The sequence below is a fragment of the Variovorax sp. DAIF25 genome, from assembly GCF_050711835.1.
Lineage (GTDB): Bacteria > Pseudomonadota > Gammaproteobacteria > Burkholderiales > Burkholderiaceae_C > Variovorax.
In genome coordinates, this window is the sequence record NZ_CP136636.1 from 1,125,119 (window position 1) to 1,237,611 (window position 112,493).

Consider the following 112,493-nt stretch of genomic DNA (forward strand, 5'->3'; position numbering starts at 1 on the left):
GTGGCCCATCAGGTAGACCTTCTTGGCGACGCCATCGAGTTCGATCTGGCGTGAGGAGAAGTCGTCGAGCGGGTCGTCGCGGTCGAGCGGGCGGGCGGTGGGTGCTTGGGTCATGGCGTGGGCAGCAGGGTGGGCGGTGGGGTGGATGAAGCTTGTATTGGGCCCACCGGCCGTTCAGAATGGCAGTGTCCTGTTTGACTGTTTCAGGGCCAAATCGGACAAAGCTCCCCTATGCACGACTTCACGATCCTGGTGCTGCCCGGCGCCTTCGCCTCCAGCGTTGCGGCTACGGCCGACATCCTCGGCGCCGCGCGCTCGGTGGCCGCGCGCGCCGGCGTGGCGCCGCCGCGCTGGCGGCTGTGCTCGCCGGCCGGCGGCATGGTTGCGCTGCGCTCGGGCATGCACATCGACACCGTGCGCCTGCCGGCTCGCACGCGCGACGACCGCTCGACCTGGGTGGTGCCGGGGCTCGGACTCGACACGCCCGAGCAGATCCGCCACTGCCTCGAGAGCGAGGACGCCGCGCGCGCCATCGACGGGCTCGCGCGCCATGCGCGCGCCGGCGGCCAGGTCGCGGCCTCGTGTTCGGCGGTGTTCCTGCTCAATGCGGCGGGCCTGCTGCAGGGCCGCCGCGCGACCACCTCGTGGTGGTATGCCGCGCTGCTCAAGCGCATGGCGCCCGATTGCACGGTCGACGTCGACCGCATGGTCTGCGCCGACGGTCCGGTGGTCACGGCCGGCGCGGCCTTCGCGCAGACCGACCTGATGCTGCACCTGCTGCGCGAACGCTGCGGCAGCGTGCTCACCGATCTGGTGTCGCGGCTGCTGCTGATCGACGGGCGCCAGGCGCAGGCGCCGTTCATCGTTCCCGAGCTGCTGGCCAACGGCAACGACCTGGTGGCGCGGCTCGCGGCGCGCGTGGAAGCGGCGCTGCCCGCGCCGCCCTCGGTGAGCGAGCTGGCGCGCGAGTTCTGCATGTCGGAGCGCACGCTCGCGCGCCACGTGATGAAGGCCACCGGCAAGAGCACGCAGGCGCTGCTGCAGGGCGTGCGGCTGCGGCGCGCGCGGGCGCTGCTCGAGTCCAGCCGCATGACGGTCGACCAGGTGGCCGGCGCCGTCGGGTATCAGGACGCCACCGCGCTGCGGCGCCTGATGAAGAAGGTGGCGGGCGCGAACCCCAGCCGCTATCGCAACTGAGGCGCGCCGGCCCGCGCGGCGCTTGCTCTTACTTCTTGCGCGCCGCGATCGCCTTCTCGGCGCGCGCCACGAGGTCGGCGCCGACCGTCGGCTTCCACTTCTCGTACACCGGGCGCGTGGCCTTCACGAAGGCGTCGCGTTCCGCGGGCGTGAGGCTGGTGACGGTCACGCCCATGGCCGCGATGTCCTTGAGCACGGGCTTGTCGGCTTCCACCAGGCCTTTGCGTGCGATGACGATTTCTTCCTTGCCGGCGTCGATCGCGGCCTGGCGCACGATGGCCTGGTCGGCCGGCGTCCACGAGGCCCAGATCTCCTTGTTGACCACGAACACCAGCGGGTCGGCGACATAGCCCCAGGTGGTCACGAACTTCTGGCCCACGGTGTGCATCTTGAGCACGGTGAACAGGAACAGCGGGTTCTCCTGGCCGTCGACGGCACCGCTGGCGAGCGCGGGCTGCGCATCGGCCCAGCTCATCTGCGTGGGGTTGGCGCCCAGCGCGGTCAGCATGTCGGAATAGATCGGCGAACCGACGACGCGGATCTTCATGCCCTTGACGTCGGCCGGCGTCTTGATCGGGCGCTTCGAGTTGGTGATCTCGCGGAAGCCGTTCTCGCCCCAGGCCAGCGGCACCACGCCGGCCTTGTCGAGGGTCTTGAAGATCTCCTGGCCGACCTCGCCCTGCGTGAGGGCGTCGATGGCCGCGTAGTCGGGCATCAGGAAGGGCATCGAGAACAGGTTGAGCTGCTTGACCTGCGGCGACCAGTTGATGGTCGAGCCCACGGCCATGTCGATCACGCCCTGGCGCAGCGCGCTGAACTCGCGCGTCTGGTCGCCCTGGATCAGCGACACGCCCGGGTACAGCTTGATGTTGATGCGGCCCTGGGTGCGCTCCTTCACGAGGTCGGCCCAGATCTTCCCGGCCTGGCCCCACGGCGTGGGCGGGCCCAGCACCAGCGACATCTTGTACTCGGCCTTGTAGGTGGCCTGCGCCATGGCGCCCGACGAGAACATGCCCAGGGCGGTCGCGACGGCGGCGAGGCCGAGCAGGGTGCGGCGGAATTTCATCTGATCTATCTCCTCGTTGAAAAAAGTCGGGCGGCCGCGAGCACGTTCGTCAGTAGCCGAGCTTGCGCGGCAGCCACAGCGCGAGTTCGGGGAAGGCGATCACCAGCACCATCACCACGAACATCGAGAACAGCATCCAGCCGACCCAGCGCACGGTCTCCTCCATGCGCACCTTGGCGATGCGGCACGACACCATCAGGTTGACGGCCAGCGGCGGCGTGAACTGGCCGAGCGCGACCTTGAGCGTGAGGATCACGCCGAACCAGACCGGGTCCCACTTGTAGTACTGAACGATCGGCAGCAGCAGCGGCACGAAGATCAGGAAGATCGAGACGCCGTCGAGAAACATGCCGACCGTGATGAGCAGCAGGATCAGCAGCGCGAGCACGCCGTATTCGCCCAGGCCCGAGTTGACGATGGCGCGCGTCACCGGATCGATCACGCCGAGCGTCGACAGCGAGTAGGCGAAGATGCCCGCGAGCGAGACCACCAGCAGGATCACCGCCGAGAGCTCGCCCGATTCGCGCAGGATGACGAACAGGTCGCGGACCTTGATGGTGCGGTGGATGCACATGCCGACGAAGAGGCCGTAGAACACGGCGACCACGGCCGCCTCGGTGGGCGTGAACCAGCCCGCGCGCATGCCGCCGAGGATCAGCACCGGTGCCGCCAGGCCCCAGGTGGCTTCGCGGAAGCTCTTCCAGAACGGCGGGCGCGGCAGGGTGGATTCGAGCGCGCCCATCTTGTGCTTGCGCGCCAGCCACACGGCCGGAATCATCAGCGCCAGGCCGGCCAGCACGCCGGGCACCATGCCGGCGGCGAACAGCGCCGGCACCGAGGCGCCGGGCACCAGCACCGAATAGACGATGAAGGCCACCGAGGGCGGGATCAGGATGTCGGTGGCCGCGGCGGCGCCGACCACGCTGGCCGAGTAGGCGGCCGGATAACCGGCGCGCGACATGGCGGCGATCATCACCGCGCCCACCGCAGCGGCATTGGCCGGGCCCGAGCCCGAGATGCCGCCGAGGAACATCGCGACCGCGATCGCCACCAGCGGCAGCATGCCCGAGCCGCGGCCCACGATGGCGATGGCGAAGTTCACGAGGCGCAGCGCGACGCCCGAGCGGTCGAAGATCGAGCCGACCAGCACGAACATCGGAATGGCGAGCAGCGGGTACTTGCCGAGGCCGGCGTAGAAGTTCTGCGGCACGGCGAGCAGGCCGAACCATTGGGCGTCGGTGTTGGCGAGCGCGATGCAGGCCGCGCCGGCCAGGCCGAGCGCCGCGCCGATGGGCACGCCCACCAGCATCATCAGCAGGAAGGCGACGAACAGGAGCGTGGCGATCATTCGGCGGCGTCCTGCTGGTCGTTGTTCTTGTGCTTGCGGCCGCGCCGCACGAACAGCCCGATGGCGCGCAGCGCGATGGCCAGCGACACGATCGGCAGCCAGATCGAATACCACCAGGCCGGCACGCCGATGCCGGGCGAGGTCTCCTCGAAGCGGTAGTCGTCCCAGACCATGCGCACGCTGAGCGCTGCGATCAGGCCGAACAGCGCGGCGATCATCAGCGCGCCGAACTGCGCCAGCCGGCGGCGCCGGGCCATCGAGCCGCTCTCGGCGAAGTACTCGATGCGGATGTGGCGGTCGCGCGCGACCGCGGCCGAGCCGGCGACCAGCGCCAGCATGATCATCAGGAACACGGAGAACTCCTCGGTCCAGGCGAAGGAGGAGTCGGTGAAGTAGCGCACCAGGACGTTGGCGAAGGTGATGAGCGCGAGCGCGCCCATGATGAGCACGGTGAGCCAGTCCTCGATGCCCAGGGGCACCTTGGTGGGCTCGTCGGCGGCTTCGATGTCGGGGGGGAGGGGGCTGGCGGCGTCCAGCGTGGGGCCGGACTCAGGAGGAGTGGTCATCGGAGAAAACGGGCAGCTGGGGCAGGCGCCATGTCACCGGGCGGTCGCCGGGACGCGATCCGTACACCTCGACAGGGAAGCAGCCGTCGATTCTGGGCCGTCAATGTCCACTGATATATCGGGGGTTTCCTTAGCCAGGTGGCTCCCGGGGAGGCCTTCGAGGCGTGTGCGCAGGGCACTAGGTGCTTCCCTCGGAGAATGTCCCGCCCTTCGGGCTACTCTTTTCTCTTTTATTTCGCTTCGGGGAGTACCCGGTGCCCTGCGCACGGTGAGTGCGGTGCTAGGTTGGCGGTTTGAGCATGACGCAGTAGTGAGTGCGCGAAGTGCACTATCTCAGGCTTAGCCATTCGATGGAGCATTGACCGCAAGGTAAGTACAACGTCCTCCAATAGGAAGCTGACCTTGAGGTATACGCGCGACCGGCCTGAGTCAGCAGCATGCCGAGACATCGAGCTGGAAGACTTGACTAGGAGCGGTTTACCTGTGCGGAGTCAGCAATTGCTCAACGCCACGGCTTCCACGGGAATACTGCGCGTAGCATAAATATGCTCTGACAGTATCGTCTTGCCGCATCTGTCTTTTTTCAAGGCGCGGCTTGATCAAACGCGCCCACCCACGCCTTTGAATTTCTCTACGAAGGCGGCGAATTTTTGAAACACGCTCTGCTTCGTGGCCAAGTATTGAGGATTTAGCGGACTCATCTTGGGAAGGGTGGCATTGAGCTCTGTGCCGTTGTCACTTGCAAACTCCCGTTTCAGCGAGGTGGTGATATAGCGCTTGGCCGCTTCCGCATTCAGGTTCTCGGTGGTGATCAGCTCTTGCGCCTCTCGCTGTAGTTCTGCTTGAGCAAAGATAAAAAAGGCGTCTATCAGATGGGCTTTATCACCCATCTGATCTAGGTCGGTCTGGTTGATGAAGTCGACCAGCAAGCTCTCCTTTGCACGGTTTCCCAAGCTCGCGCGTATCATCCGACGCACATCTTCTACCAGTGCGACCTTGTCTTTCACTTTCCTGTTGTTCTCAAAAATCAGCTCTAGGATGTAGTCGAGGTTGATTTCTTGTGACTTAAGCAGGTCGACCTCGAAGACCACGTCGTCCCAGTCGATGGTGGACTTCTCCTTCTCGCCTGAAGATTTCTCTCGTCGCAACCAGTCACGAACGTCGTTGTAGGTCGAGCGGTAGTCCTGAATCTTTCGCTCAGCGGGGATTTTGATTTCTTGTAGCGCAGCCAATGCATCATCATCGAGATAGCGCTGGGCCTTAAATGCGTCAACTGCCGCCAGGTCACTCATGTCTAGGCTCTGAATGGCCTTTAGGCTGGCGAATTCGTCGTAGTTCTGCAGGACGTTCTCCACGCGCAGATATTCACCAAACAGCTTTGCAAAGGCCTTCTTGTCGGCCTCCTTCTCAATGGCTGCAGGGTCAGGAAAACGCTGCTCCAACTCCGTCACCACATCCACAAAACCGCGACGCGCCTCTCCGGTCACGGCGTCGGTGAACCCGACCATGTATTCCTTGTAGCTCTTTTCCAGCACCACATTCTTAGTGTTCTTGTCGCCAAACAAGGTGATGGCATCGATCGTCGCCTGCTCCAAGTCGCGGAAGCTGACGATGTTGCCGAAGGTCTTGGTGGCGTCAAAGATCCGATTGGTGCGCGAGTAAGCCTGCAGCAAGCCGTGGTAGCGCAAGTTCTTATCCACGAACAAGGTGTTCAACGTGGGGGCATCAAAGCCGGTCAAAAACATGCCCACCACAATCAACAGGTCGATCTCCTTGGCTTTGACCTGTTTGGCCAAATCGCGGTAGTAGTTCTGAAAGCCGTTACTGTCGACGCTGAAGTTGGTTTTGAACAGTGCGTTGTAGTCCGCGATAGCGCCGTTCAAGAACTCCTTGGCGCTGCTGTTCATGGCAGACACGTCAAAGCTTTCATCCTGAATGTCGCCCACCGCATCCTGCTCTTCGTTGGCTGCAAACGAAAAAATGGTGGCCACTTTCAGGGGTTTATCGCTGTCCTTCTGCAGCGCCTTGAATGCCTCGTAATACAGCTTGGCAGCATCCACGCTACTCACGGCAAACATGGCATTGAAGCCTTTGCTCGCCTGATATCCGCCCGCTTGCAAGCGATGGGTCTTGTGCCGGAAGTTGCTCAGGATGTACTGGGTGATCTCACGGATGCGGTCGGGGTGCAACAGTGCCTGCTTGTTCTCTGCAGCACTGAGTTTTTTCTCGTCCTGCTCGGTTTCGATGGCCTTGAACTGGGGGCGAACATCGTTGTAGTCCACCTTGAACTTGAGCACCTTCTCATCGCGAATGGCATCGGTGATGACATACGAATGCAGCTCACGGCCGAATACGCTGGCGGTGGTGTCGGCACCCGATGCATTCTGCGGAAAAATCGGCGTGCCGGTAAAGCCAAACTGGTAGAACTTTTTGAATTTCTTCTTGAGGTTCTTCTGTGCCTGACCAAACTGGCTACGATGGCACTCATCAAAAATGAAGACTACCTGCTTTTCGTAGACGGGCAGGTCGCCCTCGCTCTTCATCAGGTTGTTGAGCTTCTGGATGGTAGTTACGATGATTTTGTTGTCATCCTTGTCCAGGTTGCGCTTCAAGCCCGCCGTGCTGTCCGAGCCATTCACGCTGTCCGGTGAAAAGCGCTGGTATTCCTTCATAGTCTGGTAGTCCAGATCCTTGCGGTCCACCACAAAGAGCACCTTGTCGATGAACTGCAACTCGGTGGCCAGGCGCGCTGCCTTGAAGCTGGTCAGCGTCTTGCCGGAGCCGGTGGTGTGCCATATGAAGCCACCGCCTTCCTGCTTGTTCCAGCTCTTGGCCCGAAAGGCGCTATTGATCTTCCACAGAATGCGCTCGGTGGCGGCAATCTGGTATGGGCGCATCGCCAGCAGCGTGTTGCTGGTGTCGAACACCGAGTAGCGCAGCAGCACCTTCAGCAGCGTGTCTTTCTGGAAGAACGTCAAGGTGAAGTCCTTCAGGTCCTTGATCAGGCTGTTGTCCGCCTTCGCCCAATTCATGGTGAAGTCGAAGCTGTTTTTGTTGCGCTGGGTGGTGTTGGCAAAGTAACGGCAGTCCGTGCCGTTGGTGATCACAAACAGCTGCAGGTACTTGAACAAGGAATGCGCGCTGTTGAAGCTCTCCTTGCTGTAGCGGTGCACCTGGTTGAAGGCCTCGCGAATAGCCACACCACGCTTTTTGAGTTCCACCTGCACGAGCGGCAGGCCGTTGACCAAAATGCTCACGTCGTAGCGGTTGGCATGCGTGCCGGCCTGCCCAAACTGCTTGATGACCTGAACCTTGTTGCGTGCGATGTTCTTTTTGTCCAGCAGGTAAATGTTCCGGATGTGCCCATCGTCGAACACAAAGTCGTGAACGTAGTCGTCGTGAATCTTGCGGGTCTTCTCGATGATGCCATCGCTGGGCTTGTCCAGCCAGGTCTCCACAAAGCGCTGCCACTCAGTGTTTGAAAACTGCACGTTGTTGAGCGCTTGCAGCTGGACGCGCACGTTGGCCAGCAAGGCCTCGTGCGTGTTCAGGCCGAGCGGAGCCTCATACCCTTGATGAATCAGATCCTGAATGAGCTCACGCTCCAGATCGCCTTCGCTCTGGTAGCCCTGATTAACCTGCCAATCCTTGATGTACTCGTCCAGAACGATAAAGTTTCTGGATTCGGCAATGGTCTTGTAGTCACTCATTGGGCTTGTTCTCGCTTTCGTGAATCAGACTGGTCAGTTCGCGCTCAATCCCTTGCGCGGTTGGCAACTGCGACTGCACCGAAATGGGAAGAACTTTGGTAATGAAAGAACTCACACGCGTCGGTTTTGTGATGCCTTAATGCGTTGTTTGATGGCGGCAACGGCCTGCCGGTAGTCAGTGTGCCGAGTGATCTCGGCCATGTGGTCAGGCTTCCCGCTGCTGCCAGAAGGCATGGCGGCTTTTCAAATGGTCTGTTAGCAGTTTGATGGTCGCCTGTTCTGCGGGCGTCGGGACTGCCATGGCTTCATTCGACAGCGTGCTGTGGCTGGTGAAATTGATGATACGGCCGTAATAAAGCTGCTTGTCATCTGGCAATAGCTCAGACCATTTCAGGTATCCGAGAAAACCGGCTGTCTTCTCGTAGAGATTGCGCAGCAGTGTGAAATGGTAGCGCTCGATTTTTTGGTCGGCAATGGCTTGCTCGATGGTCTGCAACAGGTGTAAATGGTAGGAAAAGCTCTTATTGGAGTCGCCGTGTTTTTCAGTCAGCGTGAAGCTATCGTCCACACGCCCCAACATGTAACAGGCTTTGTTGCTAAATTCATTGAACAGAACATTGTAGAAAAGCGGGTTGTGGGTGGTAATGATGAACTTGAGGTCGGATTGGCTGGATTTGATCAAACCAGCCAAATTTACGGCCAACTCGATCAAATGATTTTCATCCAGGGAGCTCACTGGATCATCAATGAAGACATATTCCAAATTATTGAAGGCGTTTGTAGAGCGATCAGCGACTTCGACAATGTTCAACTCAAAAATCAACTGTTCAAGCAATGCATTGAAGACACTCCAAATGAAGTTGCTTTCCTCACCCTTGGAAATCTTGATATTGGGCTCTTGCTGATCGTTGCCGCGCTCAAATGAAAAACTAACCGACGAAAGGTTTGCACTAAAATGAGGCGTTAACTTTTCGCTGGTGTAGTGCTGAAAAGTGGCGGTGATGCTTTGGTCTTTGCCTTGCTCTTCGAGAATCCATTTGGTGAACGAGTTTGGTTGAATTCTCAATTTTGGTTCAGCATCCAATCCCAAGTCATTGTCCCAATAAAAAAGATCCTCCGTAAACGCGCTGTAGTAAAGTATTTTTTTGGCCGCCAGCGCTGACGGCTGAGCCTCGTCGCTCTCGGCTTTGGGTGAAATCAGCTGCTTGAACTCTCGCGAGAGGCGCGTCTTGCCTGTGCCATTGAAGGCATAGATCAATTGCACCTTTTTGTTGGCCGCTTTCAGCTGTTCGGCAATTTCCGAGAGCGTCTTGCTCATGTTATACCTTTACCTCTTCCCGCCTAGGTAGCTTCAGCAAGTGAGCGCGGTAGTACAAGTGTTGCTTCTTTCGTGCAGCAAGTTCAGCAGCCAGTTCAGAGGTGAGTTCAATAGAAATTTCAGCAAATTTATCCAAAACTCGGACAATTCTTTCTTGAATCTCAAGCGATTTTTTGTGATCGCTTAGGCATGGAATAGGGACTTTTGCTTTGCCGAGTCCATTGGAGTTTATCGATGATATTTTTCCAGAGGATACGTACTTTCTGATCTGCTCCTTGTACGAATCAGTCCTCAGAAAGTAAGATAGATATTTCGGGTTTAAAAAATTGCTTGAATAGGCAAAGCACGCATCGTGAATCACCACATTTTCATCACCAAGCCATGCTGTGCCATTGCCAATGTCTTCGATGGTTTCGCCTGCGGCGACAATTATTACATCGCCGCTTTTGGCGGTCCGTAGTTTTGATGCTAGGGTCGGATCAATAAAAGACTTTGCTTTTGTTGTCCAAATTCCGTAGTGCGTATACATTTCCCCGTAATGAATGCACGGAACGCCTTCGGAGATTAGATCTGTCTTCACAAACCTTTTGCCTCTGACAAAGGTGCCAATATCTTCCAGGGCCTTCCATTCCACGGGAACGTCTTTTAGCAACTTTTCTAGGAAATCTCTATTGCCTGCCGGATCGATCTCTGATCCTTCGATTTCGGCCACGATGGCATTAATATCATTGCGCAATTGGTCAATTTTGTGGACTTGGCTTTTTATTTCGGAGTTGAGCTGTGCAATTTTTACCTCCTCGCGAACATCTTTTGTTTTGACATAGCTGCTGACCGACAGGTTGTAATCGTTAGCAGCAACCTGATCAAAAGACACGGACTGCGCGAAATGATCAATATTCGCCTTGCTATCGAACACCGCCATGATTTCATCGATGTGTCTGTCCAGCAGCACGTTGTTGTTTGTTTCCTTCTTGAACAGGTCGCTGGCGTCGATGAACTGGGTGGTGGTGTCGGTCTTGTGTTTGGACAGCACCAGAATGTTCACGGCTATGGTTGTGCCGTAGAACAGGTTGGATGCCAGCGAAATCACTGTTTCCACATAGTTGTTGTCCACCAAGTATTGGCGAATCTTCTGCTCGGCCCCGCCTCGGTAGAAGATGCCCGGGAAGCAGACGACGGCGGCGCGTCCTTTGCTGGAGAGGTAGCTGAGCGCGTGCAGCACGAAGGCGAAGTCGGCTTTGGATTTGGGCGCCAGGACACCGGCCGGAGCAAAGCGGTCGTCGTTGATCAGAGTGGGGTCGTCCGAGCCTTTCCACTTCACCGAGTACGGCGGGTTGGAGACGATGGCGTCAAAGGGTTTGTCGTCGCCAAAGTGGGGCTCGGTGAGGGTGTCGCCCAGCTGGATGTTGAATTTGTCGTAGTTGACGTTGTGCAGGAACATGTTCATCCGCGCCAGATTGAAGGTGGTGTGGTTGAGCTCCTGACCAAAAAAACCGTCTTCGATGATGTGCGCGTCAAAGTGCTTCTTGGCTTGCAGAAGCAGCGAGCCGGAGCCGCAGGCCGGGTCGTAAATCTTGTTGACGCTGGTTTGCTTGTGCATGGCGAGCTGCGCAATCAGTTTGGAGACCTGCTGCGGCGTGAAGAACTCGCCGCCGGACTTGCCGGCGTTGGCGGCGTAGTTGGAGATGAGAAATTCGTAGGCGTCGCCAAACAGGTCGATGTGGCTGTCGTCAAAGTGGCCAAAGTCCAGCTCGGCCACGCCTTTGAGCACGGCCGCCAGACGGGCATTTTTGTCTTTGACGGTGTTGCCCAGGCGGTTGCTGGTGGTGTCGAAGTCGGCAAACAGGCCGCGGATGTCGCGCTCAGACGGGTAGCCCAAGGCGGAGGTTTCAATGGTCGAGAAGATGGCGGCCAAGTCGGTGTTCAAGCTCTCGTTGGCGTTGGCGCTGGCAGCCACCTTGACGAACAGCTGGCTGGGGTAGATGAAGTAGCCCTTGGTCTTGACGGCGTCGTCCCGGATTTCCGGTGTGATGACCTCGTCAGAAAGACTCGCGTAGCGAATGCTTTCGTCTCCGGATTCGATGTAGGCCGCGAAGTTTTCACTGATGAAGCGGTAGAACAGGGCGCCAAGGACATATTGCTTGAAGTCCCAACCGTCGACTGCGCCACGGACATCGTTGGCGATCTGCCAAATGCGGCGTTGGAGTTCGGCACGTTGTTGGATGCTGGTCATGACACTTTCTGGATTCGATTTGATCTTGTAGGCGGGCCCGATTTGAGAGCTTCTTGAGCATTATCGAGAGCAATGCCAATGGTCTCGGCGGTGGGCAGGTCTTCGGGCCGCGTGCGAGTCTACGCGGGCTTTACACAGACCCCGGCTGTCTCCTTTGTGTCGGTCAGCATGAAGTAGAGCCGTCGCCCGCTACCGACTGCAATCGCTGTAAACCTGATGCACGCATTGCCTGTCGGCGATCGACATAGAGCGCATAGCCACCATCATGGCCTACCCCACAGGCAACCTCAACAGAGCCGAATTCCTCCGCCACAGAGGCTTCAGCCATCGCACCCAAAAGCCCCTCCGTTTCCCAGGCGGGCCGCGACTCCGCAGCCCGCAGACCAGCCCCTACCCGCCAGCCTCAAGCGCCCCATGCCGCGCCTTCTCGCTCATCTGAAACAACTCCCCCGCCTCGCGAGCAAGTCCAGCCGCAAGCCAGAGCAGGTTGTCCAGTTGTCGAGGTCCGTCACCGCTGCACCAATCGATGTCTTTCCCGTGGCAGCCCCACAGAAGCGCTTCGAGTTGGGAGAGGGTGTTTTCGAGAAGATCCGCCGGGCCTTGGGCGGTTTCTCCGGGAGATACCGGCGTGCGACGCCGGGCTATAGTCTTGGTAGCCATTTTTGTGCGTTCCTTCCAAGGTTGTTGCACGAACTTGGTTAGACGGTCGGGGTGCTGATAACGCCTCGGCCGTCGCCTTTTGATACCTCGCATCCGCATCGCTGCTTTCGCACCGACGACCTGCCGCGAGGCAAGCAGCCTTCGAACATCTCAGTGGATTGGTGTGTTGCGCCTTTCTGCACCCACGGTTGGGGTAGCGAGTGACAGGGGCATCAACTCTAGGGAAGAAGTAGGCAGGTTGCCGTGCCGTTCGGCACGAAGTCGCGGCAACCGCCAATAAATGCAGCTTCCGCAATGCACGGCGCACAGGCCTCGAAGAGGCCGTGGCGTGCCGGTCCCGGTCGGCGTGGTCGCCGCCGGGATGCGGGCAGGAAAAGACTCAGTCCATCCAGGCCCGCGCCCGGTCCAGATGCTCGCGGCACTCGCGCACCATGCGTTCCAGCAGCTCCGCGCAAGTCGGGATGTCGTCGATCAGCCCGATGCACTGACCGGCCGAGACCACGCCGTCTTGCACCGCGCCCGACTCCAGCGCCGCGCGGCCGCGCGCGCCTGCCACCAGCGGGCGGATCTCTTCGAACTCGCAGCCGCCCGGACGGTTCTCCGTAGCCACCACCTCTTCGGAGATCGCGTTGCGGAACACGCGCGCGGTGTTGCGCATGGTGCGGAACATCAGCTTGGTGTCGCGCTCGCTCGCGTCCACCAGCGCCTGCTTGATGTTCTCGTGGATCGGCGCTTCCTGGGTCACGCAGAAGCGCGTGCCCATGTTCACGCCCTCGGCGCCCAGCGCGAGCGCGGCCGCCATGCCGCGGCCGTCGGCGATGCCGCCCGAGGCGATGATGGGGATGCGCAGCTTGCGCGCCGCGATCGGCAGCAGGATTAAACCCGGCACGTCGTCCTCGCCCGGATGGCCCGCGCACTCGAAGCCGTCGACCGACACGGCGTCGACGCCATTGCGCTCGGCCGACAGCGCGTGGCGCACCGAGGTGCACTTGTGGACGATCTTCACGTCGTGGCGCTTGAGCGCCTCGATGAAGTCCTTCGGGCTGTTGCCCGCGGTCTCCACGATCTTCACGCCGCTGTCGATGATCGCCTGCACGTACTCGGCATAGGGCGGCGGCTTCACGGCCGGCAGGATCGTGAGGTTCACGCCGAAGGGCTTGTCGGTCAGTGCGCGGGTGCGCTCGACCTCGCGGCGCAGGTCGTCGGGCGTGGGCTGCGTGAGCGCTGTCACGATGCCCAGGCCGCCGGCGTTGGAGACGGCCGCGGCCAGTTCGGCGCGGCCCACCCACTGCATGCCGCCCTGCACGATCGGGTAGCGGATGCCGAGCAGCTCGGTGATGCGGGTCTTCATGCGGGCGCTTCCTCTTACAGCGTCTTCACCAGCTCGGGCACGGCCGTGAACAGGTCGGCCACGAGACCGTAGTCGGCCACCGAGAAGATCGGTGCTTCCTCGTCCTTGTTGATCGCCACGATCACCTTGGAGTCCTTCATGCCGGCCAGATGCTGGATCGCGCCCGAGATGCCCGCGGCGATGTACAGCTGCGGCGCCACGATCTTGCCGGTCTGGCCCACTTGCCAGTCGTTCGGGGCGTAGCCCGCGTCGACGGCGGCGCGGCTGGCGCCCAGGCCCGCGTTGAGCTTGTCGGCCAGCGGGGCCATCACCTCGGTGAACTTCTCGGCGCTGCCCAGCGCGCGGCCACCCGAGACGATGATCTTGGCGGCCGTGAGTTCGGGGCGTTCGCTCTTCGTGACCTCGCGGCCGACGAAGCTGCTCTTACCGCTGTCGGCCACGCCTTCGGCGTTTTCGACCGTTGCAGTGCCACCGGTGGCGGCCGCGGCGTCGAAGCCGGTAGTGCGAACGGTGATGACCTTGGTCGCATCGCTGCTCTGCACGGTGGCGATCGCATTGCCCGCGTAGATCGGACGCTCGAAGGTGTCGGGGCTGTCGACCTTGGTGATGTCGCTGATCTGCGCAACATCGAGCTTGGCCGCCACGCGCGGCGCAACGTTCTTGCCGTTGGCGGTCGAGGGGAACAGGATGTGGCTGTAGTTGCCGGCGATGGCCAGGACTTGCGCCGCGACGTTCTCAGCGAGGTTCTCGGCGAGGCTCGGGCTGTCGGCCGCGATGACCTTGGTGACACCGGCGATCTGGGCAGCGGCCTTGGCGGCTTCGGCCGCGTTGGCGCCAGCCACGAGCACATGCACTTCGCCGCCACAGGCGAGAGCCGCGGTGACGGTGTTCAAGGTCGCCGGCTTGATGCTGGCGTGGTCGTGTTCGGCAATGACAAGTGCGCTCATGTTCAGATCACCTTCGCTTCGTTCTTCAGTTTGTCGACCAGCGTTGCAACGTCGGGCACCTTGATGCCGGCGCCGCGCTTCGGCGGTTCCGAGACCTTCAGGGTCTTCAGGCGCGGCTTGACGTCCACGCCCAGGTCCTCGGGCTTGAAGGTGTCGAGCTGCTTCTTCTTGGCCTTCATGATGTTGGGCAGCGTGACGTAGCGCGGCTCGTTCAGGCGCAGGTCGGTCGTGATGACGGCCGGCAGCGTGAGCGAGACGGTCTCGAGGCCGCCGTCGACTTCGCGGGTCACGTTGGCCTTGTCACCGGCGACTTCGACCTTGCTCGCGAAGGTGGCTTGCGGCAGGTCAGCCAAGGCAGCCAGCATCTGGCCGGTCTGGTTGGCATCGTCGTCGATGGCCTGCTTGCCGAGGATGATGAGCGAGGGCTGTTCCTTGTCGACCAGCGCCTTGAGCAGCTTGGCGACGGCCAGCGGCTGCAGCTCTTCCGAGGTCTCGACCAGGATGCCGCGGTCGGCGCCGATGGCCATCGCGGTGCGCAGGGTTTCCTGCGACTTGGCGTCGCCGCACGAGACGGCGATGACCTCGGTCACCACGCCCTTCTCCTTCAGGCGCACGGCCTCTTCGACGGCGATCTCGTCGAAGGGGTTCATGCTCATCTTGACGTTGGCGATGTCCACGCCCGTGCCGTCGCTCTTGACGCGCACCTTCACGTTGTAGTCGACGACCCGTTTGACGGGCACGAGAATCTTCATGGCTGGTCCTTCAAAATGAAAACGGATGGGGGTTCACTCGAGCTTCGCGCCCGACTGCTTGATGAGGCGCTCCCAGATCGGCCGCTCGGCCTTCCAGGCGGCGGCGAAGAGTTCGGGCGAGCTGTCCTTGAGCTCGAAGCCCATGGCCGCGATGCGTTCGCGCACGTCGGGCTGCTGCGAGGCCTTGCGCACTTCCTCGGCGATACGGTCCACGATGGGCTTGGGCGTCTTGGCGGGCACGGCGAAGGCAAGCCAGCCGGTCACGCGGTAGGCCTCGTCCTTCAAGCCCTGCTCGGCCATCGTCGGCACGGTGGGCAGCGCGGCCATGCGGCGTTCGCCGCTCACGCCGATGGCCCGCACCTTGCCCGCGTCGATGTGCGGCTTGGCGACCAGCGCGCTCGCATAGGCCATCTGGATCTGGCCGCCGATCAGGTCCTGCATCATCGGCGCCTCGCCCTTGTAGGCGACGTGGTTCATGTCGGCCTGCTGCGTGAGGCTCATGTGCGCGCCCGCCAGGTGCGGGTAGGCGCCCACGCCGTAGGAGCCATAGGCGACCTTGCCCTTGTTCGCGGCCACGTACTTCAGCAGTTCGGGCGCGGTCTTGGCCGGCACGCTCGGATGCACCACCAGCACCAGCGGCCCCATCGCCACCTGGTAGACCAGCGTGAGGTCGCGCTGCGTGTCGTAGGGCAGCTTCTCGTAGAGGAACTCGTTGGTCAGCAGCGAATTGCTCAGCGAGAAGACGATGGTGTAGCCGTCGGGCGCTGCCTTGGCGACCATGTCGGTGCCGATGATGCCGGCCGCGCCGGGCTTGTTGTCGATCACCACGGGCTGGCCGAGGCCGGCCGCCATCTTCTGGCCCAGCACGCGCGCGAGCACGTCGGTGGCGCCGCCTGCCTGGAAGGGCACGACCATGCGGATCGGCTTGTTCGGATAGGGCGCCTGGGCCTGGGCCGGCGCATGGGCCAGCGCGAGCAGCGCGGCGGCGGTTGCGGTGGTGGCGCGCAGCAGCGCGCGACGGGTCGGGTGTCGGGTGATGGTCATGGTGTCCCTGATGGTTCTTGGGGGCGGAGAAACGAAAGGCGGCGGGCCGTGCGCTGCGGCCCGCCGTGCGACGGCTTCAGGCCGTCGCGACGCGGGTCTTGAAAGGCAGTGGCTCGAGCGCCTTGCGCAGCCGCTCGGCGAGCGCCGCGGCCTGCGCGCCGGCGGCGGCGGGGTCGATCGTCACGCGCACCAGGCTCTCGCCCTCGTGCGTCACGCTCGGGCGCGCGGCCTCGGGCAGGCCGAGTTCGGCGCAGAGCTCGGCCACGGTCGCGGCCACCACGCGGCTCGCGGCCATGGCGCGCAGCTCGGGCTTGTAGATCTTGCCGACGTTGGTCATCGGCAGCGCATCGACCAGCGCCACCCACTTGGGCTTGGCCGGTGCCTCGTCGACGCGCGCGGCGGTGAAGGCCAGCAGCTCGTCCTCGGTGGCCGCGCCGCCGGGCACCAGCGTCGCGAACACCACGGGCAGTTCGCCCGCGTAGGCATCGGGCGCGCCGACCGCGGCGCAGACCTGCACCGCCGGGTGCGCGCTCAGCGCGTCCTCGATCACCTTGGGATCGATGTTGTGGCCGCTGCGGATGATCAGGTCCTTCGAGCGGCCCGTGAGGTTGAGCCGCTCCTCGCTGTCGATCCAGCCGAGGTCGCCGGTCGCGAGCCAGCCGTCGGCCGTGAAGGCCTTGGCGTTGTCGGCCGGATCGACGAAGCCCGAGAACACGTTGGGCGACTTGAACAGCACCATGCCGGTCTCGCCGCGCGGCACCTCGCGATCGCTCGCGTTGCCGTGCTCGTCGAGCGCCACCACGCGCATCTGCATGTAGGGCAGGCGAAAGCCGACGCAGCCCGCGGGGCCGTCGACGCCGGGCGGCGTGATGGTCGAGATGCCGGCCATCTCGGTCATGCCCAGGCTCTCGTGCACGTGCAGGCCGAACAGGCGCTCGAAGCGCGCGGCGAGTTCGGGCGAGAGCACGGCCGCGCCGGTGCGGCAGTAGGTGATCGAGGAGATGTCGGCGCCGTCCAGCGGCACGTTGGCCAGCGCGGCCAGCACCGTGGGCACGGCCGACAGCGAGGTCGGGCGGTACTTGGCGACCAGCTTCCAGTAGTTGGCCAGCACCTGCTTGTTGCGCAGCAGCGAGGGCGTGGGAATCACCACCTCCACGCCGGCCGACAGCGACGCCAGCGAGGCCGGCAGCACGCCCGCGACGTGGAACAGCGGATAGCCGTTGATCGAGATGCCGTGCTCGTTCATGCCCGCGACCTGCACGCTGGCCCAGGCGGTGAACACCTGTGCGCCATGGCTGTGGCGCGCGAGCTTGGGCGCGCCGGTGGTGCCGCCGGTGTGGAAGTAGGCGGCGATGTCGCTCGAAGCGATGTCGCGGCCGCTCACGAGGCGGTCATCGGGTTGCGCGGCGCGCAGCGCCTCGAAGTCGGCCACGCCCTCGGGCAGCGCGCCCGCCGCGCCCGGTGCCTCGTCGTGCGGCGCCACGCGCAGCAAGGTGGTGAGCCCGGGCACCTGGCCGCGCAGCCGCAGCGCCTTCGACCACATGCCCGACTCGGCGTCCGAGCCGTAGGCGATCAGCACCTTGGCGCGGGCCGCGGTCATCAGCGCGACCAGCTTCTCGTCGGTGAGCAGCGGATTGAGCGGCTGCACGATGCCGGCGGCCTCGCCGCCCCAGAGCGCGAGGTGGTATTCGAGACAGCCCGGCAGCAGCACCGCCACCGCGTCGTTCGGGCCCACGCCCAGGCCATGCAGCAGGTTCGCGGTCTGGTGGATGCGCGCGAGCAGCTCGGCATACGACCAGCGGATCGGCGCGTCGTCCGGGTTGCCGGTGCGCAGGAAGGTCAGCGCCGTCTTGTCGCCGAAGGCATGGCCCGCGTTGCGGAAGATCTCGTAGGTGCTGCGCACCGTGAGCGCCTGTGCCAGCGGCGTCTGCTCGAGCGCCTGGATGTCGGCGAGGCTGCGCACGGGGCGCGCGGGCCGGAACGGCGCGCCCACGGGCGTCGCGTAGTCGTTGTCGTGCCTGTCGTTCCTGTCGGTCATGGCCTGTCTCCTTGTTCCCTTGAAATCGTCGCCGTGTCGGCCCGGCTGTTTTACTGGTTCGTGATGTGGTTGTCGCGGATGACCTTGCCCCAGCGCTCGAAGTCCTGGCGCATGCGCTCGGCGGTCTGGTCGGCGGTGCGGTAGGCCGCGAACGAGCCCACGCCCTGCAGCTTCTCCTGCACTTCCTTGTCGGCCAGCGCCTTCTTGAGTTCGGCGCTCATGCGCTCGACCACGTCCTTGGGCGTGCCGGCCGGTGCCAGCAGGCCGCCCCACGAGGTGGCGTCGAAGCCCGGGAAGCCCTGCTCGGCCACCGTCTTCACGTCGCGCAGGAGGCTCACGCGCTGGCCCGAGCCGACCGCGATGGCGCGCAGCTTGCCCGCGCGGATGTGCGGGATCACGGCCACGAGGTCCGAGAACATCGCGGGCACCTGGCCGCCGATCAGGTCGGTCACGGCCGGCGCGCTGCCGCGGTAGGGCACGTGCTGCATCTCGAACTTGCCGATGTTCTTGAGCTGCTCGGTCGTCAGGTGGCCGAAGCTGCCGGCACCCGCGGTCGTGTAGTTGAGCTTGCCGTTCTCGGCCTTGGCCTTGGCGATCAGGCCCTGCAGGCCGGTCACCTCGGGCAGCGCCTTGGGATTGACCACCAGCACGATCGGCAGGTCGTAGACGCTGCCCACGGGCGTGAAGTTCTTGAAGATGTCGTAGCCGGTCGGGCCGTAGAGGTGCGAGGCCAGCAACGTGGGCGTGGCCAGCATCACGAAGGTGTAGCCGTCGGCCGGCGCGCGCGCGGCGGCGGCCGCGCCCACGATGCCCGAGGCGCCGCTGCGGTTGTCGATCACGATGTTCTGGCCGAGCGCGGCCGACATCTTCTGCGCCACGATGCGCGAGGCCACGTCGGTGGGACCGCCGGGCGGGAAGGGCACGATCAGCGTGATCGGCTTGGCCGGCCAGGCCTGCGCGAAGGCGGCACCGGCGGCGAGGGGAAGGGCGAGCGCGAGGAGTGCACGGCGAAGAGGACTGCGGAGGGTACGGAGAGAGAGGGAGGCCATGACTTCTGCTTCAGGGGAACAAGGTGGCGCCGTCAGACGACGCCGCTGCTTTTCAGCGCTGCCAGCTTTTCATCCGACAGGCCGAGCAAGGACTGGAGCACGTCGTGCGTGCCTTCGCCCAGGGTGGGCGGCGCGCTGCGCACCGGCAGGCGCTCGCCATCGAAACGGTAGGGTGGCGCGAGCACGTCGACCGTGCCCGCGACCGGATGCGGCTGGCGCGTGACCAGGCCGGCGTCGCTGGCGCGCTTCGATTGCAGCGCCTCGAGCAGGCCCAGCACCTCGCCGCAGGGGATGCCGGCGGCACTCAGTTTGTCGAGCAGCACGGCGCGCGGGCGCTTCGCGAGTTCGGCATGCAGTTGCGGCAACAGCACCGCGCGGTTGGCCGAACGCAGGATGTTGGTCTTGAAGCGCTCGTCGGCCGCGAGGTCGGGCCGCTCGATCACCTCGGTGCAGAAGCGCGCGAACTGCGCGTTGTTGCCCACGGTGATGACCAGCGGGCCGTCGGCCGCGTCGAACACGCCGTAGGGCACGATCGAGGGATGCGAGTTGCCGTAGCGCGGCGGGTCCTCGCCCAGCAGCAGCGCCTCGAGGCCGTAGTAGGCGGTGATCATCAGGCCGCAGTCGAACAGCGCCATCTCCACATGCCGGCCGCGGCCGGTCTTCTCGCGCTGGTAGAGCGCGGCGAGGATGGCCTGCGCCGAGTACATGCCGGTGAACAGGTCGACGGCCGCGACGCCGAACTTCAGCGGCGGCTGGTTGGCCTCGCCGTTGAGCGCCATCAGGCCGGCCTCGCCCTGCACCACGAGGTCGTAGCCGGGGCGCGCGGCCTCGGGGCCGGTGCGGTCGTAGCCCGAGATCGAGCAGTAGATGAGGCCTGGATGTTCCTGGCTCAGCTGCTCGTAGCCCAGGCCGAGCTTGTCGATGCCGCCGAACTTGAAGTTCTGGATCAGCACGTCGCACTGCTTCGCGAGATCGCGCGCGAGCTGCTGGCCCTCGGGCGTCTGCAGGTCGAGCGTGACCGAGCGCTTGTTGCGGTTCACGCTGTTGAAGTAGGCGGTCTCGGTCTTGCCGACGCGCAGGCCCCAGTCGCGCGTGTCGTCGCCGCGGCCCGGGTGCTCGACCTTGATGACCTCGGCGCCCATGTCGGCCAGCACCATGCCGCACCAGGGGCCCGCGAGGATGCGGGACAGGTCGAGGACGCGCACGCCGGCGAGCGGCAGCGAGGAATTCAGCGAGGGCATGGTGGCTCCGGAAAGACGTGAGACCTCGGCGCGGGTGCGCGCGAGGCCGGGGAAGAAGCGGTGGCGGCCAGCGTCAGGACGCGTCCTGCCGGCGCTGCCGCAGCGCGGCGAAGTCGGCCTTGCGCTTGCCGAGGAAGGCACCGATGCCTTCGGCGGCCTCGGCATCGGCCTGCGACTCGACCATGTAGACGGCCTCGGCCTCGAGTTGTTCCTCGAGCGTGGCGCGGTGCGCCTGGCGGCACAGCGACTTGATGCGCGCGCTCGCGCGCTGCGGGCCGTTCGCAACCTTGGCCGCGAGCGCGATCGCCTCGGCCAGTGCCGCGCCCTTGTCGGTCAGGCGGTTGACCGCGCCCAGCGCATGCAGGCGCTCGGCCGGCAGGCGGTCGCCGGTCAGGCACAGCTCGGTCAGCAGCTGGCGCGAGACGAACTCGGACAGGAAGGCGGTGGCACCGCCATCGGGCGTGAGGCCGACCTTGACGTAGGCCACGGTGTAGAAGGCATCGCGCGCCGACACGAGCATGTCGCAGGCCAGCGCCATCGACAGGCCCGCGCCCGCGGCGCCGCCCTCGACGGCCGCGATCACGGGCTTGCCGCAATAGCGCAGCGCGCGGATCAGGTTGTGCAGGCCCTCGAGCTTCTCGCGGCGTTCCGAGGCTGGCAGCTCGCGGCGCTTGGCCAGCAGGTTGAGGTCGCCGCCCGAGCAGAAGAAATCGCCGGCGCCGGTGAAGACGATGGCACCGACCTCGGGGTCGTCCTGCGCATCGGCCAGCGCGGCCGCGAGCTCGGCATACAGCGTGGGCGTGATCGCGTTGCGCGCGCCGGGGTTGCTGTTGGTGAGGATGCGCACGGCACCCTCCTGCGAGATCAGCACGGTCTTGTTCTCGCTCATGCCGCCACCTCCTTGCCCAGAGAGATGTAGCGCTGCAGATGATGGTCCTCGTCGCCGAGCTGGTGGTCGATCATCACGAGGCGCTTGGCGTAGTGGGGCAGCGGCAGCTCCCACGTCATGCCGATGCCGCCGTGCATCTGGATGCTTTCCTCCGCCACCAGCGCGCCGATGCGGCCGATGCTGAACTTGGCGGCCGACAGCGCGCGCTCGCGTGCGAGGCGGTCGCTGCCGTCGATGGCGGCCGCGGCATTGATGACCGCCGAGCGCGCCTGTTCGATCTCGAGCAGCAGGTCGGCCATGCGGTGCTGCAGCGCCTGGAAGCTGCCGATCAGCGTGCCGAACTGCTTGCGCGTGCGCAGGTAGTCGAGCGTCGCGGTCTTGGCCGCTTCCATCGCGCCCACGGCCTCGGCGCACAGCGCGAGCACGCCGCGGCCGATGGCGCGCTCGAGCGTCGCGGCGCCCTGGCCCTCGGTGCCCAGCAGCGCGTCGGCGCTCAGCTTCAGGCCGTCGAACGAGAGTTCGGCGACACGGCCGCCGTCGATCGAAGGGCAGCCGCGCACCGTGAGGCCTGCCGTCTTCGCGGGCACGAGGAACAGCGAGATGCCGGCTTCGTCGTCCACGTTGCCCGAGGTGCGGGCCGAGACCAGGAACAGGTCGGCCTGCTCGCCCTGCGGCACCACGGCCTTGGCGCCGTCGAGCACCCAGTCGTCGCCGCTGCGCTCGGCGCGGGTGGCGACGCGCGTGCGTTCGTAATGCGTGTCGGCCTCGTCGTGCGCGAAGGCCGCGACGGTCGCGCCATTGATGATGTCGCCGAGCTTCTCTTTCTGCGCATCCGTGCCGGCCGCGCCGAGCGCCTCGCCGACCATCACCGCGCCCAGCAGCGGCTCGACCACGAGGCCGCGGCCCAGGGCCTCGAAGACCACGGCGATGTCGAAGCCGCCGCCGCCGAAACCGCCATCGGCCTCGCTGAACAGCGCGCCGATCACGCCGAGTTCGGCGAACTGCTGGAAGATCTCCTTGCTGAAGCCGTGTTCCGACTTCGCGATGCGGTCGCGCGCATCGAAGGCGTACTGCTCGCTGATGAAGCGGTTGAGGCTGTCGGCGAGCATGCGCCGGTCTTCGCTGTGTTCGAAGTTCATTGCATCTCTCCTTTACAGGCCCAGGATCATCTTGGAGATGATGTTCTTCTGGATCTCGTTCGAGCCGCCGAAGATCGACAGCTTGCGGTTGTTGAAGTAGCGCGAGGCGGCGGCCGAGGCGTAGGCCGGGCCGAAGGTCTCGCCGGTGAAGCCGTCCTTCAGCGCCTCGGCGATGAAGGGGCGGCCATGCACGCCCATCGCGCGGCGCGCCAGCGACGAGATCTCCTGGCGGATCTCGGTGCCGCGGATCTTGAGCATCGAGCTCTCGGCGCCCGGCACGCCGCCGCCGGCCACCGCCGCGATCACGCGCAGGTTGGTGGTCTTCATGTTCTCGAGGTCGATCTCCACGCGCGCCATGCGCGCCGCGAAGGCCGGGTCGTCCGACAGCGGCTTGCCGTTCTTCGTCTGCGTGGCGGCAATGCCCTTGAGCTGCTCGAGCGCGGCCACCGAGAAGCCCACGCCCGCGATGTTGGTGCGTTCGTAGGTCAGCAGGTACTTGGCGCAGGTCCAGCCCTTGTTCTCCTCGCCCACGAGGTTCTCGGCCGGCACGCGCACGTCGGAGAAGAACACCTCGTTGACCTCGTGCTCGCCGTCGAGCGTGATGATCGGACGCACTTCCACGCCCGGCGATGTCATGTCGATCAGCAGGAAGCTGATGCCCTCCTGCTTCTTCGCCTCGCGGTTGGTGCGCACCAGGCAGAAGATCATGTTGGCGTGCTGGCCCAGCGTGGTCCAGGTCTTCTGGCCGTTCACGATGTAGTGGTCGCCCTGCGCGTCGATGCCGCGCACGGCCGAGGTCTTCACGGCCGCGAGGTCGGAGCCCGCGCCGGGTTCCGAGTAGCCCTGGCACCACCAGTCGGCGCCGTTGAGGATGCGCGGCAGCCAGTGGCGCTTCTGCGCCTCGTTGCCGTACTTGATGAGCACCGGACCGAGCATGTTCACGCCGAAGGGCACGATGCGCGGCGCGAAGGCCAGCGCGCACTCGTTCTCGAAGATGAACTTCTCCACCGCCGTCCAGCCCGGGCCGCCGTACTGCTCGGGCCAGTGGTTGGCGAGCCAGCCGCGCGCATCGAGGATGGCATGCCATTCCTCCATGTCGGCCTTCTCGAGGATCTTGCCGCCGCGCACCTTGTCCGACAGCCGCGCGGGCAGCTTGTCGGCCAGGAAGGCACGCACCTCGCCGCGGAAGGCTTCTTCTTCGGGGGTGAAGTTCAGGTCCATCGCGCGCTCCTCAGTAGATTTCGAACAGGCCCGCGGCGCCCATGCCGCCGGCGATGCACATCGTGACCACGGCGTACTTGGCGCCGCGGCGCTTGCCTTCGATCAGCACATGGCCCGCGAGGCGCGCGCCGGTCATGCCGAAGGGGTGGCCGATCGAGATCGCGCCGCCGTTGACGTTGAGGCGTTCCGAGGGAATGCCCAGCCGGTCCTGGCAGTAGATCGACTGCGAGGCGAAGGCTTCGTTGAGTTCCCACAGGCCGATGTCCTCGACCTTGAGGCCGTGGCGCGCGAGCAGCTTGGGAACGGCGAACACCGGGCCGATGCCCATCTCGTCGGGCTCGCAGCCCGCGACCGCGAGGCCGCGGAAGGCGCCCAGGGGTTTGATGTTGGCGCGCGCTGCGTCCTTGGCTTCCATCAGCACGCAGGCCGAGGCGCCGTCCGACAGCTGCGAGGCATTGCCCGCGGTGATGAACTTGTCGTCGCCCATCACGGGCTTGAGCTTGGCCAGCGCCTCGTAGGTGGTGCCGCGGCGGTTGCAGTTGTCCTCGGTGGCCGTGACCTCGCGGTGCGTGACCTCCTTGGTCTCCTTGTCGGTCACCGCCATGGTGGTGGTGCAGGCGACGATCTCGTCCTTGTAGCGGCCGGCGAGCTGCGCTTCCTCGGTGCGGCGCTGGCTTTCGGCCGAGAAGCGGTCCTGCGCCTCGCGGCTGATGCCGTAGCGCTGGGCCACGATGTCGGCGGTCTCGATCATCGCCATGTAGAGCGCGGGCTTGTGCTCGACGATCCACGGGTCCATGCCGTTGTCGCCGCTGTCGGTGGCGCTGCGGCTGCGGATCTGCGAGATGCTCTCCACGCCGCCCGCGATCATGGCCGGCGCGCCGTCCACCACGATGCGGCCCGCGGCCATCGCGATCGCCTGCAGGCCCGAGGCGCAGAAGCGGTTGACGGTGGTGCCGGCGATCGAGATCGGCAGGCCCGCGCGCACGATGGCCTGGCGCGCGATGTTGCGGCCCGTGGTGCCCTCGGGATAGCCGCAGCCGAGGATGGCGTCCTCGATCAGCGCCGGGTCGAGGCCCGAGCGCTCGACCGCGGCCTTGACCGCGAAGGCCGCCAGCGTGGGACCGGGGGTGATGTTGAATTCGCCGCGGTGCGCCTTGGTGAGCGGGGTGCGGGCGGTGGAAACGATGACGGCTTCACGCATGGGGATGTCTCCTGAAGGCTGGCTCTGTGATTACTCGGATTGGTTGAGGCTCGCGAAGTCGGCGCCGCGCTCGACCAGCTGCACCAGCAGCGGCGACGGCTTCCAGAAGATCGGGTCTTCCTTCGCGAACTCCTGGATGTCGGCCAGCACCTTGGGCAGGCCCACCATGTCGGCGTACTTCATCGGGCCGCCGCGGTGGCGCGGAAAGCCGTAGCCGTAGAGGAAGGTCACGTCGACATCGAGCGGGCGCAGCGCGATGCGCTGCAGCACGACGTTGGCGCCCTCGTTGATCATCGCGGCCATGTAGCGGCGCATGATCTCCTCCTCGGTGAAGGCGCGCGGCTTGACACCAGCGCGTTCGCGCTCGGCGTCGATGATCGCGAGCACCTCGGGGTCGGGCTGGCCGGTGCGCGCGCCTTCGGGATAGAGGTAGTAGCCGCGCTGCGTCTTCTGGCCGAACCAGCCGCGCTCGCAGATGCGGTCGGCCACCTGCACGTAGCGTGCCTGCGGGTCGCGCGTGGCGGCCTTGCGCTTGCGCGTGGCCCAGCCGATGTCGCCGCCCGCGAGGTCCGAGACCTGGAACGGGCCCATCGGGTAGCCGAAGTTGCGCACGGCGGCGTCGATCTCGTAGGGCGAGGCGCCGTCCTCCATCATGTGGTCGGCGGCCTGGCGGTACACGGCCAGGATGCGGTTGCCGATGAAGCCGTCGCACACGCCCGCGCGCACCGGCACCTTCTTGAGCTTCTTCGCGAGCTCGAAGCCGGTGGCGACCACGTCGGCACGCACCTTGGCGGGCACCACGATCTCGAGCAGCTTCATGATGTTGGCCGGCGAGAAGAAGTGCAGGCCCACCACGTCCTGCGGCCGCGAGATGCTGGCGGCGATCTCGTCGATGTCGAGGTAGGAGGTGTTGGTGGCCAGCACCGCGCCCTGCTTGCAGACGCGGTCGAGCTCGGCGAACACGGCCTTCTTCACGCCCATGTCCTCGAACACGGCCTCGACCACGATGTCCACGTTGGCGAGCGCGTCGTACGAGGTCGAGCCCGAGAAGCGCGCCAGCACGGCCGCCTTGGCCTCGGGCGTGATGCGGCCCTTGGCGATCAGGCCGTCGTAGACCTTCTCGACGTTGGCGCGGCCGCGCGCGAGCTGGGTGTCGTCGCGCTCGATCATGGTCACGGGCAGGCCGGCGTCGAGCATCGCCACCGCGATGCCCGCGCCCATGGTGCCGCCGCCGACGATGCCGGCCGACGCCAGCGGCCGCGGGCTGGCGGAGCGGGTCTCGGGCGCCTTGAGCACTTCGCGCTCGGCGAAGAAGGCGTGGATCAGACCCGCGCGCTGCGGGCTGTCGATGCACTGCAGGAACAGCTTGCGTTCGAGCGCCATGCCTTCGTCGAAGGGCAGCGTGAGCGCGCCCTCGACCGCCTCGACGATCTTCATCGGCGAGAACAGGCCACGGCTCTTCTTGGCGGTGTCGGCGCGCGCGGCCTCGAGGGCGGCGCGGCTGGCTTCCTGGTCGGCCAGCGCGCCGGCCTCGCGCGTGCGGCGCACCGGGGCGTTGGCGGCGATCAGTTCCCTGGCATAGGCCAGGCCTTCGGCGCGCGCGTCGGCGTCGCTGCCGAGGCGGTCCACCAGGCCCAGCGACAGCGCTTCCTTCGCGGGCGCGTGGCGGCCGCTGAGCATCAGCTCGATGGCGGGCTTCACGCCGATCAGGCGCGGCGTGCGCTGCGTGCCGCCCGAGCCGGGCAGCAGGCCCAGCGCGACTTCGGGCAGGCCCAGCTTGGCGGTGGGCGAGGCCAGGCGGTAGTGGGCCGACAGCGCCACCTCGAGGCCGCCGCCGAGCGCGGCGCCATGGATGGCGGCGATCACGGGCTTGCTGCAGTTCTCGATCTTCAGGCAGGCCTCGGGCAGCGAGGGCGGCTGCGGCGCCTGGCCGAACTCGCGGATGTCGGCACCGGCGATGAAGTTGCGGCCCGCGCCGACGATCAGCACGGCCTTGGCCGCGGCGTCGGCCTCGGCCGCGTCGATGGCGGCCACGAGGCCGCGGCGCACGTCCACGCCCAGGGCGTTGACGGGCGGGTTGTCGATGGTCACGACGAAGACATCGCCCTGGCGCTCGAAGGCGACGGGACCGGAGGACGTGGAGGGGCTGGAGGTCGGGGTGGCCATGTGCGTGTCGCTTGTCTCGGTGACGCGCCGGAGCGGCGCGAGGCTCTGGGGAGGTCGAACCCCCTTCCGCGGGCGGCGAGGGTCCTGGGGTGAACCCCGCATTCTTTGCACCCATCCCGGTTTTGACAATTGCATAGTCGGTTGACAGACTGTCAAAGGATTTTTGACAAAATCCGGTCCATGGACCTCCAATCGCTGACCCTGCTGGTCGAAATCATCGATGCCGGCAACCTGAGCGCGGCCGCGCGCCGGCTCAAGATGACCCGGGCCAACGTCAGCTACCACCTGAACCAGCTCGAGCGCTCGGTCGGCGCGCAGCTGGTGCGGCGCACCACCCGGCGCGCCGAGCCGACCGAGATCGGCCTGCGCCTGTACCAGCACGGCGTCGCGATCCAGGGCGAGCTGCGCGCGGCGCGCGAATCGGTCACCACGCTGGGCGAGGGGCTGCAGGGGCAGGTGCGGCTGAGCGTGCCCAGCGGCTACGGGCAGCTGGTCATGGCCGACTGGCTGATCGACTTCAAGCGCCGCTACCCGGGCATCGTGCTCGACGTGGTGTTCGAGAACCGCATCGAGGACCTGCTGCGCGACGAGGTCGACATCGCGATCCGCGTGATCCCCGAGCCGCCGCAGAACCTGGTGGCGCGCGCGATGGGCCCGGTGCGCTACGTGGCCTGCGCCTCGCGCGACTACGCGGCGCAGCATCCGCTGCCGGTGCAGCTCGACGGGCTGCACGGCGCGCCGGTGGTCACGGCCGCGGTCATCGGGCGGCAGCTGCGCGTGTCGGCCTACCAGGGCGAGATCCGGCGCGAGGTGGTGCTCGAGCCGACCCTGATCTCGGAGAACTTCCTGTTCCTGCGCCAGGCCATCCTCGCGGGCCTGGGCATCGGCCTGGTGCCCGACTACGTGGTGGCCGAGGACGTGCGCCGCGGCGAGGTGCTGACCACGCTCGACGACTGGCGGCTGTCGATCTTCGGCACCCAGATGTTCATGCTCTACATGCCGAACCGCCAGCACACGCGCGCGATCCGCACCTTCATCGACTACACGCTGGAGCGCGTGCGCGAGGTCAGCCCCGGATCGTGACGTGCGAGTGGAAGCGGTCCGACGGACCGCGCAGGCGCTGGAACTCGAAGGGCCGGTCGGCCTCGTCGTGGCCGATGCGCAGCACGTCGACCAGCGCCGAGGCCATCGGCACGCCGAGCAGCGCGGCCAGCGGCGCGTCGGCCAGCGTGGCGCGCGTGAGCATCTCGATGCGGCCGTAGCGGATGCCCTGGGCCTGCAGCAGCTCGGTCAACGACAGCCGCGAGAAATCGGCCCGCACGAAGCGCCGGCCCACGTCCTCGATGAGATGGACGATGCTGTGCAGGATCGGCAGCCGCCCGGTGCTGCGCAGCCGCACCACCTGGAGCACCGGCGTGCCTTCCTCGAGCCGCAGCGCGGTGGCCACGTCGGCGGGCGCGGGCACGAAGCCGAACTCCTTGACCGATGGCTTGCTGCGCGAGCGGCGCTCGGCCATGGTGGCGAGGAAGGACTCCATCGGCATCGGCAGCGGTGCCGAGCGCAACGGCGCCGACACGTAGGTGCCGCGGCCGCGCTGGCGCTTGAGCAGGCCGCGTTCCTCCAGCGACTGCAGCGCGCGCCGCACCGTGACGCGCGAGACGCCGTACTGCGCGCGCAGTTCCTCCTCGGTGGGGAGCTGGTCGCCGTCGCGCAGCCGCCCGCTGGCGACCATGTCCTCGATCAGGGTCGAGATCTGGTGATGCAGTGCCACGCCGGGCTGCCTGTTGAGGTCCATGGGCAAATCTTAGCGGTCGATGACGGGGTGGACCGGGGCGTTGGCTAAAAGTATTGATGTCAATACAATAGGACCGAACGACACCCACGACAGCCAACGTCCAGAGACCCCCGCATGCCCGGCCGCACGCTCTTCGAGAAGATATGGGACGCCCACGTGGTGTCCGACCTGGGCGGCGGCTTCTCGCTGCTGCATGTCGACCGCCACCTGGTCAGCGACCCCGGCAGCAAGGCGCTCGCGGCGCTGCGCCGGCGCGGGCTGCCGGTGCGCCATCCCGAGCTGACCTTCGCGATGCCCGACCACACGGTGTCGACCGCGCCGGGCCGCGAGGGCCACACGCCCAACGCCATCCGCTACCTGGCCGACCTGCGCCACGAGACGCGGCTGCAGGGCATCCGCCTGTTCGACGTCGGCCAGCCGGGGCAGGGCATCGTGCACGTGGTCGGGCCCGAGCTCGGGCTCACGCTGCCGGGCGCCTCGGTGGTCTGCAGCGACAGCCACACCTGCACCCACGGCGCGCTCGGCGCGCTGGCCTTCGGCATCGGCGCCACCGAGTTCCAGCACGTGGCCGCGACCCAGACCATCGTGCTGCAGCGCCCGCGCCAGATGCGCATCCGCTTCGAGGGCACGCTGCCCGCGGGCACCAGCGCGAAGGACCTGATCCTGCATGCCATCGGCCGGCTCGGCGCCACCGGCGCCTCGGGCTGCGCGGTCGAGTACGCGGGCGCGGCCATCGACGCGCTCGACATCGAGGCGCGCATGACGGTGTGCAACCTGTCGGTGGAGATGGGCGGGCGCTTCGGCATCGTCGCGCCCGACGCGCGCACGCTGGCCTACGTGCGCGGCCGCCCGTTCGCGCCCAGCGGTGCGCAGTGGGACCAGGCCGCGGCGCAATGGGCCACCTTGCGCAGCGACGACGACGCCGTGTTCGACCGCGAGGTCTGCATCGACGTGTCGGAGGTCGTGCCGCAGGTCACCTGGGGCACGAGCCCGCAGGACACCATCGGCATCGACGCGCGCATTCCCGACCCGACGGCCGCCAGCGATCCGGCGCAGCGCGCCGCGCGGCAGGCCGCGCTCGACTACATGGGCCTGCGCGCCGGCGACGCGATCGCGGGCACGCCGGTGGACTGGGTGTTCATCGGCTCGTGCACCAATGCGCGCATCTCCGACCTGCGGCTCGCGGCAGAGACCGTGCGCGGCCGGCGCGTGGCGAGCGGCGTGCGCGCCTGGATCGTGCCGGGCTCGGAGCTGGTCAAGCGCGAGGCCGAGTCCGAAGGGCTGGCGCAGGTGTTCCTCGACGCCGGCTTCGAGTGGCGCGAGTCGGGCTGCTCGCTGTGCGTGGCCGCCAACGGCGAGGCCGTGCCGCCGGGCCTGCGCGTGGTGTCGACCTCGAACCGCAACTTCGTCGGCCGCCAGGGGCCGGGTGCGCGCACCCATCTCGCGAGCCCGCAGCTCGCGGCCGCCGCGGCCATCGCGGGTTGCCTGGTCGATCCGCGCGCCATGGAGGCCCGGCCATGACCCCGTTCGGCGTGCTCACGGCCACCGCCGCGCCGCTGTGGCGCGACAACATCGACACCGACCTGATCGTGCGCGTCGAGCCGCTGTTCGGCGGCGTGCCGCGCGAGGAGCTCGGCCCCCATGCGCTCGCCGCGCTGCGCTTTCGCGCCGACGGCAGCGAGGACCCGGCCTGCGTGCTGAACCAGCCGCGCTACCGCGGCGCGGGCATCCTGCTGGCCGGCGACAACTTCGGCTGCGGCAGCTCGCGCGAAGGCGCGGTGTGGGCGCTGATGGCGCTGGGCATCCGCTGCATCGTCGCGCCGAGCTTCGGCGACATCTTCCAGGGCAACTGCTTCCAGAACGGCCTGCTGCCGGTGCGCCTGCCGCGCGCACAGGTGGAGGTGCTCGCGCGCGCCGTGGCCGAGGGCGCCGATGCCGTGCTCACGGTCGACCTGCAGGCCTGCACCGTGCGGCGCGAGGGCCTGCCGACGCTGCCCTTCGCCTTGCCGCCGCGGCGCCGCGAGGGGCTGCTGCGCGGCCTCGACGACCTCGAACTCACGCTCGCGCGCAGCGCCGAGATCGACGCCTTCCAGCGCCGCGACAGGGCGCTGCATCCCTGGCTGCACCTCGACGGCGCCCGGCGCCCGAGCCTCACCAACGACCCCGCCCCCCATACCCATAAGGAGACACCGTGACGTCCGAACAACCCCCGCGCCTGCCGTCGGCAGCCGCCACCCGCCGCGGCCTGCTGCGCGCCGGCGCCGCCCTCGCCGCGAGCGGCGCATTGCCGCTGCGCGCGCTGGCGCAGGAGCCCGCTTCCGCCTTCCCCTCGCATCCCGTGAAGATGGTGATCCCGCTGCCGCCGGGCGGCGCCACCGACGTCATCGGCCGCTTGCTCGGGCAGAAGCTCGGCGAGCTCTGGCGCCAGAGCGTGATCGTCGACAACAAGCCCGGCGCCGGCACCATCGTCGGCACCCAGGCCATCGCGCGGGCGCCGGCCGACGGCTACACCTTCGGCATCGTCATCAGCGCCTTCACCATCAATCCCTCGCTGCGCAACGACCTGCCCTACGACGCCACCAAAGACTTCACGCCGCTGAGCCTGCTGGGCTTCCCGGTGATCGCGCTGGTCGCCATTCCCTCGTTCCCCGCCAACGACGTGGCCGGGCTGATCGCGAAGGCGCGCGCCAAGCCGGGCTCGGTCAGCTATGCCTCGCTGGGCATCGGCACCGCCACCCACCTGGCGGGCGAGATGATGAACGTGCGCGCCGAGACCGGCATGGTCCACATCCCCTACAACGGCAGCGCGCCCGCGTACAACGACCTGCTGAGCGGCCGCGTGCAGGTGGGCTTCGTGCTGCTCGACTCGGCGCTGCCGCACGTGAAGGCCGGCAAGCTCAAGGTGCTGGCCGTGACCAATGCCAAGCGCAGCCGCATCTACCCCGACTACCCGACCGTCGGCGAGACCATCCCCGGCTATTCGCTCGAGAGCCTGTTCGGCTTCGTCGCGCCGCGCGGCCTCCCCGCACCGATCGCGGCCAAGCTGTCGGGCGACATCGTCAAGGTGATCCAGCTGCCCGAGGTGCGCCAGCGCCTGGCCGAACTCAGCGTCGAGCCCGTGGGCTCGAGCGCGTCCGAGTTCGAGGCGACGATCCGCAGCGAGATCGTGAAGTGGGCGCCGGTGGTGAAGGCGGCCGGCGTGAAGGCGGAGTAGCCGGCCGCAGCGCGTGGATCAGGGCACGGTTCGATAGGTGGCGAGCGACGACGTTCCCCGTCCCGTGATCACGATGAGCCGGCCGCCGACGGCCGCCATGCCCGGGGCGTCGGCGCCCGTCTGCGCCCGGGGGCGCTCGATCTGCCAGTTGACCAGATCGGTGGTCGAGACCACGTCCTGCACCGGCTGCTTGAGGATGTTGTCGCTCGGGCTGATGTAGAGCCGGTTGTCGAGCACGGCGCACTGCGTGCTGCCCTTCGGGAAGGTTTCCGGATAGCCGCCGGTCAGCGTGAAGGTCGCACCGTCGGTGGAGGTCGCGACCCGATCGCCCACCACCAGCAGCGAGCCCTTCCAGTTCAGCGCGCAGGTCGGCTTGCCGAGGTCGGCGGGCAGGCTGGACGCGACCTGCGACCAGTTGGCGCCGTCGTTGTCGGAGCGCCAGACATTGCGCATGTCGCCCGCGGTGGTGCTGCCGGCCACCACGTAGAGCGCGTTGCCGACCTTGGCCATCACGTGGCCGCTGCGGCCCGGGAACTCGGCGGCCGCGGTCTTCTGCGTCCAGTTGGTGCCGTCGAACTTCCAGACGTGGCTCAGGTGATTGTTCGGGTCCATGGGCTCGTCCCCGCCGCTCAGGTAGACCGCGTTGCCGTCGCTGGCGAGGGCGAAGTCCCGGCTCAGCGGCGGCAGCCGGCTCGTGGGGACCTCGGTCCAGCTGTTGCCCAGGTTGGCGCTGGTCCAGGTGGCCATTTGCGAGGCATAGGTGCCGGCCGTCACCACGACGGGCGCGCCGTTGCGGTGGCTCAGCGCGAAGTTGTCGCGGAAGCTGGGCCCGATCTCTATGACGGTTTCCCAGCGCGCGTAGTGCAGCGAGGCCGGATCGGCCACCGTGATCTTGTAGGGCAGTTGCCAGGGCGAGCCCTCGACCGGCTGGCTGCAGACCAGCGGATTGGCGTCGTAGCAGACCCGGATCTCGAAGTTGCCCGTGTGCGTGCCCGCGGCGAGTGCGGGGTTGGTGTTCAACGTGGCGGTGTAGGTCAGGCCGGAACTCGAGATCCTGGTCTGGTTGGTGATGACGCCCTTGGTGTCGATGATGGCGACGTTCACGGGTGCCGAGATGACCTTGGTCGAGGTCGCGACGACGTTGAAGCTCGTGGGCGAATTGGGCAGCAGCGAGAGTTCGACGCGCGACGGATTGAAGGTCAGCCAGGCACCCGCGGGATTCGGCTGCGGCGTGTCGCCGCCACCGCCCGGGGGCAGTCCCACCCCCGGAAAACCGCCACCGCCTCCGCCACCCCCACCACCGCAAGCGGCCAACAACGACGACAGAACGAACGCGCCCCATGAGGCGGCATAGCGCTTCTTCATTTCTTCCCTACCTTTGCAAGATTGATCTGCCTTGGATGTCGGTCGCAGACCAACCTCCTCCCGTGCTGTTCCACGACCGAAGCATCCGCACGTATTTTTTCTTCTCGTGCTGGAGCCGGCGACCCGCCTGCGGATGGGCGATCGCGCTGGTACATATCGAAACAGCGCGGAAATCCTAGCCGTGGCCCTGCAGGAAAACAAGTGTGGAAGCCCGGCCCGAGCGCCCGCGTTCAGGGATGCCAAAGGTTGCGCGCGCGGCCTTCGAGCGGCTCGTAGCGCGTGGCCGCGAGCGCATCCGACAACCTGCGCGCGGCTTCCATCAGCGTGGCCGCATGGCGCGCGAGCTCGCCGGCCGCGGCCGCGTCGGCCGGCACCGCCACGCTGAGCGCGCCCAGCACCGTGCCGCGCGCGGCGAACACCGGCGCGGCCACGCTCGCGGCGGCCGCGTCGGCCTCGCCCACGGTCAGGTGATGGCCGCGCCGGCGGATCGCGTCGAGCGCGGCGCCCGGCGCGCCCGAGAACGCGAGGATCACCTGGCCAGCCGCGCCGCGCTCGAGCGGCAGCGGCTCGCCGACGCGGCTCGGGCTCACGAAGCCGTCGGCGCCGCGCACGCGCAACAGGCGCACGCGCTGGCCTTCCTCGAGCGCGAAGAAGGAGGCGCTGTGGCCGGTCCGCTCGGCCAGTTGCTGCAGGGCCGGCTCGATCACGTTGCGCAGGTCGAAGGCGCGCTGGTAGCGCGCGCCCAGCCGCGCGGCCGCCGGGCCCAGGCGCCAGGCGCCGCCCTCGAGCGCCACCAGGTAGCCGGCCGCGGCCAGCGTGCGCGCGAGCCGCAGCGCGGTGGGCTTGGCGAGCGCGGTGCGGCGCGCGATCTCGGCCAGCGCGAGCTGCGCGTCGGCGGTGCCGAAGGCATCGAGGATGGCGAGCGAGCGCGCCACCGCGGTCACGCCCTCGGCGCGCGGCACGGGCTTGGCGGTGCGGGAGGAAGCGCGTGCGGAGGAGGCCATCGTTTCGCGGAGTGGAACGGCATTGTGCGGCCGCGTTGCGAATCCTAGGCTCGCGGCTTCCCTGGGGCACTGGGCCCCATCGCTCGAACATCCGCAGGAGACCCGCTCATGACATCCACCGCCCCGCTGCGCCGCCGCCTTGGCGCGCTCTTCCTGGCCTGCCTCGCCGCGCCCTCGCTGGCGCTCGCGCAGGCGCCGTATCCGAGCAAGGCGATCCGGCTGGTCGTGCCCTTCGCGGCCGGCGGCGCGGTCGACACCGTGGGCCGCGTGGTCGGCGAGCGGCTGTCGACGCAGATGGGCCAGCCGGTGATCGTCGACAACCGGCCCGGTGCCAACGCCAACATCGGCACCGAGAACGTCGCGCGCTCGGCGCCCGATGGCTATTCGCTGCTGGTGGCGGCCAACGGCGTGGTGACCAACAACACGCTCTATCCCAAGCTGTCGTTCAACGGCCTGCGCGACTTCGTCGCCGTGGCGCGCCTGGGCTATGCGCCGCTGGTGCTGGTGGTGCCGGCCAGCGCGCCCTACAAGAGCGTGCCCGAGCTGCTCGCGGCCGCGCGCGCCAAGCCCGGCGACATGAGCTACGGCTCGGCCGGCAACGGCAGCTCGGGCCACCTGGCCGGCGCGCTGCTGGCCTCGGTCGGCAAGTTCGATGCGCTGCACGTGGCCTACAAGGGCGGCTCGCCCGCGCTGGTCGACCTGATCGCCGGGCGCACCTCGTTCATGCTGCTGAACCCGCTCGAGGTGCTGCCGCACATCCAGTCGGGCCGGCTGCGCGCGCTGGCGGTCAGCGGCGCCCAGCGCGCGCCGATGCTGCCGAACGTGCCCACCATGGCCGAGGCCGGCCTGCCGAACTTCGATGCCAGCGTCTGGTGGACGCTGCTCGCGCCGGCCGGCACCGCGCCCGAGGTGGTCGCCAAGCTCAATGCCGAGACGCGCAAGGCGCTGGCCGATGCCGGCACGCGCGAGAAGCTGGGCGCGCTCGGCGCGGTCATCACGCCCTCGAGCCCGCAGGAGGCCGCGGCCTTCCTCAAGAGCGAATCGGCCAAGTGGGAGCAGGTGATCCGCGCGGCCGACATCAAGGCCGACTGAGCACGGCGTCGACTTCATGATCATCGACTGCCACGGCCACTACACCACCGCGCCGGCCGCGCTCGAGGCCTGGCGCCGGCGCCAGGTCGAGGCCTTCGGCACGGGGCGGCCCGCGCCGGCCGCGTCCGAGCTGCGCATCGGCGACGACGAGCTGCGCGAGTCCATCGAGGGCAACCAGCTGCGGCTGATGGACGAGCGCGGCATCGACCTCACCATCTTCAGCCCGCGCGCGAGCTTCATGGCCCACCACGTCGGCGACTTCGCCGTGTCCTCGACCTGGGCCGCGATCTGCAACGAGCTGTGCCACCGCGTGAGCGCGATGTTTCCCGAGCGCTTCGCGGGCGCGGCGATGCTGCCGCAGTCGCCGGGCGTGCCCATCGCCTCGTGCATCGCCGAGCTCGAGCGCTGCGTGCGCGACTACGGCTTCGTCGGCGTCAACCTCAACCCCGATCCCTCGGGCGGCTTCTGGAACAGCCCGCCGCTGACCGACCGCCACTGGTATCCGCTGTACGAGAAGATGGTCGAGCTCGACGTGCCGGCCATGATCCACGTGAGCACCAGCTGCAACGCCTGCTTCCACACCACGGGCGCGCACTACCTCAATGCCGACACCACGGCCGTGATGCAGTGCATCCAGGGCGATCTGTTCGCGGATTTCCCCACCCTGCGCTTCGTGATCCCGCACGGCGGCGGCGCCGCGCCCTACCACTGGGGGCGCTTTCGTGGCCTGGCGCAGGAGATGAAGAAGCCGCCGCTCGCGCAGCACCTGCTGAAGAACCTGTTCTTCGACACCTGCGTCTACCACCAGCCGGGCATCGACCTGCTCGCGCGCGTGATCCCGGCCGAAAACATCCTGTTCGCCTCCGAGATGATCGGCGCCGTGCGCGGCATCGATCCCGAGACCGGCCACTTCTACGACGACACGCGACGCTACATCGAAGCGGCCGCGCTGAGCGCCGAGCAGCGCGCGCAGGTCTACGAAGGCAATGCGCGCCGCGTCTTTCCGCGGCTCGATGCGCAGCTGAATGCGCGCGGCCAGCGGTTCGATCCCTCGTCCCATTCCACGCAAGGAGCCCGTCATGCATGAACTCGGCGTCGTCCATCGCCACATCGAACGCGCCGACGCGCAGGTCGTCGATGCCCTCGCGGCCCTGGGCTCGGCCACGGTGCACGAGGCCATGGGCCGGGTCGGCCTGCTCGCGCCGTACATGCGGCCGATCTATCCGGGCGCGCAGGTCAGCGGCAGCGCCGTCACCGTGCTGCTGCATCCGGGCGACAACTGGATGCTGCACGTTGCGGCCGAGCAGATCCGCCCCGGCGACATCGTGGTGGCGGCCGTCACCGCGCCGAGCAGCGACGGCTTCTTCGGCGACCTGCTGGCCACCAGCTTCCAGGCCCGCGGCGCGCGCGCGCTGGTGATCGACGGCGGCGTGCGCGACGTGCGCACGCTGCAGCAGATGGGCTTTCCGGTCTGGAGCAAGGCCATCAGCAGCAAGGGCTGCGTGAAGGCCACGCTGGGCTCGGTCAACATCCCCGTGGTCTGCGCCGGCATGTCGGTGCAGCCCGGCGACGCGATCGTGGCCGACGACGACGGCGTGGTCTGCGTTCCGCGCGCGATGGCCGCGGCCACGCTCGAGAAGGCGCGCCAGCGCGAGGCGCTGGAGACGTCGAAGCGCGAGAAGCTCGCGAGCGGCGTGCTCGGGCTCGACATGTACGACATGCGGCCGGCGCTGGCGGCGGCGGGGCTGCGCTACATCGACTGAGGCGGCGGGGCGGGCAATGCCCGACCCGCGCGCATGGCCGCAGGGCCATCGGGGCGACGGTACGGTTAACATCTGTATAAACGTACAGTGTTCTCCGCCCACCTCATGGACCTCCAGCACAAGCTCGCCATCCTGGCCGACGCCGCCAAGTACGACGCCTCCTGCGCGTCGAGCGGCTCGCAGCCGCGCGACTCGGTGGGCGGGCGCGGCATCGGCTCGACCGAGGGCATGGGCATCTGCCACAGCTATGCGCCCGACGGCCGCTGCATCTCGCTGCTCAAGGTGCTGCTGACCAACCACTGCCAGTACGACTGCCTCTATTGCGTGAACCGCGCCTCGAGCAACGTGCCGCGCGCGCGTTTCCGCGCCGACGAGGTGGTGCAGCTCACGCTCGACTTCTACCGCCGCAACTGCATCGAGGGGCTGTTCCTCTCGAGCGGCATCGTCAAGTCGCCCGACCACACGATGGAGCAGGTGGTCGAGGTCGCGCGCTCGCTGCGCGAGGACCACGACTTCCGCGGCTACATCCATCTCAAGACCATTCCCGATGCCAGCGACGAGCTGATCGCGCGCGCCGGCCGCTATGCCGACCGGCTCAGCATCAACGTCGAGATGCCGACCACCGAGGGCCTGCAGGCGCTGGCGCCCGAGAAGGACGAGAGCGCGATCCGCCGCTCGATGGCGCGGCTGCGCTTGCAGATCGACGACACGCGCGAGGAGGCGCGCCGCGTGGTGCCGATCCGCGCGCTGCCGGGCGCGGCGCCGGTGGCCGCGAAGCCGCCGCCGTTCGCGCCCGCGGGCCAGAGCACGCAGATGATCGTGGGTGCCGACGCCACCGACGACCGCGCCATCCTCGCGACCAGCGCCACGCTCTACGGCGCATACCGGCTGCGCCGCGTCTACTACTCGGCCTTCAGCCCGATCCCCGACGCGGCGCGCGCGCTGCCGCTGGCCGCGCCGCCGCTGCTGCGCGAGCACCGGCTCTACCAGGCCGACTGGCTGATGCGCTTCTACGGCTTCGAGCACGGCGAGATCGTGGCCGAGCGCGACGGCCTGCTGCGGCTCGACGTCGATCCCAAGATGGCCTGGGCGCTCGCGCATGCGGAGCGTTTTCCGGTCGACCTCAACCATGCGCCGCGCGAGCTGCTGCTGCGCGTGCCGGGCCTGGGCGTGAAGGCGGTCGATCGGTTGCTGCAGGCGCGGCGCGTGCGCCGCGTGCGCGCCGACGACCTGCGGCGGCTGCACGTGCCCGCGCGCAAGGTGCTGCCCTTCGTGGTGGCCGACGGGCACCGGCCCGCGGCCGGGGCGATGGCGGCTTCGGCGCGCGCCGAGCCGGCGCAGCAGGCCTCGCTGTTCTGAGCGCCATCGCCATGCAGGTGCGGCTCGACGACGCGGTCGACCTCGACGGTTTCCGGCGCCGCGCGCGGCAACTGCTGGCCGATGGCGTGCCGCCCGAGCGGGTCGAGTGGGGCGTGGCGCGGCCCGATGGCGGGGAGGGCCTGTTCGGCGATGTGCCCGAGCAAGCGATCGCACCGTCGACCGCGGCGATGCAGCCCGTGCCGGCGGCCTTCGTCGCGCTGTGCGCCGACGTGATCCTGCACCGCGATCCCCAGCGCTTCGCGCTGCTCTACCGCCTGCTCTGGCGCCTCGCGCACGAACCCGCGCTGCGCCACGATCCGCTCGACGCCGACATGATGCGGGCGCAGCGCATGGCCAAGGCCGTGCACCGCGACATCCACAAGATGCGCGCCTTCGTGCGCTTCACGCAGGTCACGGACGACGACGGGCTCGAGCGCCATGTCGCGTGGTTCGAGCCCGAGCACCGCATCGTCGAGGCCAATGCCGACTTCTTCGCGCGCCGCTTCGCGCAGATGCGCTGGGCCATCCTCACGCCCGAGCGCTGCGTCGAATGGGATGGCCACGCGCTGTCGTTCCGCGCGGGCGCCGACCGCCGCGAGAAGCCGCCGCCCGATGCCGGCGAACGGCTCTGGCTCACCTACTACGCCCACATCTTCAATCCGGCGCGGCTCAAGTTCGCGACCATGCAGCGCGAGATGCCGCGCCGCTACTGGCACAACCTGCCCGAGGCCGCGCTGATCCAGCCGCTGGCCGACGCGGCCGATGCGCGCAGCCAGTCGATGATCGAGGCGCCGGCCACGCCCGCGCGGCGCATCCGCGCGCCGATGGCGCTGCACGCGCGGCCGGCCGAGGGCGTGGCGCCGGCCGACCTCGGCGAACTGCGCGCGGCCGCCCATGCCTGCCGCGCCTGCCCGATCGGCGCGCAGGCCACCCAGGCCGTGTGCGGCGAAGGGCCGCTCGCGCCGCGCCACATGCTGGTCGGCGAGCAGCCCGGCGACCAGGAGGACCTCGCGGGCCGGCCCTTCGTCGGCCCGGCCGGCCAGTTGCTCGAGCGCGCGATGGCGCAGCTCGGCTGGGCGCGCGAGGGCGTCTACCTCGCCAATGCCGTGAAGCATTTCAAGTACGAGCTGCGCGGCAAGCGGCGCATCCACAAGACGCCGGGGCAGCGCGAGGCCGAGGCCTGCGCCCATTGGCTCGATGCCGAGATCGCGCTAGTGCGGCCGCGGTCGCTGGTCGCGCTCGGTGCCACCGCGGCGCGCGCGCTGCTGGGCCGACCGGTGGCGGTGCAGGCCGAGCGCGGTGCCTGGCTGCACGAGCGCGCGGACGGGCGGCCGGTGTTCGTGACGCTGCATCCGGCGGCGCTGCTGCGGCTGCCCGACGAGGAGCGCGAGGCGGCCCATGCGCGCTGGCGCGAGGAACTGGCCCGCGCGCGCGACACGGCGCCCGTGGCCTGAAGCCCGCCGGGCTCAGGCGTCCGGCTCTTCGATGCGGCGTTCGGCCGGCACCAGTTCGGCCATGGCCTGCATCAGCATGGCCGCGGTCACGGGCTTGAACAGCACCGGCACGCCCGAGGCGCGCACGCGCTGCAGCCGCTCGGGCGCGGTCTCGCCGGTGATCAGCAGCATCGGCGCGTCGAGCTGGAAGCGTTCGCGCAGGCGCAGGCCGAGCTCGAGCCCGTCGACGCCGCTCGACAGCCGGTAGTCGCACAGCAGCAGCGCGACCGGCGGGTCCTGCGCCTCGGGCCCGGTCAGCAGCGCCACCGCCTCGGCCTCGTCGGCCACCGCCGCGACCTCGATGCCGTAGGCGCTCATGAGCTCGGTCATGGCCTTGCGGATCTCCTCCTCGTCGTCGATCAGCAGCACGCGGCCACGCAGCGCCGGCACCTCGAAGCGCTGGCGCACCGGCAGCTCGAGGTCGAGCGGACTGAAGGCGCCCGCCGAGGCTTCCGAGGCTTCGGCGAGCGGCAGCACGACCCGAAAGCGCGTGCCGCGCCCGATGTGCGAGCGCAGCTCGATGCGATGGCCGAGCAGGCGCGAGAGCCGCTGCACGATCGACAGGCCGATGCCCAGGCCGCGCGAGCGGTCGCGCCCGAGGTTGTCGACCTGGTAGAACTCCTCGAAGATGCGGTCGCGCTGCTCGGGCGCGATGCCGATGCCGGTGTCGCGCACCTCGATCCACGCCTGGTCGCCGCGCGGGCGCGCGATCACCGTGACGCCGCCCTGCGTCGTGTACTTGAGCGCGTTGTCGACCAGGTTCGACAGCATGCGGTAGAGCAGCTGCGGATCGCTGTGGATCCACAGGCCGCTGGCGCGCACGCGCAGCTGCAGCCGCTTGCGTTCGGCCTGCGCCGAGAAGGTGTGGTGCAGCGGGATCAGCAGGGCATCGAGCGACAGCGCGCGCGGCGCCGCCTGGACCACGCCCGCGTCGAGGCGCGAGATGTCGAGCATGGTGTCGAGCGAGGCGCCCAGCGCATCGACCGCGCGCATCAGCCGCTCCACGTTCTGGATCTCGGGCCGCCGGCGCAGCGTGCTGCCCAGCGCCGCGCCGAACAGCGCGATCGCATGCATGGGCTGGCGCAGGTCGTGGCTGGCGGCGGCCAGGAAGCGGGTCTTCTCGGCGCTCGCGCGCTCGGTGGCCGCGACCTGCTCGCGCAGTTGGGCGGCCAGCGCCTCGTTCTCGAACTGCAGGATCAGCGAGGCCGTCAGGCGCTCGTTCTGCTTCACGCCCTCGCGCAGCGTGAGCACCAGGTTGAGCAGCGCGAAGCCGGCGAGGAACCAGTTCAGCATGCTGCCGTACCAGGCCAGCGCGACGATCAGCCCGCTCATCATCGGGATGCCGTAGCCGAACATCGCGCCCTTGAGCGGCCAGCGCGCCTGCACCGCGCGGGTCCAGCTGCCCATGATCACGACCGTCACGAAGGTGGTCATCGCGGGGCTCTGCAGCGCCACCAGGAACAGGCTGCACGGCGCGGTCATCGTGCTGACCAGCGTGACGTGGACGGTGTAGCGGCGCGCCCAGCGCGGGCTGTCGGCCAGCGGCACCTCGGGCGTCCAGCGCCGCGACAGCAGCACGTACAGGTCCATCAGCACGATGGTCGTGATGATGCCCAGCACCAGCGCGCGGTGCCCGGGCGCCACGTTGAAGTAGCCGAAGACGCCGATCGCGAGCGCGAAGACGCCGTGCGCGGCGATCGCCGTCGTGTGGCCGGCATAGACCGAGGCCAGGTGCTCGCGCAGCACGCGCAGCTCGAGCGTGGCGTCCCGTGCCAGGCGTCCCGGCAGCGTGTCTTTCATCAAGCAGTCCCCCTGCGGGGTGGTTCCCCCGTCTTGCGTTCGCGGCCCGGCCGGGCCGATGGTCGGCTGCCGGTGATGCAGGCCGGCATGGTCATCGGCGCATCCTAGGCGGCCCCCTCGCCCCATGGTAAGTGCCCAAAGTCATGCCCGGCCCGGGCGTCCACACGGTGCGTGAGGGCGGGTGCGACAATCGCCGCGCCATGACTGACACCCTCACGATCACCCGCCCCGACGACTGGCACCTGCACGTGCGCGATGGCGCCGCCCTCGAAGCCGTCGTGCCCCACAGCGCGCGCCAGTTCGGCCGCGCGCTGATCATGCCGAACCTGCGTCCCCCCGTGACCACCGCCGCCCAGGCCGTGGCCTACCGCGACCGCATCCGCGCCGCGGTGCCCGAGGGCAGCGCCTTCGAACCCGTGATGTCGCTCTACCTGACCGACAAGCTGCCGCCCGAGGAGATCGCGCTGGCCGCCGAGGCCGGCGTGCGCGCGCTCAAGCTCTACCCGGCCGGCGCCACCACCAACAGCGATGCCGGCGTGACCGACATCCGCAAGACCTACAAGACGCTCGAGGCGATGCAGAAGCACGGCCTGCTGCTGCTGGTGCACGGCGAGGTCACCGATCCCGCGATCGACCTGTTCGACCGCGAGGCCGTGTTCGTCGACCGCGTGATGATCCCGCTGCGCCGCGACTTCCCCGAGCTCAAGGTGGTGTTCGAGCACCTGACCACGAAGGAGGGCGCCCACTACGTGCGCGACGCCGACCGCTTCACGGCCGCCACCATCACCGCGCACCACCTGCTGTACAACCGCAACGCCATCTTCACCGGCGGCATCCGCCCGCATTACTACTGCCTGCCGGTGCTCAAGCGCGAGACGCATCGCGTGGCGCTGGTCGAGGCCGCCACCAGCGGCAGCGACCGCTTCTTCCTCGGCACCGACAGCGCGCCGCATCCCGCGCACCTGAAGGAACATGCGCTGGGCTGCGCCGGCTGCTACACCGCGCTGACCGCCATCGAGCTCTATGCCGAGGCCTTCGACAACGCCAACGCGCTCGACAAGCTCGAGGGCTTCGCGAGCTTCCACGGTCCCGACTTCTACGGCCTGCCTCGCCATGCCGACAGCGTCACGCTGAAGCGCGAGAGCTGGACCGTGCCCGAGACCGTGCCCTACGGCGACGCCACGCTCAAGCCGCTGCGCGGCGGCGAGACGGTGAGCTGGAAGCTCGTGTAATGGCCGTTGTCGGCACGCCGACGAACACCGCGGCCAAGAACCTGGCCGTGTTCATCGATGCCGACAATCTGAACGATCCCACCGCGCTCGATCACGTCCTGCTGGCGTTGCGGTCGCTGGCCGATCGCATCACCTACAGGCGTGCCTATGGGCGGCCCGAGAGCCTCAAGAGCATCCATGCCGTCCTCTGGAAGCACGGCGTCCGGCCGGTGGCGAACCTCATCGTCGACAAGACCACGACGGACAGCGCGCTGGTGATCGACGCGGTGGAGGCGGTGTGCACCAACGACATCGACATCGTCGCCATCTGCTCGGGCGACGCGGATTTCGTGCCGCTCGCCATCTGGTTGCGGGAGAAGGGCTGCAAGGTTCTCTGCTACAGCCTGGCCAACAAGATATTCGCGAACCCGGACAGCTTCTACGACGGCGTCGTGCTGCTGGACGTGGTGGAGGCGCAGGGCGACGCCACCTCGGCAGCACCGCTACCGCAGCCTCCCCAGCCATCGATTGGGCAAGAGTCGGTGGTGCAGATGCCCGAGCCCTCCGTTGCGAGCCCGATGCCGGCGGCCAAGGCGGCGAACCCTCCGAAGGTCGCCGCGACGCCGGTGTCCGGACCTTCGATCAAAAAGATCCTGTCGATCCTGCCCGAGCTCAAGCACAAGAAGCCCCTGCACCTGAGCCAGATCGCCCAGAGGCTGCGCGACGGCGGCGTGCTCGCGCCCAATGCAAAACCTATCCTGCTGTTCCGGCGCCATCCTGCGCAGTTCGAATTGAAGCCCGAGCACCAGCCGAACACGGTCAGATACCGCGGCTGAGTGTTGCCCGGCCGCCATGGGGCGATTGCCCCGGCCCTAGATCCAACCATTCAAACCTCCCATGACTTCCAACCTTCGCGTGATGCTGCTGATCGACGCCGACAACGTCTCGGCCGATGTGATCGAGCAGGCCGTGCAGCGCACGATGGACGAGTACGGCGCCATCCACGTGCGCCGCGCCTACTGCAATGCCGAGATGGCCGTGAACCGGCAGGCGCTGTTCAAGCGGCTGTCGGTGCGGCCGATGGTCAACCTCTCGGCCGGCAAGAACAGCACCGACATCGCGCTGTCGGTCGACGCGATCGACCTCGCGATCGCCGAGCGGCCCGACGTGGTGGTGCTGGTGTCCTCCGATTCCGACTTCGCGCCGCTGGTGATCCGGCTGCGCGAGAAGGGCTGCCGCGTCTGCGGCATCGGCCAGCAGGGCAAGACGGGCGAGGAGACGGTCGGGATCTACGACAGCTTCATGGACCTCGCGCACCACGGCGTGGCGCCGGCCGCGCGCACCGTGCCCGCGAAGAAGACGGCGGCGAAGAAGGCCGTCGCGAAGACGGCGCCGGCCAAGAAGGCACCGGCGAAGAAGGCCGCGGCCAAGACCGCGAGGAAGACCGCCGCCAAGAAGGTGGCGAAGGCCGCGGCGCCCGCGGTCGCGGCCGCCGTGCCGGTGCCGCCCGCGCCCGCACCGGCGCGCGTGCCCGAGACCTCCGAGGCCGCCGAGTTCGTGCTGCGTGCCGCGCCCGCGCTGCGCGCCGGCACCGACGTGCCGCTCAACGAGGTGGCGAAGGCGCTGCGCGCCGCGGGCCTGCTCGGCAAGAACGGCAGCTCGCTCAAGCTGTTCGACAAGCTCACGGCCGAGTTCAAGCTCACGCAGCATCCCGACCGCATCCGCTGGACGGGCGCGGACGCCGCCTGATCCTGCCGGCGATGGCGGGCACGGCCGCGATCGACTGGACCCGGCCCTGGCTCGCGCCCTACCGCGTGCAGGGCGAGGCGGCGGCCGGCGCCATCGCGCAAGGCCTGCCGGTGGCGCAGGCGCTGCAGGGCGCGGGGCCGCCGGCCTTCGTGCCGCAGCACGCGCTGCCCGCGGGCCGGGCCTACGAGGCCCACGTCTTCGAGACCGGCACCGTGCCCACGCGCGACAACCTGCACGACTTCTTCAACGGCCTCGTGTGGCGCGCCTTTCCGCGGGCCAAGCGCCGTCTCAACGAACTGCAGGCCACGGAGATCGAACGCGCCGGCGTCGGCGCAACGCGCGGGCCGCTGCGCGACGCGCTCACGCTGTTCGACGAGAACGGCGCGCTGCTCGAGGCGCCGCCCGAACTGTGGCGCGCGCTGGCCGCGCGCGACTGGCCGGCGCTGTTCGTCGCGCGGCGCGGGCTGTGGGCGCAGGCGCGGCTGCGCGTGTTCGGCCATGCGCTGCTCGAGAAGCTGGTGTCGCCGCGCAAGGCCGCCACGGCGCATGTGCTGCTGACCGAAGGCATCGACGGGCTGGACGACGAGGCGCTCGCGCGTCGCCTCGACCCCGCCTGGCTCGCCACCAAGCCCTTCGTGCCGCTGCCGGTGCTCGGCGTGCCGGGCTGGTGGGCCGGCAACGAGGCGCCCGATTTCTATGCCGATGCCCAGGTCTTCCGTCCCGCGCGGAGCGCCGCCGAATCCCCCGCGGCGGGGCCCGGATAGCGGGTGGCTAGAACTTTTGCTCCTATCATCTGTCTACCCGCCTGCCGCCGCACGGCCGCGCGCGACGCCTTCTTCCAGAACCAACAACAACCCAGGCAGGGAGGCGGACGCGGCAGGAACGGCTTGAAGCGGGCCGCAGGGCCCTCATCTGGTCGGCAGCGTTCCCCCACGGAGAATTCAACTTGAAACGTATCCTTCTGTTCGTCCTGACCAATGTGATGGTCGTCGCGGTGCTCGGCGTGGTCGCCAGCCTGCTCGGCGTCAATCGCTTCCTCACGGCCAACGGGCTGAACCTCACGGCCCTGCTCGGCTTCGCGCTGATCATGGGCTTCGGCGGCGCGATCATCTCGCTGCTGATCAGCAAGCCGATGGCCAAGTGGACCGCCGGCCTGCGCATGATCGACAACCCCCAGTCGCCCGACGAGGCCTGGATCGTCGGCACGGTGCGCAAGTTCGCCGACAAGGCCGGCATCGGCATGCCCGAGGTCGGCATCTTCGAGGGCGAGCCCAATGCCTTCGCGACCGGCGCGTTCAAGAACTCCTCGCTGGTGGCGGTGTCCACCGGCCTGCTGCAGAACATGACGCGCGAGGAGGTCGAGGCCGTGATCGGCCACGAGGTGGCGCACATCGCCAACGGCGACATGGTCACGATGACGCTGATCCAGGGCGTGATGAACACCTTCGTCGTGTTCCTCTCGCGCGTGATCGGCTACGCGGTCGACAGCTTCCTGCGCCGCGGCGACGACCGTTCCTCGGGCCCCGGCATCGGCTACTACGTGAGCACCATCGTGCTCGACATCGTGCTGGGCTTCGCCGCCGCGATCGTGGTGGCCTGGTTCTCGCGCCAGCGCGAGTTCCGCGCCGACGCCGGCGCCGCCGCGCTGATGGGCAACCGCCAGCCGATGGTCAACGCGCTCGCGCGCCTGGGCGGCCTGCCGGCCGGCGAACTGCCGAAGGCGGTCGAGGCCATGGGCATCACCGGCGCCATGGGCAAGCTGTTCGCCACCCATCCGCCGATCGAGGAGCGCATCGCCGCGCTGCAGAACGCGCGCTGAGCACGCTCATCCGGACGACATCGAGCCGCCACCTTCGGGTGGCGGCTTTTTTCATGGCGCGGGCGCTTCTACACTGCGGCTCCCCGAGGCCAGGAGTTCCGCCGCATGCCCAAGTCGCCGACCCAGCAGATGTCCGCCGCGCTCAAGGCCGTGCTGGTGCCCGTGTTGCAGGAGGCCGGTTTCGACGGCCGCTTTCCGCGCTACCGGCGCGACCGCGCCGAGGTGCTGCACTTCATCGGCCTGCAGTACGACAAGGCCGGCACCGCGTTCTTTCTCGAGGCCGCATGGCATCCGCCGGGCGACAAGACGACGAGCTGGGGAGAGCTGGTGCCGCAGCACGAGCTGCTGCTCGAGCATGCGCCGCTCGAGCACCGCGTGCGGCTGCAGCGGCACGGCGGCGCGAGCAGCCTGCCGGCCGACTGGTTCTCGTACGAGGGGCTGGGCGACGATGCCGCGGCCTACCGCGCACTGGCCGCGTCGGTGGCCGGGCTGCTGCCGCAGGTCGAGGCCTGGCTGGCGCGCGGCGAGCCGGGGCCGAATCTCTCGCCCTACGGCGCGAGCCTGTAGGGCCGGGCGCTCAGTCCGCCGAGGGCGCGGCTTCCGACGCGGGCGCTGCCGCGTCGGGCATGGCTTCCGGTGCCGCCGCGGTGTCGGCTTCCGCCACCACCACCGCCGGTGCGGGCGCGGCCACGGGCGCCTCGCGCTCCTTGCGCGCGCGCTGCAGCGTGCGCGTCACCTCGCCGGGCTTCATGCCGTACATGTCGGCGAACTCCTGCTCGCCGCGGCCGCTGGCCTCGAAGGCACGCAGCAGGGCCTCGCGCTTGGCGGCCTGCGCCGCCAGTTCGGCCAGCGCCTCGTCGACCACGGCATTGGCCTTCTCGTCGCGCGAACGCACGAGCACGGCATAGGCCTCGCGGTCCAGGCCCGAGTTCTCGATCGCGCGCGCGATGCGCGTGACCAGTTGCGGGCGCAGGTCCTCCTCGGTGCGCTGCGAGCGGCGGCGGTGCAGCTCGAGGATGGCGTGGTGCACGTGCTCGGGCGCGACCGGGTCGACCGGGTTGCCGTCGAGGTCGTGGCGCGGATGGCCGGCGGCCACGCTCTCGAGGTAGCGCGTGGAGCGCGCATGCTGGCCCATCGCGACCTTGAGGTCCTCGGTCTTGAAGTCCTCGGGATGGCGCGCGAGCAGGTCCTCGTAGACGCCGAGCTTCAGCGGCACGAAGCGCGCGCCGAACAGCTGCGGATAGAGCTCGAACAGGCGCTCGAGCACCGGGCTGGCCTTGCGCTGCGGGCGCGCCGGTTGCTGCTGCTGCGCCTGGGCCTGCGGCTGGCGTTGCGGCGCGGCGCCCTGCGGGCCGCGCGGGCCCTGGCCGCGCTGCGGCCGCTGGGGCTTGCGGCGCGGGTTGTTGTCGCGCTGCGCCTGACCCTCGGGGCGGGCACCGGCCGCGGGCGCGGCTTCGGCACCGGGCTCCTGCGCGGCGTCGGCACCGCCGCGCAGTTGCTGCAGCTGGGAAGCCAGGTCCGGGCGGGGGCCGCGCGGCTTGTTGCGCGAATTCGTCTTCGGGGCGGTGGTGGGGGCGTCGGTCATTGCTCGGGATTCGGCGCGGGGCGCGAAGTCGGAATTAGGGGTTGGAAGTCGGTGGGGCGGCGCGCGGTGCGCGTCAGCGGGGCCGGAACATCTTGAACAGATTGTCGTGCCGGATCTCGAAATAGTCCGCCGGGCCGCCGCCGCGCAGGATCGGCTGCGCCGCGGCGGTGTCGTAGATGCCTTCGCGCAGCAGGTGGCGCGCGATGTGCACGCCCACCACTTCGCCGAGCACCAGCCAGGTCTCGATGGCGCGGCCGTCGGCGGCCTGCAGCTGCACGATCTGGGTCAGCCGGCATTCGAAGGACACCGGGCTCTCGGCCACGCGCGGCACCGCGATGCGGCGCGAGGGCGCGGGCGTGAGCCCGGCGAGCGCGAACTCGTCGACCTCGGGCGGCACCGCGGCGCAGCTCTGGTTCATCGGCTCGGCCAGCGGGCGGGTGGCGAGGTTCCAGCCGAACTCGCCGGTCTCGCGGATGTTGCGCAGGCTGTCCTTGGCCGTGATGCTCGCGAAGCCGACGATCGGCGGCGTGTAGTTGAAGCCGTTGAAGAAGCTGTAGGGCGCGAGGTTGAGCACGCCCTGCGCATCGTGCGAGGAGATCCAGCCGATGGGCCGCGGGCCGACGATCGCGTTGAACGGATCGTGCGGCAGGCCGTGGCCCCGCGCGGGTTCGTAGAAATGGAAGCGGTCGTCGTCCTGCATGGAAGGGATCCCGGGTTGTTCGGTCAGCGCAGGGCCGGGCGCATCGCCTGGCGGCCGATCAGCAGGCGGAACGGCAGCAGCATGAACACGCCGACCGCGAGTTTCACGCCGAGGTCGCCGAGCGCCCAGGTGAGCCAGGGGCCGTCGGTGCCCGCGAAGGCGATGCCCCAGAACACGATGCTGTCGAGCACCGCCGCGACCACGGTCGCCACCAGCGGCGCGCGCCACCAGAGGCCGCGGCGCAGGCGGTCGAAGACGCGGATGTCGAGCAGCTGCGAGGCGATGAAGGCGCTGCCCGAGGCCAGCGCGATGCGCGCCGGCGCGAGCAGCAGCGACACCACCACCGCCACCGCGAAGCCGATCCAGGCCACGCGGCGCGCCATGCCGGGGCCGAAGCGCCGGTTGACGAGGTCGCTCACGAGGTAGGCGACCGGGTAGGTGAAGGCACCCCAGGTCAGCCAGTCGTTGATGGCGAACTGCACCAGGATGTTGGAGGCGAGCACCACCAGCGCCATCGCGCCGATGGCCAGCGCGAAGGCGCCGGGGCCCGGTCGAGCGAAGGCGAGGGGAGCGCGGTCGTGCGTCGTCGTCATGGCGTTCTCAGACGGCGGCGGTGCGCTGCCGTTCGGCCTCGGCCCGCAGGCCGCGTGCCACGGCTTCCGCGACCTTGATGCCGTCCACGCCGGCCGACAGGATGCCGCCCGCGTAGCTCGCGCCTTCGCCGGCCGGGTACAGGCCGCGCACGTTGAGGCTCTGGAAGTCCTCGCCGCGCGTGATCCGGATCGGCGAGGAGGTGCGCGTCTCGACGCCGGTGAGCACCGCGTCGTGCAGGTCGAAGCCCTTGATCTTGCGGCCGAAGGCCGGGAAGGCCTCGCGCATCGCCTCGATCGCGAAGTCGGGCAGCGCGCGGTGCAGGTCGGTCGGCGTCACGCCCGGCTTGTACGAGGGCATCACCTCGCCGAGCTGGGTGGAGGGCTTGCCGGCGATGAAGTCGCCCACCAGCTGGCCCGGCGCGCGGTAGTCGCCGCCGCCGAGCACGAAGGCGTTGGACTCGAGCGCGCGCTGCAGCGCGATGCCGGCCAGCGGGCCCTCGGGATAGTCGCGCGGGTCGATGCCCACCACGATGCCCGCGTTGGCGTTGCGCTCGGCGCGCGAGTACTGGCTCATGCCGTTGGTGACCACGCGGCCCGGCTCGCTGGTGGCCGCGACCACGGTGCCGCCCGGGCACATGCAGAAGCTGTAGACCGAGCGGCCGTTGCTCGCGTGGTGCACCAGCTTGTAGTCGGCCGCGCCCAGCATCGGGTGGCCCGCATGGCGGCCCCAGCGCGCGCGGTCGATCAGGCCCTGCGGATGCTCGACGCGAAAGCCGATCGAGAAGGGCTTGGCCTCGATGTGAACGCCGCGCTCGTGCAGCATCGCGAAGGTGTCGCGCGAGCTGTGGCCGAGCGCCATCACGACGTGGTCGGCGCGCAGCTCGTGGCTCTGGCCGGTGGCCTGGTCGAGCACGGTGAGGCCGCGAAGGTGTTTGCCGTCGTGCCCATCCTCGATGCGCACGTCGGTCACGCGCTGCTCGAAACGGATCTCGCCGCCGAGCGCCACGATCTGCTCGCGGATGTTCTCCACCACCTTCACCAGCTTGAAGGTGCCGATGTGCGGATGCGCGACGTAGAGGATCTCGGGCGGCGCGCCGGCCTTCACGAACTCCTCCATCACCTTGCGGCCGAGGAAGCGCGGGTCCTTGATCTGGCTGTAGAGCTTGCCGTCGGAGAAGGTGCCGGCGCCGCCCTCGCCGAACTGCACGTTCGACTCGGGGTCGAGCACGCTCTTGCGCCACAGGCCCCAGGTGTCCTTGGTGCGCTGGCGCACGGTCTTGCCGCGTTCCAGCACGATCGGGCGCAGGCCCATCTGCGCCAGCATCAGCGCCGCGAAGATACCGCAGGGGCCGAAGCCGATCACCACCGGACGGCTCGCGCCCGCGGGCACGTCCGCCGGCAGCGCATGGCGCATGTCGGGCGCGGGCTGGATGTGCGGATGGCCGGCGTGCCTGGCGAGCAGCGCGGCCTCGCGTTTCGCGTCGGCGAGCGCCACGTCGCAGATGTAGACCGTCAGCAGCTCGGCCTTGCGCGCATCGAAGCTGCGCTTGTAGACGGTGTGGGAGGCGATCGCCTCGGGCGGGACCTCGAGGGTGCGGGCGATCAGCGCGGCCAGCGCCTCGGGCGCATGGTCGAGCGGAAGTTTGAGTTCGGAGATTCTCAGCATGTCGTGGGGCTTGTGTTTATCAAGCAGGCCGACGATTTTACGCGTTGGGCCGCTATCAAAGGGATAGCTGGCCGCAACGGGGGACCGCGAAGGGATCAGGCGGGCAGGAAGCCTTCGACCGACAGGTAGCGCTCGCCGGTGTCGTAGTTGAAGCCCAGCACCACCGCGTTCTCGGGCAGCGAGGGCAGCTTCTGCGCGATGGCCGCCAGCGTGGCGCCCGAGGAGATGCCCACCAGCATGCCTTCCTCGGTGGCGCAGCGGCGCGCCATCTCGCGCGCGGGCTCGGCATCGACCTGCAGCACGCCGTCGAGCAGCGCGGTGTCGAGGTTCTTCGGGATGAAGCCGGCACCGATGCCCTGGATCGGGTGCGGCGCGGGCTGGCCACCCGAGATCACGGGCGATGCCACGGGCTCGACCGCGAACACCTGCAGCTTCGGCCACTTCTTCTTGAGCACGCGCGCCACGCCGGTGATGTGGCCGCCGGTGCCCACGCCGGTGATCAGCACGTCGATGCCCTCGGGGAAGTCGGCCGCGATCTCCTCGGCCGTGGTGCGCACGTGCACCTCGACGTTGGCCGGGTTGTTGAACTGCTGCGGCATCCAGGCGCCGGGCGTGCCCGCCACGATCTCCTCGGCGCGCGCGATCGAGGCCTTCATGCCGCCCGCGCGCGGCGTCAGGTCGAAGGTGGCGCCGTAGGCCAGCATCAGCCGGCGGCGCTCCACCGACATGCTGTCGGGCATCACCAGGATCAGCTTGTAGCCCTTGACGGCCGCGACCATCGCCAGGCCGATGCCGGTGTTGCCCGAGGTGGGCTCGACGATGGTGCCGCCGGGCTTGAGCGCGCCGCTCTTCTCGGCGTCCTCCACCATCGCGAGCGCGATGCGGTCCTTGATCGAGCCGCCGGGGTTGGCGCGCTCGGCCTTGATCCAGACCTGCTGCTTCGCGTTGCCGAACAGGCGCTGGATGCGCACGTGCGGCGTGTTGCCGATGGTCTGGAGGATGTTCTGGGCCTTCATGGATGGATCTCCTTGGATGCGTTCGGTTCGATGGTTGTCGCGACGACAGCGCGCATTGTGAGACCAGCCCGCGGACCTTTCAGCGCGAAGGTGTTGCAACCGGCACGCCCGGCAGCAGCCGGCCGCGCACCAGCAGCGCCAGGGTCTTCGCCGCGAAGAGGCCGATGATCGCGTTGGCGGCCACGAACAGCAGCGGCGCGAGCCAGCGCACCGGCCCCGTGGCGCCGGCCGCCACCAGCCGCATCGCGAGCGTCGGCAGCGCACCCACGCCGAAGCTGAAGGCCCAGTAGCCGGGCGTGAAGGACTGGCGCGAGATCCACGGCAGCAGGCGCAGCAGCAGCAGGGCTTGGTAGAGGCCGTAGCCCAGCAGGATCTGCGCGAACAGGTCGGGCACGCCGCCATTCACCGCGAGCCAGGTGCCGCCGCCGACCACGGCCGGCGCGAGCTGGATGCCCAGCAGCGGGCGCTGCGCCTCGGGCAGCGGCTCCTGCGTGGCGGCGCGGTGCAGGATCAGCGATTCGAGCGCGAGCCACGAGAACAGCCCCGCGCCGAAGAACAGCAGGCCCAGCTGCGGCCAGCCGAAGGCCGCGGCCGCGGTGCCGGCAACGAAGTTCTGCGCCACGGCCGGCAGGTAGATCGCGGGCGTGACCGAGGCCGGCGCGCGGCCGCCCTGCCAGGTGCGGCCATAGAGCCGCAGGCCGAGCGCGAGCTGCGCCGTGACGGCGAGTGCGAACACGGCCAGCGCCACCGGGCGTGCGTAGGGCAGCAGCGCGACCGCCGCCAGCATGCTGGCCACCGGGCCCAGCGCCGCGAACGACGACTGCACCGGGTGCTCGAGCTCGGCGCGCGCCTCGTCGGGATGGCGCAGCCACTTGGCGGCATAGAGCGCCAGCAGCACCAGCCAGACGGCGATGCCGGCCCAGGTCAGGGCCTGCGCGGCCTCGGGCGGCAGTTGCCACAGCGGCGTCGCCACGCGCCAGGCCGCGGCCAGCGCGAGCAGGCCGACGGCGATGCTGAAGAAGGAGACGGGAACGGGGCCGCGGGCCGATGCCGCGGGTGCGGCGGTGGGAGCGGCGGGGGCGAGATCGGAAGTCATTCTGTTCACCTCGTGGAAGTCGGTGAATGAACTGTAGGCCTGCATGCTAGGATTTTGAATGCCGATCCGGCTACAAAACTTGCTCCAACGTCTCACACCATGGATGCCCTGAGCGAACTCGTCGACTGGCTGGCCCCGCGCGGCCGCATGGACCTGCGCTGCCTGTTCGGGCAGGACTGGGCCGCGCCGCACGAGGCCATCGGCCCGTGGCGCGCGCCCTTCCACATCCTGATGCGCGGGCGCTGCGAGCTGTGGCTGCCGGCCAGCAAGACGCTGCTGCCGCTGGAGGAGGGCAGCCTCGTGATCCTGCCGCACGGCCAGGCGCACGTGCTGCGCACCGCGGGGCTCGGGCCGGAGCCGAGAGAGCCGCAAGAGGACATGCGCCCGATCCGCCTGCGCAAGGGCGAGCTGGTCGACCTCAAGACCAACCTGCCGCGCCCCGCGAAGGCCGACACCGACATCCTCTGCGGCGAGTTCGAGTTCCCGGGCCGGCGCCGCAGCACGCTGCTCGACGCGCTGCCCGATCCGCTGGTGATTCCCTTCGGCCAGCGGCCCGAGTACGGCTGGCTGCAGGGCCTGGTGCGGCTGATGGCGCACGAGATCGAGCAGCAGAACGCCGGCGCGCAGGCCATCGTGGCGCAGCTCTCGGGCACGCTGTTCACGCTCGCGGTGCGCGCCTGCCTCGACACCCGGCCCGAGCTCTCGGGCGTGCTGGGCCTCATGGCCAGCCCGCGGCTGGCGGGCGCGCTCAAGGCCATGCTCGACGCGCCGCAGCACGACTGGACCGTGGCCTCGCTGGCCGAGCGCTGCCACCTCTCGCGCGCCACCTTCGCGCGCGAGTTCGCGCGCCGCACGGGCACCGGCCCGCTCGAGCTGCTGACCAGCCTGCGCATGGAGCTCGCGTCGCGCCTGCTCGCGCATGGCGGGCAGGACACGGCCTCGGTCGGCGAGGCCGTCGGCTACCGCTCCGAGGCCGCGTTCAATCGTGCCTTCGCGCGCCACGCGGGCCTCACGCCGGGGCGCTTCCGGCGCGCCGCCGCGTCTACGGCCGGCTGAGGCGTCTCCGGACCCGGCCAACACCGGGCGCCGCAGCGGCGCCTTCCACAGCTCGGCCAGCAGCACGCCGGCCACCGTCAGCACGCCGCCGACCGCGTGATAGGCCGCGAGCGATTCGCCGATCACCGCCGCCGCGATCAGCGCGGTGAACAGCGGGATCAGGTTGAAGAACATGCTCGCGCGGCTCGGTCCGATGTGGGCCACCGTGTGCATCCACACCAGCGGCGCGAGCATCGAGGCGCCGAGGCCCGCGAAGCCGATCAGCGGCAGGTTGGCGGCCGACAGGCCCATGCGCGGCGTCAGCAGGTACAGCGGCAGCAGCACGATCACCGCGCACACGATCTGCAGGTAGAGCAGCTGCAGCGCGGGCACTTCCTTCATGCCCCAGCGCTTGAGCAGGATCACGTAGACCGCATAGGCCAGCATCGCCAGCAGCATCAGGCCGTCGCCCATGTTGGCGCCGCTCTTGAGCAGCGTGCCGAGGTCGCCCGACGACACCACCACCGCCACGCCCGCGATCGACACCAGCGAGCCCGCCACCGCGCCGGCCGTGAGCCGCTGGCCCAGCAGCAGGATCGACAGCGCCAGCACCATCATCGGCGTGAGCGAGCCGATGATCCCCATGTGCGTGGCCGTGGTCAGGTAGGCCGCGTAGTAGGCGAGGCTCTGGTAGACCACCATGCCCAGCAGGCCGAGCACCGCGATGCGGCCCAGTTGCGGGCGGATCGCGCGCCAGTTGCGCAGCACCGGGCGCAGCGCCAGCGGCGTGAACAGCAGGGCCGCGAGCAGCCAGCGGTAGAAGCTGATCTCGGCCGGCGCGATGGTGCCGGCCGCCATCTTGCTGACGACGGTGTTGCCCGACCAGATGACGACGGCGAGCAGGGGGAAGGCATAGGGCCACATGGGACAGGACTTTCAGGAGGAGGCGGGGCTATCATCGGTGCGTCCGTCCTGCGGCATATAGCTCGATCAGGACAACCGGTCCGGAATTCCGGACGCTCTTTCGAGGAACCGCCCCGTCATGGCCGATCGCGCGCGCTACCTGTCGATCCAGGACGTGGAGCACAAGGCCGGCCCGTTCTATTTCAATTGGGACGAATTCGGCGCCGACACCCTGGCCGCGCCGCACAGCCACAGCTGGGGCCATCTCAACTACACCGCGCACGGCACCATGCAGATGGAGGCCGAGGGCCTGCGCTTCCTCTCGCCGCCGCAGTACGCGGTGTGGATCCCGCCGCGGGTGGTGCACAGCTGCACGCTGCGCCATGCCGTCGTCTATCGCACCGTCTACATCGTGCCCGCGCTGTGCGCCGAGTTGCCCACCCAGCCCTGCACCGTGCGCATCAGCCCGATCATCCGCAGCGTGCTGGCCGACTTCGCCGCGCGCGATGTGAACGAGCCCGTCACGCCGGCCGACCTGCGGCTCGCGCAGGTCGTGGTCGACCAGCTCGCGCGCGCCGAGGTGCTGCGCTGCTACCTGCCGGCCGCGGCCTCGCCCGCGCTGGTCGGCGTGCTCGAGGCGCTGCAGGCCGAGCCGGGCGACCACCGCTCGCTGGCCGAGTGGGCCGCGAGCGTGCACATGACCGAGCGCACGCTCGCGCGCCAGTGCCAGCGCGAACTCGGCATGTCCTTCGGCGACTGGCGCCAGCGGCTGCGCTTCCTGCGCGCCATCGATGCGCTGGAGGCCGGCCGCACGGTGCAGGAGATCGCCTTCGATCTCGGCTACAGCACGGCCTCGGCCTTCATCGCGATGTTCCAGCGCGAGGCGGGCACGACGCCGGAGCAGTACCGGCGCGAGTTCTGCGGCATCGCGGGATGAGGGCATGCGCGAAGCGGCGATAATCCGCCCCGTGAAGCGTGCCAGACCGCCGCTGGTGCAAGCCCGCAAGGGGCGATGCCTTCGGGCACCGCGTCGAAAGACCGCACTGGAGGAACGTCCGGACTGCACAGGACAGCGCAGGAGCTAACGGCTCTCCACCGTGAGGTGAGGATCAGAGCAACAGAGACGAGCCGATTCAGTTCGGGTGAAACGGGCAATCTCTGCGCGCAGCAACACCAAGTAGGCCAGTATCGAGGTGGTTCCGCTGAGCTGGCGGGTAGGTGGCATCGAGCCGTCTGGCGACAGACGGCCCAGAGTAATGGCGGTCACGCCGGGCATTTCGCAAGAGATGTCCGGTGCACAGAATCCGGCTTATCGGCGCGCTTCACACTTTTCTTTCTTCTTCCCCAACGTTCTTCGTCGGGTCATGCCGCTCGGCGCATGACCCGCCCGTCGGCATGGCCGGCACGATCTGGGGTAAACCCGTATAATCGATAGCAAGCTAACTAATTGGGAGCCTTGCCATGGCCGAATCGGTCACGCCGCCCGCCGGCCGGAAGAAGAAAAAGGAAGCGCGCGAAGCCGCGCTGATGAAGCTCGGCATGCAGTTCTCGACCCTGCAGCGCGGCTACCGCGCCGCGGCCGACAAGGCGGTCGCGCACGTGGGCCTGTCGCAGACCCTGGCCTGGCCGGTGGTGATGATCGGCCGCATGGAGCAGGGCGTGCGCCAGGGCGTGCTGGCCGAGGCGCTGGGCATCGAGGGGCCGTCGCTGGTGCGCTCGCTCGACCAGCTCGTCGAGGCCGGCTATGTCGAGCGCCGCGAGGACCCGGCCGACCGCCGCGCCAAGACCCTGCATCTCACGCCCGCGGGCGAGGCCGCCTGCGAACCCATCGAGGCCGCGCTGAGCCTGATGCGCGCCGCGCTGTTCGAGGGCGTGTCCGACGAGGACCTCGCGGCCTGCCTGCGCGTGTTCGGGGTGCTCGAGGAACGGCTGGGCCGCACGGCACCGGCCGAGGGGCGCCGCTAGATGCCCTCGTTGAGCCTGCCGCGCTTCAGCCGCGCCGAGATCGTCTTCTCCACCAAGAGCTTCGCCGCCGCGATGCTCGCGATGTACCTCGCCAGCCGCGCCGGCCTGCCGCGTCCGTTCTGGGCGCTGATGACCACCTACGTCGTGGCCCATCCGCTGGCCGGTGCGGTGCGCTCCAAGGCGGTCTACCGTTTCTGCGGCACGCTGATCGGCAGCACCGCCACCGTGCTGCTGGTGCCCGCGCTGTCGAACGCGCCCGAGCTGCTGACGCTGGTGCTCGCGCTGTGGGTCGGCCTGTGCCTGTGCATCTCGCTGTTCGACCGCACGCCGCGCTCCTACGTCTTCATGCTCGCGGGCTACACCGCCGCGCTGATCGGCTTTCCCTCGGTGCAGGCGCCCGAGGCGCTGTTCGACACCGCCGTCGCGCGCGTCGAGGAGATCGGCCTGGGCATCTTCTGCGCGACGCTGCTGCACAGCCTGGTGCTGCCGGCCGGCATGGGCCCCACCGTGCTGGGCCTGCTCGACCGCACGCTGCAGGACGCGCGCAAGTGGCTCGGCGACCTGCTGCAGCCGCCTGCCAGCGCCACGGGCACGCCCGCGCGCCGCGCCGATGCCGACCCCAAGCGCCTGGCCGACGACCGGCGCCGTCTCGCGGGCGACATCACGCAGCTGCGCATCCTGTCGACCCACGTGCCCTTCGATACCACGCACCTGCGCTGGACCGCCGGCGCGATCCGCGCGATGCAGGACCGCGTGGCCGCGCTCACGCCCGCGCTGTCGGCGGTGGAAGACCGGCTGCTCGCGCTCGAGCAGGCCGAGGGCGCCATCGCGCCCGACGTGGCCGCGCTGCTCGCGCAGACCGGGCAGTGGCTGCGCGAGGAGGGCGCCGGCGCTTCCGACGATGCGCGCCTGCAGGCCCTGCGCGCGACCCTTGCCGCGCTCGCCGCCACGCGACCCGGTGCCTCCATCTCTCCCTGGGGCCGCGCGCTGCGCATCGCGCTCGCGGGCCGGCTCGAGGAGCTGGTCGAAGGCTGGCGCGCCTGCGCGCGGCTGCGTGCCGACATCGACGACGGCCTGAAGGGCGCGGTGCCGCCGCGCCGCGTCGCCGCGCTCGGCAACCGCGTGCTGCACCTCGACCGCGGCATGGCGCTGCTGTCGGCGCTCGCGGCCGTGCTCGCCATCTGCCTGTGCGGTGCGTTCTGGATCCTCACCGGCTGGTCGATGGGCTCGGCCGCCACCATGATGGCCGCGGTCTTCTGCTGCTTCTTCGCCACCATGGACGACCCGGTGCCCGCGATCCAGGGCTTCCTCAAGTGGACGCTGTGGTCGATCCCGATCTCCGCGCTCTACGTGCTGGTGCTGCTGCCGCTGGTGCACGACTTCGGCATGCTGGTCGCGGTCTGCGCGCCGGTGTTCCTGGCACTGGGCCTGTACATGGCGCGGCCGGCCTATTTCATGGCCGCCATGGCGCTGCTGTTCGGCGTCTCGGGCACGCTGGCGATGCACGACACCGCCACCGCCGACATCGTGAGCTTCATCAACAGCATGCTGGGCCAGGTCTTCGGCGTGGTGGCCGCGGCCTTCGTCACGCGGCTGGTGCGCTCGGTGGGCGCCGACTGGAGTGCGCGCCGCATCCAGCGCGCCACCTGGCGCGAGCTCGGCGAGATGGCCGGCGCGGCCGCGGCCACGCCCGTGACCCTGTCGTCGTCGGCCCAGCGCCGCGCCGTGCCCGGCGACGCCTACGCGGTGCGCATGCTCGACCGCATCGGCCTGCTGGCGCCGCGCATCGCGCAGGCCGGCGGCCGCATCGAGGGCGTGGCCGCCGACGACGCGCTGCGCGACCTGCGCATGGGCGCCGACATCGATGCGCTGCAGCGCGTGCGCGCGCAGCTGCCGCTGGCCTCGGCGAGCGCGCTGCTCGGCGACATCGCGCGCTTCTTCCGCCAGCGCGCCGGTGGCCGCGTGGCCGCGCGGCCCGCGAGCCTGCTGGCGCGCATCGACGAGGCGTTGGCCTCGATGCTCGGCGCTGCAAGCACGTCGAGCGCCGACGCGCGCTCGGCCGTCACCGCGCTGGTGGGGCTGCGCCGCAATCTCTTTCCGGAGGCGCCGCCGATGCGCGCGGCTTCCGTCGTTCCAGTTCCTGTTCCTGTTGCCGCGCAAGGAGTGTCCCGATGATCGGCGAAGCGAGTTTCTACGGCCTCTACGTGCCCTGGCTGATGCTGCTGGCCGGTGCCGCGCTGCTCGCCCTGTGGGGCGTGCGCCGGCTGCTGGCCGCCACCGGCCTCTACCGCTGGGTCTGGCACCCGGCCCTGTTCGACATGGCGCTCTACCTGCTGCTGCTCTATGCGCTGAGCCGCGCCACGTCCTCCCTGCAATGACCACACCATGACCGCCAACACTTCCAACGACAACAAGGCCGGCGCCCGCACCTGGCCCGCCGGCGCGCTGCGCATCCTCGTCACCGCCGCCGTGGTGGTCGCCGCCGTCTGGGCGGGTTTTCGCCTCTGGGACCACTACGAGCTCGCGCCCTGGACGCGCGACGGCCGCGTGCGCGCCAACGTGGTCCAGATCGCGCCCGACGTCTCGGGCCTGGTCACGGCCGTGCCGGTGCAGGACAACCAGTCGGTGGCCGCCGGCACCCTGCTGTTCGAGGTCGACCGCGCGCGCTACGACCTGGCCGTGCGCCAGGCCCAGGCCGCGCTCGCCGCGCAGCGCGCCATGAGCGCGCAGGCCCAGCGCGAGAACACGCGCAACGCGGGGCTCGAGGCGCTGGTCTCGCAGGAGGCGCGCGAACAGACCCGCGCGCGCGTCGAGCAGGCGCGTGCCGCCGTCGCGCAGGCCGAGGTCGCGCTCGATTCGGCGCGCCTGAACCTGCAGCGCGCCGAGGTGCGCGCGCCGGCCGACGGCCTGGTCACCAACCTCGACCTGCGCCAGGGCAGCTACGCGGCCGCGGGCCGGCCGGTGCTCGCGCTGGTCGATGCGCGCTCCTTCTACGTCGAGGGCTACTTCGAGGAAACCAAGCTGCCGCGCATCCACCTCGGCGACCGCGTGCACGTCATGCCGATGGGCGGCGGCGCGGTGCTCGGCGGCACCGTCGAGAGCGTGGCCGCCGGCATCGCCGACCGCGACCGCTCGACCAGCGCCAACCTGCTGCCGAGCGTGAATCCCACCTTCAACTGGGTGCGGCTCGCGCAGCGCATCCCGGTGCGCGTGAAGCTCGATTCGCTGCCCGCGGGCGCGCGGCTGGTGGCGGGGCAGACGGTGACGGTGCAGGTGCTCGAGCAGGCCGAGGCGCAGCGCGAGAAGACCGCCGCCGATGCCGACGCCAAGGCCGGCGCCAGGAAGGAAGGATGATGACCACCGCATCGCGTACCGTGCTGCGCATCGCCGCGCTGGCCGCCGCCGCGGCGCTCGCGGCCTGCGGCAGCGTCGGCCCCGACTACCGCCAGCCCGACGAGGCCATCGCGAGCCAGCCCGCGGCCGGCCGGCCCTTCGCCGAAGCCGATCCCGCCGCCGGCCTGCAGGCCGTGCCGCTGCCGCCGCACTGGTGGCGGCTGTACCGCGACCCGCGGCTCGACCGGCTGGTCGAGCAGGCGCTCGCGCACAACACCGACCTGCGCCAGGCGGTCGCCAACCTCGAGCGCGAGCGCGCCATCGAGGCCGAGGTGGCCGGCGGCAAGCGCCCCGTCATCGGCGTGAACGGCGGGCCCTCGTTCGGCCATGTCTCGGGCCTGCAGCTGCTGCAGAAGGACTACGAGCCGCCGGACCGCTTCAACTACAGCAGCGGCCTGTCGCTGTCCTACCAGGTCGACCTGTTCGGCCAGATCCGTCGCGCCGCCGAGGCGGCCGAGGCCGGCACCGAATCGGCCGCGGCCGCGCTCGACCTGGTGCGCGTGAACGTCGCGGCCGGCACCGCGCGCGCCTATGCCGAGGCCTGTTCCACCGGTCTGCGGCTGACGATCGCGCAGAAGTCGGTGCGGCTGCAGCAGGAGGCGGTCGACGTCACCGAGAAGCTGCACGACGCCGGCCGCGCCGGCGCGCTCGACACCGGCCGCGCCCGCGCGCAGCTGCAGCAGCTCACGGCCGCGCTGCCGCCGCTGCTGGCCGAGCGCCAGAACGCGCTCTACCGCCTCGCCACGCTCACGGGCGAGCTGCCGCAGGACTTTCCGCGCGAGCTCGCCGACTGCGCCGTGCCGCCGCGCGTGGCCGGCACCGTGCCGGTGGGCGACGGTGCCGCGCTGCTGCGCCGCCGGCCCGATATCCGCCAGGCCGAGCGCAGCCTGGCCCAGGCCACCGCGCGCATCGGCGTCGCCACGGCCGACCTCTATCCGAAGATCACGCTGGGCCTGTCGGCCTCGTCGGCCGGGCCGGCCGAGGACTTCGGCCGCAAGGGCACCTTCGGCTGGAGCCTCGGCCCGCTGATCTCGTGGACCGTGCCCAACACCGGCATCGCGCAGGCCCGCATCGCGCAGGCCGAGGCCGGCACGCGCGCGGCGCTCGCGAAGTTCGACGGCACCGTGCTCACCGCGCTGCGCGAAACCGAGTCGGCGCTCGGCAACTACGCGCGCGAACTCGACCGCCGCGCCGCGCTGCAGGCCGCGCGCGACGAGAGCGCCACCGTCGCCGCGCAGGCGCGCCAGCTCTACCGCAACGGCCGCACCTCCTACCTCGACACGCTCGATGCCGAGCGCGCGCTGGCCGCGAGCGATGCCGCGCTGGCGGCCAGCGAGGCGCAGCTGTCGGACGACCAGATCGTGCTGTTCATGGCGCTCGGCGGCGGCTGGGAGACGGACGACGGCGACCGCCTCGCGGCCAGCGGCAGCGAGGCACGCAAGCAGTGAACGCGAACGCCATTCCCGCGCCACGCGCCGCGCACGCGCCGCTGTGGCTGCTCGCACTCGTCACCTTCAGCGGCACCCTGGCCATGCACATCTTCGTGCCCGCGCTGCCGATCGCCGCGCGCGGCCTCGGTGCCGGCATCGGCGAGATGCAGATGACGGTGAGCCTCTACATCTTCGGCCTGGCCGTCGGGCAGCTGGTGTACGGCCCGCTGGCCGACCGCTTCGGCCGCCGGCCGGTGATGCTCGCGGGCCTCGGCCTCTACACGGTCGCGGGGCTGGCGGCCGCGCTCGCGCCCGACGTGCATGCGCTGATCGCCGCGCGGCTGTTCCAGGCCATGGGCGGCTGCGCGGGCCTGGTGCTCGGGCGCAGCATCGTGCGCGACACCGCCGAGCCGCAGGAGGCGACACGCCGCCTCGCGCTGATGAACCTGATGGTGACCGTGGGCCCGAGCATCGCGCCGCTGGTCGGCGGTGCGCTCGCCACCGCCCTGGGCTGGCGCTCGATCTTCTACGGCCTGTTCGCGCTCGGCATCGTCGGCCTGCTGTTCACCTGGCGCCTGCTGCCCGAGACCGGCCGGCCCGGCGCGCCCGTCAGCGCGCCCGCGCTCGCGCGCAACTACGCGCGGCTGCTGCGCTCGCCGGCCTTCCTCGGCTTCTCCATCGGCGGCGGCTGCGCCACCACCTCGATGTACGCCTTCATCGCCTCGGCGCCGTTCATCTTCGTCGACCAGCTGCACCGGCCCGCGCACGAGGCCGGCATCTACCTCGCGATCCTGGTCTCGGGCGTGTGGCTCGGCAGCTTCCTCACCAGCCACCTGATCGCGCGCGTGCGCGTCGACCAGCTCATGATCCGTTCCAACGCGCTCAGCGTGGCCGCGGCCTTCGTGCTGCTGGACGCCGCGCTCACCGACCACCTGTCGGTGCCGCTGATCGTCGCCGCCATGTTCCTGTTCACCGTCGGTGCCGGCATGGCCTCGCCGGCCGCGCTCACGCAGGCGATCAGCGTCAATCCGCAGATCATCGGCTCGGCCTCGGGCCTCTACGGCTTCACGCAGATGGCGGTGGGCGCGCTGTGCACCGCGCTCGCGGGCATGGGGCACCGCAACCCCGCGCTGGCCTCGGCGATCGTGCTCGCGGGGGCGGGGATCGTGGCGCAGTTGTCGTTCGCGGTGGCGCTGCGTTCGCAGCGCAAGGTGGCGGCGGGCTGAGCCGCGCCACGCACGGCTACTTCGCGAACAACCACCCGCCCTTGGGCTGCCGCATCAGCTCGTGGTGCTTGACCGCGCGCTCCTCGCCGTCGTCGCCCACGTACACCACCTCGAAGCGCAGCAGCTTGGGCGACACCATCTTCCAGTTCTGGATCCGCTTGACGGTCACGCAGGCGGTCTTGTCGTGGTACTGCATCTGCGCCATCGGGCCGCCCTGGAAGCCCTGGGCGTCGAACAGCCGGCCCGGTGCCGCGAAGGGATTGAGCACCGCGCCGTTGCGCGCGGTGATGCAGCCCTCGGTGCGCAGGAAGGACTCGATGGTCGGCGAGGCGCTGCGCACCACGCGGCCCACGGCCGGGGTCGGCGGCTTGGCGGCGATCTGCTCGCGGATGCGCTCGACCTGGTCCTCGGTGATCGGCGCCAGGCCGTCCTTCGACACCACGGGCGGCGGCGCGGGCGGGGCCGGTGGCGCCGGCGCGGGCATCAGGGGCTCGAACACCGAGCAGCCGCCGAGCGAGGCGAGGGCCAGGGCCGCCACCGTGGCGGGCAGGCGGCGCGGAAAGGGAACGGTCTCGGCGGCGGATGTCGATCCGGACTTCATGGCTGGAGTCTCCTGTCGGCGGCGCGAAGCCGCTGGCTGAAAAAAGCAGGCCGCGAACATGCGGTGCGGGCGCGCGAAGCCTTCGTCGTCAAAAGCGTTCCTGCGGCGCGAGGTAGCGCCACTGGCCGGGCGCGAGGCCGGCCAGCGGCACGCGTCCGATGCGGATGCGGCGCATCGCGAGGATGCGCAACTCCATGCGGTCGCACAGGTGCGCGACCTGGCCCGGCTGCGCGCCCTTGAGCGCGAAGCGCAGCCCGGTCTGCTCGGGGGTCTGGCGGCTGATGCTCACGCGCGCCGGCGTGCGCTCGAAGCGCGCGAGCTGCTCGGGCGAGACGGCCCCGGCCACGTCGACCATGATCTCGTGCTCGATGACGGAGGCGTCCTCGTGCAGCTTGCGCTCGATGCGGAATTCCTGCGTGAAGGCCACCAGGCCGCTGGCGCCGGTCTCCAGCGGCGTCATGCAGTGCTGGCCGCGTGCATGCGCGGGCAGGAAGCGCGGCGTTCCGTGCGCGGCGGCGAGGTTGGCGGCCACCAGCAGCGTGTGCGCTTCCTCGGTGCGCAGGCCGGCCGGCTTGTGCAGCAGCAGCGTCACCGGCAGCACGGGTTCGGGCCGCGCGCCCGCTTCGATCTCCACCTGCTGGTGCGGCTGCACGCGCGATTGCGGCAGCAGCGCCGGCTGGCCGTCGACGCGCACCGCGCCGTTCTCGATCAGCAGCTCGGCCTCGCGGCGCGAGCAGCCCGCGAGCGCGGCCACGCGCTTGGCGAGGCGGATGCCCTCGGCGTCGTGCCTGTCTTGCGCACTCATGAGCCGACGGCCGCCTGTTGCCGGATGCGCGCCACGTGCGCCGCCAGCGAACGCGCGGCCACCGGCCACAGCCGCTCGGGCACGTCGTCGTAGGCCAGCGGCAGCCATTGCTCGGGCGTGCCCTCGGGCAGCTTCTGCATCGCGGCCGCGATCTTGGCCTCGCGCTTGAGGCGGTGCGCCTTCAGGTAGGCGATGGCCGTGCGCGCGAAGCCGATCACGTGGCCGTGCGCGGGCAGGATGAATTCGACGCCGCCGGCCTCGCAGTTCGCGTCGAGCTTGTCGAGCGAATCGAGGTAGGCCGTCATGTCGCCATCGGGCGGATCGACCACCGTGGTGCTGCCGTTGAGGATGTGGTCGCCCGAGAACAGCAGCCCGTCCTCCTCGAGCACCAGGCACAGGTGGTTGGCCGCGTGGCCCGGCGTGTGGACCACGCGCAGCGTGTGCGTGAGCGGCTGGCCATCGGCACCGGTGCCCGCGAGCACCAGCCGTTCGCCGTCGGCCAGCTCGCGCTCGGCCGAGAAGCGCGCGCTCGCGCGCGCCGTGGGTGCCGACGACAGCCCCAGGATCGGCGGCTTCGCGGCGCCGGCCAGCGCCTGCAGCGGCGCCGCGCCCGGCGAATGGTCGGCATGCGAATGCGTGCAGACGATCATGCGGATGTCGCCCTTGGCGGCCTGCCACAGCCGCTCGATGTGGGCGGGGTCGTTCGGGCCCGGATCGATCACGATGTGACCGGTGGCGGCGTCGCCCACGATGTAGCTGTTGGTGCCCGGGCCGGTCATCGCGCCCGGGTTGGGCGCGGTCAGGCGCTGCACGTTCTTCAGCAGCGCCACCGGTGCGTCGCTCTTCCAGTCGAGCGAATGCAGCATCTGGCCGTCGGGGCAGACCAGCGCGAGCTCGCCGAAGGGCGGGTCGTTCTCCATGTAGCGCTCGTCGCGGCCGTTGACGAAGCCGCCGCGCGGGCAGCTGGTCCACAGCGGCTGCTCGCTCGCGCAAGCCGCCAGCACCGCGTCGACGCTGGCATAGGAGGCCATGCGCTGCAGCGTGCGCACGGTCGGGAAGATCATGAAGAAGCTGCCGGCCGCGTGGCGTGCCAGCGCATCGGCCGGGCGCACCCAGCTCGGCTCGAACTGCTCGCTCTCGTCGGCCGAGGGCTCCTGGCCCTCGGGCATGCGTGCCACCAGGAAGGGTACGTCGAAGCGCTTGGGCAGGTCGCGGTCGGTGATCCAGTGCGCGAAGGTGAACACGCGGTCGGCCTCGAGCACCAGCCCGCGCGCCGCGCATTGCTCGGCGAAGGGCACGGCCGCGTGGCCGTCGCGGTCCATCGCGGCGATGTCCGCGGCACCGGCCGGGCGGCCGTCGGCATGGTGCGCGAGCAGCACGCCGAGCTCCTCGAAGCATTCGCGGATCGCGGCCACCGCCTGGGTGGCCTGCAGCGGGCTCTGCGTGGGGCGGCGCGCGGCCGTGCGCGCGGCGACCTCGTCGGCCGCGTCGATGTGGCCGCCGGGGAAGACGTAGGCGCCGGGCGCGAAGCTCGCGGTGGCCGAGCGGCGCGTCATCAGCACCTCGATGCCGGCCGCGGTATCGCGCAAAAGCAGCACGGTGGCCGCGGCGCGCACCGCCACCGGTTCGCGCTGGGGATGAATGAGTTGTGTGGGACGAACCATGGGGCGATTATGGAGAGCCGGCGCGCCGGAGGTGTGTCGCGCATAAGCACATGCCGAAGCAGGTATGAGCATCGCGCCAGAATCCGGGGCCTGCACCGCCCGAACCGAGGACCACAGCCATGCCCCCTTTCCACTTCCCGAGCCGGCACCTGCGCGCGCTGCTGACGGCCGCTGCATTGTGCGCGTCGATCGCGCCCGTGGCGCATGCGCAGGCCGATTGGCCGCAACAGCCCGTAACGCTGATCATGGGTTTTCCCGCCGGCTCCGGCGTCGACGTGGTGGCCCGCACCATCCAGGACCCGCTGACGCGCCAGCTCGGCAAGCCCGTGATCATCGACTACCGCTCCGGCGCGGCCGGCAACATCGCGAGCGAGTACGTGGCCCATGCGAAGCCCGACGGCTACACGCTCTCGTTCGGCACCGCCGCCACCCATGGCAGCAATGCCGCGCTCTACAAGAAGCTGCCCTTCGACGTCGAGGCTGATTTCGTTCCGGTGGCGCCGGTGCTCGACGTGTCGAACGTGCTGACGATCAACCCCGACGTCATCAACGTGAAGACGCTCAAGGAATTCGTCGAGCTGGTCAAGGCCAACCCCGGCAAGTACAACTACGCCTCCACCGGCAACGGCGCCGGCACCCACATGGCCTTCGCCGAGTTCAATGCGCGGCTCGGGCTCAACATGGTCCATGTGCCCTACAAGGGCGGCCCCGAGGCCATCACCTCGGTGGTGCGCGGCGAGACCTGCTGCATCATGAACCAGGTCCAGACCATCCTGCCGCACTACAAGGCCGGCAAGGTGCGGCTGCTCGGCGTGACCACCGCCACGCCGGTGGCCGCGGTGAAGGAAGTGCCCACCATCGCATCGAGCGGCCTGCCGGGCACCCAGGGCTTCGACAGCTCGATCTGGTTCGGCATCTTCGCGCCCAAGGGCACCGACGCTCGCATCGTCGAGAAGCTCAACGCCGCCGTGAAGACGGTGCTCGAGCAGCCCGAGATCCGCGAGAAGTTCGAGAGCCAGGGCAACACCATCCGCATCGAGACGCCCGCGCAGTTCCGCAAGACGGTGCACGACAACCGCGTGAAGTGGGCGGAGGTCGCGAAGGCGGCGAACATCAGCATCGATTGATGCCGACGGCCGCCGGCGTCTTCGTCAGAGCGTCTTGGCCAGCGTGAGGATGAAGCGCGGCTTGTTCGGCGAGTAGACCTGCTGCACGGTGTAGAAGCCGAAGTCGTAGAGCGGGCCGGCCGCGGCGTTGTATGCGTTCTTCTGGTTCGCGCCCTGCACCGAGCCGGCGAGCGTGAGTCCGCCGCCGAAGTCGTAGCTGGCGCCCACGTTGTAGTCGACATAGCTCTTGTAGGCCGTGTTCCTGCGGATGTCGCTCGACAGGGCCGTGTAGCCCACCGCGGCCTTGAGCGTCACCTTGGGCAGGATCTCCTTGCTGTACGACAGGTTCAGGTAGCCCGTGTTGGTGCCCTCGAGGCCCGAGCCCAGCTTGTTGCCGGCGAAGCCGAAGTAGTCCTTCGACACCGTGTGCGAGTACTTCAGCGTGAAGGAACCGAGGCTCTCGTTGGCATAGGTGGCCGCGCCATAGAGCTCGGTGGTGTTGCCGACCGAGTTGCCCGGGTAGATGTAGGTGAGCGCACCGACGTCCATGTCCAGCGGGCCGGCCTTGAACTTGTAGCCGCCGTACAGGTCGACCTCGACGCTGTTGCCCTGGAGCCAGTTGACGCTGGAGTTCCAGTTGCCGACGTAGAAGCCGCTCTCGCCGAAGGCGTAGTCGAAGCCGCCCTGGAGGGCGGGCTTGGCGCCACGGGTCTTGGCGTAGTCGTTCCTGCCGAGCATGTCCTGGTCCTGGCCGCGGAACTTGTAGTTCGTGGTCAGCGCGATGTTGGCCGTGACCGGCGAGGCGGCCGGTGCCGGCGCATCGCCGGCCGCTTGCGCGAAGGCCGCGCCGGGCAGCGCGAAGGCGGCGGCGATCAGGGTGGGGAGGGCGAGTGCCGAGGAGGCGGCGCGGATCGATCTTTGCATCGAGAGAGCTCGGGGATGAAGGAAGAGCGACAGCGTAGGAGGGGGCGTATCAAAGCCGTGTAAAGACTTCGGGCCGCGGCGCAAAAATTGCGCATGCGGCGCACGGGCAGAATCCCTTGCCCGCGGACCTACCGCCTCCCTCTTCGACCCGAACACCATGTCCCTGCCCGACACCGGCGAGCATGACCGCCGACTGGACGAATCGCTGCTGCGCTCGCTCCACGTGCTGCTGAGCGAGGCCAGCGTGTCGCAGGCCGCGGCCAAGCTCGGCGTGGCGCAGTCCGCGCTGAGCCGCCACCTCAAGGTGCTGCGCCAGCTCACCGGCGACGAGCTGCTGGTGCGCGTGGGCAACCGCATGGTGCTGACCGAGCGCGCGCAGGCGCTGGCCGTGCCCACGCGCCGCATCCTGGCCGACATGTCGCTGCTGACCGCCGAGGCCGGGCCGGTCGAGCCGCGCGAGCTGCGCCAGAGCTTCCGCATCGCGACCTACGACTTCCTGCCGCGCCAGTTCTTCGCCGACATCGCCGAGCGCGTGGCGCGGCAGGCGCCCGAGTGCGACGTGGTGATCCGCGGCCTGGGCTCGCGCTTCGAGCACTACCGCCAGCTCGCCGACGGCGAGGTCGACATGGTCATCACCATCTGGCCCGAGCTGCCCGGCCACCTGCGCGCCGCCAGCCTGCTGACCGAACCCATGGTCTGCCTGGTGCGCGAGGGCCATCCGCTGGCCAGGGCGCCGATGACGCTCGACGACTACCGGCGCGCGCGGCACCTGTCCTCGCTCGAGCACGTGCCGGGGCAGGGCACCATCATCGATGCGCAACTGGCCGAGCTCGGCGTGTCGGTCCACACGGCGATGCACACCCAGTTCCTCGGCATGGCGCCGGCCATCCTCGCGCGCACCGACCTGGTCTTCACCACTGGCCGCCTGCTGGCCGAGGACTTCGCGCGCCAGTACCCGCTCGCGATCGTGCCCTTTCCCGCGAAGATCAAGCCGCACCGCTACCGCCTCGTGTGGCACGAGCGCACGCACAAGAACCAGGCCATGCGCTGGCTGCGCGGCGAGCTGACGGCGGCCGCGCGCGAGCTGGCGCACCGGCCCAGGTCATGACGGCGCTGTCATAACCTGCTGCACAGCGCTGTGCTGGGCGCGGGCGGTGGGCGTGGCTATCGTCGCCGTCCATGTCCACCCCTTCCTCCCCCGCGCCGGTCCGTCCGGACCTGCTCGCCCGGCTGCCCAAGACCGACCTGCATTTCCACATGGCCGGCACCCTGCGCCCGGCCACGCTGGTCGCGCTCGCGCGCCAATACGAACTGCCGCTGCCGCGCCCGGTCGACACGCTCTACAGCTACCGCGACTTCTACGACTTCATCGACGTGCTGCGCATCGCGGCGCAGGCGGTGCGCAGCAGCGCCGATTTCGAGCGCGTGGCCTACGAGGCCGTGGAGGACGCCGCGCGCAGCAGCAACGCGCGCCATGTCGAGCTGTCCTTCAACCCGCAGTACTTCATGCCCACGGGCGTGCCGTACCGCGTGCAGGTCGAGGGGCTGGTGGCCGGCCTGCGCGCCGCGCGGCGGGACTTCGGCTGCTCGGGCCTGCTGATCGCCTCCTTCGATCGCGGCCTGCCGCTCGACAGCGCCGAGCGCGCGATGGACGACATCCTCGGCCTGCGCTCCGACCTGGTCGTCGGCGTGGGCCTCGACGGCCCCGAGCGCGCGGGCCCGCCCGCCAGCTTCGCGGCCCTGTTCGAGCGCGCGGGCCGCGCCGGCCTCCAGCGCACCGCCCATGTCTGCGAGGACAACCAGACGCTCGAGGAGGCGCCGCCTTCCAACGTCGACGACTGCATCCACCTGCTGGGCTGCGACCGGCTCGACCATGGCTACAACCTGCTCGCCAGCGACGACGGCCTGCGGCGCGCGCGCGACCGCGGCGTGCATTTCTGCGTCTGCGGCATCACGAGCGTGGTGCGCAACCAGCGGCGGCGGCTCGACAGCGTGAAGCGCATGGTCGACGCGGGCCTGCCGGTCAGCCTCAACACCGACGACCCCGCGATGTTCCACACCGACCTCAGCCACACCTACGCCACCGTGCTCGAGGGCAACGGCTGGGGCTGGGCGCAGGCGCGCGCCTTCAGCCTCGCGGGCGTCGACGCCTGCTGGCTCGACGACGACGCGAAGCGCAACCTGCGCGCCGACTTCGAACGCGAGATCGCCGCGCTCGAGCGCGAGCAGGCTGCTCCCTTGGAAACGAACCGCGACTGAAGGACCCCACGATGCATATCGACACCGCACGCCGCCGCGCACTGCTCGCCGCCCTGGCCTTCGCCGCCTGCGCCACCACGGCCCTCGCCGAGCCCGCATGGCCCGCGCGCCCGATCACCTTGATCGTGCCCTACGGTGCCGGCGGCAACGTCGACGTCATGGCGCGCTGGATCGCGCCCGAGCTCGCCACGCGGCTCGGGCAGCCGGTGGTGATCGAGAACGTGTCGGGCGCCGGCGGCGTCATCGGCACCGAGAAGGCCGTGCGCGCCAGGCCCGATGGCTACACCCTGCTGCTGTCGGTCGAGAGCACCGTCGTGATCGCGAAGATGGTGACGCCCTCCACCGTGCGCTACGACGGCCTCGCCGACCTCGTGCCCGTCACGCTGCTCGGCGCCCAGCCGCTGGCGCTGGTCGGCAAGCCGGCGCTGCAGCCCAAGACCAGCGAGGCGCTGTATGCCGACCTCAAGGCCGCGCCCGGCAAGTACAGCTACGCGAGCTCGGGTGTCGGCACCTCGCTGCACCTGGGCGGCGAGCTGCTCAAGCAGCGCGGCGGCGTCGACATGGTCCATGTGCCGTACCGCACCGGCGTGCAGATCGTGAGCGACCTCAGCGGCAACCAGCTCGACCTCGCCGTGCTGCCGCTGTCGATGGTCATCCAGCAGGCGCGCGCGGGCAAGCTGCGCGTGTACGGCGTGATGGCGGAGAGCGCCTCGGCCGCCATGCCCGAAGCGCCGCCGCTGGCCAGCGTGCCCGCATGGCGCGGCGCCGACGTGTCGGTCTGGCAGGGCATCTTCGCGCCCAAGGGAACGCCACCGCAGATCGTCGCGCAACTGCATGCCGCGCTGGCGCAGGTGCTCGCGAACCCGGGCGTGCGCAGGAATTTCGAGGAGGGCGGCGTCACGCCGCTGGGCGCGGGGCCGAAGGAGTTCGCGGCCTTCCTGCAGGGCGAGGACGCGAAGTTCGGCGCGATCGTCGCGAAGGGGAACATCAAGGCCGAGTAGCGGCGTCGGGAGCGGAGCGCCCCGCCGACCCGCCGAGCGCCGCCAGCCACGCATCCATGTCCCGGTTGCGCGCCTCCAGCGCCTCGGCCATGAAGTCGACGAAGGCCTGGATGCGCGCGCTCAGGTGCTTGCGGTGGTGGTAGGCCGCGAGCACGGGCACCTCCTCGAAGGCCTCGCTCAGGAAGAGCGGAACCAGGCGGCCGCTGTCGATGTCGGCGCGCACGTGGAAGTCGCCGAGGCGCGCGATGCCGGCGCCGCCGCGCGCCATCTCCAGCAGCACGCCGCCGTCACTGGCCGAGACATTGCCGATCGCGAGCTGTTCCTGCGGCATCTCGGGCCCGCCGACCTGCCAGTGGTTCCAGGCCTCGCGGCCCACGAAGTTGAGGCAGTTGTGCCGCAGCAGGTCCTCGGGCCGCCGCGGCGTGCCGTGGCGCGCGAGGTAGGCGGGCGAGGCGCAGACGATCCAGCGCACGGTCGACAGCTGCCGCGCCACCATCGAGGAATCGGGCAGATGGCCCGAGTGGATCAGCACGTCGAGGCCCTGCTGCATCAGGCTGGGCGTGTCGAGGCCGACGAAGAGCTCGACCCGCACCTGCGGATGGCGGGCCAGGAAGTCCGGCAGCAGCCGCGCGAGGTCGTGCCGCGCGAACACGGGCGGCGCATGCACGCGCAGCATTCCCCGCACGTCGTCGTGTTCCTGCATGACGGCGCTCTGCGCGCTCTCGGCCGCTTCGAGCAATGCCAGCGCCTTGCCGTAGAAGATGCGGCCCGCGGGCGTCAGGGTCACGGCGCGCGGCGTGCGGTCGAACAGGCGCACCTTCAGGCGCCCCTCGAGGCGGTCCACCAGCTTGCTGACGGTCGAGGGCGACAGGTGCCAGTCCTTGGCCGCCATCGAGAAGTTGCCGCGCTCCGCCACCCGCACGAACAGCGCCACGTCGCTGAGCCGGTCGATCTGGTTCGGTCGTTTCTCCATCGCGCCATCGTAGGCCCGGCGCCGGGCACGGTGAATATTCTTCACAGCTGAAGTGCCCGACTTTCGCTTGGCGCGCCGAGGGCGGCCCGGTCAGTATCGAGACCGACGGCCGCGGGAATGCAGCGGCCCGAACAACGAAACGGAGACGACAGATGAAGATCCCGCACCGGTGGCTGGCCGCGGCCGCCTGGGCCGCGATGGCGGCCGGCGCCGCGCTCGCGGCGCCTTTTCCCGCCAAGCCGTTGACCATCGTGGTGCCGACGCCGCCCGGCGGTACCACCGACCTGGTGGCGCGCCTGCTGGCCGAGAAACTCGGCGCCTCGTTCGGCCAGCCCGTGGTGGTGGAGAACCGCCCGGGCGGTGCCACCACCATCGGCGCGCAGGCCGTGCTGAACCAGCCGGCCGATGGCTACACGGTGCTGATGGGCACCTTCGCGACCGTCACCAACCCCTACCTCAACAAGTCGATCCGCGTGGCCTACACCGACTTCGATCCGGTCACGCTGGTGGTGAACACGCCGAACGTGCTGGTGGTGGGCGCGGCGTCGCCGTTCAGGTCGCTCAAGGACCTCGTGGCCGCCGAGAAGGCCAGGCCCGGCGGCGTGAGCTTCGCCTCGACCAGCAATGGCGGCTCGCCCCATCTGTCGGGCGCCCTGTTCAACAGCCTCGCGAAGGTGCAGCTGATGCACGTGCCCTACCCGGGCTCGGCCCCGGCGATCACCGACCTGCTCGGCGGCCACGTCGACACCATGTTCGACAACCTGCCGGCCTCGCTGCCCCAGATCCATGCGGGCAAGGTGCGCGCCCTGGCCGTCACCACCAGCCAGCGCGTGCCGGCGCTGCCCGAGGTGCCGACCTTCGCGGAGGCGGGGTTCCCGGGCTACGAGGTCAATGCATGGTTCGGATTGCTCGCGCGCAAGGGCACGCCGCCCGCGGCCATCGAGGCCTGGAACCAGGGCGTGAGGGCCGCGCTCGACATGCAGGACGTGCGGCAGAAGCTGAGCGGCTGGGGCGCCATCCCGGTGGGCAACACGCCCGCGCAGTTCGCCGCCTACCTGAAGGCCGAGGACCAGAAGTGGGCGCGCGTCATCAAGGACGCGGGCATCCGGATCGATTGAGGGAGAAGACGCGATGAGGAACAAGACCAGCGTGCGCATCGGCTGTGGCTCGGGATGGTGGCGCGACCGGATCGAGCCGGCGGTCGTCAGCGCCAAGCTCGGGCAACTCGACTTCCTGTGCTTCGAGACCATGGCCGAGGCGACCGTGTCCTTCGCCCAGGCGCGCAAGCGCGCCGACCCGGGCTTCGCGGGCTACGAGACCCTGCTCGAGGAGCGCATGCGACGCGTGCTTCCGCATTGCCTGGCGCAGGGCACGCGGATCGTCACCAACGGCGGCTGGATCCATCCCGTGGCGGCGGCCGAGGCCACCGCGCGCATCTGCGCCGAGCTCGGCCACCGCAACGTGCGGATCACCGCCGTGGTGGGCGACGACCTGACGCAGCGCATCTTCGAACTCGCCGACACGGTGATGGAGAGCGGCGCCGCGCTCGAGACGCTGCGCCCCAGCCTGATCTCGGCCGAGGCCTATGCGGGCGCCGACGGTATCGTCAAGGCGCTCGACGAGGGCGCGCAGATCGTGATCACCGGGCGGGTCGCCGATCCCTCGCTGTTCCTCGCGCCGATGATCCATGCCTTCGGCTGGTCGCCGCACGACGTCGACCTGATCGCCCAGGGCTCGGCCATCGGGCACCTGCTGGAATGCGGCGCGCAGGTGACCGGCGGCTACTTCAGCGACCCCGGCTTCAAGGACGTGCCCGATCCCTGGAACCTCGGACTGCCGATCGCCGAGGTGTCGGCCAACGGCGATGCCGTGATCACCAAGGTGCAGGGCACCGGCGGGCGCGTCGATGCGCGCACGGTGAAGGAGCAGATGTTCTACGAGGTACACGACCCGTCGCTGTACCTGACGCCCGACGTGGTGGTGAATTTCCTGACCGCGCGCGTCGAGGAGATCGGCGAGGACCGCGTGCGCTTCAGCGGCGCCACCGGCCGCGCGCGGCCGCGCACGCTCAAGGTGTCGATGGGCTGCAAGGAGGGCTTCATCGGCGAGGACTGGTTCTTCTACGCGGGGCCGGGCGCGATGGCGCGCGCCGAGCTGGCCAAGCGCATGCTCGAGGAGCGCTTCCGCATGGTCGGACTGGAGGCGCAGGAGTTGCGCATCGACTACCTGGGCGTCAACGCCGTGCATCGCGAGGCATCGCCGCCCATGGACCACGAGCCCTACGAGGTGGCCGTGCGCGTCTGCGCGCGCACCCGCACGCGCGAGATGGCCGAGAAGATCGGCGGCGAGGTCGACGGCATGGCCGTGTCGGGCATCGCCGCGACCGGCAAGCGCCTGCCGTTCAACGACCGCACGCGCGAGGTCATCGGCGTGTGGTCCACCCTGGTGGATCGCGACGCGATCGACTTCAGGCTCGAAACCATCGAAAGCTGAGACCATGCAGATCCCGCTTCGCTACCTCGCGCACAGCCGTTCCGGGGACAAGGGCAACATCTTCAACGTGGGCGTGTTCGCCTACGAGCCCGCGTTCCATCCGTACCTGGTCGAGCAGTTGACGGCCGAGAAGGTCAAGGCCTTCTACAAGGTGGCCGAGCGCGTCGATCGCCACGTGGCCGACAACATCCACGGCATGAACTTCGTGCTGCACGGCGCCCTGGCCGGCGGCGTCTCGCGCACGCTCGCGCTGGACAACTACGGCAAGGCCATGTCGAGCGTGATCCTGCGCATCGACATCGAGGTGCCGCCGGACATCGAACGGTTGGTGCGGCGGCGGTTTCCGGCCTTGCCTGCCGCGACGGGCCCGTCGCCCTAGCGCTGCGCCGGCGGAATCGCCTGCACCGAGGCGATGAAGTCCGCGAGCGTGTCGCGCTCCCACTTCAGATGCTTGCGCTGCACCGCAGCCGGCTGCTTGCCCAGGAACACCCCGGGCCGCCTTTCGGTCGCCGGCCGGATCGGCCGCGGCGCGAAGCCGCCGCCGCAGTTGGGGCAGACGTCGTGCAGCACGTTCTGCGCGCAGTCGGCGCAGTAGGTGCATTCGTAGCTGCAGATGCGCGCATCGGTCGCGTTCGGCGGCAGGTCCTTGTCGCAGTATTCGCAGTTGGGCCTGAGTTCGAGCATGGGTTCATCTCCGGAGAAAGGGCAGGGGTATGGCGCCGCGCGCGGGCAGCGTCATCGCGATCACGCCGGCCATGATGCACGCAAGCCCGGTCCACGCGGTGGGCGCGAGCCGCTCGCCGAGGAACAGCACGCCGATGGCCACGCCGATCGGCACGCGCAGGTAGGCCTGGGCGGAGGTCGACATCGGGCCGAGGGTGCGGATCAGCCGGAAATAGATCGTGAAGGCCAGCGCGGTCGAGACCACCGCGAGCGCGAGCACGGCGGCCAGCGACGCGGCCGAGGGCGCGAGGGTCCAGGGGCGGTCGATCAGCAGGCTCGCGGGCAGCAGCAGCGCGGCGCCGCTCACGAGCGAGCCCGCGGCCGGCAGCATCGGGTCGAGGCCCTTGAACACGCGGCCGAACATCGCGGCGCAGCCGTAGCAGACCGCGGCCGCGACCAGCGCGAGCTGGGACCACAGCGACCGGCCGAGCCCGCCGAGCGCCTCCACGCCGACGATCAGGCAGATGCCGACCAGCCCGGCCGCCACGCCGAACAGCCGCCGCAGCGTGGGCCGCTCGGCGCCGGCCAGGCCCAGGCTCAGCAGGAAGATGAAGATCGGCGAGGTCGAGTTGAGGATGGTCGCGAGGCCGGCATCGACGCTGCGTTCGGCCCAGGCGATCAAGGTGAAGGGCAGCACGCTGTTGAGGCCGGCCTGCAGCGCGAAGCGGCGCCAGCTGGCCGCGTCGCGCGGCAGCCGCAGGCCGCGCAGCCGCAGCACGGCCAGCAGCAGCAGGCCCGCGACCAGCGTGCGCGCCGCGATCAGCGTGACCGGCGGAAGGGTCGCGACGCCGATCTTGATTAAGGTGTAGGAAGCGCCCCAGCAGGTGGCGAGCAGCACGAGCAGCGCCCATTCGAGGGCGGGGGCCCGGGGTTTGGCTGAAGCGGCGAGGGTGGTGGTCGGCATGGCGCGCCGATCATCGCGAAGGCCGCGCGCGGACACTTCGGCCGCGGCCGAAACGTGCCTGCCTCAGTGGCCGTGCCCGTGGTGCGGGTCGTCCGCGCCGCCGTTGAGCAGCGTCGCGAGGTCGGTCTCCTGCTCGGCCGCCGCGCCCGCGATCACGCGCCGCTCGAGCTCGTCGAGGTGCTCGAGCGCCACGGCCAGCGCCTTGTCGAGCGACTTGCCGGCGGTCAGCGCATCGATGATCTGCTCGTGTTCGCGCGGCGCGCAGCTCGCGGCCTCGGCCGAGTCGTAGAGCGCCTTGTAGAGCTCGGTGTTCGCGATCAGCCGGCCGATGTACGAGAGCAGTTCCTCGCTGCCCGCCATCTGCGCCAGCAGCAGGTGGAAGTCGCCCGCCAGGCGCACCGCGTCTTCGCGCCGCCCTTCCTTGAAGGCCTTCTGCTCGGCCTGCACGTGCTTGCGCAGGGTGGCCACCTGCTCGCGCGCGAGCTGGCCGAACAGCGTGGTCACGAGTCCGGCCTCGACGATGCGGCGCGCGCGGTAGGTGCCGCGCATGTCCTCGATCGAGGGGTTGGGCACGAAGGCGCCGCGGTTGTGCTCGAGCACCAGCCGCTTCTCGGAACCCAGCCGCGCGAGCACCTTGCGCACCGCGCCGCGCGTGCAGCCCAGCGCCTCGGCCAGCGCGCGCTCGCGCAGCGGCGTGCCGGGCCGCAGCTTGCCGCTGAGCAGCGCCTTGGAGACGGCGGCATAGACGCGTTCGTCCACGTTGGCGCCGTCGGCGTCGGTGGGCTCGGGGGAGGGTGCGGGCGCGGAAGGCTTGCGGGTGGCGGGCATAGGCAGGCGGATTTTGCCTGCGTCGCGCCACCCCGGGGAAAGCCCCCGGATTGACGCGGTCCGGCCTACTTCGTACCATTCGCGGAAATTTGGTTAACCAAAATAAAATGATATGGTTGACCAAAATTCCAGGTATCCACAACCACACACGACAACGGAGACACACATGAAATCCGCCAAATGGCTGGCCGCGCTGCCGGTCGCCGCCTTCTTCAGCGGGGGCTGGCTGTCCTCCGTCGCGCCCACCTTCGTGCTCGGCATGCCCTTCCTGATGGTGTGGAACGTGCTCTGGCTGGTGCTGACCTCGCTGATCATGGTGGTCATCGACCGCGCCGAGGGCGACCTCGACGCGCCAGCAACGCAGGGAGATGCGCGATGAACGCCGCGCTCGGCGTGATCGCGCTGTTCGTGGTCGGCGCGCTGGCCCTCGCGGTGCTGGCGCGGCGCGGCCGCACCATGAGCCTGGAGCAATGGGCGCTCGGCGGGCGCGGGCTCGGCGCGATCATGGTGTTCCTGCTGATGGCGGGCGAATCGTTCTCCACCTTCACCTTCCTGGGCGCCAGCGGCTGGTCGTACAGCAAGGGCTCGCCGGCCTTCTACATCCTGGCCTACGGCGGGCTGGCCTACCTCATGGCCTTCTGGATGCTGCCGGCCGTGTGGCGCTACGCCAGCGCGCACAAGCTGGTGTCGTTCTCCGACTTCTTCGCCCACAAGTACGACAGCCGCCCGCTCGGCGTGCTGGTGTCGGTGGTGGCGCTCGGCGGCATGGTCGCGCTGCTGACCATTCAATTGCGCGGGCTCGGCATCATCGTCTCGGAGGCCTCGTACGGCTCGATCGCGCCGCCGGTGGCGATCTGGATCGGCACGCTGGTGATGGTCAGCTACATCCTGTTCTCGGGCATCCACGGCTCGGCCAGCATCGCCATCGTGAAGGACGTGCTCATCCTCGCGCTGGCCGTGTTCCTCGGCCTCTACCTGCCGTGGCACTACTACGGCGGCGTGGCGCCGATGTTCACCGCCATCCACGCGGCCAACCCGGGCTTCTTCGAATTCCCGAAGGAGGGCCTCAACCTCACCTGGTACAACTCGACCATCCTGCTGACGGCGCTGGGCTACTACCTCTACCCGTTCAACCTCACTTCGGTGTATGCCGCGCGCAGCGCGAGCGCGGTGCGCCGCAACACCATCCTGATGCCGCTGTACCAGGTGGTGATCGCCTTCCTGTTCCTGGTCGGCTTCGCGGCCATCCTGCAGGTGCCGGGGCTCAAGGGCTCCGACGTCGACCTGGCCCTGTTCGGCCTCGTCAAGCACACCTTCGACCCCTGGTTCGTCGGCGTGATCGGCGGCACCGGCGTGCTCACGGCGCTGGTGCCGGGCTCGATGATCCTGCTCACGGCCTCCACCGTGATCGGCAAGAACGTCTACAAGGAAGGCTTCGCGCCGCATGCCACCGACCGCCAGGTGTCGCGCGTGGCGCGCGGCGTGCTGCCGCTGTTCGCGCTGGTGGCGGTGTACTTCGTGCTGCGCGGCGGCACCACCATCGTGGCGGTCGCGATCTTCGCCTCCAGCCTGCTCACGCAGCTGCTGCCCTCGCTGCTGTTCAGCCTCATGAAGAAGCCCTTCGGCAACAAGCACGCGGCCTTCGCGGGCATCGTCGCGGGCGGCGCGGTGCTCGGCTTCCTGATGACCACCGGCGCGAACCTCGCTACGCTGTTTCCCGCGGCGCCGCTGGCCTTCAAGTCGCTCAACACCGGGCTGGTGGCGCTCGCGACCAACGCGCTGGTGTTCGTGATCGTGGCGCTGGTCACGCCGGGCCCGGCGCCACGCGCGGCCGCGGCGCAGCCCGCCTGATGCTTCATGCGACAAAGAACAAAGGAATCCCCATGCCATCGCTCCTGATCCGCAACGTTCGCCCGCTGGGTGCCGCGCCGGTCGACGTGCGGGTGCAGGACGGCCGCATCGCCGAGCTCGGCGCCGCGCTCGCCGCGCCCGCCGGTGCCGCCGTCGAGGACGGCCGCGGCGCGCTGCTGCTGCCCGGCCTCGTCGAGGGCCACACCCACCTCGACAAGACGATGTGGGGCCTGGACTGGTACCGCAACGAGGTCGGAGCGAACCTGACCGACAAGATCGAGAACGAGCGCGCCTTCCGCCATGCCAGCGGCCACGACGCGGCCGCGCAGTCGCTGGTGCTGGCCAAGGCCTTCCTCGCGCTCGGCACCACGCGGCTGCGCACGCACGTCGACGTCGACACGCAGGCCGGCCTGCGCCACCTCGAAGGCACGCTGCGCACGCGCGAGACCCTGCGCGATCTGCAGCAGATCCAGGTCGTCGCCTTCCCGCAGTCGGGCCTGCTCGCGCGGCCCGGCACGGCCGAGCTGCTCGACCGGTCGCTGGCCGCGGGCGCCGACGTGCTCGGCGGGCTCGACCCCTGCGCCATCGACGGCGATCCCGTGAAGTCGCTCGACCTGCTGTTCGACATCGCCCACCGGCACCAGCGCCCGATCGACATCCATCTGCACGAGCCCGGCGCCATGGGCGCCTTCTCGCTCGACCTGATCCTGCAGCGCACCGAGGCGCTGGGCATGCGGGGCCAGGTGGCGATCAGCCATGGCTTCTGCCTCGGCGACGTGAGCGAGCGCGAGCGCGATGCCCTGCTCGCGCGCATGGCGAAGCTCGGCGTGGTGCTGATCACCAGCGCGCCGCCCTCGCGCAACGTGCCGCCGCTGCCGGCCTGCCGCCAGGCCGGCGTGACCGTGCTCGGCGGCAACGACGGCATCCGCGACACCTGGTCGCCCTATGGCCGGCCCGACATGCTCGAGCGCGCGATGATCATCGGCCTGCGCTACAACCTGCGCCGCGACGACGAGATCGAGGTCGCGCTCGACACCGTGACGCACGCGGGCGCGCGCGGCTGCGGCTTCGAGGCCTATGGCCTTGGCGTCGGCGACCGTGCCGACCTGGTGCTGGTCGATGCGCAGACCGTGGCGCATGCCGTGGTGGAGCGCCCCGTGCGCCGGCTCGTGGTGGCTGGCGGCCGCATCGTGGCGCGCGACGGCGTGCTGCAGGACGACGTGGCCGCCTTGTGAAGGCGGAGGTCCGCCGCGATGCCGGCACCGCCTTCGCGGCCGTGATCGTGCTGGTGGCGCTGAACCTGCGCGCCTTCCTCACCTCGAGCAGCCCGCTGCTCGGCGCCATCCGCCTCGACACCGGCATCGGCTTCCATGCCGTGGCGCTGCTCACGGTGCTGCCGATGTTCGCGATGGGCGCCACCTCGCTGTGCGGTGCGGCCGTGGGGCAGCGCATCGGCGCGCGCGCCGGTGTCGCGCTGGGCCTCGCGGCCATCGCGCTCGCCTGCGCGAGCCGCTACGGAGCGAACGGCGCCGCGCCGCTGCTCGCCAGCGCGGCGCTCGCGGGCGCTGGTGTCGGGCTGGTGCAGGCGCTGATGCCGGGGGTGGTCAAGCAGGCCTATCCGGCGCGCATCGGCGTGATGACCGGGCTCTATTCGGCCGCGATCATGGGCGGTGGCGGCTTCGGCGCGATCGCCAGCCCCTGGGTCGCGCAGGCGCTCGGCGGCGCGCATCCCGACTGGCATGCGGGCCTCGCGATCTGGGCCCTGCCCGCGGTCTTCGCGCTGCTGTACTGGCTCAACATGCGGCGCATGGAATTCACGGCCGACGTGCCACGCCGCGGCCTCTCGTGGCTGCGCTGCTTCGCGAGCCCGCGCGCCTGGCTGCTGGCGATCTGCTTCGGCCTCGTCAACGGCGGCTACACCAGCCTCGTGGCCTGGTTGCCGCACTTCTATGCCCAGCAGGGCTGGAGCGCGCAGCAGGGCGGTTCGGTGCTCGCGCTGATGACGCTGGCGCAGGTGGTGGGCGCGCTCGCCATGCCCGCCCTCGCGCGCAGCCGCGGGCGCGACCTGCGGCCCTGGCTCGCGCTCACGCTGGCCGCGCAGCTCGCGGGCTTCTGCGCGCTCGCACTGCATGTGCCCGTGCCGGCCCCTGCCATCGCGCTCGTGCTGGGCTTCGGCCTCGGCGGCGCGTTCTCGCTGTGCATGGTGCTCGCGCTCGACCACCTGCCCGACCCCGCGCAGGCCGGCGCGCTCGCGGGCTTCATGCAGGGCCTGGGCTTCATGATCGCGGCGCTCGCGCCCTTCGTCACCGGCTGGGTGCGCGAGCACACGGGCGGCTTCGCGCTCGCCTGGGCCTACCTCGGCGCCGTCGTGCTCGTGCTGCTGCCGCTGCTGCTGCGCTTCGATCCGCGCCGCTATGGTGCCGCCACCGCGGGGCTGTTCGCGCCGCGCGCCATGCCATCCTCTTCCCTCGCGCCCGAGGGCGCAGCCACCCGAAAGGTCTGAACACCATGTACCAGGAACGCTTCATGCAACGCGCGCTCGCCCTGTCCGCGCAGGCGCTGCAAGAACCCGGCACCGAGCCCTTCGGCGCCGTGGTCGTGAAGGACGGCGCCATCGTCGGCGAGGGCTTCAACCACTCGGTCGCGCACCACGACCCCACCTCGCACGGCGAGGTCGAGGCCATCCGCGACGCCTGCCGCAGGCTCGGCAGCGTCGACCTCTCGGGCTGCGAGCTCTACACCTCGTGCGAGCCCTGTGCCATGTGCGTGGCGGCGATGCACATCGCGGGCATCGCGCAGCTCTACTACGCGGCCTCGCTCGCGCAGTCGGGCGAGGCCTTCGAGGGCGTGACCGTCGCCGCGCGCCATCCGATCGACGTGGAGGCGCTGCGCATCGAATCGGGCGCGACGCTCGCGCAGCGCAGGCTGCCGGCAGAGCAGAGGATGGATGGGGAGGCGGTGCGGATCCTGGCGGAGTGGGCCGCGACGCGGCGATAGCACCGCGCCGGCCGACGGCGAAGAAAGTACCAGCCGCCGGACAAGAGCGGCACGGCAGGATGCGCCCGATGCAAACGGCCATGCCGCATCCGCATGGGAACTCCAGGTAAGCCTCGATTCCTGGCACATGTATTGCGCCCGACAGTGAGAGCCGCCAACGCAACACGGTGGCGATTTCCTGCCTCCAGGCAGTTCACTTTTGGGAGATATGTAATGCATAAATGCAAAAACGGTCGACGGGATGCGCACTCCAGTTTTAAAAAGCACAGCATCCATGCCGCCGTGGCGCTCGCGTTCGGCTCGGTCCTGTCCCTGCAGGCCGGCGCGCAGAGCTATCTGAACTACGACGGTTCCAGGAGCAGCGACCTCGGCGCGGCCGCCGCCACCTGGGCCAATGCCGCGGAGTTCAAGTCCGACTGGGGCCTCGGCGCTCTGAACGCGCAGTTCGCCTATGCGCTGGGCTTCAGCGGCGCGGGCGTGAAGACCGGCGCGGTGGACTCCGGCTACCTGCCCACGCACCAGGAGTTCGCGAGCCGCGGCATCACGGGCGTGGTGGTGTCGGGCACCTATGCCAACGACGGCCGGCAGCTCGAGAGCGGCGGCGACACCTGGAAGGCCGGCGATCCCTTCCTGCGCAACCCGGTGCCCGGCAGCTACATCCCCGGCGTGAACGACAACCACGGCAACCACGTCTCGGGCACCATCGCCGCCGCGAAGAACGGCCTGGGCATGATGGGCGTGGCTTTCGCAAGCCAGTACTACATCAGCAATTCCAACGGCACCGACGGTTCGATCTACGGATCGAACATGGACTACAACTACTTCCACGCCGCCTACGGCAACCTGGCCGCGGCCGGCGTGCGCGTCATCAACAGCAGCTGGGGTTCGCCGCCGGGCGCCGACGACTACGGCAGCGTGGCCGGCCTGGTGCAGGCCTATGCGCGCATCAACGGCGCCGGCAAGAAGTCCTGGCTGGAAGCGGCGGCCGACGTGACGCGGCAGTCCGGCGTGATGCAGGTGTTCGCGGCCGGCAATGCCGGCAAGGCCAACGTCAACATCCGCTCCGCGCTGCCCTACTTCCAGCCCGAGCTCGAGAAGAGCTGGGTCACGGCCGCGGCGCTGAACCAGAACCTCACGCTCGCGAGCTTCAGCAACCGCTGCGGCATCGCCAAGTACTGGTGCGTGTCCGCCCCGGGCGTGGACATCAACAGCGCCTCGGTGGCCGGCGACGACAAGTACACCAAGTCCTCGGGCACCTCGATGGCCGCGCCGCACGTCACGGGCGTGGTCGGCGTGCTGATGGAGCGCTATCCCTACCTCGGCAACGAGGAGATCCGAACCATCCTGCTGACCACCTCGAAGCACCTGGGCAGCGGTCCGGCCGACCAGCCCGACACCGACTTCGGCTGGGGCATTCCCGACCTGCAGAAGGGCATGGACGGCCCGGGCCAGTTGCTCGGCACCTTCACGGCGAAGCTGTCGGCCGGCAGCGCCGACACCTGGCGCAACGGCATCTCCGACGCCGCGTGGCGCCAGCGCAAGACCGAGGAGGCGGCCGAGATCGCCGCCTGGGCCGGCGACAAGGCCGCGCTGCAGGCCAGGGTGCAGGCCGTGCCGGAAGCCGGCGCGCCCACGCCCGACCTGATCGCCGGCATGGTCCGCGGCCGCGCGCTGCTGCAGGAGGCGATCAAGTCGAACACGCGCGAGTTCTACACCGCCGCCCGGCTCGATGCCGCGCTCGCGGCCGCGCGCTCCGACCCCTACGGTGCCGTGCTGCTCGGCATGTACGAGGCGGCCCATCCCAACTGGACGGGTCCCTACAGCACCGCGACCGACTACGCCAACTTCATCGCGGGCCGCAGCGACACCGAGCTCGCGACGGCCAGCGTGAGCGCGCAGCGCGACGCGATCCTGGCCGCCAACGCGGCGGCCCGCAGCGAGATCGAGATCCGCGGCGCGCGCATCGCCGCGCTGCAGACCAAGACCGATGCCGACTACGTGGGCCGCCTCGTGAAGGCCGGTGCCGGCACGCTGATCCTCACGGGCGACAACAGCTACACCGGTGGCACGCAGCTGCAGGGCGGCACGCTCGGCGTCGGCAGCTCGACCGCGCTGGGCACCGGCACGCTCGCCATGGCCGATGCCACCACCCTGCAGGCCGCGGCCGACGGGCTGGCGCTGGCCAATGCCATCACGGTGTCCGGCATCGGCAACATCGACACCCAGGCCTTCGGCCTCACCTTGGCGGGCGACATCGCCGACGGGGCAAGCCCGGGCGGCCTCGCCAAGCTCGGCACGGGCACGCTCACGCTGTCGGGCCGCAGCAGCTACTCCGGGCCCACCGGCGTGGTCGAAGGCGGCCTGCGCGCCGGCGCCGCGGGCAGCTTCTCGCCGCGCAGCGCCTTCTACCTGGCGAGCGCGGGCCGGCTCGAGCTGGCCGGCTTCGACCAGACCATCGGCTCGCTCGCGGGCGCGGGCGAGGTGGCGCTCGGCACGGGCACGCTCACCACCGGCGGCGACGGCACGTCGAGCGCCTTCGCGGGGCGCATCGGCGGCAGCGGCGGGCTGGTGAAGACCGGCGCGGGCGCGTTCGAACTCGCGGGTGCCAACAGCTACAGCGGCGACACGGTCGTCGCGGCGGGTGCGCTGCGCGCGGGTGCCGCCAACGCGTTCAGCGCCGCGAGCGCGATGCGCGTGCAGTCCGGCGCGGTGCTGGACCTCGCGGGCCACGGCCAGCGCATCGCGGGCATGACCAACGCGGGCCTCGTGTCGCTGCAGGGGGCCGTGCCCGGCACCACGCTCACCGTGGCCGGTCCGTGGGTGGGCCAGAACGGCGTGCTCGGCCTCGGCACGGCCGGCGCCGACCGGCTGCTGCTCAGCGGTTCCACCGCCATCGCCAGCGGCCTCACCACGGTGCGGATCGCCAGCGTGGCGGGCCTGGGCGCACCGACCCTGGGCAAGGGCGTGACGCTGGTGGGCACCGAAGGCGGTGCCAGCGTGCAGGGCAATGCCTTCGTGCTGGCCGACGAGCATGTCGATGCGGGCGCCTTCCAGTACCGGCTGCACAACGACACCAGCGGCAGCTACCTGAGTTCGTCCACGCCGCTCGGCCTTACGACCTACCGCGTCGAGGCCCCGCTGTTCGCGGCGCTGCCCGCGCAGTTGCGCCAGGGCAACCTCGCGATGCTCGGCAACATGCGCCTGCGTGTCGGCGACGACCTGCGCGCCACGGGCGATGCAGCGCCATCCGGTGGCGATCGGCGCGCCTGGGGCCGCGTGATCTCGGCCGACCTCGACATCCGCCAACGCGGCCCGGTCTCGCCCGAGAGCGAAGGGCGCCTCAACGGTTTCCAGGCCGGCACCGACCTGCTGGCCACGCCGAACTGGCGTGCCGGCCTCTACGTGGGCCAGCTCGAGGGCAATGTCGCGGTGCGCGGTTTCGCGGGCGGCGTCGCCGGCCTGGGCGCGGGCTCCAACGACCTGCGCAGCCAGTACTTCGGCCTCTACGGCACCTACACCGCCGAGAGCGGCTTCTACGCCGATGCCGCGCTGCAGGCCGGGCGTCACCGCTACACGCTGCAGCCGCTGCTGAGCGCCGGCATCGCGGGCAAGGGCCGCAGCCTGCTGGCTTCGCTCGAGATCGGCCAGTCGGTGCCCCTCGGCGAGGGCGGCTGGAAGATCGAGCCACAGCTGCAGCTGATCCACCAGCGCCAGAGCCTCGACGACGCGAACATCGCCGGTGCGCTGGTGCAGCAGCGCCCCGACAGCGGCTGGATCGTGCGCACCGGCGTGCGCGTCAGCGGCACGGTGGCCACCGGCGCGGGCAGCCTGCAGCCCTATGGCCGGCTGAATGTCTACAAGGCCCTCGACGGCAGCGATGTTGCGCGCTACCTCACGCCGAGCGCCGGCGCGGGCATCGCCACGCCCACCGGCGGCACGAGCACCGAGCTCGCGGCCGGCTTCACGCTGGCGCTGAGCCAGACCACCAGCCTCTACGGCGAGCTCGGCAAGCTCTGGGCTTCGGGCGGCGCGGTGCGCACGCAGAGCGGCATCAATGGGTCGCTGGGCGTGCGCATGCGCTGGTAGCACGGGTCGGGAAGGGGCGAGGCTGTAGGGCAGCCCGCCCAGCGATGCGCGGCTGTCGCCGACAGGCCGCGCACGCCGATGGCATCACCATGGGCCATCGACAACCTCTGGAGGACCCTTCCCATGATCAACAAGACCCTGCTCGCCCTCGCCACCTCGCTGACCCTGCTCGCCGCCGGCACCGCCAACGCCCAGATCGGCAAGGCCGCCTCCGAGGCGACCGATGCGGCCCAGCACAAGATCGACGAGAAGCAGGCCGACAGCAAGGCCAAGAAGAGCGGCCCGGTCGGCAAGGCCGTGAACAACGTGAAGTCGGGCTATCACAAGAACCGCTCGAAGGCCTCGGCCGACAAGGCCAAGCAGTCGCTGAAGAACGCGGGCTGATCCGCGTCCCTCGATCCCGCGCGGCGGCGGCTCAGGCCTGACGGGCCTGACCCGCCGCTTCCTTCGCTTGCGCCGCCTCCCGCGCGCGCACGACCGTCGTCGTCTCGCCCGCATAGCCCCAGTCGTCGGTGTCGATCTCGTCGATCACGATGTGGGTCAGGTGCGGGTCCTTGCCGAGCACGCGCTGCAGCGTGTCGGTGATCTCCGCGATCACGGTGGCCTTCTGTGCGCGCGTGACACCGTCGCGCGTGATGCGTACGTTGACGTAGGGCATGGCGTTCTCCTTCAACCGATGTAGTTGCCCGCGCTGCCCGCGCCATCCACCGGCAGCACCGCGCCGCTCGTGAAGCCCGCGTTCACCAGGTAGAGCACCGCATCGGCGATCTCGTCGACCGTGCCCAGGCGGCCGGCCGGCTGCAGGGTCTTGAGGAAGCCGTGCGTCTCGGGCGCATGCATCGGGCTGTCGATGATGCCGGGCGCCACCGCGTTCACGCGCACGCCATGCGGCGCGAGCTCGAGCGCCAGCGCGCGCGTGGCCGCGTTCAGTCCACCCTTGAGCAGCACCGCCATGAAGGCCGGCACGTTGCTGCGCGGCTGCAGTGCCACCGAGGCCGTGATGTTGACGATCGCGCCTGTGCCGCGGCCGATCATGTGGCGCGCCGCGGCCTGCGAGGCGTAGATGGTGCCCTTCACGTTGGTGGCGATCTGCTGCTCGACCTCCTCGGGCGTGAAGTCGACGAAGGGCTTGGCCAGGAAGATGCCCGCGTTGTTGACCAGCGCGTCGACACCGCCGAAGCGCGTGACCGCATGCTCGACCGCCGCGGTCGCGATGCGCGGATCGGCGATGTCGCCGGCCACGCCGGTGAAGCGGTCGCCGGCGCCGAACTGGCGCGCGGCCTCGACCAGCCGCGCGTCGCTGCGCGCATTGCCGACCACGTTCCAGCCTTCGGCCAGCAGGCGGCGCGTGATCGCGAAGCCGATGCCGCTGCTGGCGCCGGTGACGATGGCGGTGCGGGCCTTGCCGCCTTGGGAATCGGGGGTGCTCATGGTGAATGTCCTTCCGGTATTTGCGCCCCGCAAGATGCGGTGGCGCCGTGGAAGGAAGTGTGGAGTCGCTCGATCAAAGAGTGAATGGCCGCGATTCGGCAATCACTCTTCCGCCGTTCGAGCGAATCAGCCGCTGCGACGCTTCGTGCGCCTGGCCTCGGCCTTGGGCTCGCAGGCCTTGCACCAGTCCGCGAAACCCGCGCGCAGCTTGGGCAGCGCGAAGTCGACGAAGGCCCGCACCTTCGGCACCGACAGCCGGCCGTGCGGCACCACCAGGTGCACCGGCAGCGGCGGCGGCTCGTCCTGCGCGAGGATGATGCGCAGCCGCCCGTCGGCCACCTCGTCGGCCACGTGGTACGAGAAGGAGCGCAGCACGCCGCGCCCCTCGGCCGCCGAGGCCACCGCCGCGCGCAGGCTGTTGACCACGAAGCGCGGCGCGAACTGCACCGTGCGCGGCATCGTGCCGGCACCGCTGGCGCCGCCAGCGCCGGCTGCGGGCGGGAAGCTCCACGAGTCGATGCCGAAGTGCGTCATCGCCACCACCTGGTGCTCGGCGAGGTCGGCCGGCACCGCGATGCGCGGATGCTTCGCGAGATAGCGCGGCGAGGCCGTCGTGACGCGGCGCACCTCGCCCACGGGCAGCGCCACCAGCGTCGAGTCGGCCAGGTGCGCGATGCGCAGCGCCACGTCGATGCCCTCGTCGATCAGGTTGGCCGGGCGGTCCAGCAGGTGCAGCCGCACCGACACCGTGGGATGCGCGTTCATGAAGGCGTCGAGGATCGGCCGCAGCAGTGCCTCGCCCACCGCGACCGCGGCCGTCACCGTGAGCCGGCCGCGCGGCGCCGAACGTTCGCCGGCCGCCGCGATGTCGGCTTCCTCGAGGTCGGTGAGGATGCGTCGGCAGGCCACCGCATAGCGCTCGCCCGCATCGCTGAGCCGGATCGAGCGCGTCGTGCGGTGCAGCAGCTCGGCGCCCACATGGGCCTCGAGGAAGGCGATCGCGCGGCTCACGGCGGCCGGCGACTTGCCGAGCTTGCGGCCGGCACCGGCGAGGCTGCCTTCGGCCAGCGCCGCCACGAACACCTTCATGGCGTCGATGCGGTCCATGATTCTTCCTTCTCGCGAAATACTGAATGCCCGAGGATAGGGATTCATTCGCGCACCGGCAATCCGTAGCATCGAATCCATCGATTCGCCGGAGCACATCATGGCCACCCCTCGCAGTGCGGACGCGCGCACTGCCACCGCATCGCACCCGCGCGCCGCCTCCAACTGGCCCGCCATCCTCGCGGGCTTCTGCGCCACGCTCGTGGGTTTGGGCCTCGCGCGCTTCGCCTACACGCCGCTGCTGCCCGCCATCATCGACGCGCACTGGTTCGACGCCTCGGCCGCCACCTACCTCGGCGCCGCCAACCTCGTGGGCTACCTCGCGGGCGCACTGCTCGGCGGCCCGATGTCGGCGCGCTGGCCGGTGCGCGGCGTGCTGCGCGCGATGATGCTCGCCACCGTCGCCTCGCTCGCGGCCTGCGCCTGGCCGCTGGACTTCGCATGGTTCTTCGGCTGGCGCATCGTCTCGGGCATCTCGGGCGGCGCGCTCATGGTGCTGGCCGCGCCCACCGTGCTCGCGCACATCCCGCCGCGCCAGCGCGGCCTCGCGAGCGGCCTGGTGTTCGCGGGCATCGGCCTGGGCATCGCGGCCTCGGGCACGCTGGTGCCGCTGCTGCTGCGCCAGGGGCTGGGCGCGACCTGGCTCGGCCTCGCGCTGCTGGCCCTGCTGCTCACCGCGCTCGCATGGAACGGCTGGCCCGCCGCGGCGCCGGCACCCGTGGCCACCCCGCACGCCGCCGCTGCGCGCAAGCCGGCCACCGGCGCGTTGCGCGCGCTCACCGTCTCCTATTCGCTCAATGCCGTGGGCCTGGTGCCGCACATGATCTTTCTCGTCGACTTCGTCGCGCGCGGTCTCGGGCAAGGCCTCGCGGTCGGCGCGCAGTACTGGGTCGTGTTCGGCCTCGGTGCGCTCGTGGGGCCGGTGCTCAGCGGCTGGCTCGCCGACCGCGTCGGTTTCGCCACCGCGTTGCGCATTGCCTTCGTGCTGCAGGCCGCGGCGCTCGCCTTGCCCGCGTTCGGCCTCATCGGCCATGGCGGGCTGATCGTGTCGAGCGCCGTGGTCGGCGCCTTCACGCCGGGCATCGTGCCGCTGGTGCTGGGCCGCGTGCAGGAGCTGCTCGCGCATCACCCCGCGATGCAGAAGCCCGCGTGGAGCCGCGCCACCACCGGCTTCGCGGTACTGCAGGCCAGTGGCGCCTACGGAATGTCGTGGCTGCTCGCGCACGCGGGCGGCGGGTATGCGCTGCTGTTTGCCGTGGGTGGCGTGGCGATCGTGCTGGCGCTCGTCACCGACATCGTCGCGCGGAGGCTGCACCCCGCCGCCTGAGCTGGTTTCCCGCGGCGCATCGCTCTTACACTGGGACGATGAAGCGAGCCCTGGAAGTCGAGCGCACCCTTCAGCCCGTGGTCGAGCTGAAGGAGCAGGGCGCCGCCTACGGCTACTCGGTGCGCGCGCCGCGCTCCAAGGGCGTGATCCCGCCGAGCTCCTACCGCGACAGCGGTTTCGCCACGCTGCCCGACTGCCTGCGCGACGTGGCCAAGGCACTGGGCGGCGACTTCAAGCGCATCTACATCCGGCTCGAAGGGCATTGCGTGGGCGAGCGCGACATCGTCGAACTGCGCGATGCGCCCGATGCGGTGGCCGAGGCCTTGAAGGCGGCCTGCCTCGAGGCCGATGCGGCGTTGAAGCCCGTGGGCGATGCCGGCGGCCAGGGCTGACGGCCTTCAGCTTCCCCGCAGGTTCGTCGCCGCATAATCGCGCCCCTTTCTTTTTCGGGGGCTCCATGCAGATCGATATCGCGCAATCGACACCGACCGCCGCCAGCATCGCGAGGTCCGTGCAGTCCTTCTACGACCTGGGCCAAGTCGTCGCGAGCGAATTCCTGGTCGGACGCTTCAACCAGAGCTACCGCCTGGACTTCGCCGATGGCCGGCGCGTGGTGGCGCGGCTGAGTCCCGAGCGCTTTCGTGGCGGGCCCAATATCGCCTTCGAGGCGGCCGCGCTCGCGCACTGGGCCGATGCCGGTTGCGCCGTCGCGCGCTGCCTGTCCGCGGCCAATGGCGAGGCGGCGATCCGGGTGCAACTCCCCGAAGGACCGCGCGCGCTGATGCTCTTCGAGCACCTCGAAGGCGAAGCCACCGGCGACAGCGTCGAGCACATCGCGCTGCTCGCGCACGGGCTGGCCGCCTTGCATGCCGCGGGCGAAAGCTATGACGGTCCGCCCAGCGCCTACACCCTCGATCTCGATCACCTGTTGCACCGTCCGCTCGAAGCCCTGCTGCGCGGATCGACCATGACGGCCGAGCTGCGCCCGCAGTACGAGGAGATAGGCCGTCGCCTCGCCGACGACATCCTGGCCTTCGGCGAACTCTCGCGCGTGCTGTGCCATGGCGACACGCACGGCTACAACAACTTCATCGCGGCCGATGCGAAGGGGCAGCGCCGGGCGCTGTTCTTCGACTTCGACGAAGCGGGCCCCGGCTACCTGGCCTACGAACTCGCGGTGTATCCGTGGAGCCTGTATCCGCGCATGCCCGATGGCGTGATGAGCGAGAAGGCCAGGTCCCAATGGCTGGCCTTCATCGGCGCCTATCGCGAAGTGCGGCCGGTCGCCGATGTCGACCTCGCCGCGCTCCCGCGTTTCATGGCGGTGCGGCAGCTCTGGCTGCTGGGCGAATACGCGGCGCGCATTCCCGACTGGGGATCGCAGTCGATACCGACCGACTACCTGCACAAGCAGACCGCCATGCTGCGCGCATGGCAAACGCTCGAGCTGCCGCTATGACCGGCCGTCGCGCGCCACCGCGACGCACTTGATCTCCACCAGCAGCCCCGCGTGCGCGAGCGAGTGCACGCCGATGCAGGTCCAGGCGCACTGGCCGCGCGGAAAGGTGCGGTCCTTCACCGCGCGGAACACCGGCATGTGCGTCGCCATGTCGACGTGGTAGGTGGTCATCTCGACCACGTCCTCGAAGCTGCAGCCGGCTTCGGCCAGCACCGTGCGCAGGTTGTCCCAGGCCGCGACGAACTGCGCCTCGGGGTCGGCGATGACCTCGAGCTCGGGCGTGCGGCCGACCTGGCCCGCGCAGTAGACCGTGGCGCCGACCTTGACGGCGGGCGCGTAGCCCGCGCGTTCGGCCAGGCGCTGCATCGAGGCGGGGATGATGAGTTGTCGTTCCGTCATGACAAAGGGATTTGGGGTTCCGGAGAGTGCTCGTCGACCGGATCGGGCGCGGCCTCGACACGGTCCAGGCAGCTGCAGTTTCCGACCTCGTCCCAGCCCGACAGAAGCGTGGGCCTCGTCGCGTCGGCAGGGGCGGTGGGTGCGATGGGTGGCGAGTATGGAGCGTCGTTCATGGTCTTGTGGTGCGAGAGGTTGTTGTTCACTTGGGCGCGAGCAGCCTGCCGCTCGCGAGAAGCTGCAGGGTGCGAACCGCGAGCACCGCGATCAGCACGCTCAGGAAGGCCAGCAGCGCGAGCGCCAACATGGTCAGCGGCAGGAAGTCGGCGTGGTGCGCGTAGCGCAGCGCGGCATTGGCGAGCGCGGCGATCGGAAAGCTCAGTGCCCACCAGCCGGCCGCGAACGGAATGCCTCGCCGGAACACCTTGAACAGCAGCGTGAAGAAGACGAAGAGCCCGAAGTAGAAGAGCAGCGCCGCGAAGGTGTCGACGCGCTGGAAGAAGCTGGTGTAGGCCAGGAAGCCCACCTCGAAGGGCGCGACCAGGATCATCAGCGAGGGCACCATCTCGTTGGCCAGCTTCTCGTGGTGATGGATCAGCCGCGACACGATCATGGTGAAGAACACCAGCGCGACCATCGTTCCCACGGCCATCGCGAACAGGTTGAGCTCGCGCGCCCAGGCCATGGGCATGGTGCCGCCGGCCACCGTGATGTCGAGCGTGGCCACGCCCGGGATCAGCCAGGCCGGCACCGAATGGCCCGCGTCGACCTTGCCGCGCAGCATGCGGCTCACGATGGTGAAGGACAGCGCGACGGTCAGCGCGGCGCCGATGCTCCAGAGCAGTTGCGAGGCCCGCGCGCTGACCGGCGCCACGACCGAGGAGATCAGCAGCGTGGCGATGGTGATCGTGCCGAAGAAGTTGCCCGCGATCGGGTGCATGAACTCGGCACGCACCGCCTGCGGATGCAGCACGGCCTTGGCCGCGTAGGCCAGGCACAGCAGCACGAACACCGCGACCGCGATGGCGCCGATCGACGCGTGGATGCGCGGGCTCGCGCCGAACTGCTCGCTGGCCTGGTGCCAGGCGCCGGCCAGTCCCGAGATGCCCATGACCGAGGCGAAGAGGTTGACCGGCAGGTGGCGAAGGGAGGTCTGTCGCGGAGGGGCTGCCGGACTCAGCGTGTGCGTGGTGATGATTTTTTCGCTCCTGAGAACCCCCGCGCGAAAGCGGCGGGGGCGAAGCAAAAGTCTAGGAGTCGGCGCTGCCCGACGGTGGGCCACGATGGCGCGGTTTGCGCCATTGATGGCCCGTTTCAGGCCACGTTGTTGAAGCGCTCGCGGTAGTCGCGCGGTGTCGTGTCGAGCCGCTTCGCGAACACCACGCGCATGTGGTTCGCGCTGCGAAAGCCGCAGCGGAAGGCCACCGTCTTGAGCGGCAGGTCGGTCTCCTCGAGCAGCTTGCGCGAGAAGTCGATGCGCACCTGCTCGACGAAGGCCGAGGGCGTCATCGCGGCGTCCTTCGCGAAGCTGCGCGAGAAGGTGCGGCGGCTCACGCCCACCGCGTCGGCGAGCTGCTCGATGCTCAGCGGCTCGCTCAGATGCTCGGTGACATGGCGCAGCACCTTCGCCACGATGGTCTCTTCCTTCGGGCCCACCGCCAGGTAGGGGCTGTACTGCGACTGCCCGCCGTCGCGGCGGATGTAGACGATCAGCCGCTTGGCGATGCGCAGCGCGAGTTCGTGGCCCCAGTCCTCGGTCACCAGCGCGAGGCAGAGGTCCACGCCGGCCGTCACGCCGGCCGAGGTGAACAGCTTGCCGTCGCGCACGAAGATCTTGTCGGGCCGCACGCGCGCCCGCGGAAAGCGCGCGATGAGCCGGTCCACGTCGTGCCAGTGCGCCGTGACCTCCTTGCCGTTGAGCAGGCCCGCATGGCCGAGCGGAAAGGCCCCGTTGCACACCGAGCCGTAGCGCCGCGAGCCCGCGGCCATGGCGTTGAGCCAGGCGAGAAAGGGCGCGGGATAGGCGTGCAGCTCGGGCAGGTTCGGCCCGCCGGCCACCAGCAGCAGGTCGGGCTGCTCGTGGTGGTCGAGGTAGCCCGTGCCCACGTGCAGCTGCATGCCGTTGGCGCAGCGCACGCCGCCGGCCTGCAGGCCCACGAGCGTGATCTCGTACTGCTGGTGCGCGCTCAGGAAGCGGTTGGCCTCGCTGAAGACGTCCATGGGCGCCGCGACGTCGAGGGCCTGGACCCCTTCGAGGACGACGATGACCAGCTTCATGGGGCGCGCTTTCGGGGCCGATGGGCGGGCGATTGTAGAACGCCCTGTCTACCTGGACGGCCGCACGGCTGCGATGCCCCCGTCGTGAAATTTACTGTGAGCGTTCGCCCCCACGGATACACAGGCATACGCAATCGCGTTCGCGAGGGGCGTGCCGCTAAAACAATCACTTCCGTCAGCAGCAACAACCCTCTCCTTCAGCCACTGACGACTGTCCGTCTCCTTCTTCTTCAACCTTCCAGAAAGTCCATCATGAAGTCTTCCGTCCTCCTCTCCGTCGCCGTTCTCGCTTCCGTGTTCTCGCTCGGCGCCAGCGCCGAGCAATACCAGGGCGTGCTGCAGTTCCAGTCGACCGCGAGCCGCGCCGATGTGCGTGCCCAGGCCGTGGTCGCCGCCCACAGCGAAGACCCGTACAGCGAAGCCGCCCAGGCCGGCGTGCCGCCGGTGTTCCAGAGCCAGGTCGCCCGTTCGGACGCCCGCTCGCAGGCCGTGGCCGCAGCGCGTGCCGGCAACCTCTATGGCGACGTGAGCGGCGATGGCGTGGCCCGCGTCGTGGCCGGCAATGTCGACCGCCAGGCCGTGCGTGCCGAGGCGCGTGCGACGGCGGCGCGTGGCGTCAGCGAAGGTTCTTGATGGTGCGGCGACGGGATGGTGGCTGGCGAACGGGCCACTTCCCCGCGCATGCCTCGATCGCCGCACGCAGCTCGTGTGTTCAGGCAAAAGAAAAAGGGCCCGACCCGGCTGTCACAGCCGGATCGGGCCCTTCGTGTCTTGTGTATCGCCCCTGCCTTGCTTCGCCGAGAGCGGCACTCCACGTCAGTAGAGGTAGGCAGCTCCCACGTCGATTCCGCCGTTGTTCCGGAAGTCGCCGCCGATACCAGTGGCTGTGCTGTCTTCGCCGGGTGCACCGGCAGCGATGGTCTTGCCATCGCCTGAGATGGCGACCGACTGGCCCAGGAAGTCGTTGTTGTCGAGAACCTTGCCCGTTGCAGCCGCAGTACTGCGCCAAGTCGTTCCGAAATGAGCGAAACGGATGACGACGCCGGCTCTGTTGGGTGCGGAGTAATCAAGGTCAGCGTCGATACCCGCCGAGCCGGCACTCGTGAAGGGGCCTCCTGCAGCCATCACCTTGCCGTCGGAAGACAAGGCCACCGACCGGCCGAATTCGGCGCCGCTCTTGGGCTGCACTGCAAAGGCATACGCGTCCGGCACATATTCCGAAACGACGTCGTAGTAGGTGAGGACAGCCACGCCGCCGGCGAGGTTCTCCGTACTCACCTTGCGGCCCGGCACGCCCGCGGCGATCACGCGGCCATTTGCCGATATCGCCACCGAGGTTCCCAGCCGGTTGCCGGCATGCGGGTCATTCTCCTTCACGTAGTGCGTCTTCCTCAGCGTGGGAATCGTCCATTCGAGTACCAGGACCGCACCTGAATTCGGAGCAGTCGTGTCGGGAGTAATTTGCGATCCGCTGGGATCCGACGGCATGCCTACGGCGAGCGTCGAGCCGTCGTCGGAAACTGCGAGCGAACGGCCTTCTCCGGGGATCGAGGTCGCGGCGGAATTGAAGTAGCTCCAGGTGCCGGCAAGCTTGCGATAGCCATGCACCGAGCTTCCGTTGCCGGCGACCCATGCGATCGAGCCATCGGCGGACAGCGCGGTCGCCGCCCCGAACTTTTCTTGCCGCTCCGAGGTGGCTGCCTTCAGGTACGCCACTTCGGCCCAAGTGGTGCCCGTGCGCTCGAACAGATAGGCAGCGCCCGATTCGAGCACCGTGTTGTCGGCCTTGTCACCGCCCACCTTGACTGCCGAACTGGACTCCCCGGAGGCTCCCACCAGAATGGTGCTGCCATCCTTCGAGACCGACAACGAGCTGCCGAAGTTGTCTCCGACCTCTGCGTTGGATGCCTTCAGGCGCGTCTCGAATGCCCACTGTCCGCTGCGGCGGGAATAGATTTCGATGAAACCGGCGTGGGACACCGAGGTCGCCGCTACCACGAGCCAGTTGCCGTCCTTGGACAAGGCGACCGACTGGCCGTATTGCAGGTTGTCCGTCGAACCGGTAGATGGCTTCAGATACCCGATGGCGTCATTCGCGACGGGAGTCAGGGCGGCGGTATTGAAAGGACCGCTGCATCCGCTCGTGTTGCAGGCCTGCAATCTGAAGTTGAACAAAGTGGAGTTGATGTCCATCAAGAACACGTTCTGAGCGCTGAACGTGGTTCCCGTGATGTTGTCGCCAATCACCACGAGCGGTTCACCTCCCACGTCCTGAGTAATCTTGTAGTACGTGGCGCCTGGCACGGCTTCCCACGAGAAGTTGTAGGCCTTGACGCCATAGGACACAACGTTCATCGGTTTTGGCGCCGACGGCACCGGGACCACGGTATCGGTGCAATTGACCGCGACCGCTGTGACGTTCGCGGTGACGCTGCCGGAGCCGTTCGAAACGACGCAGCTCTGGGTCGCGGGCATGGTCTTTACGCTGACCGCATAGCTCGAGCCGTGCGGGAACGAGTCGCGGAAGGTGAAGGCGCCGTTGGTGCTGACGGTCAGGTCCGTGGCGGAGCCATCGCTGTGCAGCACCACGTTGCCCTTGAGCCCGGTGACGGTTCCGCCCACGGTGTACAGGAGTTGGGAGCAGGTCACCTTCACATTGGTGACGGGGGCCTTGGCGGTGCCGGTGCCGCTGTTGACCGAGCAGGTGAACCCGACCGGCTGCTCGACGAGCGTGATGTCGTAGGGGTTGTTCTCGATCACGGCGATCGGTGCGGTGAAGGAGCCGCTGCCGTTCACGGTGAATTCGTCGATGCCGTTCAGGCGCAGGCGCAAGGGTCCCGTGAGGCCGGAGACCGTGCCGCCGATCGAATAGGAGGCGGCTGCCGGAGGCGGCGCGGGCGGGGGAGGGGGCGGTGGAGGAGGCGCCGAGGGGGCTGGCGCGGGTGCGCTGGGCAGGATCGGGAAACCCCCTCCGCCCCCACCACCGCCGCCGCCGCATCCGGCGAGCGCTGTTGCGACGACCACTCCCAGGGCCAAGGTCAGGCGCGACAGCGCGCGATCCGGTGAAGCTTCGAGGCTCATTGCTTTTGTTGCTAATTGATACCTAAGAAATCATATAGAGGCATGCAAGGCGCAACGACACGGAAGCCGGTGGGACGGGGACTACTCCTCCTTTTGGATGAGCCGTCTCGGCGTTCGTCAGGGAAATCGTTGTTTCAGTCCCACGCCGGCGACAGCCCGGCCGGATCCGTCAGCCGCTCGCCACGGTCGAGCGCCGCGATCTGCGCCATCTCCGCGTCGCTGAGCCGAAGCTGCTGCGCCTTCAGATTGCTCTCGAGGTTTGCGCGCTTGGTCGACGACGGAATCACCGCATAGCCCAGCTGCATCGCCCAGGCCAGCACCACCTGCGCCGTGGTCGCGCCATGCGCCTTGGCGATCGCCTCGATCGTGGGGTCGTTGATGACCTTGCCGTAGGCCAGCGTCATGTACGAGGTGATGTGGATGCCCTGGCTCTGCGCGAACTCGGCCACCTTGCGGTTCTGCAGGTAGGGGTGCAGCTCGACCTGGTTGGTGGCGATCTGCGCCGCGCCCACGGCCGAGATGGCTTCCTTCATCAGTGCGATGTTGAAGTTCGACACGCCGATGCGTTTGGTGAGCCCCTGCGCCTTGGCCTCGGCCAGCGCGCCCATGAACTCGGCCACCGGCACCGCGTTGCCGGGCGAGGGCCAGTGGATCAGCGTCAGGTCGACGTGATCGGTGCGCAGCTTCGCGAGGCTCTCCTTGAGGCTGGGCACCAGCTTGTCCTTGGCGTAGTTGTCGGTCCAGATCTTGGTGGTGACGAACAGCTCGCTGCGCGCCACGCCGCTCTCGGCGATGGCCTGGCCCACCTCGGCTTCGTTGCCGTAGATCTGGGCCGTGTCGATGGTGCGGTAGCCGAGCTCGAGGCCGGTCTTCACCGAGTCGATGACCACCTGGCCCTTGAGGCGGAAGGTGCCGAGGCCGAAGGCGGGGATGGGGGAGGGGGTGTCGTGGTTGCTCATGGTTGGGTCCTTGGTTGAGAAGTACGTGGGTCGAATCGATCGACTGGTGAATGGAGGGGTGAATGAAGGCGAAAGGAAAGAGAAGACGCCGCGCCCTCGTCGCGCGGCGCAGGCGCGCACCGCGCCTCAGTGTCCGACCGGCACCGGCCCCGAGGCGCGCACCGGGATGCCGCTGCGGCGGTCGAGCACGCCGCTCCACTGCGTGAGCGCCAGCGACACCAGCACCACCAGCGCGCCGATCCAGGGCGTGTGCATCAGGCCAAGGTGCGTGACGATCAGGCCGCCGGCCCAGGCCGCGCCGGCAATGCCGAGGTTGAAGGCCGCGATGTTCAGGCCCGAGGCCACGTCGACCGCCTGCGGCGTGAAGCGTTCGGCCTGCTTCACCACGTAGACCTGCAGGCCCGGCACGTTGCCGAAGGCCACCGCGCCCCACAGCAGCACCGCCACCACGGCAAACCACTTGTGCGGCGCCGCGAAGTTGAACAGCAGCAGCACCGCGGCCAGCAGCGCGAAGATCATCTTCAGCGCCGGGATCGGGCCCAGCCGGTCGGCCAGCTTGCCGCCCCAGATGTTGCCCACCGCCACCGACACGCCGTAGACCAGCATCACCCAGCCCACCGCGCCCGCGCTGAAGCCGGCCACGTCGGTCAGGATCGGCGCGAGAAAGGTGAAGGGAATGAACGAGCCGCCGTAGCCGATGGCCGTCTTGGCATACACGAGCAACAGGCGCGGCTCGGCCAGCACCTTGGCCTGCTGTGCCAGCGAGGCCGGCGCCGTGTGGCGGATGTCGTTGGGCACGAAGATCCAGCTGCCCACGAAGGCGATCACGCCGAGCGCCGATACCGCGAGGAAGGTTTCACGCCAGCCGAAGTGCTGCCCGATGAAGGTGCCCAGCGGCACCCCCGTGACCAGCGCCACCGTGAGGCCCGTGAACATGATCGCGATCGCGCTGGCCGCCTTTTCCTTGGGCACCAGGCCGGTGGCGATGGTCGAGCCGATCGAGAAGAACACCCCGTGCGCCAGCCCCGTGAGGATGCGCGCGGCCACCAGCGTTTCGTAGCTCGGTGCCTTCCAGGCCAGCAGGTTGCCGACCGTGAACAGCGCCATCAGGCCCAGCAGCAGCGCCTTGCGCGGCAGCTTGCCCGTGAGCGCGGTGAGCACCGGCGCGCCGATGGCCACGCCCAGTGCATAGAGGCTGACCAGCAGGCCGGCCGAGGGAAGGCCGATGCCTAGATCGGCGGCGACCGTGGGGATGAGGCCAACGATGACGAACTCTGTCGTTCCGATGGCGAAGGCGCTGAGGGTTAGCGCCAGTAGGGCGATGGGCATGAAGAGACTCCTTCTTGGATGTGGAGGAGTGTCTTGCGGTTACCTTTGCGGATAAATGGGGTTGGTGGCAGAAGATAGTTGCCTGTGGGTCAAGTATTTGTATGGCTATCTCTTGTGCTCACACGAGTAAGAGGCCGCTACGAAATTCGTTGCAGGTAGATACACTGCTCAGGTGGCGCCAGGTGGCGCGACCGGGTTTGGAAGCCTGATGAACCTCTGCGCAACTAGGAGTCCATCTCAATGGCTGAATCCGTTTGCGCCTGCGCGCAATCTTCCGATCCCTCGACGCTCGTTCGTTTCACGTCGCTCGACCTGAGCACCCTCGCACTCCAAACCTGCGACGACGCCGACCACCTCAACGAAGTCCTCCGCGCCTACACCGCGCTAGAAAAACTGGTTGAGCCCGCCAGCCTCCACGACTGCGAAACGCTCGCTCCCACCCGCACCGAGCTCAGCGCCTTGCTGCGCCTGCTCAACCAGGCCCTGATGTTCCGCATCGACACGATCCACGCCGCGGCCCTCACGCTGCGCGGGGCGATTGAAGATGCGAGCCGGCCCCCGACTTCGGCCGTCGTTGCGCCATGAAATGAAAAAAGCCGCCGGCAGAACCGGCGGCTTTCACGCATCGATCAGTCGTCAGGCGCCGACTCAAGCCGCCATCGGCTCCGGCAACACCGACGTCAACGCGAAGTCGATCAGCCGCAGCCAGGTTTCCTCCAGCCCCATGATGTTGTGGTGGTCGGAGTTCGCCACGGTCTTCACGCTCACGGGCGTGGGCCAGGCGTCGATGAGCTTCTGCGAGCGTTCGTGCAGCACGACGTCGTCGCGCTCGGCCAGCAGCACCTGGGTCTTGGCGGCGACCTCCTTGCTGTGCTCGATCGAGTTGAAACGATGGCGCAGCAGCAGCGACAGCGGCACGAGCGGAAAGCGCTTCTTCGCGACTTCGAGCATGGAGTCGTAGGGCGTCACGAGCTGCAGGCTCTCGAAGGGCTGGCGCGCCGACAACTGGATGGCGACGCCGGTGCCGAGGCTGCGGCCGACGACGTGCAGGCGCGCCTGCGGGAAGGCGCGGCGCAGGTGGCGCGCGAACTGCTCGGCGTCGGCCACGGAGGCGACCTCCGAGGGGCTGCCCTGTGAATCGGCCACGCCGCGGTAGTTGATGGCGGCCATGCCGAAGCCCTCGGGCAGCCAGTGAAGGGCCTGGGCGGTCACGCGCACGTCCTCGCCGCGGCCGGCCAGGTAGAGGATGAGGTCCTGCACGGCCGCCTCGCCCTGTGGGTGGTAGACGTAGCCGCGCACCATGCCGCCGGGCACGGGGTGCGAGTAGGTGGAGAAGTCTTCCGACAGATGCACCACGGGCCGCTTGCGGGCATTGAAGAGGATGTGGCCCTGGCGCGTGGCCAGCAGGGTCCAGTAGGCGGCGAGGCTGCCGATGACGGCGGCCGAGGTCGACAGGGCGAAGCGGGCGATTCTTGCGTTGGTGTTGTATGAGGGCAAAGGGGCTCCCGAGAAAAAGGCCGGCATGTGTGATGCGGGCGGGAAGGCGATAGTTTCGCCGCGTTGGGAAGACAGCGCGTAGCGCGGTGTATGACGGTGTTCGCCGATGTACGGCGAGGTTGGCTGCGTGATGTGGAACACGGCGCTGCGCGACGCCGGCTTTTGTCGGCTTGCGCTGACGCCGCGCGCCAAGGCGCTGCAGATAATCCGGCCCCATGACGACCCTTGCCCTCGACTGCTTCTACAGCCTTTCCTCGCCCTGGGCCTACCTCGGTGGCCCGCAGTTGCAGGACATCGTGCGCCGCCACCATGTGCGGCTGGCGCTCAAGCCCTACGACTTCCAGGCGGTGGTGCCGCAGACCGGCGGCATTCCGCTGAAGACGCGGCCCGAGCCGCGCCGCACGTACCACGCGCTCGAGCTGGCGCGCTGGCGCGACTACCTCGGCATGCCGCTGAACCTGGAGCCGGCGCACTACCCGAAGGGCGCGCCGAGTGACCCCAACTGGAACAAGTATCCGGGCTGGATGGTCATCGCGGCGCAGCTGCAGGGGCTCGATGCGCTGCAGCTCTCGCATGCGCTGCTGCGCGCGCTGTGGGCCGAGGAGCGTGACACGTCGGCGGCGGCGGTGCGCATCGCGGTGGCCGACGAGAACGGCTACGACGGCGCGACCCTGCAGGCGATGGAGCAGTCGGCCGAGGTGCTGGCCGTGTACCGCGCCAACAGCGCGGAGGCGGTGGAGCTCGGGGTGTTCGGGGCGCCGACCTTCATCCTCGGCGACGAGCGTTTCTGGGGGCAAGACCGGCTGGGCTTTCTCGACCGGGCGCTCGACAAGCTGCGCGCGGCGGGGTGACCGGGCCCCGCCCGATTCCAACGCCCCTCACTGCACCCACATCGAGCGCGGCAGCAGCGCCGGCACCAGCACGCGGTTGAGCCGCTCACGCCACCAGCGCAGCGCCTGTCCCTTCGCGCCGGTCTTCCACGCGAGCCAGAAGGCCTCGGGCGGGCGCGGCTCCTCGGTGGGCAGTTCGACCAGCGTGCCGCGCGCGAGCTCGAGCGCGATGCAGGCGCGCGGCAGGTAGCCGTGGCCCAGGCCCTCGAGCTGGCAGGCGATCTTGGCGACCATCGAGGGCACGGTGATGCGCGGCTGCCCGGCCAGCAGGCCGACGGTGCGGTCCGACAGCGTGCGCGCGCTGTCGCCCACCACGATGGCGTTGTGCTCGAGCAGGTCGCCGCGCTGCAACGGGCGGCCGATGCGCGTGAGCGGATGGGTGGGCGCGACGCAGAAGGCGAACTCGAGGCTGCCGACCTGCGTGGCCTGGTAGCCGCCGCCGGCCGGGCCCTCGCCCGCGGCGATGACGATGTCGGCGCGGCCCTCGCGCAGCGCCTCCCAGGTGCCGGTGAGGGCTTCGCAGCCGATGCGCAGCCGGGTGCCGCAGCGCAGGTCCTCGAAGGCGCGCACGTCGCCGATCAGCGCCTGGGTGGGAATCAGCGAGTCGTGCACCAGCCGCAGCTCGGACTCGAAGCCGGTGGCGATCTGGCGCATGCGCGATTCGAGGTCGCTCGCGGCGCTCAGCAGCCAGCGGCCTTCCTTGAGCATTTCCTCGCCCGCGGCGGTGAGGGTGACGCGCGGGCCGTTGCGCTCGAACAGCAGCATGCCGAGCTGCTCCTCGAGCTTGCCCACGGCGTACGAGATGGTCGAGGGCACCTTGTTCAGGCGCGTGGCGGCGGCCGCGAAGGAGCCGTGGCGCGCGATGGCGTCGACGACCTCGATGGCTTCCAGGCTGAGCTTGAGCACGGGCGTGTTCCTGTGGATGAGTACGAAGGTTGAACGATCGAAATAGATGATCGAAAACTTCGATCATAGAGGCTGAAAAGTTTCGCCGATGACCGGGTTTCGGCCCGCGATGATTGATCCATGCCTAGGGGATGAGCCCCGAAAGCGATTGTGAATCACATCGATCAAAACTGTCATCGAAAGGTCATCAAGCATGTTGGAACTTCGCGCCGCCACCGACCGTGGAACCGCCAATTTCGGCTGGCTCCAGTCGCGCCACACCTTCTCCTTCGGCCACTACCACGACGCCCGGCAGCAGGGCTTCTCCGACCTGCTGGTGATCAACGACGACCGCGTGACGCCGGGCCGCGGCTTCGGCACCCATCCGCACCGCGACATGGAGATCTTTTCGTACGTGCTCGAAGGTGCGCTCGAACACAAGGACTCGATGGGCACGGGCTCGGTGATCCATCCGGGCGACGTGCAGATGATGAGCGCCGGCACGGGCGTGCGGCACAGCGAGTTCAACGCCTCGGCCGTGGACCCGGTGCATTTCCTGCAGATCTGGATCGTGCCCGGTGCGCGCGGCGTGGCGCCGCGCTACCAGCAGGTGCACTTCGGCGCCGAGCAAAAGCGCGGCCGGCTGCGGCTGATCATTTCGCCCGATGGCGACCAGGGCTCGCTCGCGGTGCACCAGGACGCCCGCGTCTACGCCGGCCTGTTCGACGGCGCCGAGACCGCCTTGCTGCAGCTGGCCGCCGACCGCTATGCCTATGTGCACGTGGCCCGCGGCAGCGTGGAAGTCAACGGCCAGCGCATGGCCGAGGGCGACGGCGCCCGCATCCGCCTCGCGCAGCAACTGAGCTTTGCCAACGGCGACGACGCCGAGGTGCTGGTGTTCGACCTGCGGCCGAACGAGCTGCCGGCGCTCTGATTTCGTTTCCCCCCCTCTGTCTTTTCCCAACCTCGTTTTTTCAGGAGTCTTCCCATGTCCATCAAAGCCACCCCCACCGCCGGCGCCACCCTGCTGACCCCCACCGACCACACGCTGGTGATGATCGACTTCCAGTCGCAGATGGCCTTCGCCACGCACTCGATCGACGCGGTGAACCTGCGCAACAACGCCGCGCTGGTGGCGCAGGCAGGGGCAGGATTCGGCGTGTCGACCATCCTCACGACGGTGGCCGAGAAGAGCTTCTCGGGCCCGATGTTCGACGAGATCACGGCCGCCTTCCCCGACCAGAAGATGCTGGACCGCACCTCGATGAACACCTGGGAGGACGCGGCCGTGATCGAGCGCGTGAATGAGATCGGCAAGCCGCGCATCGTGCTCGCGGGCCTGTGGACCAGCGTGTGCATCGTGGGCCCGGCGCTGTCGGCGCTGGACCAGGGCTTCGAGGTCTACGTGATCGCCGATGCCTGCGGCGACGTGTCGGTCGAGGCGCATGAGCGCGCGATGCAGCGCATGGTGCAGGCCGGCGCGCGGCCGATGACCTCGCTGCAGTACCTGCTCGAGCTGCAGCGCGACTGGGCGCGCGGCGAGACCTACGAGCTCACGACCGGCATCGCGAAGAAGGTGGGCGGCGCTTACGGCATCGGCATCAACTACGCCAAGAGCATGTTCGGCGCCCACGAAGGCTGAGCCCCGGCAACGAACAGAGCAACGAACAGAGAGCGCCGGCCATGAAGCCCTATGTCGTCTCCCTTGCGCTGGGCCTGCTGGTCGGCGTGATCTACGCGCTGTTCCAGGTGCGCTCGCCGGCGCCACCGGTGATCGCGCTGGTCGGCCTGCTCGGCATCCTGCTCGGCGAGCAACTGCCGCCGCTGGTGCGGCAGGTGCTCGAACGCCCCGCGGCCACCTCGTGGCTGCATCACCAGGTCAAGCCGCACGTGTTCGGCGAACTGCCGAAGTGCGTGCAGCCCGAAGCGGCGAAGACCGCCGCCACCCGACCCACCGACAGGAACGACGCATGAGCACCCCTGATCCGCAACGCCGCCAGCTCCTGGGCGCCCTCGGCGCCTTGGCCGCCACCTCCCTCGCATCCACCCCGACCATGGCCAACAACCAGACCCCCGACCTCATCCTGCGCAACGGCCGCTTCACCACGCTGGACCGCGCCAACCCCACGGCCGACGCCGTGGCCATCAAGGACGGCCGCTACACCCGCGTGGGCCGCGCCGAAGACGTGCTGCCGCTGGCCGGCGCGAACACCCGCGTGATCGACCTGCAAGGCCAGCGCGTGCTGCCGGGGCTGATCGACAACCACCTGCACATCATCCGCGGCGGCCTCAACTACAACATGGAGCTGCGCTGGGACGGCGTGAGGAGTCTGGCCGACGCGATGGGCATGCTCAAGCGCCAGGTGGCGATCACGCCGGCGCCGCAATGGGTGCGCGTGGTGGGCGGCTTCACCGAGCACCAGTTCGTGGAGAAGCGGCTGCCGACCATCGCCGAACTCAACGCGGTGGCGCCCGACACGCCGGTGTTCATCCTGCACCTGTACGACCGCGCGCTGCTCAACGGCGCCGCGCTGCGCGCCGTGGGCTACACCAAGGACACGCCGGCGCCGCATGGCGGCGAGATCGTGCGCGATGCCGCAGGCAACCCGACCGGCCTGCTGCTGGCCAAGCCCAATGCCGCGATCCTCTATGCCACGCTGGCCAAGGGGCCGAAGCTGCCCTTCGACTACCAGCTCAATTCCACGCGCCACTTCATGCGCGAGCTCAACCGCCTGGGCGTGACCGGCGCGCTCGACGCGGGTGGCGGCTTCCAGAACTATCCCGACGACTACGCCGTGATCCGGAAGCTGGCCGACGATGGGCAGCTCACGATCCGCCTGGCCTACAACCTGTTCACGCAGAAGGCCAAGGAGGAGAAGGCCGACTTCCTGAACTGGACCAGGACCTCCAGGTACAAGCAGGGCGACGACTACTTCCGCCACAACGGCGCGGGCGAGATGCTGGTGTTCTCGGCCGCCGACTTCGAGGACTTCCGCGAGCCGCGGCCCGAGATGGGCCCCGAGATGGAAGGCGAGCTCGAGGAGGTGGTGCGCATCCTGGCGCAGAACCGCTGGCCCTGGCGCATGCACGCGACCTACGACGAGACCATCAGCCGCTCGCTCGACGTGTTCGAGAAGGTCAACAAGGACACGCCGCTGGCCGGCCTGAACTGGTTCTTCGACCATGCCGAGACGATCTCCGAGGAATCGATGGACCGCATCGCCGCGCTCGGCGGTGGCGTGGCGGTGCAGCACCGCATGGCCTACCAGGGCGAGTACTTCGTCGAGCGCTACGGCGCGGGCGCGGCCGAGGCCACGCCGCCGGTCAAGAAGATGCTGGAGCGCGGGCTCAAGGTCTCGGCCGGCACCGACGCGACGCGCGTGGCCTCGTACAACCCGTGGGTGTCGCTGTCGTGGCTGGTCACGGGCAAGACGGTGGGCGGCATGCAGCTCTATCCGCAGCGCAACTGCCTCGACCGCGAGGGTGCGCTGCGCATGTGGACCGAGAACGTCACCTGGTTCTCGAACGAGGAGGGCAAGAAGGGCCGCATCCAGGCCGGCCAGCTCGCCGACCTGGTGGTGCCCGACCGCGACTACTTCGGCTGCGCCGAATCGGAGATCGCCGACATCACGGCGCTGCTGACGATGGTGGGCGGCAAGGTGGTCTATGGCGCCGGGCGCTTCGCGTCGCTCGACGAGGGCGCGCCGCCGCCCGCGATGCCCGACTGGTCGCCGGCGCGCACCTTCGGGGGCTATGCGGGCTGGGCCGACACCCAGGGTGTGCACGGTGCCGAGGGCGCGCCGATGCAGAAGGTCATGCGCAACGCCGCTGCGTCGTGCGGCTGCGCCAACGACTGCAACGTGCATGGCCACAGCCACGCGACGGCCTGGAGCAGCAAGCTGCCGATCGCCGACCTCAAGAGCTTCTGGGGCGCGCTGGGCTGCGCCTGCTGGGCGGTGTGATGGCGATGCGCTGGACCACCTCTTCGGCCGTGCGCTGGCTCGCCTTGCTGCTGCTGTGCGCGGCCTACCTGCAGGGCGGGCTCAACAAGGCGATGGACTTCGACGCGGCGATCGCCGAGATGAACCACTTCGGCCTGTCGCCGGCCGGCCCGCTGGCCGCGGCGGTGATCGTGCTCGAGCTCGGCGCCGCGGCGCTGATCCTCGCGGGCATCTGGCGCTGGCTCGGCGCGCTCGCGCTGGCGGGCTTCACGCTGATGGCGACCTTCGTCGCGCTGCGCTTCTGGGAGATGCCGCTGGGGCACGAGCGCTTCATGGCCGCCAACTCCTTCTTCGAACACCTGGGACTGGTCGGCGGCTTCGTGCTCGTGGCCTGGCTCGACCTCAAGGAGCGTCACGATGACTGAAGCCCTCAAGACCGCCAAGCCCGGCGCCTTCGCCCCGCTGCGCCAGCCGGTGTTCGCGGTGCTGTGGGCCGCCACGGTGCTCGGCAACATCGGCAGCTTCATGCGCGACGTGGCGAGCTCGTGGCTGGTGACCGACCTGTCGGCCAGCCCGACCGCGGTGGCGCTGATCCAGACCGCGGCCACCTTGCCGGTGTTCCTGCTGGCGATCCCGGCCGGCGTGCTGTCGGACATCCTCGACCGGCGCCGCTTCCTGATCTTCGTGCAGCTGGTGCTGGCGGCGGTCAGCGGCAGCCTGCTGGTGCTCTCGCACACCGGCGCGCTGACGGTCGAGTACCTGATCGCGCTGACCTTCGTGGGCGGCATCGGCGCGGCGCTGATGGGGCCGACCTGGCAATCGATCGTGCCCGAGCTGGTGCCGCGCTCGGACCTCAAGGGCGCGGTGGCGCTGAACTCGCTGGGCATCAACATCGCGCGCTCGATCGGCCCGGCCGCGGGCGGGCTGATCCTCGCGAGCTTCGGCGCGGCCGTGACCTACGGCGTGGACGTGCTGAGCTACGTGTTCGTGATCGCGGCGCTGCTGTGGTGGAAGCGGCCGGCGGCCGTCGACAGCGGGCTGTCGGAGAACTTCCTCGGTGCCTTCCGCGCCGGCCTGCGCTACACGCGCTCGAGCAAGGAGCTGCACGTGGTGCTGCTGCGCGCGGCGGTGTTCTTCCTGTTCGCGAGCTCGGTGTGGGCGTTGCTGCCGCTGGTGGCGCGCCAGATGCTCGGCGGCAGCGCCGGCTTCTACGGCGTGCTGCTGGGCGCGGTGGGGGCGGGCGCCATCGGCGGCGCGCTGCTGATGCCGCGGATGCGCGAGCGGCTCGATGCCGACGGCATGCTGCTGCTGGCCTCGGTGCTGACGGCGGCGGTGATGGGCGCGCTGGTGCTGGCGCCGCCCAAGTGGCTGGCCGTGGCGCTGCTGCTGGTGCTGGGCCTGGGCTGGATCGTGGCGCTGACCACGCTCAACGGTGTGGCGCAATCGATCCTGCCGAACTGGGTGCGCGGACGCGGCCTGGCGGTCTACCTCACGGTGTTCAACGGCGCGATGGCCGCGGGCAGCCTGGGCTGGGGCCTGGTGGCGCAGCAGATCGGCGTGCCGTTCACGCTGGTGGCGGGCGCCGTGGGGCTGGTGGTGGCGGGGTTGATCTTCCACCGCGTGAAGCTGCCCGCGGGCGAAGCCGACCTGCAGGCCTCGAACCACTGGCCCGAGCCGCTGGTGGCCGAGCCCGTGGCCCACGACCGCGGGCCCGTGATGATCCAGGTCGAGTACCGCATCCGCAAGGACGACCGGCCCGCCTTCATGGCCGCGATGAAGCGCCTGTCGCTCGAACGCCGCCGCGACGGCGCCTATGCCTGGGGCCTGCACGAGCACACGGCCGACCCGGAACGGATCATGGAATGGTTCCTCGTCGAATCCTGGGCCGAGCACCTGCGCCAGCACCACCGCGTGTCGCAGGCCGATGCGGACCTGCAGGGCGAGGCGCTGCGCTTCCATGCGGGGCCGGGCAAGCCGGAGGTGCATCACTTCCTGTCGCTCTGAGCCTTCCTTCTTCTTTCCCTTTCCGTTTCTTTCAATCACTCACCAAGGAAAAACCATGACCACACTGACCCTTCGCGACGGCACCGAGCTCTACTACAAGGACTGGGGCAGCGGCCAGCCGCTCCTGTTCAGCCATGGCTGGCCCCTGAGCGCCGACATGTGGGACAGCCAGATGCAGTTCTTCGCCGAACGCGGCTACCGCGCCATCGCCTTCGACCGCCGCGGCTTCGGCCGCTCGAGCCAGCCCTGGACCGGCTTCGACTACGACACCTTCGCCGACGACATCGCCGAGCTGATCGAGAAGCTCGACCTGAAGAACGTGGTGCTCGCGGGCTTCTCGATGGGCGGCGGCGACGTCACGCGCTACATCGCGCGCCATGGCTCGGCGCGGGTGGCGAAGCTGGCGCTGATCAGCGCGGTGACGCCGCTGTTCATGAAGACGGCCGACCATCCGGTGGGCCCCGAGAAGTCGCTGTTCGACGGCATCCGCGCCGGCCTCGCGGCCGACCGGGCGCAGTTCCTCGACGACTTCAGCACCATCTTCTACGGCACCAACCGGCCGGGCGCGGCGGTGTCGCAGGGCGTGTTCAAGCAGACGCTGCAGATCGCGCTCCAGGCCTCGCTGAAGGCGACGATCGACTGCGTGACCGCGTTCTCCGAGACCGACTTCCGCCCCGACATGGCGAAGATCGACGTGCCCACGCTGGTGATCCACGGCGACGACGACCAGGTCGTGCCCTTCGAGGCCACGGGCAAGCTGGCGCACGAGCTGATCGCGGGCAGCCGGCTCGAGGTGTACGCGGGCGCGCCGCATGCGACCTGCACCACGCACCGCGACCGCGTGAACGCGGACCTGCTGGGCTTCGTGCAGGGCTGAGCGGGCTTCAGCCGCCGTGCGCGCCGAGCCACGCGAGGGCTTCGGCGCGCACGCGTTCGTCGGCATCGTGCCGGGCCGCATGGGCGACGGTCTCGTGCCACGGGCGGCCGGCGCGCTTCCAGGCCGCGAGGCTGTAGAGGGCGGTCCAGCGCACGCCGGCATCGGCGTCGTGCGCGATGCGGTCGGCCAGCGCGGGCAGCAGCCGGCGGCCGGCGGCGGCGCCGAGGCCGCGGTCGTCCATCAGGCTGGCGGCATGCAGGCGCACGCGCGCGTGCGGCGCGGCGAGGCCGCGCAAGGCCTCGTCGACCTCGCCGGTGCGCAGGCTGCAGTAGCTGCTGCCGGGCTTGAGAATGGCGAGCGCGCGGGCCTCGGCGGCGGGCGAGAACGACAGCAGGGCCTCGAGCGGTCGGTAGTCGAGCGTCAGTGGCGTGCGGTCGCGGAAGGCGGAGTAGGGCGCGCACAGGCCTTCGATGGCGACCTCGGTGTCCGCGTCGGTCGCCAATTGCGCGAGCAGCCAGTCGCTGTCGCCGAGAAAGGCCAGGGCGCGCGCGGCCCACGAACGGTCGGGCGGCTCGCCGCGGCCGCTGGCCTGTCGGCGCAGCGCGGCCAGCACCTCGGGCGTGGTGATGCCGATGCGGCCCAGCAGCGAGGCCGCTTCCCAGGCCCGGCCCTTGGGCGCCAGCCGTTCGAGCAGCGGCGGCACGGCGGGCGCGCCGAGGCGGCAGAGCCATTCGGCCGCGTCTTCGCCGTCGATGGCGCCCTCGAAGCGGCCCAGCCGCTCGACCAGGTACTGCGCCTGGGCCTCCTCCGGCAGCGCGGCGACGCGGCGGCGCTCGCTCTCGTGCGCGTCCTCCTCGGGCATCAGCGCGAGGAAGGCCTTCTCGCCGATGCAGCGGCGCACCCAGGCCGGGCCGCCCTCCTCGTCGTGCAGGAAGACGACGAAGCCGGGCACGAGCCGATCCGGATGGCTCTGCGCCAGCGCCTTGCGGATCTTCTTGGTGGCGCTCACCAGCATGTCGACGCAGCGGCGCTCGCCCGCGAGCCAGGCGCGGCGCGTGGACTGCATCGCGGCCGCGGCCGCCTCGGCGCCGGCGCCCAGGGCCTCGCTCTCGAAGCCGCTCAGGTCCCAGCGCCAGTCGGGCGGGTTCCAGGCCGCCTCCCAGAAACGGCCGGCCGGCGGGCCGCCCAGGGCGCCGAGGCTGTGGGCCGCCAGGCCGGGCAGGAACACCGGGCCGTCGAGTTCGCGGTAGAGGCCGTACAGGGTGGCGGCGTAGAAGCGTTCGCCGGGATTCTGGTCCAGCAGGGCCCGCAGCGCGCGCACGGCGTCGTCCACGAGCAGCGGTTCCAGCGCCTTCCAATCGGTGGGCGGCGGGGTTTCGGAGGACATGGGCAGGCGATTTCCTTTGGGCCCGCGATCCTAAGGGCCGGTGCCGCTGGCGATAATCCGTCGATGCGAATCCGCTTTACCAAGATGCAGGGGGCCGGCAACGATTTCGTCGTGCTCGACGAAACGCGCGGCACGCTGGGCCTCACGGCCGCGCAGTACCGCTTCCTGGCCGACCGCCACTTCGGCGTCGGCGCCGACCAGATCCTCACGGTGCGGCCCGCGCGCGCCGCGGGCACCGACTTCCAGTACGTGATCCACAACGCCGACGGCGGCGAGGTCGAGCAGTGCGGCAATGGCGCGCGCTGCTTCATGCGCTTCGTGCGCGAGCACGGCCTGACCGACAAGGACACGGTGCGCGTCGAAACCCTGGCCGGCGTGATCGAGCCGCGCATGGGCGACGACGGCCGCGTGACGGTCGACATGGGCGCGCCGATCTTCGAACCCGAGCGCGTGCCCTTCGACACCGCCGGACTCGACCCGCAGCCCGAGGGCGGCTGGCACACCTGGCACCTGGCGCTGGGCACGCGGGCCGGCAGCGCTATCGTTTCGGTAGCGGTGCTGTCGATGGGCAACCCGCACGCGGTGCAGCTCGTCGACGACGTCGAGACCGCGCCCGTGGCCGAGCAGGGGCCGCAGATCGAACACCATCCGCGCTTTCCGCAGCGCGTGAACGCCGGTTTCCTGCAGGTGGTCGACCGCGCGCACGTGAAGCTGCGCGTGTTCGAGCGCGGCGCGGGCGAAACCCTGGCCTGCGGCACCGGCGCCTGCGCGGCGGTGGTGGCGGGCATCCGCCTCGGACTGCTGGACCGCCGGGTCGACGTGCAGACGCACGGCGGCATGCTCACCATCGAATGGCAGGGCGAGGGCCGGCCGGTGCTGATGACGGGCCCGGCCACCACGGTGTTCGAGGGCGACATCGAGGTGCCGGACCTGCCATGACCTCCTTCACGAACAACCAAGACGCGAACGCCATGAACCCGATCACCGAAGACGACATCGCGAACTACCTGGCGAACACGCCCG

103 protein-coding genes, 1 other RNA gene and 1 pseudogene (2 of these 105 running past the window's edge) are annotated in these 112,493 nt (G+C 69.4%); 54 read left to right on the plus strand and 51 right to left on the minus strand.

The window, feature by feature from the left end; genetic code table 11:
* Positions 1-114, minus strand: partial view of a dienelactone hydrolase family protein gene (locus tag R0232_RS05090; RefSeq protein ID WP_431511424.1) — the 5' end (the start) only. It extends 741 nt beyond the left edge of the window; the window shows 114 of its 855 coding nt (coding positions 1-114); it begins with the start codon at positions 112-114; its stop codon lies beyond the left edge, outside the window.
* A gap of 117 nt (positions 115-231) precedes the next feature.
* Between R0232_RS05090 and R0232_RS05095 the strand changes: the two genes are divergently transcribed.
* A complete protein-coding gene (locus tag R0232_RS05095; protein ID WP_431511425.1) occupies positions 232-1,197 on the plus strand; it encodes a GlxA family transcriptional regulator in 966 nt (321 codons plus the stop codon).
* Positions 1,198-1,225: 28 nt separating this feature from the next.
* On the opposite strand, the gene R0232_RS05100 is transcribed toward R0232_RS05095, so the two are convergent.
* The 19 genes from R0232_RS05100 to R0232_RS05190 form a co-directional block, all read right to left on the minus strand.
* On the minus strand, positions 1,226-2,263 hold the full coding sequence (locus tag R0232_RS05100; RefSeq protein WP_208512118.1) for a DctP family TRAP transporter solute-binding subunit: 1,038 nt from the start codon (positions 2,261-2,263) through the stop codon (positions 1,226-1,228).
* Positions 2,264-2,312: 49 nt separating this feature from the next.
* Positions 2,313-3,611, minus strand: a complete 1,299-nt coding sequence (locus R0232_RS05105) for a TRAP transporter large permease (RefSeq protein ID WP_057590991.1) — start codon at positions 3,609-3,611, stop codon at positions 2,313-2,315.
* Positions 3,608-4,177 carry a TRAP transporter small permease gene (locus R0232_RS05110; RefSeq protein ID WP_057598344.1) on the minus strand — a complete coding sequence of 190 codons (570 nt, stop codon included), beginning with the start codon at positions 4,175-4,177 and terminating at the stop codon, positions 3,608-3,610. Before R0232_RS05110 ends, R0232_RS05105 begins: the two co-directional genes overlap by 4 nt.
* A gap of 599 nt (positions 4,178-4,776) precedes the next feature.
* Positions 4,777-7,887, minus strand: coding sequence for a type I restriction endonuclease subunit R (locus tag R0232_RS05115; protein WP_431511426.1), 3,111 nt, complete (start codon positions 7,885-7,887; stop codon positions 4,777-4,779).
* Positions 7,888-8,092: 205 nt separating this feature from the next.
* Entirely contained in the window at positions 8,093-9,205 is a 1,113-nt protein-coding gene (locus R0232_RS05120; protein WP_431511427.1) for an anticodon nuclease, read from the minus strand.
* A gap of 1 nt (position 9,206) precedes the next feature.
* Positions 9,207-11,438, minus strand: a complete 2,232-nt coding sequence (locus tag R0232_RS05125; RefSeq protein ID WP_431511428.1) for a type I restriction-modification system subunit M — start codon at positions 11,436-11,438, stop codon at positions 9,207-9,209.
* 390 nt (positions 11,439-11,828) lie between these two features.
* Positions 11,829-12,098: a hypothetical protein gene (locus tag R0232_RS05130; RefSeq protein WP_431511429.1), complete on the minus strand. Its 270-nt coding sequence runs from the start codon at positions 12,096-12,098 to the stop codon at positions 11,829-11,831.
* Between the two features lie 379 nt (positions 12,099-12,477).
* A complete protein-coding gene (locus tag R0232_RS05135) occupies positions 12,478-13,449 on the minus strand; it encodes an NAD(P)H-dependent flavin oxidoreductase (RefSeq protein WP_431511430.1) in 972 nt (323 codons plus the stop codon).
* A 14-nt stretch (positions 13,450-13,463) separates the two neighbouring features.
* Positions 13,464-14,396: an electron transfer flavoprotein subunit alpha/FixB family protein gene (locus R0232_RS05140; protein ID WP_431511431.1), complete on the minus strand. Its 933-nt coding sequence runs from the start codon at positions 14,394-14,396 to the stop codon at positions 13,464-13,466.
* Positions 14,397-14,398: 2 nt separating this feature from the next.
* Positions 14,399-15,148, minus strand: coding sequence for an electron transfer flavoprotein subunit beta/FixA family protein (locus R0232_RS05145; RefSeq protein WP_208507727.1), 750 nt, complete (start codon positions 15,146-15,148; stop codon positions 14,399-14,401).
* Between the two features lie 33 nt (positions 15,149-15,181).
* Positions 15,182-16,192, minus strand: coding sequence for a Bug family tripartite tricarboxylate transporter substrate binding protein (locus R0232_RS05150; RefSeq protein ID WP_208507728.1), 1,011 nt, complete (start codon positions 16,190-16,192; stop codon positions 15,182-15,184).
* 76 nt (positions 16,193-16,268) lie between these two features.
* Positions 16,269-18,230 carry an acyl-CoA synthetase gene (locus R0232_RS05155; RefSeq protein WP_431511432.1) on the minus strand — a complete coding sequence of 654 codons (1,962 nt, stop codon included), beginning with the start codon at positions 18,228-18,230 and terminating at the stop codon, positions 16,269-16,271.
* Positions 18,231-18,280: 50 nt separating this feature from the next.
* Complete coding sequence (locus R0232_RS05160) at positions 18,281-19,279, minus strand: Bug family tripartite tricarboxylate transporter substrate binding protein (RefSeq protein WP_431511433.1); 999 nt, start codon at positions 19,277-19,279, stop codon at positions 18,281-18,283.
* Between the two features lie 32 nt (positions 19,280-19,311).
* Positions 19,312-20,520 (minus strand): CaiB/BaiF CoA transferase family protein, encoded by a 1,209-nt coding sequence (locus R0232_RS05165; RefSeq protein ID WP_431511434.1) that lies wholly within the window; start codon positions 20,518-20,520, stop codon positions 19,312-19,314.
* A 73-nt stretch (positions 20,521-20,593) separates the two neighbouring features.
* The gene (locus R0232_RS05170) at positions 20,594-21,409 is read right to left on the minus strand and encodes an oxepin-CoA hydrolase, alternative type (protein WP_431511435.1); all 816 of its coding nucleotides are present in this window, start codon (positions 21,407-21,409) and stop codon (positions 20,594-20,596) included.
* Entirely contained in the window at positions 21,406-22,548 is a 1,143-nt protein-coding gene (locus tag R0232_RS05175) for an acyl-CoA dehydrogenase family protein (protein ID WP_431511436.1), read from the minus strand. Before R0232_RS05175 ends, R0232_RS05170 begins: the two co-directional genes overlap by 4 nt.
* A gap of 12 nt (positions 22,549-22,560) precedes the next feature.
* Positions 22,561-23,769, minus strand: a complete 1,209-nt coding sequence (locus tag R0232_RS05180; RefSeq protein WP_431511437.1) for an acyl-CoA dehydrogenase family protein — start codon at positions 23,767-23,769, stop codon at positions 22,561-22,563.
* A 10-nt stretch (positions 23,770-23,779) separates the two neighbouring features.
* Complete coding sequence (locus R0232_RS05185; protein WP_431511438.1) at positions 23,780-24,970, minus strand: acetyl-CoA C-acyltransferase; 1,191 nt, start codon at positions 24,968-24,970, stop codon at positions 23,780-23,782.
* 30 nt (positions 24,971-25,000) lie between these two features.
* Entirely contained in the window at positions 25,001-27,136 is a 2,136-nt protein-coding gene (locus R0232_RS05190; RefSeq protein WP_431511439.1) for a 3-hydroxyacyl-CoA dehydrogenase NAD-binding domain-containing protein, read from the minus strand.
* A 180-nt stretch (positions 27,137-27,316) separates the two neighbouring features.
* Between R0232_RS05190 and R0232_RS05195 the strand changes: the two genes are divergently transcribed.
* Complete coding sequence (locus tag R0232_RS05195) at positions 27,317-28,219, plus strand: LysR family transcriptional regulator (protein WP_093355618.1); 903 nt, start codon at positions 27,317-27,319, stop codon at positions 28,217-28,219.
* Here R0232_RS05195 and R0232_RS05200 read toward each other — a convergent pair.
* Positions 28,203-28,931 (minus strand): GntR family transcriptional regulator, encoded by a 729-nt coding sequence (locus R0232_RS05200; protein WP_431511440.1) that lies wholly within the window; start codon positions 28,929-28,931, stop codon positions 28,203-28,205. The two genes, R0232_RS05195 and R0232_RS05200, sit on opposite strands and share 17 nt — an antisense overlap.
* A gap of 114 nt (positions 28,932-29,045) precedes the next feature.
* On the opposite strand from R0232_RS05200, the gene leuC reads away from it, so the two are divergent.
* Genes leuC through R0232_RS05215 form a run of 3 tightly spaced genes read left to right on the plus strand, consistent with a single transcriptional unit; the run spans position 29,046 to position 32,145 of the window.
* Positions 29,046-30,452 (plus strand): 3-isopropylmalate dehydratase large subunit, encoded by a 1,407-nt coding sequence (gene leuC, locus R0232_RS05205; RefSeq protein ID WP_431511441.1) that lies wholly within the window; start codon positions 29,046-29,048, stop codon positions 30,450-30,452.
* Complete coding sequence (gene leuD / locus R0232_RS05210; RefSeq protein ID WP_431511442.1) at positions 30,449-31,126, plus strand: 3-isopropylmalate dehydratase small subunit; 678 nt, start codon at positions 30,449-30,451, stop codon at positions 31,124-31,126. The genes leuC and leuD overlap by 4 nt, the downstream gene beginning before the upstream one ends.
* Positions 31,123-32,145, plus strand: a complete 1,023-nt coding sequence (locus R0232_RS05215) for a tripartite tricarboxylate transporter substrate binding protein (RefSeq protein WP_431511443.1) — start codon at positions 31,123-31,125, stop codon at positions 32,143-32,145. Before leuD ends, R0232_RS05215 begins: the two co-directional genes overlap by 4 nt.
* An 18-nt stretch (positions 32,146-32,163) precedes the next feature.
* Here the strand turns inward: R0232_RS05215 and R0232_RS05220 are convergent, their stop codons facing one another.
* Entirely contained in the window at positions 32,164-33,408 is a 1,245-nt protein-coding gene (locus R0232_RS05220) for a hypothetical protein (RefSeq protein ID WP_431511444.1), read from the minus strand.
* A 332-nt stretch (positions 33,409-33,740) separates the two neighbouring features.
* Entirely contained in the window at positions 33,741-34,514 is a 774-nt protein-coding gene (locus tag R0232_RS05225) for an IclR family transcriptional regulator (RefSeq protein ID WP_431511445.1), read from the minus strand.
* A gap of 108 nt (positions 34,515-34,622) precedes the next feature.
* On the opposite strand from R0232_RS05225, the gene R0232_RS05230 reads away from it, so the two are divergent.
* The 5 genes from R0232_RS05230 (at position 34,623) to R0232_RS05250 (ending at position 40,182) form a co-directional block, all read left to right on the plus strand.
* Positions 34,623-35,606: a Bug family tripartite tricarboxylate transporter substrate binding protein gene (locus R0232_RS05230; RefSeq protein ID WP_431511446.1), complete on the plus strand. Its 984-nt coding sequence runs from the start codon at positions 34,623-34,625 to the stop codon at positions 35,604-35,606.
* Positions 35,607-35,622: 16 nt separating this feature from the next.
* Positions 35,623-36,693 carry an amidohydrolase family protein gene (locus R0232_RS05235; protein ID WP_431511447.1) on the plus strand — a complete coding sequence of 357 codons (1,071 nt, stop codon included), beginning with the start codon at positions 35,623-35,625 and terminating at the stop codon, positions 36,691-36,693.
* On the plus strand, positions 36,686-37,369 hold the full coding sequence (ligK, locus tag R0232_RS05240; RefSeq protein WP_431511448.1) for a 4-carboxy-4-hydroxy-2-oxoadipate aldolase/oxaloacetate decarboxylase: 684 nt from the start codon (positions 36,686-36,688) through the stop codon (positions 37,367-37,369). The genes R0232_RS05235 and ligK overlap by 8 nt, the downstream gene beginning before the upstream one ends.
* A gap of 105 nt (positions 37,370-37,474) precedes the next feature.
* Positions 37,475-38,728: a putative DNA modification/repair radical SAM protein gene (locus R0232_RS05245; protein ID WP_431511449.1), complete on the plus strand. Its 1,254-nt coding sequence runs from the start codon at positions 37,475-37,477 to the stop codon at positions 38,726-38,728.
* Positions 38,729-38,739: 11 nt separating this feature from the next.
* Positions 38,740-40,182 (plus strand): UdgX family uracil-DNA binding protein, encoded by a 1,443-nt coding sequence (locus R0232_RS05250; protein WP_431511450.1) that lies wholly within the window; start codon positions 38,740-38,742, stop codon positions 40,180-40,182.
* Between the two features lie 12 nt (positions 40,183-40,194).
* On the opposite strand, the gene R0232_RS05255 is transcribed toward R0232_RS05250, so the two are convergent.
* The gene (locus R0232_RS05255; RefSeq protein ID WP_431511451.1) at positions 40,195-42,021 is read right to left on the minus strand and encodes an ATP-binding response regulator; all 1,827 of its coding nucleotides are present in this window, start codon (positions 42,019-42,021) and stop codon (positions 40,195-40,197) included.
* A 200-nt stretch (positions 42,022-42,221) separates the two neighbouring features.
* On the opposite strand from R0232_RS05255, the gene pyrC reads away from it, so the two are divergent.
* The 6 genes from pyrC to R0232_RS05285 all read left to right on the plus strand — a co-directional run bounded on the left by pyrC (position 42,222) and on the right by R0232_RS05285 (position 47,367).
* Positions 42,222-43,253, plus strand: a complete 1,032-nt coding sequence (gene pyrC, locus R0232_RS05260; RefSeq protein ID WP_431511452.1) for a dihydroorotase — start codon at positions 42,222-42,224, stop codon at positions 43,251-43,253.
* Positions 43,253-44,068: an NYN domain-containing protein gene (locus R0232_RS05265; protein WP_431511453.1), complete on the plus strand. Its 816-nt coding sequence runs from the start codon at positions 43,253-43,255 to the stop codon at positions 44,066-44,068. The genes pyrC and R0232_RS05265 overlap by 1 nt, the downstream gene beginning before the upstream one ends.
* Positions 44,069-44,129: 61 nt before the next feature.
* Complete coding sequence (locus R0232_RS05270; RefSeq protein WP_431511454.1) at positions 44,130-44,981, plus strand: NYN domain-containing protein; 852 nt, start codon at positions 44,130-44,132, stop codon at positions 44,979-44,981.
* 11 nt (positions 44,982-44,992) lie between these two features.
* Positions 44,993-45,745 (plus strand): DUF3025 domain-containing protein, encoded by a 753-nt coding sequence (locus R0232_RS05275; protein ID WP_431511455.1) that lies wholly within the window; start codon positions 44,993-44,995, stop codon positions 45,743-45,745.
* 182 nt (positions 45,746-45,927) lie between these two features.
* A complete protein-coding gene (htpX, locus tag R0232_RS05280) occupies positions 45,928-46,800 on the plus strand; it encodes a protease HtpX (protein ID WP_093355574.1) in 873 nt (290 codons plus the stop codon).
* Positions 46,801-46,905: 105 nt separating this feature from the next.
* The gene (locus tag R0232_RS05285) at positions 46,906-47,367 is read left to right on the plus strand and encodes a DUF4304 domain-containing protein (RefSeq protein ID WP_431511456.1); all 462 of its coding nucleotides are present in this window, start codon (positions 46,906-46,908) and stop codon (positions 47,365-47,367) included.
* A 10-nt stretch (positions 47,368-47,377) separates the two neighbouring features.
* Here R0232_RS05285 and R0232_RS05290 read toward each other — a convergent pair whose 3' ends face one another.
* From R0232_RS05290 to tehA, 6 genes are all read right to left on the minus strand, one after another.
* Entirely contained in the window at positions 47,378-48,385 is a 1,008-nt protein-coding gene (locus tag R0232_RS05290) for a ProQ/FinO family protein (RefSeq protein ID WP_431511457.1), read from the minus strand.
* 73 nt (positions 48,386-48,458) lie between these two features.
* Entirely contained in the window at positions 48,459-49,085 is a 627-nt protein-coding gene (locus R0232_RS05295; RefSeq protein WP_093355569.1) for a flavin reductase family protein, read from the minus strand.
* A 23-nt stretch (positions 49,086-49,108) separates the two neighbouring features.
* The gene (locus tag R0232_RS05300; RefSeq protein ID WP_431511458.1) at positions 49,109-49,678 is read right to left on the minus strand and encodes a VUT family protein; all 570 of its coding nucleotides are present in this window, start codon (positions 49,676-49,678) and stop codon (positions 49,109-49,111) included.
* A gap of 7 nt (positions 49,679-49,685) precedes the next feature.
* Entirely contained in the window at positions 49,686-51,344 is a 1,659-nt protein-coding gene (locus tag R0232_RS05305) for an NAD(P)/FAD-dependent oxidoreductase (protein ID WP_431511459.1), read from the minus strand.
* Positions 51,345-51,439: 95 nt separating this feature from the next.
* On the minus strand, positions 51,440-52,360 hold the full coding sequence (cysK, locus tag R0232_RS05310; protein ID WP_208508927.1) for a cysteine synthase A: 921 nt from the start codon (positions 52,358-52,360) through the stop codon (positions 51,440-51,442).
* Positions 52,361-52,439: 79 nt separating this feature from the next.
* Positions 52,440-53,456, minus strand: coding sequence for a dicarboxylate transporter/tellurite-resistance protein TehA (tehA, locus tag R0232_RS05315; protein WP_431512861.1), 1,017 nt, complete (start codon positions 53,454-53,456; stop codon positions 52,440-52,442).
* A 99-nt stretch (positions 53,457-53,555) separates the two neighbouring features.
* Here tehA and R0232_RS05320 point away from each other — a divergent pair, with 99 nt between their 5' ends.
* A complete protein-coding gene (locus R0232_RS05320) occupies positions 53,556-54,512 on the plus strand; it encodes a cupin domain-containing protein (RefSeq protein WP_431512862.1) in 957 nt (318 codons plus the stop codon).
* A gap of 9 nt (positions 54,513-54,521) precedes the next feature.
* Here the strand turns inward: R0232_RS05320 and R0232_RS05325 are convergent.
* Positions 54,522-55,415 (minus strand): annotated as a pseudogene (locus R0232_RS05325) (DMT family transporter); the annotation flags it as partial.
* A 118-nt stretch (positions 55,416-55,533) separates the two neighbouring features.
* Between R0232_RS05325 and R0232_RS05330 the strand changes: the two are divergent.
* From R0232_RS05330 to R0232_RS05365, 8 genes are all read left to right on the plus strand, one after another.
* On the plus strand, positions 55,534-56,331 hold the full coding sequence (locus R0232_RS05330; RefSeq protein ID WP_431511460.1) for an AraC family transcriptional regulator: 798 nt from the start codon (positions 55,534-55,536) through the stop codon (positions 56,329-56,331).
* A gap of 33 nt (positions 56,332-56,364) precedes the next feature.
* Positions 56,365-56,722: RNase P RNA component class A (gene rnpB, locus R0232_RS05335), an RNA gene on the plus strand.
* 133 nt (positions 56,723-56,855) lie between these two features.
* Positions 56,856-57,359 (plus strand): MarR family winged helix-turn-helix transcriptional regulator, encoded by a 504-nt coding sequence (locus R0232_RS05340; protein WP_431511461.1) that lies wholly within the window; start codon positions 56,856-56,858, stop codon positions 57,357-57,359.
* Positions 57,360-59,534 carry an FUSC family protein gene (locus R0232_RS05345; RefSeq protein ID WP_431511462.1) on the plus strand — a complete coding sequence of 725 codons (2,175 nt, stop codon included), beginning with the start codon at positions 57,360-57,362 and terminating at the stop codon, positions 59,532-59,534.
* A complete protein-coding gene (locus R0232_RS05350) occupies positions 59,531-59,737 on the plus strand; it encodes a DUF1656 domain-containing protein (protein ID WP_209542553.1) in 207 nt (68 codons plus the stop codon). Before R0232_RS05345 ends, R0232_RS05350 begins: the two co-directional genes overlap by 4 nt.
* 7 nt (positions 59,738-59,744) lie before the next feature.
* Positions 59,745-60,713, plus strand: coding sequence for an efflux RND transporter periplasmic adaptor subunit (locus R0232_RS05355; protein WP_431511463.1), 969 nt, complete (start codon positions 59,745-59,747; stop codon positions 60,711-60,713).
* Entirely contained in the window at positions 60,713-62,200 is a 1,488-nt protein-coding gene (locus R0232_RS05360; RefSeq protein ID WP_431511464.1) for an efflux transporter outer membrane subunit, read from the plus strand. The genes R0232_RS05355 and R0232_RS05360 overlap by 1 nt, the downstream gene beginning before the upstream one ends.
* On the plus strand, positions 62,197-63,408 hold the full coding sequence (locus R0232_RS05365) for a multidrug effflux MFS transporter (RefSeq protein WP_431511465.1): 1,212 nt from the start codon (positions 62,197-62,199) through the stop codon (positions 63,406-63,408). The genes R0232_RS05360 and R0232_RS05365 overlap by 4 nt, the downstream gene beginning before the upstream one ends.
* Before the next feature lie 16 nt (positions 63,409-63,424).
* Here R0232_RS05365 and R0232_RS05370 read toward each other — a convergent pair whose 3' ends face one another.
* From R0232_RS05370 to R0232_RS05380, 3 genes are all read right to left on the minus strand, one after another.
* Entirely contained in the window at positions 63,425-64,009 is a 585-nt protein-coding gene (locus R0232_RS05370) for a hypothetical protein (protein ID WP_208511149.1), read from the minus strand.
* A gap of 88 nt (positions 64,010-64,097) precedes the next feature.
* A complete protein-coding gene (locus R0232_RS05375) occupies positions 64,098-64,814 on the minus strand; it encodes an RNA pseudouridine synthase (RefSeq protein ID WP_431511466.1) in 717 nt (238 codons plus the stop codon).
* Positions 64,811-66,478, minus strand: a complete 1,668-nt coding sequence (locus tag R0232_RS05380; protein ID WP_431511467.1) for an MBL fold metallo-hydrolase — start codon at positions 66,476-66,478, stop codon at positions 64,811-64,813. Before R0232_RS05380 ends, R0232_RS05375 begins: the two co-directional genes overlap by 4 nt.
* A 119-nt stretch (positions 66,479-66,597) precedes the next feature.
* On the opposite strand from R0232_RS05380, the gene R0232_RS05385 reads away from it, so the two are divergent.
* On the plus strand, positions 66,598-67,605 hold the full coding sequence (locus R0232_RS05385) for a Bug family tripartite tricarboxylate transporter substrate binding protein (protein ID WP_093355536.1): 1,008 nt from the start codon (positions 66,598-66,600) through the stop codon (positions 67,603-67,605).
* Positions 67,606-67,629: 24 nt separating this feature from the next.
* On the opposite strand, the gene R0232_RS05390 is transcribed toward R0232_RS05385, so the two are convergent.
* Positions 67,630-68,508 carry a TorF family putative porin gene (locus tag R0232_RS05390; protein WP_431511468.1) on the minus strand — a complete coding sequence of 293 codons (879 nt, stop codon included), beginning with the start codon at positions 68,506-68,508 and terminating at the stop codon, positions 67,630-67,632.
* A 157-nt stretch (positions 68,509-68,665) separates the two neighbouring features.
* On the opposite strand from R0232_RS05390, the gene R0232_RS05395 reads away from it, so the two are divergent.
* The 3 genes from R0232_RS05395 (at position 68,666) to R0232_RS05405 (ending at position 71,768) form a co-directional block, all read left to right on the plus strand.
* Entirely contained in the window at positions 68,666-69,616 is a 951-nt protein-coding gene (locus tag R0232_RS05395) for a LysR family transcriptional regulator (RefSeq protein ID WP_093355531.1), read from the plus strand.
* Between the two features lie 71 nt (positions 69,617-69,687).
* Complete coding sequence (gene add / locus R0232_RS05400) at positions 69,688-70,767, plus strand: adenosine deaminase (protein WP_431511469.1); 1,080 nt, start codon at positions 69,688-69,690, stop codon at positions 70,765-70,767.
* Positions 70,768-70,778: 11 nt separating this feature from the next.
* Positions 70,779-71,768 (plus strand): Bug family tripartite tricarboxylate transporter substrate binding protein, encoded by a 990-nt coding sequence (locus tag R0232_RS05405; RefSeq protein WP_431511470.1) that lies wholly within the window; start codon positions 70,779-70,781, stop codon positions 71,766-71,768.
* On the opposite strand, the gene R0232_RS05410 is transcribed toward R0232_RS05405, so the two are convergent.
* Positions 71,755-72,741 (minus strand): LysR family transcriptional regulator, encoded by a 987-nt coding sequence (locus R0232_RS05410; RefSeq protein ID WP_208512094.1) that lies wholly within the window; start codon positions 72,739-72,741, stop codon positions 71,755-71,757. The genes R0232_RS05405 and R0232_RS05410 overlap by 14 nt on opposite strands.
* A gap of 152 nt (positions 72,742-72,893) precedes the next feature.
* Here R0232_RS05410 and R0232_RS05415 point away from each other — a divergent pair, with 152 nt between their 5' ends.
* From R0232_RS05415 to R0232_RS05425, 3 genes are read left to right on the plus strand one after another with little or no spacing between them, the layout of a single operon-like run.
* A complete protein-coding gene (locus R0232_RS05415; RefSeq protein WP_431511471.1) occupies positions 72,894-73,859 on the plus strand; it encodes a Bug family tripartite tricarboxylate transporter substrate binding protein in 966 nt (321 codons plus the stop codon).
* Between the two features lie 13 nt (positions 73,860-73,872).
* The gene (locus R0232_RS05420; protein ID WP_431511472.1) at positions 73,873-75,234 is read left to right on the plus strand and encodes an acyclic terpene utilization AtuA family protein; all 1,362 of its coding nucleotides are present in this window, start codon (positions 73,873-73,875) and stop codon (positions 75,232-75,234) included.
* A gap of 4 nt (positions 75,235-75,238) precedes the next feature.
* A complete protein-coding gene (locus R0232_RS05425) occupies positions 75,239-75,613 on the plus strand; it encodes an AtuA-related protein (protein ID WP_431511473.1) in 375 nt (124 codons plus the stop codon).
* Here the strand turns inward: R0232_RS05425 and R0232_RS05430 are convergent.
* The 3 genes from R0232_RS05430 to R0232_RS05440 form a co-directional block, all read right to left on the minus strand.
* A complete protein-coding gene (locus R0232_RS05430) occupies positions 75,610-75,918 on the minus strand; it encodes a DUF1272 domain-containing protein (RefSeq protein ID WP_431511474.1) in 309 nt (102 codons plus the stop codon). The genes R0232_RS05425 and R0232_RS05430 overlap by 4 nt on opposite strands.
* A 4-nt stretch (positions 75,919-75,922) precedes the next feature.
* Positions 75,923-76,861, minus strand: a complete 939-nt coding sequence (locus R0232_RS05435) for a DMT family transporter (RefSeq protein ID WP_431511475.1) — start codon at positions 76,859-76,861, stop codon at positions 75,923-75,925.
* A gap of 63 nt (positions 76,862-76,924) precedes the next feature.
* Entirely contained in the window at positions 76,925-77,689 is a 765-nt protein-coding gene (locus tag R0232_RS05440) for a GntR family transcriptional regulator (RefSeq protein ID WP_296792596.1), read from the minus strand.
* A 166-nt stretch (positions 77,690-77,855) separates the two neighbouring features.
* On the opposite strand from R0232_RS05440, the gene R0232_RS05445 reads away from it, so the two are divergent.
* From R0232_RS05445 to R0232_RS05475, 7 genes are all read left to right on the plus strand, one after another.
* Positions 77,856-78,068 (plus strand): DUF3311 domain-containing protein, encoded by a 213-nt coding sequence (locus R0232_RS05445; protein ID WP_057593917.1) that lies wholly within the window; start codon positions 77,856-77,858, stop codon positions 78,066-78,068.
* Positions 78,065-79,540: a sodium:solute symporter family protein gene (locus R0232_RS05450; protein ID WP_431511476.1), complete on the plus strand. Its 1,476-nt coding sequence runs from the start codon at positions 78,065-78,067 to the stop codon at positions 79,538-79,540. The genes R0232_RS05445 and R0232_RS05450 overlap by 4 nt, the downstream gene beginning before the upstream one ends.
* A gap of 32 nt (positions 79,541-79,572) precedes the next feature.
* Complete coding sequence (locus R0232_RS05455; protein ID WP_431511477.1) at positions 79,573-80,775, plus strand: amidohydrolase family protein; 1,203 nt, start codon at positions 79,573-79,575, stop codon at positions 80,773-80,775.
* The gene (locus R0232_RS05460; protein ID WP_431511478.1) at positions 80,772-82,043 is read left to right on the plus strand and encodes a cyanate transporter; all 1,272 of its coding nucleotides are present in this window, start codon (positions 80,772-80,774) and stop codon (positions 82,041-82,043) included. The genes R0232_RS05455 and R0232_RS05460 overlap by 4 nt, the downstream gene beginning before the upstream one ends.
* Positions 82,044-82,048: 5 nt before the next feature.
* Positions 82,049-82,537 (plus strand): nucleoside deaminase, encoded by a 489-nt coding sequence (locus R0232_RS05465; RefSeq protein ID WP_431511479.1) that lies wholly within the window; start codon positions 82,049-82,051, stop codon positions 82,535-82,537.
* A 282-nt stretch (positions 82,538-82,819) separates the two neighbouring features.
* Positions 82,820-86,623 (plus strand): autotransporter outer membrane beta-barrel domain-containing protein, encoded by a 3,804-nt coding sequence (locus R0232_RS05470; protein WP_431511480.1) that lies wholly within the window; start codon positions 82,820-82,822, stop codon positions 86,621-86,623.
* 126 nt (positions 86,624-86,749) lie between these two features.
* The gene (locus R0232_RS05475) at positions 86,750-87,007 is read left to right on the plus strand and encodes a hypothetical protein (protein ID WP_395352988.1); all 258 of its coding nucleotides are present in this window, start codon (positions 86,750-86,752) and stop codon (positions 87,005-87,007) included.
* Positions 87,008-87,038: 31 nt separating this feature from the next.
* Here R0232_RS05475 and R0232_RS05480 read toward each other — a convergent pair whose 3' ends face one another.
* The 3 genes from R0232_RS05480 to R0232_RS05490 form a co-directional block, all read right to left on the minus strand.
* Positions 87,039-87,281, minus strand: coding sequence for a tautomerase family protein (locus R0232_RS05480; RefSeq protein ID WP_057593911.1), 243 nt, complete (start codon positions 87,279-87,281; stop codon positions 87,039-87,041).
* An 11-nt stretch (positions 87,282-87,292) separates the two neighbouring features.
* Positions 87,293-88,054: an SDR family NAD(P)-dependent oxidoreductase gene (locus R0232_RS05485; RefSeq protein ID WP_431511481.1), complete on the minus strand. Its 762-nt coding sequence runs from the start codon at positions 88,052-88,054 to the stop codon at positions 87,293-87,295.
* A 126-nt stretch (positions 88,055-88,180) separates the two neighbouring features.
* Entirely contained in the window at positions 88,181-89,161 is a 981-nt protein-coding gene (locus R0232_RS05490) for a LysR family transcriptional regulator (RefSeq protein WP_431511482.1), read from the minus strand.
* 100 nt (positions 89,162-89,261) lie between these two features.
* Between R0232_RS05490 and R0232_RS05495 the strand changes: the two genes are divergently transcribed.
* The 3 genes from R0232_RS05495 to R0232_RS05505 all read left to right on the plus strand — a co-directional run bounded on the left by R0232_RS05495 (position 89,262) and on the right by R0232_RS05505 (position 91,947).
* Positions 89,262-90,488, plus strand: coding sequence for a YbfB/YjiJ family MFS transporter (locus R0232_RS05495; RefSeq protein WP_431511483.1), 1,227 nt, complete (start codon positions 89,262-89,264; stop codon positions 90,486-90,488).
* A gap of 38 nt (positions 90,489-90,526) precedes the next feature.
* The gene (locus R0232_RS05500) at positions 90,527-90,880 is read left to right on the plus strand and encodes a hypothetical protein (protein ID WP_431511484.1); all 354 of its coding nucleotides are present in this window, start codon (positions 90,527-90,529) and stop codon (positions 90,878-90,880) included.
* 65 nt (positions 90,881-90,945) lie between these two features.
* Positions 90,946-91,947, plus strand: coding sequence for a phosphotransferase enzyme family protein (locus tag R0232_RS05505; protein ID WP_431511485.1), 1,002 nt, complete (start codon positions 90,946-90,948; stop codon positions 91,945-91,947).
* Here R0232_RS05505 and R0232_RS05510 read toward each other — a convergent pair.
* The 3 genes from R0232_RS05510 to R0232_RS05520 all read right to left on the minus strand — a co-directional run bounded on the left by R0232_RS05510 (position 91,942) and on the right by R0232_RS05520 (position 94,620).
* Positions 91,942-92,346: a RidA family protein gene (locus R0232_RS05510; protein WP_431511486.1), complete on the minus strand. Its 405-nt coding sequence runs from the start codon at positions 92,344-92,346 to the stop codon at positions 91,942-91,944. The two genes, R0232_RS05505 and R0232_RS05510, sit on opposite strands and share 6 nt — an antisense overlap.
* 199 nt (positions 92,347-92,545) lie before the next feature.
* Complete coding sequence (locus tag R0232_RS05515; RefSeq protein WP_431511487.1) at positions 92,546-93,454, minus strand: SLAC1 anion channel family protein; 909 nt, start codon at positions 93,452-93,454, stop codon at positions 92,546-92,548.
* A 203-nt stretch (positions 93,455-93,657) separates the two neighbouring features.
* Positions 93,658-94,620, minus strand: coding sequence for a GlxA family transcriptional regulator (locus R0232_RS05520; protein WP_431511488.1), 963 nt, complete (start codon positions 94,618-94,620; stop codon positions 93,658-93,660).
* Positions 94,621-94,872: 252 nt separating this feature from the next.
* Here R0232_RS05520 and R0232_RS05525 point away from each other — a divergent pair, with 252 nt between their 5' ends.
* On the plus strand, positions 94,873-95,253 hold the full coding sequence (locus R0232_RS05525) for a hypothetical protein (protein WP_057597225.1): 381 nt from the start codon (positions 94,873-94,875) through the stop codon (positions 95,251-95,253).
* Positions 95,254-95,436: 183 nt separating this feature from the next.
* Here R0232_RS05525 and R0232_RS05530 read toward each other — a convergent pair whose 3' ends face one another.
* The 3 genes from R0232_RS05530 to R0232_RS05540 all read right to left on the minus strand — a co-directional run bounded on the left by R0232_RS05530 (position 95,437) and on the right by R0232_RS05540 (position 99,989).
* Entirely contained in the window at positions 95,437-97,701 is a 2,265-nt protein-coding gene (locus tag R0232_RS05530) for a hypothetical protein (protein WP_431511489.1), read from the minus strand.
* A 134-nt stretch (positions 97,702-97,835) separates the two neighbouring features.
* Positions 97,836-98,660: a 2,5-didehydrogluconate reductase DkgB gene (gene dkgB, locus R0232_RS05535; protein WP_431511490.1), complete on the minus strand. Its 825-nt coding sequence runs from the start codon at positions 98,658-98,660 to the stop codon at positions 97,836-97,838.
* 126 nt (positions 98,661-98,786) lie between these two features.
* Positions 98,787-99,989 (minus strand): MFS transporter, encoded by a 1,203-nt coding sequence (locus R0232_RS05540; protein ID WP_431511491.1) that lies wholly within the window; start codon positions 99,987-99,989, stop codon positions 98,787-98,789.
* 240 nt (positions 99,990-100,229) lie between these two features.
* Here R0232_RS05540 and R0232_RS05545 point away from each other — a divergent pair, with 240 nt between their 5' ends.
* Entirely contained in the window at positions 100,230-100,574 is a 345-nt protein-coding gene (locus R0232_RS05545) for a hypothetical protein (protein ID WP_431511492.1), read from the plus strand.
* Between the two features lie 63 nt (positions 100,575-100,637).
* Here R0232_RS05545 and R0232_RS05550 read toward each other — a convergent pair whose 3' ends face one another.
* On the minus strand, positions 100,638-101,486 hold the full coding sequence (locus tag R0232_RS05550) for an alpha/beta hydrolase (RefSeq protein ID WP_431511493.1): 849 nt from the start codon (positions 101,484-101,486) through the stop codon (positions 100,638-100,640).
* Positions 101,487-101,701: 215 nt separating this feature from the next.
* On the opposite strand from R0232_RS05550, the gene R0232_RS05555 reads away from it, so the two are divergent.
* A complete protein-coding gene (locus R0232_RS05555) occupies positions 101,702-102,337 on the plus strand; it encodes a 2-hydroxychromene-2-carboxylate isomerase (protein WP_431511494.1) in 636 nt (211 codons plus the stop codon).
* 27 nt (positions 102,338-102,364) lie between these two features.
* On the opposite strand, the gene R0232_RS05560 is transcribed toward R0232_RS05555, so the two are convergent.
* Entirely contained in the window at positions 102,365-103,282 is a 918-nt protein-coding gene (locus tag R0232_RS05560) for a LysR family transcriptional regulator (RefSeq protein ID WP_296780891.1), read from the minus strand.
* 193 nt (positions 103,283-103,475) lie between these two features.
* On the opposite strand from R0232_RS05560, the gene R0232_RS05565 reads away from it, so the two are divergent.
* The 7 genes from R0232_RS05565 (at position 103,476) to R0232_RS05595 (ending at position 110,083) form a co-directional block, all read left to right on the plus strand.
* Complete coding sequence (locus R0232_RS05565; protein ID WP_431511495.1) at positions 103,476-104,195, plus strand: pirin family protein; 720 nt, start codon at positions 103,476-103,478, stop codon at positions 104,193-104,195.
* 54 nt (positions 104,196-104,249) lie between these two features.
* Positions 104,250-104,903, plus strand: coding sequence for a hydrolase (locus tag R0232_RS05570; RefSeq protein ID WP_431511496.1), 654 nt, complete (start codon positions 104,250-104,252; stop codon positions 104,901-104,903).
* Between the two features lie 41 nt (positions 104,904-104,944).
* A complete protein-coding gene (locus R0232_RS05575; protein ID WP_431511497.1) occupies positions 104,945-105,235 on the plus strand; it encodes a DUF1427 family protein in 291 nt (96 codons plus the stop codon).
* A gap of 80 nt (positions 105,236-105,315) precedes the next feature.
* A complete protein-coding gene (locus tag R0232_RS05580; protein WP_431512863.1) occupies positions 105,316-107,223 on the plus strand; it encodes an amidohydrolase in 1,908 nt (635 codons plus the stop codon).
* Between the two features lie 5 nt (positions 107,224-107,228).
* Positions 107,229-107,627 (plus strand): DoxX family protein, encoded by a 399-nt coding sequence (locus R0232_RS05585; RefSeq protein WP_431511498.1) that lies wholly within the window; start codon positions 107,229-107,231, stop codon positions 107,625-107,627.
* Positions 107,620-109,206 carry an MFS transporter gene (locus R0232_RS05590; protein ID WP_208512066.1) on the plus strand — a complete coding sequence of 529 codons (1,587 nt, stop codon included), beginning with the start codon at positions 107,620-107,622 and terminating at the stop codon, positions 109,204-109,206. The genes R0232_RS05585 and R0232_RS05590 overlap by 8 nt, the downstream gene beginning before the upstream one ends.
* Positions 109,207-109,261: 55 nt before the next feature.
* Positions 109,262-110,083, plus strand: coding sequence for an alpha/beta fold hydrolase (locus tag R0232_RS05595; RefSeq protein WP_431511499.1), 822 nt, complete (start codon positions 109,262-109,264; stop codon positions 110,081-110,083).
* A gap of 7 nt (positions 110,084-110,090) precedes the next feature.
* Here the strand turns inward: R0232_RS05595 and R0232_RS05600 are convergent, their stop codons facing one another.
* Complete coding sequence (locus R0232_RS05600) at positions 110,091-111,470, minus strand: hypothetical protein (protein ID WP_431511500.1); 1,380 nt, start codon at positions 111,468-111,470, stop codon at positions 110,091-110,093.
* Between the two features lie 63 nt (positions 111,471-111,533).
* On the opposite strand from R0232_RS05600, the gene dapF reads away from it, so the two are divergent.
* Positions 111,534-112,409: a diaminopimelate epimerase gene (dapF, locus tag R0232_RS05605; RefSeq protein WP_208512064.1), complete on the plus strand. Its 876-nt coding sequence runs from the start codon at positions 111,534-111,536 to the stop codon at positions 112,407-112,409.
* On the plus strand, positions 112,406-112,493 hold the 5' portion of the coding sequence (locus tag R0232_RS05610; protein WP_431511501.1) for a DUF484 family protein. The gene runs 614 nt beyond the window's last position; 88 of the gene's 702 nt are visible here — the first part of the coding sequence; its start codon is at positions 112,406-112,408; its stop codon lies beyond the right edge, outside the window. The genes dapF and R0232_RS05610 overlap by 4 nt, the downstream gene beginning before the upstream one ends.

Bases quoted from the DNA above. Each gene is read 5' to 3' on its own strand.
- R0232_RS05095 (WP_431511425.1), top strand. From the start codon at position 232: ATGCACGACTTCACGATCCTGGTGCTGCCCGGCGCCTTCGCCTCCAGC.
- R0232_RS05100 (WP_208512118.1), bottom strand. From the start codon at position 2,263: ATGAAATTCCGCCGCACCCTGCTCGGCCTCGCCGCCGTCGCGACCGCC.
- R0232_RS05105 (WP_057590991.1), bottom strand. From the start codon at position 3,611: ATGATCGCCACGCTCCTGTTCGTCGCCTTCCTGCTGATGATGCTGGTG.
- R0232_RS05110 (WP_057598344.1), bottom strand. From the start codon at position 4,177: ATGACCACTCCTCCTGAGTCCGGCCCCACGCTGGACGCCGCCAGCCCC.
- R0232_RS05115 (WP_431511426.1), bottom strand. From the start codon at position 7,887: ATGAGTGACTACAAGACCATTGCCGAATCCAGAAACTTTATCGTTCTG.
- R0232_RS05120 (WP_431511427.1), bottom strand. From the start codon at position 9,205: ATGAGCAAGACGCTCTCGGAAATTGCCGAACAGCTGAAAGCGGCCAAC.
- R0232_RS05125 (WP_431511428.1), bottom strand. From the start codon at position 11,438: ATGACCAGCATCCAACAACGTGCCGAACTCCAACGCCGCATTTGGCAG.
- R0232_RS05130 (WP_431511429.1), bottom strand. From the start codon at position 12,098: ATGGCTACCAAGACTATAGCCCGGCGTCGCACGCCGGTATCTCCCGGA.
- R0232_RS05135 (WP_431511430.1), bottom strand. From the start codon at position 13,449: ATGAAGACCCGCATCACCGAGCTGCTCGGCATCCGCTACCCGATCGTG.
- R0232_RS05140 (WP_431511431.1), bottom strand. From the start codon at position 14,396: ATGAGCGCACTTGTCATTGCCGAACACGACCACGCCAGCATCAAGCCG.
- R0232_RS05145 (WP_208507727.1), bottom strand. From the start codon at position 15,148: ATGAAGATTCTCGTGCCCGTCAAACGGGTCGTCGACTACAACGTGAAG.
- R0232_RS05150 (WP_208507728.1), bottom strand. From the start codon at position 16,192: ATGACCATCACCCGACACCCGACCCGTCGCGCGCTGCTGCGCGCCACC.
- R0232_RS05155 (WP_431511432.1), bottom strand. From the start codon at position 18,230: ATGACCGACAGGAACGACAGGCACGACAACGACTACGCGACGCCCGTG.
- R0232_RS05160 (WP_431511433.1), bottom strand. From the start codon at position 19,279: ATGGCCTCCCTCTCTCTCCGTACCCTCCGCAGTCCTCTTCGCCGTGCA.
- R0232_RS05165 (WP_431511434.1), bottom strand. From the start codon at position 20,520: ATGCCCTCGCTGAATTCCTCGCTGCCGCTCGCCGGCGTGCGCGTCCTC.
- R0232_RS05170 (WP_431511435.1), bottom strand. From the start codon at position 21,409: ATGAGCGAGAACAAGACCGTGCTGATCTCGCAGGAGGGTGCCGTGCGC.
- R0232_RS05175 (WP_431511436.1), bottom strand. From the start codon at position 22,548: ATGAACTTCGAACACAGCGAAGACCGGCGCATGCTCGCCGACAGCCTC.
- R0232_RS05180 (WP_431511437.1), bottom strand. From the start codon at position 23,769: ATGGACCTGAACTTCACCCCCGAAGAAGAAGCCTTCCGCGGCGAGGTG.
- R0232_RS05185 (WP_431511438.1), bottom strand. From the start codon at position 24,970: ATGCGTGAAGCCGTCATCGTTTCCACCGCCCGCACCCCGCTCACCAAG.
- R0232_RS05190 (WP_431511439.1), bottom strand. From the start codon at position 27,136: ATGGCCACCCCGACCTCCAGCCCCTCCACGTCCTCCGGTCCCGTCGCC.
- R0232_RS05195 (WP_093355618.1), top strand. From the start codon at position 27,317: ATGGACCTCCAATCGCTGACCCTGCTGGTCGAAATCATCGATGCCGGC.
- R0232_RS05200 (WP_431511440.1), bottom strand. From the start codon at position 28,931: ATGGACCTCAACAGGCAGCCCGGCGTGGCACTGCATCACCAGATCTCG.
- leuC (WP_431511441.1), top strand. From the start codon at position 29,046: ATGCCCGGCCGCACGCTCTTCGAGAAGATATGGGACGCCCACGTGGTG.
- leuD (WP_431511442.1), top strand. From the start codon at position 30,449: ATGACCCCGTTCGGCGTGCTCACGGCCACCGCCGCGCCGCTGTGGCGC.
- R0232_RS05225 (WP_431511445.1), bottom strand. From the start codon at position 34,514: ATGGCCTCCTCCGCACGCGCTTCCTCCCGCACCGCCAAGCCCGTGCCG.
- R0232_RS05230 (WP_431511446.1), top strand. From the start codon at position 34,623: ATGACATCCACCGCCCCGCTGCGCCGCCGCCTTGGCGCGCTCTTCCTG.
- R0232_RS05235 (WP_431511447.1), top strand. From the start codon at position 35,623: ATGATCATCGACTGCCACGGCCACTACACCACCGCGCCGGCCGCGCTC.
- ligK (WP_431511448.1), top strand. From the start codon at position 36,686: ATGCATGAACTCGGCGTCGTCCATCGCCACATCGAACGCGCCGACGCG.
- R0232_RS05245 (WP_431511449.1), top strand. From the start codon at position 37,475: ATGGACCTCCAGCACAAGCTCGCCATCCTGGCCGACGCCGCCAAGTAC.
- R0232_RS05250 (WP_431511450.1), top strand. From the start codon at position 38,740: ATGCAGGTGCGGCTCGACGACGCGGTCGACCTCGACGGTTTCCGGCGC.
- R0232_RS05255 (WP_431511451.1), bottom strand. From the start codon at position 42,021: ATGAAAGACACGCTGCCGGGACGCCTGGCACGGGACGCCACGCTCGAG.
- pyrC (WP_431511452.1), top strand. From the start codon at position 42,222: ATGACTGACACCCTCACGATCACCCGCCCCGACGACTGGCACCTGCAC.
- R0232_RS05265 (WP_431511453.1), top strand. From the start codon at position 43,253: ATGGCCGTTGTCGGCACGCCGACGAACACCGCGGCCAAGAACCTGGCC.
- R0232_RS05270 (WP_431511454.1), top strand. From the start codon at position 44,130: ATGACTTCCAACCTTCGCGTGATGCTGCTGATCGACGCCGACAACGTC.
- R0232_RS05275 (WP_431511455.1), top strand. From the start codon at position 44,993: ATGGCGGGCACGGCCGCGATCGACTGGACCCGGCCCTGGCTCGCGCCC.
- R0232_RS05285 (WP_431511456.1), top strand. From the start codon at position 46,906: ATGCCCAAGTCGCCGACCCAGCAGATGTCCGCCGCGCTCAAGGCCGTG.
- R0232_RS05290 (WP_431511457.1), bottom strand. From the start codon at position 48,385: ATGACCGACGCCCCCACCACCGCCCCGAAGACGAATTCGCGCAACAAG.
- R0232_RS05295 (WP_093355569.1), bottom strand. From the start codon at position 49,085: ATGCAGGACGACGACCGCTTCCATTTCTACGAACCCGCGCGGGGCCAC.
- R0232_RS05300 (WP_431511458.1), bottom strand. From the start codon at position 49,678: ATGACGACGACGCACGACCGCGCTCCCCTCGCCTTCGCTCGACCGGGC.
- R0232_RS05305 (WP_431511459.1), bottom strand. From the start codon at position 51,344: ATGCTGAGAATCTCCGAACTCAAACTTCCGCTCGACCATGCGCCCGAG.
- cysK (WP_208508927.1), bottom strand. From the start codon at position 52,360: ATGAAGGCCCAGAACATCCTCCAGACCATCGGCAACACGCCGCACGTG.
- tehA (WP_431512861.1), bottom strand. From the start codon at position 53,456: ATGACTTCCGATCTCGCCCCCGCCGCTCCCACCGCCGCACCCGCGGCA.
- R0232_RS05320 (WP_431512862.1), top strand. From the start codon at position 53,556: ATGGATGCCCTGAGCGAACTCGTCGACTGGCTGGCCCCGCGCGGCCGC.
- R0232_RS05330 (WP_431511460.1), top strand. From the start codon at position 55,534: ATGGCCGATCGCGCGCGCTACCTGTCGATCCAGGACGTGGAGCACAAG.
- R0232_RS05340 (WP_431511461.1), top strand. From the start codon at position 56,856: ATGGCCGAATCGGTCACGCCGCCCGCCGGCCGGAAGAAGAAAAAGGAA.
- R0232_RS05345 (WP_431511462.1), top strand. From the start codon at position 57,360: ATGCCCTCGTTGAGCCTGCCGCGCTTCAGCCGCGCCGAGATCGTCTTC.
- R0232_RS05350 (WP_209542553.1), top strand. From the start codon at position 59,531: ATGATCGGCGAAGCGAGTTTCTACGGCCTCTACGTGCCCTGGCTGATG.
- R0232_RS05355 (WP_431511463.1), top strand. From the start codon at position 59,745: ATGACCGCCAACACTTCCAACGACAACAAGGCCGGCGCCCGCACCTGG.
- R0232_RS05360 (WP_431511464.1), top strand. From the start codon at position 60,713: ATGACCACCGCATCGCGTACCGTGCTGCGCATCGCCGCGCTGGCCGCC.
- R0232_RS05370 (WP_208511149.1), bottom strand. From the start codon at position 64,009: ATGAAGTCCGGATCGACATCCGCCGCCGAGACCGTTCCCTTTCCGCGC.
- R0232_RS05375 (WP_431511466.1), bottom strand. From the start codon at position 64,814: ATGAGTGCGCAAGACAGGCACGACGCCGAGGGCATCCGCCTCGCCAAG.
- R0232_RS05380 (WP_431511467.1), bottom strand. From the start codon at position 66,478: ATGGTTCGTCCCACACAACTCATTCATCCCCAGCGCGAACCGGTGGCG.
- R0232_RS05385 (WP_093355536.1), top strand. From the start codon at position 66,598: ATGCCCCCTTTCCACTTCCCGAGCCGGCACCTGCGCGCGCTGCTGACG.
- R0232_RS05390 (WP_431511468.1), bottom strand. From the start codon at position 68,508: ATGCAAAGATCGATCCGCGCCGCCTCCTCGGCACTCGCCCTCCCCACC.
- R0232_RS05395 (WP_093355531.1), top strand. From the start codon at position 68,666: ATGTCCCTGCCCGACACCGGCGAGCATGACCGCCGACTGGACGAATCG.
- add (WP_431511469.1), top strand. From the start codon at position 69,688: ATGTCCACCCCTTCCTCCCCCGCGCCGGTCCGTCCGGACCTGCTCGCC.
- R0232_RS05405 (WP_431511470.1), top strand. From the start codon at position 70,779: ATGCATATCGACACCGCACGCCGCCGCGCACTGCTCGCCGCCCTGGCC.
- R0232_RS05410 (WP_208512094.1), bottom strand. From the start codon at position 72,741: ATGGAGAAACGACCGAACCAGATCGACCGGCTCAGCGACGTGGCGCTG.
- R0232_RS05415 (WP_431511471.1), top strand. From the start codon at position 72,894: ATGAAGATCCCGCACCGGTGGCTGGCCGCGGCCGCCTGGGCCGCGATG.
- R0232_RS05420 (WP_431511472.1), top strand. From the start codon at position 73,873: ATGAGGAACAAGACCAGCGTGCGCATCGGCTGTGGCTCGGGATGGTGG.
- R0232_RS05425 (WP_431511473.1), top strand. From the start codon at position 75,239: ATGCAGATCCCGCTTCGCTACCTCGCGCACAGCCGTTCCGGGGACAAG.
- R0232_RS05430 (WP_431511474.1), bottom strand. From the start codon at position 75,918: ATGCTCGAACTCAGGCCCAACTGCGAATACTGCGACAAGGACCTGCCG.
- R0232_RS05435 (WP_431511475.1), bottom strand. From the start codon at position 76,861: ATGCCGACCACCACCCTCGCCGCTTCAGCCAAACCCCGGGCCCCCGCC.
- R0232_RS05440 (WP_296792596.1), bottom strand. From the start codon at position 77,689: ATGCCCGCCACCCGCAAGCCTTCCGCGCCCGCACCCTCCCCCGAGCCC.
- R0232_RS05445 (WP_057593917.1), top strand. From the start codon at position 77,856: ATGAAATCCGCCAAATGGCTGGCCGCGCTGCCGGTCGCCGCCTTCTTC.
- R0232_RS05450 (WP_431511476.1), top strand. From the start codon at position 78,065: ATGAACGCCGCGCTCGGCGTGATCGCGCTGTTCGTGGTCGGCGCGCTG.
- R0232_RS05455 (WP_431511477.1), top strand. From the start codon at position 79,573: ATGCCATCGCTCCTGATCCGCAACGTTCGCCCGCTGGGTGCCGCGCCG.
- R0232_RS05465 (WP_431511479.1), top strand. From the start codon at position 82,049: ATGTACCAGGAACGCTTCATGCAACGCGCGCTCGCCCTGTCCGCGCAG.
- R0232_RS05480 (WP_057593911.1), bottom strand. From the start codon at position 87,281: ATGCCCTACGTCAACGTACGCATCACGCGCGACGGTGTCACGCGCGCA.
- R0232_RS05485 (WP_431511481.1), bottom strand. From the start codon at position 88,054: ATGAGCACCCCCGATTCCCAAGGCGGCAAGGCCCGCACCGCCATCGTC.
- R0232_RS05490 (WP_431511482.1), bottom strand. From the start codon at position 89,161: ATGGACCGCATCGACGCCATGAAGGTGTTCGTGGCGGCGCTGGCCGAA.
- R0232_RS05495 (WP_431511483.1), top strand. From the start codon at position 89,262: ATGGCCACCCCTCGCAGTGCGGACGCGCGCACTGCCACCGCATCGCAC.
- R0232_RS05500 (WP_431511484.1), top strand. From the start codon at position 90,527: ATGAAGCGAGCCCTGGAAGTCGAGCGCACCCTTCAGCCCGTGGTCGAG.
- R0232_RS05505 (WP_431511485.1), top strand. From the start codon at position 90,946: ATGCAGATCGATATCGCGCAATCGACACCGACCGCCGCCAGCATCGCG.
- R0232_RS05510 (WP_431511486.1), bottom strand. From the start codon at position 92,346: ATGACGGAACGACAACTCATCATCCCCGCCTCGATGCAGCGCCTGGCC.
- R0232_RS05515 (WP_431511487.1), bottom strand. From the start codon at position 93,454: ATGGGCATCTCGGGACTGGCCGGCGCCTGGCACCAGGCCAGCGAGCAG.
- R0232_RS05520 (WP_431511488.1), bottom strand. From the start codon at position 94,620: ATGAAGCTGGTCATCGTCGTCCTCGAAGGGGTCCAGGCCCTCGACGTC.
- R0232_RS05525 (WP_057597225.1), top strand. From the start codon at position 94,873: ATGAAGTCTTCCGTCCTCCTCTCCGTCGCCGTTCTCGCTTCCGTGTTC.
- R0232_RS05530 (WP_431511489.1), bottom strand. From the start codon at position 97,701: ATGAGCCTCGAAGCTTCACCGGATCGCGCGCTGTCGCGCCTGACCTTG.
- dkgB (WP_431511490.1), bottom strand. From the start codon at position 98,660: ATGAGCAACCACGACACCCCCTCCCCCATCCCCGCCTTCGGCCTCGGC.
- R0232_RS05540 (WP_431511491.1), bottom strand. From the start codon at position 99,989: ATGCCCATCGCCCTACTGGCGCTAACCCTCAGCGCCTTCGCCATCGGA.
- R0232_RS05545 (WP_431511492.1), top strand. From the start codon at position 100,230: ATGGCTGAATCCGTTTGCGCCTGCGCGCAATCTTCCGATCCCTCGACG.
- R0232_RS05555 (WP_431511494.1), top strand. From the start codon at position 101,702: ATGACGACCCTTGCCCTCGACTGCTTCTACAGCCTTTCCTCGCCCTGG.
- R0232_RS05565 (WP_431511495.1), top strand. From the start codon at position 103,476: ATGTTGGAACTTCGCGCCGCCACCGACCGTGGAACCGCCAATTTCGGC.
- R0232_RS05570 (WP_431511496.1), top strand. From the start codon at position 104,250: ATGTCCATCAAAGCCACCCCCACCGCCGGCGCCACCCTGCTGACCCCC.
- R0232_RS05575 (WP_431511497.1), top strand. From the start codon at position 104,945: ATGAAGCCCTATGTCGTCTCCCTTGCGCTGGGCCTGCTGGTCGGCGTG.
- R0232_RS05580 (WP_431512863.1), top strand. From the start codon at position 105,316: ATGGCCAACAACCAGACCCCCGACCTCATCCTGCGCAACGGCCGCTTC.
- R0232_RS05585 (WP_431511498.1), top strand. From the start codon at position 107,229: ATGCGCTGGACCACCTCTTCGGCCGTGCGCTGGCTCGCCTTGCTGCTG.
- R0232_RS05590 (WP_208512066.1), top strand. From the start codon at position 107,620: ATGACTGAAGCCCTCAAGACCGCCAAGCCCGGCGCCTTCGCCCCGCTG.
- R0232_RS05595 (WP_431511499.1), top strand. From the start codon at position 109,262: ATGACCACACTGACCCTTCGCGACGGCACCGAGCTCTACTACAAGGAC.
- R0232_RS05600 (WP_431511500.1), bottom strand. From the start codon at position 111,470: ATGTCCTCCGAAACCCCGCCGCCCACCGATTGGAAGGCGCTGGAACCG.
- dapF (WP_208512064.1), top strand. From the start codon at position 111,534: ATGCGAATCCGCTTTACCAAGATGCAGGGGGCCGGCAACGATTTCGTC.